The following is a 112,175-nucleotide window of genomic DNA, read 5'->3' as shown; positions in this document are numbered from 1 at the left end:
GCATCGCAGCAACGTCCGCAGGCGCGTCGCGCCCGCGGAGCGTCGGACTTACATGTCCATGCCGCCCATGCCACCCATGCCACCCATGCCGCCGCCGGGCATCGCCGGGGCTTCATCTTTGGGGGCCTCGGCAACCATCGCCTCGGTCGTCAGCATCAGCGACGCGACGGACGCGGCGTTCTGCAGCGCGGTGCGGGTGACCTTGGTGGGATCCAGGATGCCCATCTCGATCATGTCGCCGTAGGTGTCGTTGGCGGCGTTGAAGCCGTAGTTGCCCTTGCCGTTCAGCACGGAGTTGACCACCACGGAAGCCTCGCCACCGGCGTTGAAGACGATCTCGCGCAGGGGCGCTTCGATGGCCTTGAGCACCAGCTTGATGCCGGCGTCCTGGTCGGCGTTGTCGCCCTTGATCTCGCCGGCGGCCTGCTTGGCGCGCAGCAGCGCGACGCCACCACCGGCCACGATGCCTTCTTCCACCGCAGCGCGGGTGGCGTGCAGGGCGTCTTCGACGCGGGCCTTCTTTTCCTTCATCTCGACTTCGGTGGCGGCACCGACCTTGATGACGGCCACGCCGCCGGCCAGCTTGGCCACGCGCTCTTGCAGCTTCTCGCGGTCGTAGTCGCTGGTGGCTTCCTCGATCTGGACGCGGATCTGCTTGACGCGCGCTTCGATGTCACCAGCGGCGCCGGCGCCGTCGATGATGGTGGTGTTTTCCTTGCCCACTTCGATGCGCTTGGCCTGGCCCAGGTCGGCCAGCGTCGCCTTCTCGAGCGTCAGGCCCACTTCCTCGGCGATGACCTTGCCGCCCGTCAGGATGGCGATGTCTTCCAGCATGGCCTTGCGGCGGTCGCCGAAGCCCGGCGCCTTGACGGCCACGACCTTCAGGATGCCGCGGATGGTGTTGACCACCAGGGTCGCCAGCGCCTCGCCTTCGACTTCTTCCGCGATGATCAGCAGCGGACGGCCGGCCTTGGCCACCTGCTCCAGCGTGGGCAGCAGGTCACGGATGTTGCTGATCTTCTTGTCGAACAGCAGCACGAACGGGTTCTCGAGGAGAGCCGACTGCTTTTCCGGGTTGTTGATGAAGTAGGGCGAGAGGTAGCCGCGGTCGAACTGCATGCCTTCGACGACGTCCAGCTCGTTGTTCAGGCTCTTGCCGTCTTCGACGGTGATGACGCCTTCCTTGCCGACCTTGTCCATCGCGTCGGCGATGATCTTGCCGATCGACTCGTCGCTGTTGGCCGAGATCGAACCGACCTGGGCGATCTCCTTGGAGGTCGTGGTCGGCTTGGAGGCCTTCTTCAGCTGGTCGGTGAGCTGCACCACGGCCTTGTCGATGCCGCGCTTGAGGTCCATCGGGTTCATGCCGGCGGCCACGTACTTCATGCCTTCGCGCACGATGGCCTGGGCCAGCACGGTGGCGGTGGTGGTGCCGTCACCGGCGTTGTCGCTGGTCTTGGAAGCGACTTCCTTGACCATCTGGGCGCCCATGTTCTGGAGCTTGTCCTTGAGCTCGATCTCCTTGGCGACCGAGACACCGTCCTTGGTGACGGTGGGGGCGCCGAACGAGCGCTCGAGCACGACGTTGCGGCCCTTCGGGCCCAGGGTGACCTTGACGGCGTTGGCCAGGATGTTCACGCCTTCGACCATGCGGGCGCGGGCGTCGCCGCCGAAAATGACGTCTTTAGCTGCCATGTGGATGACTCCGGAAATTCAGTGAATGGAAGGGGATGACAGGAGGCTGGGGCTCAGCGCTCGACGACCGCGAACAGATCGTCTTCCTTCATGACGAGCAGCTCGTCGCCGTCGACCTTGACGGTCTGGCCGCTGTACTTGCCGAACAGCACGCGATCGCCCACCTTGATGTTCAAGGCGATCAGTTCACCCTTGTCGCTCTTGCGGCCCGGGCCGACGGCCAGCACCTCACCCTGGTCGGGCTTCTCGGCGGCGTTGTCGGGGATGACGATGCCGGAGGCGGTCTTGGTCTCTTGTTCCAGGCGCTTGACGATCACGCGATCGTGCAGAGGGCGAAGTTTCATTGCATCTCCTTGGGGGTTGGACATCAAAAAGCGCCAACAAAAGTTAGCGCTTCCTAATTGGACGGGAGGGCGCCGGCTGGTCTGCTAGCACTCATCTCCTGCGAGTGCTAATGATAGGGCTTTCCGTGTCGGTTGCAAGCCCCCGGGGCTGTCGGACGGGGCCTGCCTGCGGGGCTTGCTGCGCGGCGGGCGCCCATTGGCTCCGTCGGCTGCTCCGGTCTGGCAGCCAGCATCGGCGCCGGCGCACCCCTGAAGCCGCTGACGCGATCGACCGCCCATCCTCTGCAAGACCGGAGCCGGCTGCGTCCAGGGAAGCCGGACGCCTGTTACAAAGTTTCAGGGGAGGGGCCCTTCCTCGGCCGACTGCTCCCGCGACCCAACGGCCCCCGTCGCGGTGACCAAGGACAGCGTTCGGCCTGCACCTTTTGCCGACCCGGCGGCCTGAATCCAGCCGTCTCACGCGGGGCAAGCGCCTCGCAGCGCTGCTTTTCGGCGCGCAAATACAACAGCCAGCGCGGCAAACCGTCATGCCCCACCTAGGGCGTGGGCTAACTCATCCTTAAGTCGGAACCCTATGCTAACCTCAGTAACAACTTGTAATCCCGTCGTTACATAAAGACAAGCGCCCCGGCCAAGCGGTCGTTCCGGGCTCCTCGTCGACGGGGAACGTCAAAGCGGGACTCGAGCGGTGAGGGGTTGTCGAAGGGACGCGGGCCGGGGCGTGATTGTCCGGTGGGTGGTGCTGGTCGTGGGCCTGCTGGCGGGCATGTCCGCCGCATGGGCCGCCGGCACCCCGGCCGGCTCGGCCATCCGCAACACCGCCGTCCTCAACTACTCGATCGGCGGCACGCCCAGCGTGGCATCGGCCAGTTCCCTGCCGGTGATCGTCGCGCGGGTCCTTGCCGTCACCGTGACCTGGCAGGACAGCACGGCCGTGCCCTCGGCTTCGCCCGACACGCTGCGCCCGCTGGCCTTCGTCGTCACCAACACCGGCAACGCCGCCGACACCTTCCGACTGGTCCGCAACAACGCCGTCGCCGGCGACCAGTTCGACCCGGCCGATGCGGCGCCGGCCGCGATCTGGCTGGAGAGCGGCGGCCAGGCCGGGTTCCAGTCGTCCGGCGCCGCCGCCGACACGATGTACGTCACCGGCGGCAACGACATCACCCTGGCGGCGGACGCCAGCCGCGTGGTGTTCCTGGCCAGCGCCATCCCCGCCGGCCAGCCCACCGGGGCGGCCGGCAGGGCGACGCTGAGCGCCATCTCCACCGCCGTCGGCGCCGGCGCCGCCCCCGGCACCCAGGTGGGCAGCGTGGCCGACGTGCCCATCGTCGTCGGCCGTGGCGGCGGCCAGGCCGCGGCCACCGGCACCTACCTGGTCTCGTCGGTCGCGGTGGGCATCGCCAAGAGCGTGGCGGCCGTGCGCGACCCGGCCGGCGGCGCCAACGTCACCAGCGGCGCGGTCCTCACCTACCGGCTGGTGCTCACCGCCAGCGGCGCCGGCACCGTCACCGGCGTCACCGTCGCCGACCCGCTGCCGGCCACCCTGACCTACGTGCCCGGAAGCATCACCGTGGACGGCGCCGCGCGCACCGACGCCGCCGACGGCGACGACAGCGGCTACGCCGCCGGCACCGTCCAGACCACCTTTCCCACCCTCACCGCGCCAGCCAGCCGCGCGATCGAGTTCAAAGCCACCGTCAACTGAATTTCACAAGGAGTCCCTGACATGCAGCGTCGTCTCTTCCAAACCGTCCTCCTGGCCTTCGCCGCCGCCTGGCTCGCGCCGGCGCACGCGCAAGGCAACCAGCCCGGCAGCATCGAGCTGCGCAACGTCGCCGAGATCGAGAAGGAGGTCAAGACCGCCGACGGCAAGACCGAGAAGCGGCGCGAGCCGGCCGCGAAGGCCGCGCCGGGCGCCGAGGTGATCTACACCTCGACCTTCCGCAACACCGGCAGCAAGCCGGCCGGCAACATCTCCGTCGTCAACCCGGTCCCGGTCAACACCACCCTGGTGGGCGGCAGTGCGACCGGCGAGAACACCGACATCAGCTTCTCCGCCGACGGCGGCAAGACCTGGGCGGCGGCCGACAAGGTCAAGGTGCGCGGCGCCGACGGCAAGGAGCGTCCCGCCGGCCTGTCCGAGTTCACCCACGTGCGCTGGGTCTATCGCGGCGAGCTTGCCCCCGGCAAGCAGGGCGTCGTGAGTTTCCGCGTCACCGTCAACTGACCGCGGGCGCCATGACGGCCCGCGCCGACCACCCTCATCGCCACTTCCATCCCATGCAAGGGGGCTGGCCGCGCGCCGGCCCTGCGCGCTTCTGGAGCTGCGGTCCGCCGCGGCCCCGACCTGCGATGGCCGCAGGCCCTCTCGTCTCCGATTTCTCCTTCCACCTCGAACAACCCACAAGGAAACTGACATGACAGTGCGAACTTCACTGGCCCGCCTGGGAGCGACAGCGCTCCTGGCGCTGGGCGCCCTGGCCGGAACGGCCCAGGCCGCATCCACCCTCACGCCCGCTGGCACCCCGATCGACAACGCTGCCAAGCTGGACTACTCGGTTGGCGGCATTGGGCAAGACCAGATCTGCTCCTCGCCCTCCGGCAACAGCACCAAGACCTGCACCTTCACCTCCTTCAAGGTCGACAACAAGATCAACCTGAACGTGACCACCACCGACACGACTCCTGGCGTGAGCGCGATCCCCGGCAGCACCTCGACGCTGACGTTCGTGCTGACCAATGAAGGCAACGAGACGCAGGACTTCGCGCTCAGCACCACCAGCAACCTGTCGGGTCCGGTGGGCTACATGTTCAACGGCACCAGTGCCACCACGGTCGCCGACGCCTTCGACCCGACCAACTGCAAGATCTACGACAACGCTGCCCCAACGACGGAGATCACCAGCATTGCCGGGCTGACGGCGGGCACGTCGGTGACGCTGAAAGTGGCCTGCAGCATTCCGCCGGGCCAGGTCAACGACGAGATTGGCGCAGTGACGCTGGTCGCCACTGCGCGGGAAGTGGGGAAGCCGCTCGTGGCGTTGATCGAATCGACGACCAATAGCCCGACGGTCGTCGACATCGTATTCGCCGACGGCTCCGGCACCAGCGAAGACGGTCCGCGCGACGCGAAGCACAGCGCCCGCAGTGCTTTCAAGGTGTCGACGGCCGCGATCAGGGTGACCAAGACGGCCGAGACGATCTGCGATCCGGTCGGCGGCGACAAAAGTGGAACACCGCCCTATGCGCCGAAGAGCATCCCGGGTTCGTACATCCAGTACACCGTTCTGATTGAGAGAGTCGATACCAACACCTCTCGGTCGGCCACGCTGACCAACCTAAAGGACACGCTGGCAACGGCCAATGTCACCTTCGATTCGGACTTCATCACTGGTGCCAACGTGGCCGGCTCGCCGGCCTGCGCGGCAGTGGGCGCAGCGGTCAACCCCGGGGCGGCCACATCGACCGGCAAGAGTTTCAAGGTGATCTGGTCCGGCGCGGCGCGCGCGTCATTTGGCGGCATGACCGGCACGCAGTACCTGACAGCGAGCGGCAACTACACCGCGCCGGACATCAATGTGAACTGGAATTCCGTCCTGCCAGTCGAGCCCGGCTACGCCGCGGGGGAGCTGAAGCCTGGCGACAAGCTGCAGCTGATCTACAACGTGTTCATCAAGTGACCACGCGATGACGTGCATCCCACGTCATCCGCGCCCGCTGGCCTCCGGCCCAGCGGGCCTGGGTGTGCGCGCCGCCCGCGCGCACACCCAGGCCTGGTTGTTCCTGCTCGTCCTGTTCCTGTTCACCGTCCTCGTGCCCGCCGTGCGTGCGGCCACGCCCCCCAACACGACCATCACCAACACCGCGAGCGTCGTCTACACCGTCGGCGGCACCGCCGTCACGTCGACCGGCGCGACCTCGGTGGTCACGGCCACGGCCACGCCCTCGGTGGCGCTGCCGGCCGCGATCCGCTTCCTCGGCCTGATGCCGGCGCTGGCCGCCCTGCCTGCGGGCGCGGCCAGCTGGCAGATGGTGCAGCCCACGGCCTGTACGCCGGCATCGGGGACGCCGGCAACGCTGGCGCCGCCCACCCAGCCCGGCGCCGGCGCGCTGGCCATCCCCAGCAGCCAGCTGCTCGCCAGCGCCAGCGCCTACAACGGCCGCGACGTGGCCTTCATCGAGGTCACCGACGCCTCGGCCAACGCCGACGGCGCCGTCGCCGACACGGTCTCCGTCACGGTCACCAGCGCCGGCGGCGAGCGCGAGACGCTGACGCTGACCGAAACCGGGCCGTCGACCGGCGTCTTCCTCGGCTACATCCCGCTGGTCGCCGGCGCCGTGCAGGCCGGCAACTGCTCGCTGCAGGCGGCGGCGAACCAGCGCCTGACGGCCACCTACATCCAGTCGGGCAGCAGCGCGGTGGTGACGTCGGTGGCGCTGGTCGACCCGCTCGGCCTGGTGTTCGACTCGGCCACCGGCCAGCCGGTCAACGGCGTGCGCGTTACCCTGATCGACGTCGCGACCGGACTGCCGGCCCAGGTGCGCGGCAACGACGGCGTCAGCACCTATCCGTCCAGCGTGCTGACTGGCAGCACCGTCACCGACTCCGGCGGCACCGTCTATGCGCTGGCGCCCGGCCGCTACCAGTTCCCGCGCGTCGTCGCGCCGGGCAGCTACCGCTTCCAGGTCGAGCCGGCCGCCGGCTACACCTACCCGTCCAAAGTGGTCGACGCCACGCTGCAGGCGCTGCCCGGCGCGCCGTTCGTTCTCGGCGATGTGTCGCGCGGCGCCTCCTTCACCGTGCTGCCCGGCCCCCCGTTCGAGGCCGACATCCCGCTCGATCCGCCCGCCGTCGGCCAGCTCGACATCCTCAAGACGGCCGGCAAGGCCATCGGGTCGGTGGGCGATTTCGTCCCGTACTCGCTCGCCCTGTCCACCACCAGCGCGGCGCCGCTGGCCGGCGTGCGGGTGGCCGACCGCCTGCCGCCGGGCTTCCGTTATCGCGCCGGCTCGGCGCGCCTGAACGACGCGCCGCTGGCCGACCCGCAGATCGGCGCCGACGGCCGTTCGTTGGTGTTCGCCGTCGGCACCGTCGCCAGCGGCAGCCCGGTGACGCTGCGCTACGTGGCGGCGATCGGTCCGAGCGCGCAGGTGGGACCGGCCGAGAACGTCGCCCAGGCGGTCGCGCCCCTGACCTCCAACACCGCCAAGGCGGTCGTGAGCGTGGTCGACGAGCTCAATCGCAGCCGCGCCTTCCTGGTCGGGCGCGTGACGCTGGCCGCCTCGTGCGAGGCCAGCGAGCGCGATCCGACCCAGCTGCGCGGCCTGCCGGGCGTGCGGGTGCTGCTGCAGGACGGCACCTATGTGGTGACCGATGCCGAGGGCCAGTGGCACATCGACAACCTGCGTCCCGGCACCCATGTCGTGCAGCTGGACACCGCCACGCTGCCGTCCGGCTGGCAGCTGCGCCGCTGCGACCCGGACAGCCGAAGCGGCGGGCGCGACTTCTCGCAGTTCGTCAACCTGCGCGGCGGCACCCTGTGGCGCGCCGACTTCCGGCTGGTGGCCGTGCCCAGCTGCATGGAGCAGCAACTGCGCCGCGACGGCCAGCGGCTGGAGCTGCGCCTGGCCGCGCCGGTGGCCAACGACGCGGTCAGCGCCACCCTGATGTGGCCGGCCGGCACGCAGCCGGTGCCCGGCTCCGTGCTGCTGGATGGCCAGCCGGCGCCGGGCGTGCAGGTCGAGCCCGAGTTCCTCGCCCTGCGCCTGCCGGCGCAGCCCGGCCGCTGGGAGCACCGCCTGAGCGTGGAACTGGCGCAGGCGCCCGTCGGGCCGGTGAGCCTGTCGGCCCGCGTGCAGCCGCCTGGTGGCACGGCCGTCGGCCTGCCGCTGCTGCACCTGGAACCCGGCGCCGCCGCCGCGCAGCAGTGCGCCGAGCTGCCCGGCCTGCCGCCGACGGCCGTGCGCAGCGCCCCCGTGCCCCAGCCGGCGGCTGACGCGCGGCCGGCCGCGGCGCCGGCCGGCCCGCAGCTGGTCGAGCAGCTGCCGTACGACGACAAGTGGCTGGCGGCCGCACCGGCCGGCATCGAGTGGCTGCATCCCAGGGCCGGCTTCGTGCCGGCGCTGCCGGCGGTCAAGGTGGCCGTCAAGCATGGCCGCGGCCAGGGCGTGGAGCTGCGCGTGAACGGCAAGCCGGTCGATCCGCTGCGCTTCGAGGGCGCGCTGCTCAGCCCGAACGGCGAGGTGGCGCTGGCCAACTGGCGCGGCGTCGACCTGCGCAACGGCAGCAACCTGCTGGAGCTGACCGTGTACGACGACAAGCACGAGCCGGTGTTCCGCGAGAGCCGCATCATCCACTACGGCGTCAACCCGGCCAAGGCGAACCTGGAGCCGCAGCGCTCCAAGCTGGTGGCCGACGGCCGCTCGGTGCCGGTGATCGCCGTGCGCCTGCTGGACATCGAAGGCCAGCCGGTGCGCCGTGGCGCCACCGGCGAGCTGCAGCTGAACGCCCCCTACCTCACCAAGCAGCAGGCCGACGCGATCCAGGGCGACCCTTTGTCGGGTTCGCTCGGCGGCAGACCGCGCTACGAGATCGGCGACGACGGCGTCGCCCTGATCGCGCTGCAGCCCACCAGCCAGTCGGGCGAGGTGGTGCTCAGGTTCGATTTCGGCGACAACCGCACGAGCGAGGTGCGCGCCTGGCTGGAGTCGGACGCGCGTGACTGGGTGCTGGTGGGCTTCGCCGAAGGCACGGCCGGCCACAAGCGGCTGGCCGGCAACATGGAGGCGCTGCAGGACGCCGGCGCCGACGCCCAGCTGTTCGACCGCGACCGCCTGGCCTTCTACGCCAAGGGCATGGTCAAGGGCGAGTACCTGCTGACGGCTGCCTACGACAGTGCCAAGGAGCAGGGCCCCTCCAGCCGCAACGCGCTGCGCCAGGTGATCGACCCCAACCGCTACTACACGCTGTACGGCGACGCCACCCAGGCCCATGCCGACGGCGCCAGCCTGCGCAAGCTGTACCTGAAGATCGAGAAGAAGCAGTTCTATGCCCTGTTCGGCGATTTCGACACCGGCCTCACGGTCACCGAACTGGGCCGCTACAGCCGCACCCTCAACGGCCTGAAGTCCGAGTTCAAGGGCGAGCGCGTCGGCTACAACGCCTTCGCCAGCCGCACTACGCAGGCCTACCTGAAGGACGAGATCCAGGGCGACGGTACCTCCGGCCTGTACCGCCTGCGCGCCCGCGGCCTGCTGCTCAATTCCGAGAAGCTGCGCATCGAGGTGCGCGACCGCTTCCAGCCCACCCGCGTGCTGTCCAGCCGCGACCTGACCCCCTACCTCGACTACCAGATCGACGTCGACGCCGGCACCATCCTGCTGCGCTCGCCGCTGGCCACGCGCGACACCGACTTCAACCCGGTATTCCTGGTGGCCGAGTACGAGACCGTCGACGGCGAGGCCGGCTGGACCTACGGCGGCCGTGCCGCGCTGCAGGTGACCGGCCGCACCGAGGTCGGCATCACCCGCATCCACGAGGGCACGGTCGGCCGCGAAGGCAACCTGACCGCTGCCGACGCCACGGTGCGGATCGACGACGCCACCCGCATGAAGCTGGAGCTGGCCACCAGCACCGCCCAGTCCGCCACCGGCGCGCAGAGCGGCAATGCCTACCTGGCCGAGGTGGTGCACGACAACGGCATCACGGCGCTGCGGGCCCACGCGCGCCAGCAGGAGCCGGGGTTCGGCCTCGGCCAGCAGGCGGTGGTGGCGCAGGGCCAGCGCGACGCCGGCGCGCAGGCGCGGCTGCGCCTGACCGACCGGCTGGAACTGCAGGGCCAGGTGCTGCGCCAGGAAGACCTCGCCACCGGGGCCAGCCGCCAGTTGGTCGAAGGGCGGGCGCAATGGCAGGTCGACGAGCAGCTGCGCGTGTCGGCCGGCGCGCGCACCGCCGCCGAGACCGACGCCAAGGGCGTCGAGGGCGAGACCCGCCAGCTCACGGCCGGCGCCTCCTACGAGGCGCTGGAGCGCAAGCTGGTGCTGCGTGCCAGCACCGACATCGACGCCGGCAGCAGCGGCACGGTGAACTACCCGAACCGGCTGGCCCTGGGCGCCGACTACCGCGTGGCCCCCGGCACCACCCTGACCGCGGTGCAGGAGTTCGCGCGCGGCCGCGAGCTGAGCGCCAACACGAGCCGCGTGGGCCTGCGCACCGAGCTGTGGCGCGGCGCCGAACTGCTGGGCGGCGTGGGCAACGAAACGGTCATGGACGCCGGCCGGCTGTACGCCAGCCTGGGCCTGGTGCAGAAGGTCAAGCTCGACGAGCGCTGGACCGCCGATGCGGCGCTCGACCAGACCCGCACGCTGCGCGGCGGCGTGGTCAACCCACTGGGCGTGAACCAGCCGCTCGCCTCGGGCAGCAATTCCACCCAGCCGTCGGCCACCGCGTCGTCCAGCGGCTACAACCTGGTGAGCGACGGCACGGCGGTCAGCGTCGGCCTGGCTTACCGTGATGACCGCTGGAGCGGCAACTCCCGCATCGAATGGCGCGGCAGCGACACCGAAAGCAAGCTCAACCTGCTGCTGGGCGTGCAACGCCGCCTGGACCGCGGCGAGGCGGTCGCGGCCGGGCTGGCGCTCAGCACCGTGCGCGGCGGCGCCAACGACGGAAGCAAGGCCACCGCGCGCGTGAGCTACGCCTGGCGGCCGGACAACAGCGACTGGATCTGGCTCGACCGGCTGGAATACACGCAGGAGTCCAGCCCCAGCCTGGCCACCCGCCTGCTGGTGCGCAAGCTGGTGAACAACCTGAACGCCAACTGGAAGCCGAACCGGCGCACCCAGGTCGCGCTGCAGTACGGCGCCAAGTTCGTGCGCGAGACGCTGCAGGACCAGACGGCGTCCGGCTACACCGACCTGATCGGGGCGGAAGCGCGCTACGACGTGACCGAGAAGTGGGACATCGGCGTGCACGCCGGCATGCTGCACGCCTGGTCGACGCACAGCGTCTCGCAGCACCTGGGCCTGTCGGTGGGCTACCGGATGGCGACCAACACCTGGGTGAGCGTCGGGTACAACAGCCTGGGTTTCGACGACAAGGATTTCGCCGGCGCCGAGTACCGGGCGCGCGGCGTCTACGTGAACATGCGGGTCAAATTCGACCAGGACACCTTCGACCTGAACGACCGGGCGAAGGGCCAGTTGCCGCTGAAATGATGGAAAGGGCAGGGAAGACGTGATGGGGAACCGATTGCTGCACCGCTGGCTGTTGCTGGCGTTGCTGGTTCTGGGCGCCGGTGCCGCGCTGGCGGCGTCGCTGTTCTCACCGCCGTATGCGGCCGACATGTGTCCGGGCGACCGTTCCGGCACCAACCTCAACTGCACGGCCAACGACGTGCAGATCACCAAGATCGTGATCACCCCCGGCTCCAACCCGCCGGCCGGCTGCACCGGCGGGACCACCATCGCGCTGAGCCTGGACGTCACGATGCAGTTCGGCTCTTCGGACCGCTACGACGTCGGCATCTTCCTGTCGCAGGACGGCGCCAGCCCGCAGTTCATGTCGACCCGCAGCGGGGCCGGCAACACCGGCTCGGCCTCGTGCAAGGTGGCGACGCTGCCGCTGGGCACCATGTCCAACGGCGTGCCCAGCCCGTTCCCCAACCTGGAGACCAACAAGCCGGCCGACACCTGCGGCGACGGAGGCAAGTCCAGCGTGCCGACGACCGCCTACGCTAACTACTTCGGTTACAGCACCGGCACCGGCACCGGCACCTTCACCATCTCGCCGGTGCAGGTGACCTGCAAGGCGGCCACCGGCGGCAACCTGTTGAACATCCCCTTCGTGGTGACCTGGGACAACCAGCAAAGTCCCACCAGCGCCAAGGGCGGGCCCGGCGACTTGCCCGTCGACGGCATCTGCGTCGGAACGTCGAGCGTGATGCCCAACACCTCGTCCAAGTGCAGCGCCCCCTCGGGCATCCAGAACGAGGTGGCGGTGGTGACCCTGCCGGCGATCACCAAGACCAACGGCACCAGCAGCATCAGCCCGAGCGACACCACGACCTACACGATCAGCGTGCAGAACACCACCGGCGTGACGATCACCGGTTCCGTCTTCAAGGACCCCGCGGTCGCCAACCTGGCCGTGACCGGCCTGTCCTGCGCCGCCGCCGGCGGCGCCAGCTGCCCGACGGCGGCCAACCTCACGGTGGCCGCGCTGCAGGGCGCCGGCATCACGCTGCCGTCGATGCCGAATGCCTCCAGCCTGACCTTCACCGTCAACGCCACGCTCAGCGGCAACCCGACCGGCAACCTGGTCAACACCGCCTCCGTCACGGTCGGCGGCGTCGCCAACACCGCCGTCGACAGCGACACCATCGTCTACCCGACCCTGGTCAACCAGAAGCTGGTCACCGTGGTCAGCGACCCGGTTCGCGGCACCACCAACCCGCTGGCCATTCCCGGCGCGGTGGTCGAGTACACCCTGTCGATGAGCAACACCGGCCAGGGGCGGGTCGACAACAACACCGTGTTCGTGACCGATGCGATCCCAGCCAACACCGCGTTCTCGGTCGCCAGCCTGGGGGGCGTCCCGGCCAGCTCGCCGATCACCTTCACCGACGGGGCGACGACGAGCAACCTGACCGTGGCCGCGGCCGACATCCAGTACTCCAACAACAACGGCGCGACCTGGACCTACACGCCGGTCTCGACCGGTGGCTACGACGCCAATGTGACCAACATCCGCGTCAATCCCAAGGGCCGCATGGCCGCCGCCAGCTCCTTCGTCGTCAAGTTCCGCGTCCGCGTGAACTGATCCTGCGGCGCACGCTGCGCCGCGTCGGGCGGACCGACCCGTTGGCCGGACCTGCCGGCCGCGTGTCCGCCCATCCGTGGGCGGCGCGGGACGGCTCGCCACCACGGTTGTCCGCTCAAATGTCCCATTGACAGGACAATGGGCGCGCCACATCATGCGCCGCGTGAAGGCCGGCCTGCCGCTTCCCAAGTACCACCGCGTCTACCTGTTGCTGCGCCAGCAGCTGCAGGACGGCGAGTTCGCCGACGGCCTGCCCGGCGAGATGGCGCTGGTCAAGCAGTACGGGGTGGCGCGCGTCACGGTGCGGCGCGCGCTCGGGCAGCTGGCGGCCGAGGGCCTGATCTCGCGCCACCCGGGGCGTTCCACGCGGCCGACCGGCGTGGCGCCGTCCGAGCGGCCGGCCGCCGAGGCGCCGGCCCGCACCCAGCTCACCGGCCTGCTCGAGAACCTGGTCAGCATGGGCCTGCGCACCTCGGTGCGCGTGCTGGAGGCGGTCACGCTGCCGGCGCCGGCACCGGTGGCCGAGGCGCTGCGCATCGAGGCGGGCGGCCGGGTGCAACGCGCCGTGCGCGTGCGCAGCACCCGCGAAGGGCCGCTGTCGCGCATCACCACCTGGGTGCCGCTGGCGGTCGCGCCGGCGTTCACCCGCAAGGACCTGGCGCGCAAGCCCATCCTGCTGCTGCTCGAACGGGCCGGCGTCGCCGTCGGCCGCGCCGAACAGACCATCTCCGCCACCCTGGCCGACGCCCAGGTCGCCGCCGACCTCGACGTGCCGGTCGGCAGCGCCCTGCTGGCGGTGCGCCGCCTGATCTACGACGACCGTGAGCGGCCGGTGCAGTGGCTGCACGGCCTGTACCGCCCCGACCGCTACGAGTACGAGATGCAGCTGTCGCGCGTGGGCGGCATCGATGCCAAGGTGTGGGTCAGCCGGGAGCTGGCCGCGCAATTCCACTGACCCAGGACCTTTCCAGGAGAAGACCATGAGCAGCAACCGTCGCGATTTCCTCTCCCACTCCGCGGCCGCCGCCTCGGCGCTGGCCTTCCCGCTGGTGGCCGGCGCCCAGCCCAAGCCGGTGCGCATCGGCGTGCTGCACCCGGTGACCGGCGCACTGGCCTACTCCGGCCAGCAATGCCGCGAAGGCGCACTGATGGCGATCGAGGACATCAACAAGGCCGGCGGCATCAAGGCGCTGGGCGGCGCGAAGATCGAGGCGCTGCTGGGCGATGCGCAGTCGACGCCGCAGGCCGGCACGGCCGAGATCGAGAAGATGAACGAGGCCGGCGTCAGCGCCGTGGTGGGCGCCTTCGCCTCGGCGATCTGCCTGGCCACCACCCAGGCTGCCGCCAAGTACGGCCTGCCGCACGTGGTGGACGTGGGCGTGGCCGACCAGATCGTCGAGCGCGGCCTGAAGAACACCTTCCGCTTCGGCCCCGGCTACAAGAAGTGCGCCGAGATCGCGGTGGCCAACCTGCACGTGCTGAACACGGCGGCAGGCAAGCCGGCCAAGACCGTGATGGTCATCCACGAGGAGTCGCTGTTCGGCAGCGGCACGGCGCAGCTGCTCACGCGCGAGCTGCCCGGCTACGGCTACGAGGTGAAGGAGGTCATCAAGCACGCGAACCCGACGCGCGACTTCAACAACATCGTGCTGCGCATGAAGGCCGTCAACCCGGACATCGTGATCCCGGCCAACTACTACAACGAGTACGCACTGCTGGTGCGCACCATGCAGCAGCAGAAGGTCATGCCCAAGGCGATCTACTCGGTGCTGGGCGGCGCGGCCTCCAGCTACAAGTTCGTCAAGGAGTTCCCGGACGCGGCCAACGGCATCATCGACTGCAACCACTGGTTCAACCCCAAGGACAAGCGCAGCGCCGACCTGAAGAAGCGCGCCGAGGCCAAGGGCCTGTTCTTCAGCTACGAGCTGTTCATGACGTACACGTCGATGCGCCTGCTGGCCGATGCCATCGAGCGCGCCAAGTCGGTCGACCGCGCGGCCATCACCGCCGCGCTGGAGAGCAGCACCTACAGCGACCACATCATGCCGTACGGTCCCACCAGGTTCGTCAACGGCCAGAACCAGGGCGCGCAGCCGCTCATGACCCAGGTGGCCAAGGGCGACATCAAGGTGATCATCCCGCGCGACTACCGCGAGATCGACCCGGTGTTCCCGCTGAAGGCCTGAGCATGCGAATCCCGTCTTCCCGCCTGCGCGGGGATGACGGGATCAGGCGATGTTCGACCTCTCGATCCTCTTTCCCGCCGTGCTGAACGGCCTGACCACCGGCGCGGTGTACGCGCTGGTGGCGCTCGGCCTCACGCTCATCTACGGGGTGCTGCACATCATCAACTTCGCCCACGGCGCGGCGCTGATGGTGGCGCTGTACGGCGTGTACTTCCTGCGCGCGCAGTTCGGCCTCGATCCCTACCTGGCGCTGCCGGTCATGGTGCCGGCGATGTTCGCCCTCGGCTACGGGCTGCAGCGGGTGGTGATCAACCGCGCCAGCCACGGCAAGGACGAGAACATCCTGCTGGTCACGCTGGGCCTGTCGATCGTGCTGGAGAACCTGGCCCTGCTGGCGTTCCGCTCCGACACCCGCACCATCGAGACCGCCTACACCCTGGCCACGGTGCCGATCGGGCCGGCCATGATCGCCGTGCCCAAGCTGGCCGCCTGCGCCGGCGCGCTGGTCGCCTCGGCCGTGCTGCTGTGGATCGTGCGCCGCACCGACCTGGGCCGCGCGATCCGCGCCGTGGCGCGCGAGAAGCACGGCGCCCGCCTGATGGGCATCAACGTCGAACACGTGTACGCGATGAGCTTCGGCATCGGGCTGGCCTGCCTGGGCGCGGCCGCCTGCTTCCTGCTGCCGGCCTACTACGTCAACCCGCTGGTGGGCAACGGCTTCGTGCTGGTGGCCTTCACCATCGTCGTGCTGGGCGGCATGGGCAGCTTCGCCGGCGCGCTGCTGGGCGGGCTGCTGATCGGCGTGGTGGAGTCGCTCGGCGGGCTGTGGCTGGGCGAGTCGCTGGGCCAGATCGGCATCTTCCTGATCTTCATCGCGGTGCTGCTGCTGCGCCCGCAGGGCCTGTTCGGGGCGCGCGCATGAACCGCGACCTGCTGGCCATCGCCGCCTTCGCGCTCGCCGTCGCCGTGCTGCCGCTGGCCAGCGGTTCCGGCGTGCTGCTGAATCTCGCCATGACGGTGCTGTACGCCGCCCTGATGGCGCAGGCCTGGAACCTGCTGGGCGGCTACGGCGGCCAGTTCTCGTTCGGCCATGCGCTGTTCTTCGGCACCGGCGCCTACGCCCAGGTGATTGCGCAGCTGCAGTGGGGGCTCAATCCCTGGCCGGCGCTGGCGCTGGCGGTCGCGCTGGCGGCGGGCGTCGGCCTGTTCGTGGGCGCCCTGTCGTTCCGCTACGGCCTGCGCGGCTCGTATTTCGCGCTGGTCACGCTGGCGTTCGCCGAGGTGTTCCGCGTCACGGCGCTGTCGGTCCCGTTCACCGGCGCCGGGGTCGGCCTCATGCTGCCGCTGCGCGCCGCGCCCGCCAACATGCAGTTCGCCTCGCGCGCCGGTTTCGTCTGGCTGGCGCTGGCGCTGGTGGTCATCGCCCTGCTGCTGACGGCCTGGCTGCGCCACTCGCGCTTCGGCGCCTGCCTGCAGGCCGTGCGCGACAACGAGGATGCGGCACGCGCCATCGGCGTCGACCCGTTCCGCGCCAAGCTCGGCGCCATCGCCCTGTCGGCCGCGCTGATGGGGGCGGCCGGGGCGTTCTACGTGCAGGTGTTCCAGTACATCGACCCGGGCATCGCGTTCGGCCCGCACACCTCGGTCGAGGCGCTGGTGGCGGCCATCGTCGGCGGCATGGGCACCCTGTGGGGGCCGGTGCTGGGCGCGCTCACGCTGCACCTGCTGGCCGAGGCCACGCGCAACCTGTTCGGCAACCTGCCCGGGCTGAACATGGTGATCTACGGCAGCGTGCTGGTGCTGATCGTGATGTTCGCGCCGCGCGGCGTGGTCGGCACCGGCCGCTCGGTGCGCGGGCTGTGGGCCCGGCGCGGAGGCCCGCATGACTGAGCTGCTGCGGCTGGAGGGTGTCAGCAAGACCTTCGGCGGCCTGCGCGCCGTCCAGGCGGTGAGCCTGGCGCTGCCGGCCGGCCGGCTGTCAGCGCTCATCGGCCCCAACGGCGCCGGCAAGACGACGCTGTTCGCGCTGATGTCCGGCTTCCTGCGACCGGACGCCGGCCGCGTGCACTTCGACGGCACCGACATCACCGGCCAGCCGCCGCAGGCCAATGCGCGGCGCGGCATGGCGCGCACCTTCCAGATCGTGCAGCCCTTCGCCGCCCAGACGGTGCGGGAAAACATCGCCGTCGGTGCCCACCTGCACACGGCCCGGCGGGCCGAGGCGCTGGCACGGGCCGAAGCGGTCGCCAGGCGGGTGGGCCTGGGCAGCCTGCTCGACAGGCCGGCCGGCGACCTCACCGTGGCCGGCCGCAAGCGGCTGGAGCTGGCCCGCGCGCTCGCCACCCGGCCGCGGCTGCTGCTGCTCGACGAGGTGCTGGCCGGGCTCAACCCGCAGGAAGTGGCCGACATGCTGCCGGTGGTGCGCGGCATCGCCGACGAGGGCGTGACGGTGCTCATGATCGAGCACGTGATGCAGGCCGTGATGAACCTGGCCGCGCATGTCTGGGTGCTGGCCCAGGGCCAGCTGATCGCCGAGGGTCCGCCGGCCCGGGTGACGCGCGACCCGGCCGTCATCGAGGCCTACCTGGGCCACGGCACGGCGCGCCGGCTGGCGCAGGCGGGGACGCCGCCATGACGGCCCTGCTCGCCGTCGAGGGCCTGCACAGCGGCTACGGCCACGTGGAGGTGCTGCGCGGGATCGACCTGCAGGTGCAGCCGGGCGAGATCGTGGCGCTGCTGGGCAGCAACGGCGCCGGCAAGTCGACCTTCAACAACACCGTCAGCGGCATCGTGCCGGCGCGCCGCGGCCGCATCCTGTTCGATGGCCATGCCATCGCCGGCACGCACTACCGGGCCATCGTTCAGGCCGGCCTGATCCAGGTGCCCGAAGGGCGGCGCATCTTCCCCAACCTGTCGGTGCTGGAAAACCTGGAGCTGGGCAGCTTCACCCGGGCGCGCGAGCGGCGCGGACCCAACCTCGAGCGGGTCTTCGGCATCTTCCCGCGGCTGCGCGAGCGCACGCGGCAGCTGGCCGGCACCCTCAGCGGCGGCGAGCAGCAGATGCTGGCGATCGGCCGCGGCCTGATGGCCGAGCCACGCCTGCTGATCCTGGACGAGCCGTCGCTCGGCCTGTCGCCGCTGCTGGTCGAGGAGCTGTTCGGCCTGATCGGCCGGCTGCACGGCGAGGGGCTGGCGATCCTGCTGGTCGAGCAGAACGTCGGCCAGTCGCTCGAGATCGCGCAGCGCGCCTACGTGATGGAAAACGGCCTGGTGGAATTCTCGGGAACGCCGTCCGAGCTGCTGGCCAGCGACCGCCTGCGCAAGGCCTACCTGGGACTGTGACCATGCACCCCCTGCCCATGCACCCTTTGCACATGCACCGCATCCCGCGCCGCCTCCTGCTCGCTGCCCTGGCGGCCATGCCCCTGGCGGGGCGGGCCCAGGCCACGCCGCCGGTGCGCATCCTGGTCGGTGCGCCGGCCGGCGGCACCACCGACACCATGGCGCGGGCGCTGGCGCAGGAGATGGGCAAGGCCCTGGGCCGCACGGTGGTGGTCGAGAACCGCCCCGGCGCCGGCGGCAACATTGCCGCCGAGGCCGTCGCGCGCGCGGCACCCGACGGCACGACGCTGCTCATGAGTTTCACCAGCCACGCGATCAACGCCTCGTTGTACCCGTCGCTGCCGTTCGACCCCGAGCGCGACTTCACCCCGCTGACCCAGGTGTCCAGCACCACCGCCATGCTGGTGGCTCACCCGGCGCTGCCGGCCAACGACCTGCGCGGGCTGCTGGCGCTGGCCCGGGCGCGCCCCGGGCGCCTGAACTTCGCCATCGGCGCGGTCGGTTCGTCGATCCACCTGGCCGGCGATGCCTTCAAGATGATGGCCGGCGTCTACATCGTGAACATCCCCTACCGCGGCACGGCGCCGGCGGTGCAGGACGTGCTGGCCGGCCAGGTCGAGATGATGTTCGCCAACGTCGGCAACGTGCAGGCGCACGTGCGCGCCGGCAAGCTCAAGGCGCTGGGCGTCACCAGCGCGCAGCGGCTGCCGTCGTTTCCCGAGGTGCCCGCCATCGGCGAGGTGCTGCCGGGCTACGAGTCCAGCGCCTGGTTCGGCCTGTTCGGCCCGGCGCGGATGGCGCCGGAGCTCGCCAGGCGGCTGAGCGACGCGGCGCGCCAGGCGATCGCGACGCCGGAGGTCCGGCGGCGCATCGAGGCCGAAGGCGCCACGCCGGTCGGCAATGCGCCGCAGGAGTTCGCGGCCTTCGTGCATGCCGAGATCCCGCGCTGGGCGCGGGTGGTGAAGTACTCCGGCGCCAAGCCGGACTGAGATGCAGCCGGCCCCCGAAGCCCTCGTCGTCACCCCCGCGCTCGATGCCGTGGGCGAGTGGCTGTGGCCGGCGGCGCGCGAGCTGCCGCCCGCCGTCGTCGCGCGCACGCGGCGCCTGTGGCTGGACACGGCGGCCTGCGCCTTCGCCGGCCTGCGCGCAGCGGAACTCACGCGCTGGCTGGCGCTGCAGGCCGAGGGCGACGCCGGGCGCGTGCCCTTGCCCGGCTTGGCGACGCCGCTGTCCGCCTCCGCGGCCGCCACCGCTTTCGCCGTCGGCGCCTGCTGGGACGAGGCCTGCGAGGGCGTCGCGCTCGCGCACGGGCGGCCGGGCGTTCCGGTCGTCGCCGCGCTGTGGGCCCAGCTGGCGGTGCACGACGCGACGTGGGACCAGCTGTGGCGCGCCACGGCGGTCGGCTACGAGATCGGCGCCCGGCTCGGTGCGCGGCTGCGGATCAAGCCCGGCATGCACGTCGACGGCGTGTGGAGTGCGTTCGGCGCCGCCGCCGCCGTCGTCTTCCTGCGCGGGGGCGACTGGGCCTGCGCCCGGCGTGCGATCGAGGCCTGCGCGGCGCAGCTGCCGTTCAGCCTGTATCGCCCCATCCGCCAGGGCGCGACGATCCGCAACCTCTACCTGGGGCACAGCGCGTGGCTAGGGCTGCAAGCGGCACAGGCCGCCCTGTCCGACTGGACGATGCCGGCGGGCTGCCTCGACGACGTGCTGGCGCTGGCCCTGGATGGCGGGCAGGGCGCCGTGCTGCCCGGGCCCGGCGACTGGCTGGTCCTGCAAAGCTACTGGAAACCGTTCGCGGCCGTGCGCCACGTGCACTACGGCGCGCAGGCGTCACTGCGCTTGCGCGCCGCCCTGCCGGCCGGCGTCGTCCCGGACGAGATGCGCCTGACCGTGTATCCGGAGGCACTGCAGTACTGCCCGAACCGGGCGCCGGCCACGGCCATCGCGGCCCAGTTCAGCCTGACCTGGGGACTCGCCGCGGCGTGGATCCATGGCGCGCTCTCGCCGGCCGAGTTCCGCGGCGACCGGTTCGCCGACGAACGCGTGCGCCGCCTCGAGCAACGCATCGTCGTCGAGGTGGATGCGCAAGCTTTCCCGCCGCCCGCGCGCGGCGCCCGCCTGTTCGTGCGCCTGGGCGATCGCTCCTGGACCGTCGAGCAGGGCGCCGTCACCGGCGACGCCGGCCTGCAGCCGGACGAGTCCCAGGTGCTGGCGAAGTTCAGCCAGTTCACCGGCGCCGATGCCGCGATGGCCCAGTGGGCCGATCGTGTCCGCACCGACCCATCACGCGCGGCGGCCTGCCTGCCGCGCCCAGGAGCCTGACCATGGACAGACGCAGCATGATCCTCGGCGCCGCGGCGGCCGGCCTGGGCCTGCCGGCAGCGCGGGCGCAGGCCACCTTTCCGACCCGGGCCGTCACGATCGTCGTGCCGTTCGGGCCCGGGGGACCCACCGACCTGGTGGCGCGCCTCGTGGCGGAGAAGCTGGCCACGCGCTGGGGGCAGCCGGTCATCGTCGACAACAAGCCCGGCGCCGGCGGCAACGTCGGCTCGGCGCTGGTCGCCAAGGCGGCGCCGGACGGCCACACCCTGGTGCTGGGCGTCACCGGTTCGCACGGCATCAACGTCTCGCTGTTCCCGGCGCTGCCCTACCACCCGCTGCGCGACTTCGAGCCGCTCACCCTGGCCACCCTGTTCCCGAATGCGATCGCGGTGCACCCGGGCGTGCCGGCGCAGAACCTGCGCGAGCTGCTGGCGCTGGCGCGCAGCAAGCCCGGCCAGCTGAGCTACGGCTCCGACGGCAACGGCACCGCCTCGCACCTGGGCGTCGAGTTGATCAAGACCGATGCCGACGTCTTCATCACCCACATCCCCTACCGCGGCGGGGCGTCGATGCTCGGCGACCTGGCGGGCCGCCAGATCGATGCCGGCATCACGGGGCTGCCGGCGGCGCTGCCCCTGGCCAGGGCCGGCAAGATCCGTATCCTCGCGGTGACCACCGCCGAACGCACGCCGGCCGCGCCCGAGCTTCCCACCGTCGCCGAACAGGGCTTCCCGGGCTATGCCGCCGCGCCCTGGGCCGGCTTCTTCGCGCCCAAGGGCGTGCCGCCGGCCGTGCTCGCCCGCCTCTCGGACGACCTCGTCTGGGCGCTGACCCAGCCGGACGTGCGCCAGCGCATGGCCGAGGGCGGATCGACCATCGTGGCCAGCAAGCCGGAGGAGTTCCGGCGTTTCCTGCAGGCCGAGATCGCGCGCTGGGCGCGCGCCGTCCAGGCGTCCGGCGCCAAGATCGACTGACCATGGCTGCCACCCTGGCCAGCAAGCTGATCGCGCGCGCCTGCGGGCGCGCGGCCGTCACGCCCGGCGAGATCGTCACCTGCCGGGTCGACCTGGCGATGTTCCACGACTCCTCGGGGCCGCGCCGCCTGCAGCCGATGCTGGAGCAACTGGGGGCGCGGCTGTGGGACCCGGACAAGGTGGTGCTGGTGATGGACCACTACGTGCCCGAGCGCGACGACGAGTCGCGCCGCATCGTGCGCATCGCGCGCGACTGGGCGCGCGAGCAGGCGCTGCCGCACGTCTACGACAGCCAGGGCATCTGCCACGTGGTGGTGGCCCAGCACGGCCACGTGCGCCCCGGCATGTTCTGCGTCGGCGGCGATTCGCACTCGCCCACCGGCGGCGCATTCGGCGCCTACATGTTCGGCATCGGCAGCACCGAGATGCTGGGCGTGGTGGTCACCGGCGAGATCTGGCTGCAGGTGCCGCGCACGCGGCTGATGCACTGGTCGGGCCGGCTGGCGCCGGGCGTGGGCGCCAAGGACATGATGCTGCACATGATCGGCCGCCTGGGCATGAACGGCGGCCAGTACCAGGCGGTCGAATACGCCGGCGAGGCGGTGCGTGCGCTGGCCATGCAGGAGCGCATGACGCTGTCGAACATGGCGGCCGAACTCGGTGCGCAGGCCGGCCTGGTCGCGCCCGACGAGGTCACGCGCGCGTACCTGCGCGATGCCGGGGTCGAGGTCGGCGAGCTGTCGCACTGGCAGACCGACCCCGGCGCCGCGGTCGAGCGCATGGACTTCGATGCCGCCGCGCTGGCGCCGCAGGTCGCGGCGCCGCACAGCCCGGCCAACGCCGGCGACGTCGGCCGCTTCACCGACCGCGCCGTCGACGTCGCCTACATCGGCGCCTGCACCGGGGCCAAGCTCGACGACCTGCGCATGGCCGCGACCGTGCTGCGCGGGCGCCGGGTCGCCGCGGGAACCCGGCTCATTGTCGCGCCCGCCAGCCGGCTGGACCAGGATCGTGCCGAGCGCGAGGGCCTGATGCAGGTCCTGCGCGACGCCGGCGCCCAGGTCGGCGCCACCGCCTGCGGCGCCTGTGCCGGCTACGGCGACACGCTGGCCGACGCGCGCACCGTCATCTCCAGCACGGCGCGCAACTTCCGCGGCCGCATGGGGTCGACCGCCACCGACGTCTACCTGGCCTCGCCGGCCACGGTGGCGGCCTCCGCCGTCGCCGGCCGCATCTGCGATCCGCGCGACCTGCTGCGCGCGCCGGAGGCGGCGGCGTGACCGGCCCGCACCGGGTCTGGCAGGTCGGCGCCGACGTCGACACCGACGCGCTCGCGCCGGGCGCCTACATGAAGCTGGGCATCGAGGGCATCGCGCCGCACTGCCTGGAAGCGCTGCGGCCGGACTTCGCACGGGCGGTGCGGCCCGGCGACGTGCTGGTGGCGGGGCCGAACTTCGGCATCGGCTCCTCGCGCGAGCAGGCCGCCGGCGCGCTGGTCCACCTGGGCCTGGCCGCCGTCATCGCGCCGTCCTACGGCGGCCTGTTCTTCCGCAACGCATTCAACCTGGGGCTGCTGCTGCTGACCTGCAGCGAGGCCCAGGCCCTGCACGAGGGCGACACCGTCGCCATCGATCCGGCGGGCCCCGCCGTGGTCGCGCCGGACGGCCGGCTGCTCGCGTGCGACCCGGTGCCCGATTTCCTGCTCGCCATGGTGCGCGCCGGCGGCCTGTTCCGGCTGCTGCAGCAGCGCCTCGCCCCCAACCCCTGACCCTGGAGCCTGCATGCCTTCCCCTGTGTACGACCTGCTGATCAAGAACGTCCGCGTGGTGCGCCCGAACGGCAACACGGTCCACGCGAGCGACATCGCCATCCAGGGCGACAGCGTGGCCAGGGTGGCGCCCGGCATCGACGCGCAGCTGGCCAAATCGGTCTACGACGGCGGCGGCAAGCTGGCCTTCCCGGGCGTGGTCGACGCCCACATGCACAGCGGCATCTACTCGCCGCTGGAAGAAGATGCCATCAGCGAGAGCAAGGCGGCGGCCGTCGGCGGCGTGACCTCCAGCCTGAACTATTTCCGCACCGGCCAGTACTACCTGAACAAGGGCGGGCCGTACGCGAAGTTCTTCCCCGAGGTGCTCAAGATCGCCAAGGGGCGCTTCCACGTCGACTACGGCTTCCACCTGGCGCCGATGGACCGCAAGCACATCGACGAGATCCCGATGCTGGTCGACAAGCACGGCGTGGCCAGCTTCAAGATCTTCATGTTCTACGGCTCGCACGGGCTGCACGGCGCGTCGGACGCGCAGCGCGAGTTCCTGATGATCGGCGACGACGAGCGCTACGACCTGGCGCACTTCGAGTTCATCATGCGCGGCATCCAGCGGGCGCGCGAGGCCATGCCCGAGCGCGCGCAGCAGATCTCGCTGTCGCTGCACTGCGAGACGGCCGAGATCATGACGGCCTACACCCGGCTGGTCGAGAAGGACAAGTCGCTGCGCGGCCTGGCGGCCTACAGCGCGGCGCGCCCGCAGCATTCGGAGGGGCTGGCGGTGTTCATCGCCAGCTACCTGGCCCACGAGACCGCGCTGCCCAACATCAACCTGCTGCACCTGTCGTCGCGCAAGGCGGTGCAGGCGGCGCTGATGATGGCCGACGTGTTCCCGCACATCGACTTCAAGCGCGAGGTGACCATCGGCCACCTGATGCTGGACGTGACCTCCAAGGCGGCGGAACTGGCCAAGGTGAACCCGCCGATCCGCCCGCGCGAGGACGTGGAGTTCCTGTGGCAGGCGCTGCTCGCCGGCGAGCTCGACTGGGTGGTGTCCGACCACGCCTGCTGCCGCCACGAGACCAAGATCCCCAAGCGCTACTTCGGCAACATCTGGATGGCCAAGAGCGGCTTCGGCGGCACCGAGTACCTGCTGCCGGCCCTGGTGAGCGAGGGCACGCGGCGCGGCATGGACTACAACCACATGGCCCGCGTGCTGAGCTGGAACCCGGCCCAGCGTTTCGGCCTGAACCGCAAGGGCGACATCGCCGAGGGCTTCGACGCCGACATCGCCCTGGTCGACCCTTCGCACACCTGGACCATCCGGGCCGGCGATTCGCCCTCGACCCAGGGCTACACGCCCTTCGAGGGGCTGGAGCTGTCGGCCCACGTGGACGCCACCTTCCTGCGCGGCCGCCTGATCAGCGAGAACGGGCAGGTGCTCGGCAAGCCGCAGGGCCGCTACCTGCACCGGCCGACGGCATGAACGATCACCAGCCCGCGGTGCTGCCGGCGCAGCGGCTGGCCGCCGAGGCGCCGGCGCTGCCGGTCGCCATCGTCGGCGCCGGTGCCTGCGGGCTGGTGGCGGCGACGGTGCTGCGCGACGCCGGCATCGACTGCGTGCTGCTCGAACGCGACGCCCGGCCGGCCGGCTCGACGGCGCTGTCGTCCGGCTTCATCCCGGCCGCCGGCACGCGCGCCCAGCGGGCCTGCGGCATCGAGGACAGCCCGGAGCGCTTCGCCCGCGACATCCAGGCCAAGGCCAAGGGCCACGCAGCGCCGCATTTGGTGCGCGCCTACACCGAGGCCATCGCGCCGGCGCTGGACCACCTGGAGCAGCGGCACGGCATCGCCTTCGAGCTGCTGGACGGCTTCCTGTACCCGGGCCATGGCGTGCGCCGCATGCATGCGGTGCGCGAGAGGACCGGCGCCGCGCTGATGGCGCAACTGGAACGGGCCGCCACCGGCGCCGGCGCCTGGCTGGTGGGCGATGCCACCGTGCGCGAGCTGTACGTGGACGACCAGCGGCGGATCCAGGGGGTCGGCTACCGGCGGCCGGACGGCACGCTCGAGCAACTGCGCTGCCAACAACTGCTGCTGGCGTGCAACGGCTTCGGTGGCCATGCCGCGATGGTCGCGCAGCTGTTGCCGGCGATGCGCGACGCCACCTTCGCCGGCCATGCCGGCAACGACGGCAGCGCCATCCGCTGGGGCCAGGCCCTGGGCGCGCGGCTGGCCGACCTGGGCGGCTACCAGGGCCACGGCTCCTGGGTGGTGCCGCACGGCATCCTGATGACGTGGGCCGTGATGGCCGAAGGCGGCGTGCAGCTCAACCGGCTGGGGCGGCGCTTCCACGACGAGACGCACGGCTATTCCGAGGCCGCCGTGGAGGTGCTGCGGCAGCCGGACGGCATCGCCTGGAACGTGTTCGACGACCACCTGCTGGCGCTGGCACGCGGCTTTCCGGACTTCCAGCAGGCCGAAGCGGCCGGCGCCGTGCGCAGCGCGCCCGACCGGGCCGCGCTGGCCGCGCTGATCGGCTGCCCGGTCGAGGCGCTCGACCCGGCGCTCGACCGCTTCACGCCGCCGTTCCATGCGGTGAAGGTGACCGGCGCGCTGTTCCACACCCAGGGCGGGCTGGACATCGACGCGCAGTGCCGCGTGCTCGACCAGCAGGGGCGGCCTTTCCCCAACCTGCTGGCCGCCGGCGGCACCGCCCGCGGCGTCTCGGGCGATGCGGTCTGGGGCTACCTGTCCGGCAACGGACTGCTCAGCGCGGTGGCAGGTGGCTGGATCGCCGCCCGTACCGCCATCACGACGGGAGGTTGCGCATGACGCTGCGGCAACGCTTGGCCCGGGCCGAGGTCCTGCTCGCGCCCGGCGTGTACGACGCGCTCACCGCGCTGGTGGCGCAGCAGGCCGGCTTCGAGGCGCTGTACCTGTCGGGCGCCTCGATCGCCTACACCCGGCTCGGCCGCTCCGACATCGGGCTCACCACGCAGACCGAGGTGGCCGACACGCTGGCACGCATCACCGAGCGGGTGCCGTTGCCGGTGATCGTCGACGCCGACACCGGCTTCGGCAACGCCCTGAACGTGCAGCGCACGGTGCGCGAGTTCGAGCGCGCCGGTGCCGCCATGGTGCAGCTGGAGGACCAGACCTTCCCCAAGCGCTGCGGCCACCTCGACGGCAAGGGTGTGGTGCCGGCCGGCGAGATGGTGGGCAAGCTGCACGCCGCGCTCGACGCCCGGCGCAGCGCCGACACGCTGGTGCTGGCGCGCACCGACGCGGTGGCGGTGGAAGGCTTCGAGGCCGCGCTGGAGCGCGCCGAGCGCTACCTGGAGGCCGGCGCCGACGCCCTGTTCATCGAGGCCGTGCGCACGCCGGCGCAGATGGACGCCGCCTGCGCGCGCTTTGCGGCCCGGGTGCCGCTGCTGGCCAACATGGTCGAAGGCGGCAAGACGCCGGTGCAGTCGGCCGCCGAACTGGGCGCGCGCGGCTTCCGCATCGTCATCTACCCGGGGGGAACGGCGCGCGCGGTGGCGCACCTGCTGCAGCGCTACTACGGAAGCCTGCGCCACCATGGCAGCACCGCGCCGCTGCGCGGCGAGATGCTCGACTTTGATCAGCTCAATGCGCTGATCGGGACCCCGGAGCTGCTGGCGCAGGGCCGGCGCTACGACGATCCAGGCCCGCCCGGTTCCTGATCGGCCCTGCTGTCCAACGAAGGTCTGCAGGTGCGCGCCGGGGCACGACTTTCGTTGTTCGGCACCGGTGAATATTCCACGCCGCCCAGCCGGCGCGGCGAGGATGGGCCATCCCAGCGGCCTATAGTTCCCGCCATGGAGACAGTGCATGCCGGGTGACGGCGCCCGGTCGCGCCACCCCTGGGTGCGGCGCGCCACGCTGGCCCGGCGCCGGGCGGACCGCCTGCCGCCGGCGGTGCGCGGCCTGTTGTGGTCGGTGCTGTCGGGGCTGCTGTTCGTGGTGCTCAACACCATCATGCGTGGCCTGGCGCTGGAGCTCGATCCCTACCAGACGCAGTTCCTGCGCTACCTCGCCGGTTTGGTCGTCATGCTGCCGCTGGTGGTGCGCAGCGGCGTGGCCACCTACTGGCCGAAGAACGTCGGAGGCCAGTTCACGCGCGGCTTCGTGCACACGCTCGCGCTGTGGCTGTGGTTCAGCGCCATCCCGTTCATCACGCTGGCCGACACCACCGCCATCGGCTTCACCACCCCGATCTTCGTCATGATCGGTGCCGTGCTCGTGTTCAAGGAACCGATGCGCTGGGAGCGCTGGCTGGCCGCGGCGATCGGCTTCGCCGGCGTGCTGATCGTGGTCGGCCCGCAGCTCACCGGGGCCGGCGGCCGCTACACGCTCTTCATGCTGGCGTCCGCACCGGTGTTCGCCGCCTCGTTCCTGATCACCAAGGGACTGACGCGCTACGAGCGGGCCGAGGTGATCGTGGTCTGGCAGGCGATCAGCGTCGCCGCCTGCAGCCTGCCGCTGGCGCTCGCCCACTGGCATCCGCTCGGCGTCACGCACGGGCTGCTGTTCCTGCTGTGCGGCCTGCTCGGGAGCGCGGGCCACTACTGCCTGACGCGCTCGTTCAGCGTCGCCGACATCTCGGCCACCCAGTCGGTCAAGTTCCTCGACCTGGTGTGGGCCACCGCCCTGGGCTTCCTGGTGTTCGGTGACCTGCCCAGCCAGTTCACGCTGGCCGGCGGCGCGGTGATCTGCGCCTCGACCGTGTGGATCGCCCGGCGCGAGGCGCGCGGCCGGCTGCAGGCGCGCGCGCCGAGCTGATCAGGCCTCGCGCAGGGCCCAGGCCGGGCCCGGCGCGCCGTTGCGCACCAGTTCCCAGCGGCGTCCGTGCAGGGGCTCCAGCGACGGGCGGTGCGCGATCGACACCAGCCCGCCGCCGCGGCGGTCGAGGCGCTCGATCAGGCGCCGGTACAGCACCTGCTCGGCCTCGGCGTCCAGCGCGCCCGTCGCCTCGTCGGCCAGCACCCAGCGCGGGTCCTTCAGGAACACGCGCGCCAGCGCCAGCCGCTGGCGCTCGCCGCCCGAAAGCTTCTGGCTCCAGGCGTCCTGGTCGTCCAGGCGCTCCTTCAGGTCCGGCAGCAGGGCGTCGTCCAGCGCCTGGCGCAGGGCGTCGTCGCCGTAGTGCGCCGCCGCCTCCGGGTAGGCAAGCGCATCGCGCAGCCGCCCGTCCGGGAAGTAGGGCTGCTGCGGGATCGCCATGGTGTCGGCCGGCACGGTGACCCGGCCGTGGGCGAACGGCCAGATGCCGGCGATGGCGCGGAACAGGGTCGACTTGCCGCTGCCCGAGGGGCCCTTCACCAGCACGTGGTCGCCGGGGCGGGCCCGCAGCGCCAGCCCGCCCAGCAGCGCCGCGCCGCCGGGCAGGGCCAGGTCGAGGCCGTCGGTGGCCAGTTCCTCGCCGACGGCGATCTGCGCGCCGGCAGGCTGGGCTTCCTGCGCCGTCACGCTGTGCTCGAAGCTCGTCAGGCGGTCGGCCGTGGCCCGCCAGGCGGCCAGCGAGCTGTAGTTGTCGACCAGCCAGGCCAGCGAGTCCTGCACCTGGCCGAATGCCGACGCGATCTGCATCAGCTCGCCGAGCTGGATGGCGCCGCTGAAGAAGCGCGGCGCCGCCACCAGGAACGGGAACACCACCGCCGCCTGGCCGAAGAAGCTGGTGAACCAGGTCAGGTTCTTCTGCGCCTTCAGCAGCTGCAGCCAGTTGCGCAGCACGTGCGAGAAGCGCAGGTCCAGCTGCTGGCGCTCCACGGCCTGGCCGCGGTCCAGCGCGATGGCCTCGCTGTATTCGCGCACCCGCACCATGTGGTGGCGGAAGTCGGCCTCCAGCCGCTGCTGGCGGAAGTTCAGCGGGATCTGCACCCGGCCGATCCAGTGCGTCAGCAGGCTGCCCACCAGGCAGTAGGCGATGGCGGCCCAGACCATGAAGCCCGGGATCGCATAGGCCGTGCCGCCGACCGTGAAGCTGAACGTTCCGCTGAGCGTCCACAGGATGCCGACGAAGCTGACCAGCGTCACGACCGCATTGAGCAGGCCCATGCTCAGCGAGACCGAGGAGGAGGTGAACAGGTTCAGGTCTTCCTGGATCCGCTGGTCGGGGTTGTCGGGGCTGCCGGCGGCGGCGTTGAAGCGGGCCAGCTCCATCCGGTAGAACGCGTGGCCGTGCAGCCAGCGCCCCAGGTAGTAGCGCGTCATCCAGGCGCGCCAGCGCATCTCCAGCAGCTGGGTGAGCCAGAAGCGGTACACCGCGACCACGATCAGCGCGAAGGCCAGGTAGGTGAAGCGGCCCAGCTGGTGCCAGAACACGGCCTGGTTCTTGTCCTGCAGGGCGTCGTAGAAGGTGCGGTTCCAGTCGTTGAGCAGCACCAGCAGGTACACCGAGGCCAGGTTGAGCACGACGATGGCCGCCAGCAGCCCGCGCGCACGCCATTTCTCGTCGGAGCCGAAGTAGGGCGTGGTCAGCGCCCAGATGCGGCGCGTGGTGGCGGCGGCGGCCGCGAAGCGTTCGGTCAGGGTCATGGTGGGTCCCGGGGATGCCCGGGCATCCTAGCCGCGCGACCCTGAAGCGGGGCTTAAGCGTTGGTGATGCCGCCGGCCACGTGGCCGGCCGGCACGTGCAGCGAGGCCTGGTCGACGTGCCGGGTCTGGTCGTCGAAGAAGAAGTCGGGCTCGAACTCGCGCAGGAACTCGCCCTTGGGCAGGCCGCCCAGGAACATGGCCTCGTCGACCTTGATGTCCCATTCCATCAGCGTGCGGATGGCGCGCTCGTGCGCCGGCGCGCTGCGCGCCGTGACCAGCGCGGTGCGGATCTGCATGGCCGGCGTACTGGCCGCCTGCAGCCGGTGCAGGGCCGCCAGCAGCGGCTTGAACGGCCCGCCCGGCAGCGGCTGCGCGGCCTTGCTCAGCTCGTGCTCCTGGAAGGCGTCCAGCCCGTCGCGCTGGAACACCTGCTCGGCCTCGTCGGAGAACAGCACGGCGTCGCCGTCGAAGGCGATGCGCACCTCGTTCGGGTAGTTGCTGCCGGCCAGTACCGACTCGGTGAGCACGCGCGCCGCCGGGAAGCCCGCCGCCAGCGCATCGCGCACGTCGTCGGCGTTGGCCGAGAGGAACAGGTGCGCCTGCAGCGGCTTGAGGTAGCGGAACGGCGAGCGGCCCTGGGTGAACACGCCGCGCTGCAGCTTGATCTGGTTGGCCTCGCCGGAGCGGAAGATGCGCATGCCCGAGACCGGGTCGTTGCGCGACAGGATGACCACCTCGACCCGCTGCGAGGTGGTGTCGTTGAAGGCCAGCAGCTTCTTGATCAGCGAGAAGGCGATGCCGGGACGCGCCGGCTCCTCCAGCCGCTGCAGCTGCAGCGCCATGTAGGCCCGGGGATCGCCGCTCTCGAACAGGCGGTTCTCCTCTTCCAGGTTGAACAGCGCCCGCGAGGAGATCGCCACCACCAGCTTGTCGCCGCCGAACACCCCCATCAGCGCACCCACTGGTTGAGCTGGATGATGGGCAGCAGCACCGCCAGCACGATCAGCATCACGACCATGCCCATGGCCACGATCAGCAGCGGCTCCAGGATGGTGGCCAGCGCGATGGCGCGGCGCTGCACCTCGTTGCCCAGCTGGTTGGCGGCCCGCTGCAGCATCACCGGCAGCTGGCCGGTCTGCTCGCCCAGCCGGGCGAACATCGACAGCAGGCCCGGGAAGCGCTTCTTCTGCGCCAGCGCCGACGCCAGCGGCGCGCCCTCGCGCACCAGCACCAGGGCGTCGAGCGCGTCGGCCCGCATGGCGCGGTTGTTCAGCGTTTCGGCGGCGGCCTGCAGGGCGCGCAGGATGGGGACGCCGGCGCCGGTGAGCATGGCCAGGGTGTTGCCGAACTGGGCGCTGTTGTAGCCGCGCGCCAGCCGCCCCAGCACCGGCACGCCGAGGAAGCCGGCATCGAAGCGCTCGCGGAAACCGGCGTTGCGCAGCAGGAAGCGCAGCGCGATGGCGCCGCCGGCCAGCAGCACGGCAACGATCCAGCCCCACTGTCGCACGAAGGCACTGACACCCAGCATCGCCACGGTGAGGAAGGGCAGGGCGCGCTTGGTGCCGGCGAATACGTTGGCGACCTGCGGCACCACGTAGGTCACCAGGAACACCACGATGGCCAGCGCCACCACGGTGACGATGGCCGGGTACAGCGCCGCGCCGGTCAGCCGGGCCTTGAGTGCCTGGCGGTTCTCCAGGTCGTCGGCCAGCCGTTCCAGCACCAGCCCGAGGTCGCCGCTCTGCTCGCCGGCGCCGACCACCGCGATGTAGATCTCGGAGAACTCGCGCGGGAAGTGCGCCAGCGCCGACGCGAAGGTCGAGCCCGCGTTGACCTCGGCCCGCAGCGCCGCCACCAGGTTGCGCTCGGGCACGGCATCGGCCTCGTCGGCCAGCGCCGTCAGGGCGCGCTCGAGTTGCAGGCCGGAGCTGACCAGACCGGCCAGCTGCCGCGTCCAGACGGTCAGCTGGGTGGCGTTGAAGACGCGCCGGCCCCAGCGCCGCGGGCCGCCGTCGGCCGATCCGGGGCTGCCGGCCACGGTCTGCACCGCCAGCGGGATGAGCGACTGGGCGCGCAGCTGGCCGCGCGCGGACTTGACCGAGTCGGCCTCGAGCACGCCCTTGCGCGTGTGGCCCTGGCTGTCGAGTGCTTCGAACGAATACGCAGGCATTGCTGGATGAGGTCTGGGTCGGGGTGGCCGTCCCGCCGCGGCGCACCGTGCCGGCCGCCGCCGTCCCCCGGCCTCGGGGGAGTGTAAGCATGTTGCGCAGGCGGCGGCGTGGGCCGGCCGCCCTGCCGGCTAGGCGCGCGCGCGCTCCAGCTCGCGCAGGCGGAAGCGTTGCAGCTTGCCGGTCTCGGTGCGCGGCAAGGCGCCCAGGAACTCGATCTCGCGCGGGTACTTGTAGGGCGCGATGGTGGCCTTGACGTGCTCCTGCAGCGCCTTGGTCATGGCCGGACCCGGTTCGTGGCCGGGCTTGAGCACGCAGAAGGCCTTGACGATCATGCCGCGCTCGTCGTCCGGCTTGCCGATGACGCCGCATTCGGCCACGGCCGGGTGCCGCAGCAGGGCGTCCTCGACCTCGGGGCCGCCGACGTTGTAGCCGGCCGTGATGATCATGTCGTCGGCCCGGGCCTGGTAGAAGAAGTAGCCGTCGGCATCCTGCATGAAGGCGTCGCCGGGATGGTTCCAGCCGCCCTGCACGTACTGGGCCTGGCGCGGGTCGTCCAGGTAGCGGCAGCCGGTCGGGCCGATGACGGCCAGCTTGCCGACCGTGCCGCGCGGCACCTCCTGGCCGTCGTCGTCCACCACCCGGGCCTGGTAGCCGGGCACCACCTTGCCGATGGCGCCGCGCCGCACCTCGTGCGGGCCGGACGAGATGAAGATGTGGAACATCTCGGTGGCGCCGATGCCGTCGAGCATCTCGATGCCGCTGGCCTGCTTCCATAGCTGGCGGGTGGCATCGGGCAGGCCTTCGCCGGCGCTGACGCACACGCGCAGGCGACCCACGCCCAGCTCGCGCGCGAACGGCGCCATCTGGCGGTAGAAGGTCGGGGCGGTGTAGCAGATGGTGGCGCCGACCTCGCCGATGGTGCGCACCAGCGCCTCGGGCGTGAACGGCCCGTCGCCGAAATGGACCGAGGCCCCGGCCCACATCGGGAACACAAGCAGGCCGCCCAGGCCGAAGGTGAATGCCAGCGGGGGCGAGCCGACGACGATGTCGTCCGGCGTGGCCTGCAGCACGTGGCGCGGCCAGGCTTCGCAGGCCGCCAGCACGTCGCGGTGGGTGTGCACCGCGGCCTTGGGCTTGCCGGTGGTGCCGGAGGTGAAGGCCAGCAGCGCGATGTCGTCGGCGGCGGTGGGGCAGGGCGGAAAGCCACCCGCCTTGCCCGCCGCCAGCACGGCGAGCGAACCGGGCTCGTCCGTGTTGAAGGGCACGATGGCGCGCACCCCGGCCCGGCCCTCGCAGGCAGCGCGCAACTCGTCGAGCAGCCGGCCGTCGCACAGGGCGACGGCCGGCTGCGCCTTGTCGAGGATGTCGCCCAGTTCGCGCGCACGCAGCAGCGGCATGGTGGCCACGGCCACCATGCCGGCCTTGACGACGGCCAGCCAGGCCAGCGCCAGCCCGATCGAATTGCCGCCGCGCAGCAGCACCCGGTTGCCGGGCACCAGGCCCAGGTCCTCGACCAGCACCCGGGCGATGCGGTCGACGTGCTCGCGCACCTCGTCGTAGCTGAGCGTGAGGCGGGTCGAGCGCAGCAGCGCACGCCCGGCCCAGCCCTTGTCGGCGGCGCGGTCCAACAACTCCTCGACCAGGTTCAGGCGGTCCGGCAGACGCAGTTCCGGCCGGTCGTAGCGCAGCTGCGGGCGCTGTGCGGGCGGCGGCAGCCGGTCGTGGACGTAGCGGTCGGTCTGGGCAGACATGGCGCGGTCCCCCTCAGGCGGGCTGCTGCTGGCCGAGCGCGTGGGCCTTCACCTTGCCCAGCAGCCGGTGCAGGACGGCGATGTCCTTGTCGGACAGGCCGGCGAAGGCCTCGACGATCCAGGCCTCGTGCTCGCGCGCCATGTCGTGGAAGAGCTTGCGACCACGCGGGGTCAGGCGCACCCGGTAGGCGCGGCGATCGCCCTCGACGTCGATGCGGTCGACCAGGCCCTCGGTCGCCAGCTGATCGGTGATGCCGGTGACGTTGCCGCCGGTGACCATCATGCGGCGCGACAGCTCGTTCATCTTCAGCCCATCCGGCGCACGCTCCAGCTGGGCCATCAGGTCGAACCGCGGCAGCGTGGTGGCGAAGCGTGCGCGCAGCTGGCTGCGCACCTGCTTTTCCACCAGCTGCGTGCAGGTCAGCAGCCGCAGCCACAACCGCAGCGCGTCGGGGTGCTCGCTGTGCGCGCGCGCTTCCATGTCCATGGCGGGGCCCGGGAGTTCAAGACCTAAATAGTTTAAGCCTCAACAAATCAGTGTCAACCGCGGAACGCGGCCTCGTCCTACAAACTCGGCTGTTGACGGGCTCTCGGCGACTTCGCAAGAATTTGTGCATGGACACATTGGTCAGACGGATCGAGGGGCAGCTCGAGCAGCTGCCGGTGCCTGTGGCCGTGACATTGCCCAGCGGCCGGCACGCGGGCAAGGGGCACCCGAGCGTGGTGCTGACGTTCCGCGACTGGTCGGCCCTGGCCGTCATGGCGGCCGGCCAGATCGGGCACATGGCGGAGGACATCGTCGAGGGCCGCATCGCCGTCGAAGGCCGCATGCGCGACCTGATGGCGGCGGCCAGCGCCCTGCTGCCCGGCAGCCCGGTGGGCAGCGACACCGGCTGGTGGACGCAGGTGATCCGGCGGGCCCGCTCGATCACGTCCCACTCGCCGCAACGCGACGCGCAGCAGATCCAGTTCCACTACGACGTCTCGGACGATTTTTACGCCTTGTGGCTGGACCCGCGCCGGGTCTACTCCTGCGCCTATTACCGCGACACCGGCATGTCGCTGGCGCAGGCGCAGGAAGCCAAACTCGACCACATCTGCCGCAAGCTGATGCTGCGGCCCGGCGAGCGCTTCCTCGACATCGGGGCCGGCTGGGGCGGCCTGTTGCTGTGGGCGGCCGAGCACTACGGGGTCGACGCCACCGGCATCACGCTGTCGCGCAACCAGCATGCGCACGTGCAGCGCCTGATCGAGGAGCGCCGGCTGCAGGCGCGGGTGCGCGTGGAACTGCGCGACTACCGCGACCTCGACGAGGCGCAGGGCTACGACAAGATCGCCTCGGTGGGCATGTTCGAGCATGTCGGGCTGGTCAACATGCCGGTCTACTTCGGCAAGATCGTGCGCCTGCTCAAGCCGGGCGGGCTGGTCATGAACCACGGCATCACCGCCGGCGGCGTCGGCACCAGCCAGCTCGGGGCCGGCATGGGCGACTTCATCGACAAGTACATCTTCCCCGGCGGCGAGCTGCTGCACGTCAGCCAGGTGCTGCGCGAGGCCGCGCTGGCCGGGCTGGAGATGGTCGACACCGAGAACCTGCGCCCGCACTACGCACGCACCCTGTGGGCCTGGTCGGACGCGCTCGAGTCGCAACTCGACGAGGCGCAGCGCGTGCTCGAGACCACGGGCCGGGCCGGCGACGCCGGCAAGGTGCTGCGCGCCTACCGGCTGTACCTTTCGGGCAGCGCGATGTGCTTCGAGCAGGGCTGGATCGGCCTGCACCAGATCCTGGCCACGCGGCCGGACGGCAGGCCGGAAACGGGCAGCCTGAAGGGCGCACAATCGATGTACCCGTTCAACCGCTCGTACATCTACTCCTGATGCTCTACAAGTTCAAAAGCAAGGCGGCCGGCGACCTGATCATGCTGGAGCCCAACGGCCGCCGGGTGCTGGAGATCATCGGCAAGGATCCTGGGCCGCAGGGCATCATCGAGCCGGACCAGATGCCGGCGGCGGTGGCCGCGCTGGAGCAGGCGATCGTGCAGGAGGAAGCCGACCAGCAGGCGGCGATCGACGAGGCCAAGGCCAACGGCCAGGTCCCGCCCACGTTCCACGACGTCTCGCTGCGCCAGCGCGCCGTGCCCTTCCTCGACATGTTGCGCCGCTGCCAGGCCGCCGGCAAGGAGATCGTCTGGGGCGTGTGAGGCCCACCGCGGGCTAGTCCCGAGCCGCGGCGCAGGCGCCGCATGGCACGCTCCGGGCGCCAAGGAGTGCCATGCCCACGATCCGCCTGCTGGCGCGCGCGCTCGCGCCCCTCACCCTGTCGCTGGCGTGCGCCGGCGCCGCCGGCCAGCCGGTCGCGCTCGACCCCGGGCTGGCACCGCTGGCCGAGAAGGAAGTCCCGGCCCTGCTGGACACGCTGCGCCAGCTCACGGCGGTCGATTCCGGCACCGGCCAGGCGGCCGGCCTCGCGGCCGTCGCCGACACCATCGAGCGGCTGGCGCGCGGCCTGGGCGCCGAGGTCGCGCGGGTCGCGCCGGCGGCCGGCGTGACCGGCCCCAACCTGCTCGTCACCTTCCAGGGCAACGGCCAGCGCCGGCTGCTGCTCATCGCCCACATGGACACCGTCTATCCGGCCGGCACGGCGGCCGCGCGGCCGCTGCGCGTCGAGGGCCGGCGCGCCATCGCGGCGGGCATTGCCGACGACAAGGGCGGCATCGCGGTCTTCCTGCACGCGATGAAGCTGCTGCAGGCACGCGGCTTCCGCGACTACGGGCGCGTCACCCTGCTGTTCAACAGCGACGAGGAGCGCGGCTCGCGCGGCTCGCGCGACCTGATCCGGTCCCAGGCGCTGGCGCACGACGTGGTGCTGAGCGGCGAGCCCACCGGCCTGCCGGAGCGCATCGTCCTGGCCACCTCGGGCGTCGGTTTCCTGTCGGCGCGGGTGCGCTCGGGCAGCGCCGTCGGCGCCGGCGACGGGCAGGCGGTGGAAGAGGTGGCCGACCTCGTCCTGCGCAGCCGCGACGCCTTCCGCAGCGTGCCCGAGACGCGCTTGAACTGGACCGTGTTGCGAGCCGAGGAGGCGCCCGTGCTGCAGCGCCTGCCGGCCGCCGACTGGCAGCTGGCCACGCTCACGTTCCAGGTGCGGGGCCGGCCCTCGCACGCCGGCGGCGCCCCGGACGCCGGCATCAACGCGGTGGTGGAGGCGGCCACGCTGGTGCGCCGGGTGCTGGAGGAGGCGGCGCGCCACCCCGGGGTGCGGGTGCACGCGCGCAGCGCCACCGGCGGCCAGGTGTCCAACATCATTCCCGAGCGCGGCCAGGTCGTCATCGAGGTGGCGCTGCCGCGTGGCGCGCCCGCGCAGCCGGTGCTGGATGCCTTGCTGGTCGCCGGCCGCCAGGCCGCGCTGGCCGGCGCGCGGGTGGAGGGGATTGCGGCCCCCGGCCTGGCCGAGCGCCCGGGGCCGGTGGACACCCGCGTGTCCGCCGACGTGCGGGTGCCGCATGCCGAGGCCTACCAGCAGCTGGTACAGGCCATGCGCCAGCGCGTCGAGCAGAAGCGGCACCCGTCGTCGACGGTCACGCTGCAGGACGGGCTGGCGCGCCCGGCCTACAACGCCAGCGAGGAGGGGCGGCGGCTGGCCGAGGTGGCGCAGCAGATCGACCACGCGCTGGGCGGCCAGCTCGGGCTGCTGGCGCGCAGCTACGGCGGCACCGACGCGGCCTGGGCCGGGCAGTCGGGCAAGCCGGTGATCGAAGGCCTGGGCCTGCCGGGCGGCAACTACCACTCGGCCGACGAGGAGTACGTGCTGGTCGACCGCATCCCGCGGCGGCTGGCGCTGGTGGCGGAGCTGATCCGCGCCCTGTCGCGCCGCTGAGGCGACCCGTTCAGTCGACCTTGGCGCCCGAGTTCTTCACCACCGGCTGCCACTTCTTCAGCTCGGCGTCGATGTGGGCCGCGAACTGCTGCGGGCTGCTGCCGCTCGGGATCGCGCCCTGCGCCAGCAGCTTCTCCTTCATCTCGGGCGTGGCGAGCGCCTTGGCCACCTCCTGGTGGATGCGGTTGGCGATGTCGGGCGACAGGCCGGCCGGGCCGAGCAGGCCGAACCAGGAGCTGGCCTCGTAGCCCTTGAGGTTGCCGGCCTGTTCCACGGTCGGCACGCCGGGCAGTGCGGCCGACGGCTGCGAACTGGTGACGGCCAGCGCCTTGATCCGGCCCGACTTGATCAGTTGCATCGACGAGGGCAGGTTGTCGAACATCACGTCCATGTCGCCGCTCACCAGGCTCAGGAGCGCGGGGCCCGAGCCGGTGAACGGAAAGTGGGTCATGTAGGTCCCGGTCATGGCCTTGAACAGCTCGCCGGCCAGGTGGATCGAGGTGCCGTTGCCGCTCGAGGCCATGTTCAGCTTGCCGGGGTTGGCCTTGGCGTACTTGATGAAGTCGGCCACCGTGTGGATGTTGTTCGCGGCCGCCTTCTGGGCCGGCACCACCATCACGTTGGGCACCGCGGCCACCATGGTGATGGGCGTGAAATCCTTCTGCGGGTCGAACGGCATGCGGGCATACAGCCACTTGTTGATGCTCTGCGTGCCCACCGTTCCCATCAGCAGCGTGTAGCCGTCCGGCGCGGCCTTGGACACGATGTCGGCGCCGATGTTGCCGCCGGCGCCGGCGCGGTTGTCGACCACGAACTGCTGGCCCAGGGCCTTGCTCAGTTCCTGCGCCGTGGCGCGGGCCAGGATGTCGGTGGTGCCGCCGGGGGCGAACGGCACGACCAGGCGCACCGGTTTGTTCGGGTAGCCCGACTGGGCCAGGGCGGGCGCGCCGAGGGCGGCGCCGGCGGCCAGGGCCAGCACGGCGCGGCGGGGCAGGTGGGGGGAGGTGGTCATCGGGTCTCCTGGGTTCGGGTCGGGCAAGCAAAAGGCCGCCCGAAGGCGGCCCCGGCGCGATGGCAAGCGGCCATCAGTCGGCGTAGACGCCGGCGGCCTTGATGATCGGGCTCCACTTGGCGATCTCGGCGGCGACGAACTTCTTGTGCTCGGCCGGATCGGTGCGCTTGTCGGTGACGACCACGGCGCCCAGGCCTTCCTGCTTCTTGATGAACTCGGGGTCCTTCAGGGCCACCTTCAGTGCGTCGTTGAGCTTCTTCTGGATGTCGGCCGGCGTGCCCTTGGGCGCGTACAGGCCGTGCCAGATCGTCACTTCGAAGTCCTTCAGGCCGGACTCCTGCAGCGTGGGCAGGTCCTTCAGCGCCGGCGTGGCGAGGCGCTTGGAGGTGGTGACCGCGAAGGCCTTGACCTTCTTGCCCTCGATCTGCGAGGTGGTGTTGGTGGTCTGGTCGCACATCAGGTCGATCTGCCCGCCGATCAGGTCGGTCATGGCCGGCGCGGTGCCCTTGTACGGCACCGGCGTCATGTCGGTCTTGATGGCGTTCTGGAACAGCAGGCCGCACAGGTGCGAGGCCGAGCCCACGCCGGCGTTGCCCAGGTTGATCTTGCCCTTGTTCTGGCCGATCCAGCTCGTGAGTTCCTTGTAGCTGGTGGCCGTCAGCGCGGGCTTGCCGATCAGCGTCATGGGCACGTCGTTGATCATGCCCAGGTACTCGAAGTCGCTCTCGACCTTGAACGGGATGTTGCGCACGAGCGTGGGCATGGTGGCCATGCCGATGTGGTGCACCAGCAGCATGTAGCCGTCGGCGGGTGCCTTGGCGACCTTGTTGGCGCCGATCGAGCCGCCGGCGCCGGCGGCGTTGTCCACCAGCACCGTGGCGCCGCCGAGCGGCTTGCGCAGGGCCTCGGCCAAGTCCCGGGCCACGCGGTCGGTGGGGCCGCCGGCCGCGAACGGCACCATGATCGTGATGGGCTTGCCACCGGGGAAGGCCGCCTGGGCCTGGGCGCCGAGCGCGGCCACCGACAGGGCGGCCGCGGCCACGATCTTGAGCTTGTTGTTCATGGAGGACTCCTATGGAAATGGGATCGATCCTAGGGCCGCCCGCGCGAACGCCGCATCGCGGAAATTACGTAGCGCGAAAGTTGCCCCTGCTCACCGGTAGCTGCGGGCGTCCTCGATGACCTTGCCGTCGTTGGGCAGGCTGCCCGGCTCGACCAGCTCGACGGATGCGCGCAGCTTGGTGACCTCGCGCACCCCCTCGCCGATGCGCTCGGCCAGCCCCGCCGGGCGTGCAGCCGCCTCGACCCGCAGCGTCATGACATCGTCGGCCATCTCGCCGCTGACCACCAGCCGGGCCTTGCCGGCCTCGGGGAAGCGGCGCATGACCTCGGCCACCTGGCCCGGGTGCACGAACATGCCGCGGACCTTGGTGGTCTGGTCGGCCCGCCCCATCCAGCCCTTGATGCGGGTGTTGGTGCGGCCGCTGGGGCAGGGGCCCGGCAACAGGGCCGACAGGTCGCCGGTGCCGAAGCGCAGCAGGGGGTACTCGGGCTGCAGCGTGGTGACCACCACCTCGCCGACCTCGCCCTCGGGCACCGGGTCGCCGGTGCCCGGCCGCACGATCTCGACGATGACTCCCTCGTCGAGCACCAGTCCCTGGCGCGCGCTGGTCTCGTAGGCGATCAGGCCGACGTCGGCCGTCGCGTAGCTCTGGTAGACGTCGACGCCGCAGCCGGCGAACCAGTCGCGCAGGCTGGGCGGCAGGGCCTCGCCGCCGGTGAGCGCGCGCCGCAGGCTGGACACGTCGCTGCCGCTCTCCTGCGCCTTCTCGAGCAGGATGCGCAGGAAGCTCGGCGTGCCGACGTAGCCGGCCGGCCGCAGGTCGGCGATGGCCTGCAGCTGCTGCTCGGTCTGGCCGATGCCCGCCGGGAACACGCTGCAGCCCAGGGCATGCGCACCCGCTTCCATGATGAAGGCGCCGGGCGTCATGTGGTAGCTGAAGGCGTTGTGCACCAGGTCGCCGGACCGCAGGCCGGCGGCGAACAGCGCCCGGGCCGTGCGCCAGTAGTCGCGCGTGGCCCCCTCGGGTTCGTAGATCGGGCCGGGCGAGGCGAACACGCGCGGCAGCGCCGGCCCGCGCACGGCGGCCGCGAAGCCGCCGAACGGGTCGCTGGCGCGCGCGGCCCGCTGCCGCTCCAGCAGTTCGTGCTTGCGCGTGACGGGCAGGCGCGCCAGCGCCTGGCGCGAGGTGACGGTGCCGGCGTCCACGCCGGCCAGCAGCGTGGCATAGGCCGGCGCCGCCCGCTGCGCATGCGCGACCTGGCGCGCCAGCGCCTGCGACTGCGCCGCCTCGCGCTCGGCCGGCGGGCGCGTTTCCAGGGCGTCGAAGAAGCCGCCGGCGACCGGCGGGAGGGCGCGCGCGTTCATGCCAGCCAGCGCTTGCGGCGCTTGTAGCTCTTGACGTCGCGAAAGTTCTTGCGCTGCGCGCCGCCCATGCCGAGGTAGAACTCCTTGACGTCCTCGTTGCTGGCCAGCTCGGCGGCCGGGCCGTCCATGACGATGCGGCCGCTCTCCAGGATGTAGCCGTAGCTGGCGTACTGCAGCGCCATGTTGGTGTTCTGCTCGGCCAGCAGGAAGGTGACGCCTTCCTTGGCGTTGAGGTCCTTCACGATCTCGAACACCTCCTGCACGATCTGCGGCGCCAGGCCCATGGACGGCTCGTCGAGCAGCACCATGCTGGGATTGGCCATCAGTGCGCGGCCGATGGCGCACATCTGCTGCTCGCCGCCGGAGGTGTAGGCGGCCTGCGAGGTGCGCCGCGTCTTCAGGCGCGGGAAGTAGGCATAGACCTTCTCCAGCCCGGCCTGCACCTCGGCCTTGCTGGAGCGCGTGTAGGCGCCGGTGAGCAGGTTCTCCTCGATGGTCAGGTGGGCGAAGCAGTGCCGGCCCTCCATCACCTGCACCACGCCGCGCCGCACCAGCTCGGCTGGCGACAGGTTCTCGATGCGCTCGCCGCGCAGCTCGATCGAGCCCTTGGTCACCTCGCCGCGTTCACCGCGCAGCAGGTTGGACACCGCCCGCAGCGTGGTGGTCTTGCCGGCGCCGTTGCCGCCCAGCAGCGCCACGATGCCGCCCTCGGGCACCTGCAGCGACACGCCCTTGAGCACCAGGATCACGTGGTTGTAGATGACCTCGATGCCGTTGACGTTCAGCACGATGGACGGCGTCGCGGCCGTCCTCGATGCCGGTTCGCCGGCGGCGTTGACGGCCTTCGGATCCGTGGATGTGTGTTGTTCCATGGTGTGTATCTCGACCAAACGAAAGGCACCGGCCTTTCGTTTGGCGGCCCATCGGGCCGCTGCCCCTCCCGCCTGGCGGGAGGGGGTGGGGGAGGGTGCCGTCAGCAGTCGAGACGCGGGCGCGTCGCGGCTTGCTGACGCCAGTCCGTCAGGACTGGCAGTCGGCGACGGCGCGTCGCGAAAGCTTCTTGTCCGACAGGTACTTCTCGGCCCCGGCCTTGACCATCGGCTTGATGATGGACTCGTCGGCCTGGTACCAGTCGCTGGTGATGTTCCACTTGGCGCCGTCCCAGGTCTGCACGCGCACCCAGGTCGAGCCCATGTGGTCGGAGCAGCTGGTGGACAGCGGACGGATCACGCCCGTGAGGCCCAGCTGGTCGAGCCGCTTCTGGTCGAGGTTGAGGTTCTCCAGGCCCCAGCGCACCTGCTCGGGCGTCATGACCTTGCCCTTGCCGAAGCGTTCCTGCGCCCGCCGCACGGCCTCCACCGACAGCGCCTGGATGATCACGCCACGCGTGTACAGCACCGAGCCCACTTCATCCTTCGGCCCGGTGCCCTGGCCCTTCTCGTGCACGGTCTTGAGGATGTCCTGGATCACCTTCGGCTGGGTGCCGGAGGAGTTGAGGTTCAGCGCGTGGTAGCCCTTGGCGCCCTCGCCGACGTCCTTGACGTCCGGCTCGGCACCGGCCCACCAGACGCCGTACATCTTGTCGCGCGGGTAGCCGGTGGCCTGGGCCTCCTTCAGTGCGGTGGAGTTCATCACGCCCCAGCCCCACAGCATCACGTAGTCGGGCCGCTGCTGGCGCACCTGCAGCCAGGCAGCCTTCTGCTCGACGCCGGGCGCGGTGACCGGGATCAGCAGCAGCTCGAAGCCGTTCATGCGGGCGCGCTCCTGCAGCAGCGGGATCGGCTCCTTGCCGAACGGCGAGTCGTGGTAGACCAGCGCGATCTTCTTGCCCTTGAGGTTGCCGTCCTTCTTGACCAGGTGCTGCACCAGCACGTCGGCGGCGGTCCAGTAGCTGCCCATGAGCGGGAAATTCCAGGGGAAGGCCTGGCCGTCCTGCGCCACCGACAGGCCGTAGCCCAGCGTCAGCAGCGGGATCTTGTCGGCGGCCACCTTGTCGGTGAGGGCGAAGGTGATGCCGGTGGCCTGCGGGTCGAACAGCGTCACGCCCGGGCGGCCCTTGAGCCTTTCGTAGCACTCGACGCCGCGGTCGGTGGCATAGCCGGTCTCGCATTCTTCCCAGGTGAGCTTGACGCCGTTGATGCCGCCGTCGCGGGCGTTGATCATCTTCAGGTAGTCCTGCTTGCCGTTCGCCCATGGCGTTCCGTTCGGCGCGTACGGCCCGGTGCGGTACGACAGCAGCGGGAAGAACTGCTCCTTGGCCTGCGCGAAGGCCGACGCAGCCGACAGGGCCGCGGCAGCCACCAGGCCGGTCGTGAGGAGGGAACGAAGCTTCATGGGTGTCTCCTTCTGAGGGTGAAGCGGGGAAATTGGAACTGCCAGTGGATGCCAGCCGGGGCGCGGACGCATCGGGACTTGCGAGCAAGCCCGCTCAGTGCGGGAACGGCCACAGCCGCAGCTTCTGCTTGCCGGTGGACCACAGCCGGGCCAGGCCGTGGGGCTCGACGATGAGGAACCAGATGATCAGCGCGCCGAAGATCATCAGCTCGGCGTGCGACAGGCCGGCGGTGGAGATGTTCAGGCCGACGGCGCCGGCCAGCGTCGGCAGGAACTGGTTCAGCGCGATGGGCAGCACCACGATGAAGGCGGCGCCGAAGAAGCCGCCCATGATGGAGCCGAGCCCGCCGATGATCACCATGAACAGCAGCCGGAACGACAGGTCGACCGAGAACGCGGCCGGCTCCCAGGTGCCCAGGTAGACGAAGGCCCACAGCGCGCCGGCCACGCCGACGATGAACGAGCTGACGGCGAACGCGCTCAGCTTGGCGTACATCGGCCGGATGCCGATGACGGCGGCGGCGACGTCCATGTCGCGGATGGCCATCCACTCGCGGCCGATGGCGCCGCGCACCAGGTTCTTGGCCAGCAGCGCGATCACGGTGAGCATCACCAGGCAGAACCAGTACTTGCTGAGGGCGCTGTCGATCGGCAGGCCCAGCACCGACAGCGCCGAGACCCCGACCGAGCCCGAGGGCGAGTCGTTCACCAGCCACTTCACGCGCAGGAAGGCCCAGTCGGCGAAGAACTGCGCCGCCAGGGTGGCGACCGCCAGGTACAGGCCCTTGACCCGCAGGCTCGGCAGCCCGAACAGGATGCCGAACGCGGTGGCGCATAGCCCGCCCAGCAGGATGGCGGGCACCAGCGGCATGTCGGGGATGCGGGCGAAGAAGTTGTAGGCGCCGTAGGCACCGGCGGCCATGAAGGCGCCCGAGCCCAGCGAGATCTGGCCGCAGTAGCCCACCAGGATGTTCACCCCCAGGGCCGCCAGCGCCATGATCAGGAACGGGATCAGGATGGCGCGGAACAGGTAGTCGCTGGCCAGCAGCGGCACCACCAGGTACGCGGCCGCCAGCAGCAGCGCGATGGCGAAGCGGTCCTGCAGGATCGGGAAGATCTGCAGGTCGGAGCGGTAGCTGGTCTTGAACTGGCCGTTTTCGCGGTAGAGCATGTGTGATCCAGTCGGTGTTCGGTCTACTGCGACACGCTCAGACGCGGTCGATGATCTTCTCTCCAAAGAGCCCCTGCGGCCGCACGAGGAGGAAGCCCAGGGCGAGCACGTAGGCGAACCAGATCTCGATGCCGCCGCCCACCAGCGGGCCGAGGTAGACCTCGGACAGCTTCTCGCCGACGCCGATGATCAGCCCGCCGATGATGGCGCCGGGCACCGAGGTCAGGCCGCCCAGGATCACCACCGGCAGGGCGCGTAGGGCCACGGTGGTGAGCGAGAACTGCACGCCCAGCTTGCTGCCCCAGATCATCCCGGCCACCAGCGCCACCACGCCGGCCACGCACCAGACGATGAACCAGATGCGCTGCAGCGGGATGCCGATCGACTGCGCCGCCTGGTGGTCGTCGGCCACGGCGCGCAGCGCGCGGCCGGTGCCGGTCTTCTGGAAGAACACGCTCAGCGCGGCCACCAGCGCCGCCGCGATGAGGGCGGCGATCAGGTCTTCCTTGTTGATCAGGAGGCCGCCCTGGAACACCGACTCGAAGGCCATGACCGGGTCCTTGGGCATGCCGATGTCGATCTTGTAGATGCTGTTGCCGAACAGCGTCTGGCCCAGGCCTTCGAGGAAGTAGGCGATGCCCAGGGTGGCCATCAGCAGCGTGGCGCCCTCCTGGTTGACCAGGTGGCGCAGCACCAGCCACTCGACCAGCCAGGCGACCACGAACATCACGGCGCCGGCCAGCACGAAGGCCAGCAGGTTGGCCAGCAGCCGGCTGTCCACGCCGGTCCAGCCGGGCAGCCACTCGGCAAAGCGCGCCATCGCCAGCGCGCCGAACAGCACCATGGCGCCCTGGGCGAAATTGAACACGCCGGATGCCTTGAAGATCAGCACGAAGCCGAGCGCGACCAGCGAATACAGCATGCCGGCCATCAGGCCGCCCAGCAGGGTCTCGAGGAAAAAGCCCATGTGTCGTCCTAGTGCGTGCCGAGGTAGGCCTTGATGACGTCCGGGTTGGCGCGCACCACGTCCGGCGTGCCGTCGCCGATCTTCTTGCCGTAGTCCAGCACCACCACGCGGTCGCTGATGTCCATCACCACGCCCATGTCGTGCTCGATCAGGACCACGGTGGTGCCGAACTCGTCGTTGACGTCCAGCACGAAGCGGCACATGTCCTGCTTCTCCTCGATGTTCATGCCGGCCATGGGCTCGTCCAGCAGCAGCACCTGCGGCTCCATCGCCAGCGCGCGCCCCAGGTCGACGCGCTTCTGCAGCCCGTAGGGCAGCTGGCCGACCGGCGTCTTGCGATAGGCCTGGATCTCCAGGAAGTCGATGATCCGCTCGACCGCCTCGCGGTGCCGGATCTCCTCCTTCTCGGCCGGCCCGATGCGCAGCGCCTGCAGGAACAGGTTGCTGCGGATGCGCAGGTTGCGGCCGGTCATGATGTTGTCCAGCACGCTCATGCCCTTGAACAGGGCCAGGTTCTGGAAGGTGCGGGCGATGCCCATCTCGGCCACCTGGCGGCTGCGCATGTGGCGAAAGCTCCGGCCGCGGAAATCGATGGTGCCCTGCTGCGGCTGGTAGACGCCGTTGATGCAGTTGAGCATCGAGCTCTTGCCGGCGCCGTTGGGGCCGATGATGGCGCGGATCTCGTGCTCGCGGACGTCGAACGAGATGTCGGTCAGCGCCTTGACGCCGCCGAAGGCCAGGGAGATGTTCTTCACGTCGAGGATGACGTCGCCGAACCTGCGCCGGGGCTCGGCGACCTGTTGCTGCGCCAGCAGCGCAGCGTCGGACATCATGTTCATCGCAGGACCTCCGCGCAGCGCGCTGGGGCATCCGCCCACCGGGCGGCCGGGCGGCTCATGCCGCCACCTTCACCGGCGCGAAGGTCTTCGCGTCGACGATCCGGAGGGTGGCGCTCACCATGCCGGTGCGGCCATCCTCGAACTTCACCTGGGTCTCGATGTACTGCTCGGACCGGCCGCCGTACAGCGCCTCCACCAGCACCTGGTATTTCTCGCCGATGTAGCCGCGCCGGACCTTGTTGGTGCGGGTGAGCTCGCCGTCGTCGGCGTCCAGCTCCTTGTGCAGCACCAGGAAGCGGCTGACCTGCGAGCCGGCCAGCCGGGCGTCGGCCGCGAGGTCGGCGTTGACCTTCTCCACGCACTCCTTGATCAGGTCGTACACCTCGGGCTTCTGCGCCAGGTCGGTGTAGCCGGCATAGGGCAGGTTGCGCCGCTCGGCCCAGTTGCCGACGGCGTCGAAGTCGATGTTGACCATCACGCAGACCTGGTCGCGCCGGTCGCCCAGCGCCACCACTTCCTTGATGTGCGGGAAGAACTTGAGCTTGTTCTCGACGTACTTGGGCGCGAACATCGCGCCGTCGTTGGGGCCGCCGGCCAGCCGGCCGACATCCTTCACGCGGTCGATGATCTTCAGGTGGCCCTGCGCGTCGATGAAGCCGGCGTCGCTGGTGTGGTACCAGCCGTCGTTGGTCAGCACCTCGGCGGTGGCCTGCGCATTCTTGTAGTAGCCCTTGAGCAGTCCGGGCGAGCGAACCAGGATCTCGCCGTTGTCGGCCACCTTGATCTCCACGCCCTGGATCGGCACGCCCACCGTGTCGGCGCGGGCCTGGTCGTCGGGCTGCAGGCAGACGAACACCGCCGTCTCGGTGGAGCCGTACAGCTGCTTGAGGTTGATGCCGATCGAGCGGTAGAAGGTGAACAGGTCGGGGCCGATCGCCTCGCCGGCCGTGTAGGCCACGCGCACGCGCGAGAAGCCCAGGTTGTTGCGCAGCGGCCCGTACACCAGCAGGTCGCCCAGGCGGTAGGCCAGCCGATCGAACAGGCCGACCGGTTGCCGGTCCATCAGGGCCGGGCCGACCCGCCGCGCCAGCGCCATGCAGCGGTGGAACAGCCAGCGCTTGACGGCGCCGGCGTCCTCCATCCGGATCATCACGGTGGTGAGCAGGCCCTCGAAGACCCGCGGCGGCGCGAAGTAGTAGGTCGGGCCGATCTCCTTCAGGTCGATCGCCACGGTGCCGGCCGACTCGGGGCAGTTGACGATGTAGCCGCAGGCCAGCCACTGTGCGTAGCTGAAGATGTTCTGGCCCACCCAGGCCGGCGGCAGGTAGGCCAGCACCTCCTCGCGCTCGGTGAGGTGGTCGAAGTCGGCGCCGGCGCGTGCCCGGTCCAGGAGGGTGCGGTGCGAGTGCATCACGCCCTTGGGGTTGCCGGTGGTGCCGGAGGTGAAGAACATCGCCGCGACGTCGTCGGGCGAGGCCTGGTCGACCTCGCGCTGGAACAGGCCGGGGTCGCGTTGCCCGAGCTCGCGGCCGGCCGCGGCCAGGCTGTCCAGCGAGCCCAGGCCCGGCTCGTCGTAGTTGCGCAGCCCGCGCGGATCGTCGTACCAGATCGCCTGCAGGCGCGGGCACTGGGCGCGCACCTCGAGCAGCTTGTCGACCTGCTCCTGGTCCTCGACCACCGCGAAGCGCACCTCGGCGTTGTTGATCGGGAACACGCACTCGGCGCTGGCGGCGTCCTGGTACAGGGGCACCGGCACGGCGCCGAGCGCCTGCGTCGCCAGCAGGGTGGCATACAGGCGCGGACGGTTGGCGCCGATGACGACCACGTGTTCGCCGCGCTGCACGCCGGCCTGGTGCAGGCCGCAGGCGAGATCGCGCGCCAGCTGCGCGAGCGCCGACCAGGTCAGCGTCTGCCAGATGCCGTATTCCTTCTCGCGCATCGCCGCGGCCGCCGGGCGCTGCGCGGCGTGCTGCAGGAGCAGTTTCGGGAACGTCGTCTCCATGGAATCCTCGTCGGCTGGACGGCCGTGATCGGTGCGGGATCGTAGGGCGCACTTTGACGTCGTGATGTCTTTGCGACGACAATTTCCGGGATTCCCCTGAACGGACTAACCCGCATGCCGACCGCTGCGCCCGCGCTCCCGCTGCACCAGCGCCGGCGCCCGCCCACCGCCGCCGAGCTCGACGGCATTCCCTGGCTGCGCCTGCTGCAGCCGCCCGAGCGCGAGCGCGCCATTGCCCATCTCAGCGTGGGCGACGCGCACCCGGGCGAGTTCGTTTGCCGCATCGGCCGGCCGGTGACCTACTGGTTCGGGGTGATCGAGGGCCTGCTCAAGATGCACACCGACAGCGCCCAGGGCCAGACGATGACCTTCACCGGCGTGCCGCCCGGTGGCTGGTTCGGCGAAGGCACGGCGCTCAAGCGCGAGGCCTACCGCTACAACATCCAGCCGTTGCGCAACAGCGTGGTCGCCGGCCTGCCGGTCGACACCTTCCACTGGCTGCTCGACCATTCGATCGGCTTCAACCGCTTCGTGATGAACCAGCTCAACGAGCGACTGGCGCAGTTCATCGCGGCGCGCGAGATCGACCGCCTGGCCAATCCCGACGTGCGGGTGGCGCGCAGCCTGGCCGCGCTGTTCAACCCGGTGCTGTACCCGGGCGTGGGCCAGGTGCTGCGCATCACGCAGCAGGAGCTGGGCTACCTGGTCGGCCTGTCGCGGCAGCGCGTGAACGAGGCGCTGGCGACGCTGGAGGCCGAGGGCGCGATCCGGGTCGAGTACGGCGGGCTGCGCATCCTCGACCTGGAGGCGCTGCGCTCCAGCGGGAAGCCGCTGGCGGTTCTGGGATCATCGGCCGCCCATGACTGATCCCGCCGTCCCCGCCGCCACCACCCGCCTCAACAAACGCATGGCCGAGCTCGGCCTGTGCTCGCGCCGGGAAGCCGACGACTGGATCGCGCGCGGCTGGGTGCGGGTCGATGGCGCCGTGGCACCGATGGGGCTGCAGGTCGGCCCGCAGGCCCGCATCGAGGTCGACCGGCGGGCCACCGGCCAGCAGCAGCAACAGGTGACCATCCTGCTGCACAAGCCGGTGGGCTACGTGAGCGGCCAGGCCGAGGATGGCTACCAGCCCGCCGTGACCCTGGTGCAGGGGCGCAGCCACTGGGGCGGCGACCCGTCGCGCCAGCGCTTCGCCCCGCAGCAGCTGCGTGGCCTGGCGCCGGCCGGCCGGCTCGACATCGATTCCACCGGCCTGCTGGTGCTGACGCAGGACGGCCGCGTCGCCCGCCAGCTGATCGGCGAGGACTCCGGCATGGAGAAGGAATACCTGGTGCGCGTGGAGTTCGGCGCGGTCACGCGCGAGGTGCAGGCGGCCTTTCCCCCGGCGCAGCTGGCACGGCTGCGGCATGGCCTGTCGCTGGACGGCAAGCCGCTCAAGCCGGCCCGGGTCGACTGGCAGAACCCGGAACAGCTGCGCTTCGTGCTGACCGAAGGCAAGAAGCGCCAGATCCGGCGCATGTGCGAGGCGGTCGGGCTGCGCGTGGTCGGTCTCAAGCGCATCCGCATCGGCCGCGTGCTGCTGGGGCAGCTGCCAGTGGGGCAGTGGCGGTATCTGGGGGAGGGGGAGCGGTTCTAGCTCTCAGTAAGTGATAGTGATTGTTCGAGTGTCGGTGCCGTTGCAGGTGCTGCCCGAACAACTGCCGGCCTGACCCGGGTCCACGCTGATGTTGACCGTGTAGGGCTGCGAGACGGCGTTGCCGGTGCCGGTGGCGGCACTGAGCGACAGGTCGTAGGCCAGCTGCACCGTGGTGATGACGCTGCGGTTGCGGTCCAGCGCGATCGTGTAGGTGGTGCCCTGGGTGCAGGTGAGTGCGAAGTTCGACACCCCGGTGATGGCCGTGGGCGAGAACGCCGGGTAGTTGACCGCCACCGGGGTCGGGTCGCTGCTGAAGCGGCAGTCCTTGGGGATGCTGAAGCGGAAGCCGAGCGTCGACGTAGTCAGCAGCCCGCCGTTTTCGTCGTTCAGCTTCACGGTCACGCCGACCGCCGTGTTGACGTAAATCCCGGCCGACACGGTGGTCTGCCCGGCCGGCACCCGCACGAAGATGTCGTAGCTGCCCGAGAAGGTCGAGCCCGTACCGTTGCCGAAGTCGATGGTGTCGACCAGTCCTGCATTGCCGCTCTGGTTGGGCTTCTGTGAGCCGGTGTTCATCCAGACCCCGGTGCCGAACGCGCGCCGATAGATGATGTAGGACAGGTTGCTGCCGCCGCCGATGTCGCGCGGCAGCGAGTTGCCCGTGGCCGGCTGGTTGACGCCGATCCAGATGTCGGCGCGGCGGCCGTCGACGGTCGGGTCGCGCGTGCAATTGAGCGAGAACGCGCCCGGAACGTCCAGGTTGGCGGCGCTGCTGTAGACGCCGGTGAATGGCGAGGGCGACGCGGTGATCGAGCAGGCGACGGCGGCCCAGCCGGCCGGTGCTAGACCGAGCAGGAAGAGGGAGGCGGCCAGGCGCAGCAATCGACTCATCGGGCAACTCCGGTACAGGTCAACGGACCGACCCGGGTGACCTCGTCCGCCGTGCCCGGCGGCAGGACCACCCGCAGCGGGCAGCGCGCGCCCTTCCAGGTCAGCTGCAGCTGGTTGGCGTCCTGCAGCCCGGTCACGTAGGCCTCGCCGCGGCGGGCGACGTAGAACTGCCGGTCTTCGCCGCCGATCTGGACGATGGCACCGGGCGGGGCCGGCTCGCCGTCGTCGAAGTTGATGCGCAGCAACGCGCCACGGCCGCCGCGCACCGAGAACTGCACCTGCGCCACCGATCGCCAGCCGGGCACCGCGTCCACCTCGATGGAATCGATCTCGGCCGTGATGGGCAGGTCATTGGGATCGAGCCGGATCGGGTTATTGGCATAGGGTCGCAAGCGTGGGATGAGCGCATAGCCGCCGGCGTCAGTGCGGGTGCCGGCCTGGGCGCCGACGCCGACCCCGATGTTTGCGTAGCCGGGGACCTCGACCAGGGCGGCCGCGTTGTCGAAGCGCTGCAGCGCATAGCCGCGCCCACCGGTGAACAGCAATCCTCCACTGGCACCCAGCCGCAGGTTGGTCTGTCCCGGTGTGGTGCTGACGTCAGCGGCGACCTGGCCCTTCTGGCCGGCGTAGTAGACACCGGCTTCGGCCCGCGGCTCCTGCTGCTGTTGCGCCACCAGGGCGCGCCAGGCGAGACCGCCGGCGACATCGGGCGAGTGGGTCGCGGCCGAGTAGAAGTCCACGCCCCCCTTATAGGACTGCATGGAGGTGGCGACCACGGTGTTGCGCTCCAGCGGCACGGTGAGCGTCGCCCCCAGCGTGTAGCCGTTGGTGATGCCGGTGGCCCGCGAGTAGTAGGTGTTGAGCAGCCAGTTGTTGCGCAGGACGGCGCTGTAGTTGAGCGATGCGGTGGTGACGGTGCGGTCGCTGTACGGCTTCTGGATCGCTAGGCCGAAGCCGAACGTGCCCCAGAGGGTGCTGACGCTGGCCTGGCTGGCCAGTTGCAGCTGGATGACGGAGATGACGCGGTCCTCGCCCAGGCCACGGAACTCGCGCGACTTGCCTTCCAGCGTGAAGCTGAGGTTGGAGCCGAAGCTGGGCCGGTCGGCGCCCACCAGCCAGCGCGTGCCCGGCCCCAGCATCTGGTCGCGGCTGGCCATTGCGCCGGCCCGCAGCAGCCAGCTCGCGCCCAGCGTGTGGACGCCCGCCACGCCCAGCGCCTGGCGGTCCTGCGTCGCTTCCAGGCGGCCCTCGCCGGTGAACTCGGTCGACAGGCCGCGGCGCCACAGGCCCGAGACGAAGCCGGGGCCGTAGGTGGCATTGGTGATGCCGAGTTCGCGCCGCAGCCCGCCCGCTTCCACGCTCCAGTCGTTCAGGCCCGGGGCGAGCAGGTCGGCCGTGATGAGGAAGGGCTGGGTGATCAGCGTCTCGCGGCCCAGGATGTCGCGCACCTTCACCGTCACCTGGCCATTGCCGACCAGCGTGGGCAGGTTGTCGAGCGTGAACGGACCGGCCGGCACGTTGCTGGTTTGGCGCAGGACGTCGTTGACGTAGAGCTGCACTACCGACGGCGTCGCCGTCTCGCCGGCTACCAGGGGAATGGGCTGGCGGTTCAGGCCAGGCGCGAGGTCGAAATTGCTGCCGAACTGGATGCCGCCGAAATAGGCGGAACGGCCCAGCAGGCTGCTGCGGGACACGGCGTCGCCGATGGTCAGCGTGTGGCCCGAGGCCGGGAAATCACGCCGGAAGCTGGTCTGCAGCCGGGTGAACTTGCGGTCCTCGGCGGCCAGCAGCCGCTGGCCCAGGAATGTCTGGCTGAACACGCCCAGGCCACCCGACCAGCCCACCTCGCCGACCGCGCCGAGGTCGCTTTTCTGCGTGCGCGAGGAATACGCCAGGTTGAGGTCGTAGTTGCCGAACAGCGCCCCCACGGGCTTGCTGCGGTGGGCCCCGACGGGGCCCAGCTCGCGGGCGAGCTTGGTGGCCGCGAAGGCACTCGGCGCGACCTTGAGATTCAGGAACTGCTGCTGCGCATCGACCTGCCCCTCGAGGCCGGCGACCGCCGTCAGGGGCAGGTAGGGAAGACCGCGGTAGGTGACGATGCCGACGTCCATCTGGGCCTGCAGGCGCCAGTTCTGGAACGCCTCCACCGGCGCATACAGCACGCCGCCGCGTTCGAGGATGGGCCAGATGCCACCCGCCGTGCCGTTGACGACGACCTCAAGCGGGAGGACCCGCTCGGGCGTTTCGGTGGCGGCGGGCTGCGCGCCCGCGTGCGTGAGGCCCAGCATGCCGCACGTCACTGCCAGGGCCCGCATGAACCGAAGCCACCTGATCGCGCCCAGCCTACTCCGTGAGCTGGACATCGAAGGTTTGCTTCGATCCGTCGTCGAGTGTCACGGTGAGCTTGGCGGGGCCAGTGCGCAACGGCGTGGCCGCTGCCGGCAGGTCGAACGACCGGCGCACCTGCGGCAGGATGTAGCCGCCCCGGATGTCCTGGTTCAGCGTTTCCCCGGAAGCCGGAGCGAGCGACAGGTTGACGGGTTGCACGTAGGCCTGTCCCGTGTTCTCGCAGGTGACGACGGGTGTGGTGGGGTTGCTCCGCCGGCTCTGGCACACCAGGGTGGGCTTCGCGTTCGGCGGGGTGATGAAGACGGGCAACGAGAACGCCAGGGCGACCTGCACGTTGATGCCGCTCGCCTGGGCCTGGGCTTCCGGGACCTCGCGGACGATGAGCCGGTAGGTCTTCTGGGCATCGGTCGGCGGCGGCCGCAGGTTGGCCAGCCGCACCACCTGCCGGCTGCCGGGGGCGATCTTGAGGATGGGCGGCGCGAGGATTATGTCTTCCGTGGGCGTGAGCTTGTCGGCTCCGTCCTCGCCCTGCGTCCACTCGAAGACGTCGGCCTGCATCACCAGGTCGGTCGTGCCCTCGTTGGCCACCGTGACCGCCGTTGCCCGCTCGCGCGGCTGCATGAAGATGCGCACCGGCGACACCGAGAAGGAGCCGGCATGGGCCGCCGGGAGCAGCCCGGCGACGAGCGCGCAGCCCAGGACGATGCAAGACAGGCCGCGGCCCGGATTCAACCTTCGAACGTTCATGGTCACCAGGCGATGGTCAGCTCAACATAAGAGCCATTATCGGAAGAAACCGATCGCCAACTCGTGATCTGCACGGCGCCGGAAGACAAATCGGACGACTGCGTGCCGGCGACGCGTCCGGACAACAACGCGCCGCCGTACAGGGCCGGGGCTGATCCCGCGCCCAGCGCCGGGCTGGTGAGCATGGTGGGTAGCACCGCCTGGGCCGCCCGCGGCGGCGCGACGCATTGCACGCCGATGCCGCCGCCCTCGGCCACGGCACCGCAGGCGCCGGTGGACGACACGATTTTGACGCGCACCGTCACCGCCACGGACGCCTCGACGGCCTGGGCCCCGGCCGACAGCGCCAGCAACGCCGCGCCCAGCCAGGCCCTGGCGGCGTCCGGCCCTGCGAGCAGATATCTGCGTTCTGCCTGCACCGTGTCCTGTCCGTTCCGGCGTCTTCGTGATCGACCGAGCGCCCGTGACCGGGCAACCACCCAGGGTCGCATTCCCGGGTGTTCGGTAACGTGGGCCGCCAGCTTGAAACTCAGTAGGAGACGGTGAGGACGCGCGTCGAGTCGGTTTGGGCGCCGCTGGCCCCCGAGCCGGCCCCTGCGAACAGGGTGCCATCGATACTGACATTGATCACCCGAGGCGTGCCGTTGGTGGCGGTCGCGCCTGCAGTCAGCACCGGATCGGCGCCTGGCGCGTCTGTGCCGGGAGTCGCTCTCAGCTCGTAGCGTAGGCCGGCAATGCTGCCATTGGTCTTGGCGGCCGTGGTCCCGCCGCCGTCCACACTGTTCGCAGCCGTGTCCCACTTGAAGGTTGGTGTCACCCCACCGCCGCGCGTGCATTCAAAGGCTAGCGCCACTGGCCCGGCGGGCACGTCCGCGGTCGCGAAAGCCTGGACCGGGCCGAAATCGATGGTCACCGCGCCAGTCGGTCCGGTGGCCAGCTGGCACTTGGCGGTGAAGTTGACCTTGACGTCGACATTCTTGGTGGCTGACGCCACTGTCTGGGCACTGGCGTTGCCGGAAGCCAGGACCAGCGTGGCGGCAGCGGCGGTGAGGAGATGCAAGCGTTTCATGGTGGCTCCTGGAGTTTGAGGGGGAGTGAAAGGCCGAGGAAAGGATTGACGGTGACGCCGGGCCTCAGAAGGTCACCGTCAGGGTACGGGTGGCGGAGGCGGCGCCCGAAGGCCCCGTCCCGGCCTGGCCGGCCGGCATGGAAGCGTTGACGGTCACCGGATAGGTGTCGGGTGTGCCGATGTCGCCGGCGGTACCGAGGACAGGGGCTGCGCCGTTGGTACGGGTGCCGTTGGTCGCGGTGAGCGCGTAGCGCAGGCCGGCCAGGACCCCTTCGCCCGAGGTGGCGCCCCCAAGGGCGTCCCAGCCGAAACTCGGCGTGGCACCTAAGTTGCGGGTGCACTCGAAGTTGATGGTCACTGCCGATGCGGTGACGGCCGACGGGCTGAACGCCGCGTACGTACCGAAGGCCACATTGATCGCCCCGCTGCTGGCCGCGGCCACCCGGCATTGGGAGGACAGCGTCGCGCTCAAGGTCAGGTTCTTGGTCGCCGTGCTCTGGCCGAGCGCGGCCGTGGAGCCCATCAGGACGATGAGGGCCATGGCTACAGAGCGGGCGAGAGCGGGAAACGGGACCATGTCGGAGAGGGATTCGGCTGAATGGCCTAAGCAAAACACTTAAGGCTGAGCCGACTGTAACGAGCCTCGTAACGTTCTGCAACGACAAACTTCACGAAAATCAATGGTTTACGTGAGTCGACTCCATTGTCGCGCTCACATTTGGTGCATTTAGTTACAAAAACGACCAGAGCGTGTGGCTCGGCACCGACGATCGGCGCTGCGCGGCGGATGCGCGGTGGCGCGGGCCATCCGTCGCTCGGCGGGCGCCGCGCGTCGGATGCCCGGGCACTGCGCGGGGCGTTGCGAAAAAAAGCGGGGGCGCTGGCGCCGGGTGCCCAGCTAGCCGGCTAGCGGCGCAGGGCGCCGGGCCGGGTGGCCGTGAACGTCAGGGCCGGCGCCTGGGGCGCGGCAGTGCTGATGCAGAGGACCGGCGCCGTGCCGGCCTGCGGTGCGAAGGCTTCCAGCCGCAGGCTGACCGGGGCCTTGCGTCGGCCCTTGGTCGGGGGCGGCACCGCCGTGACCGTCACGGTGTCGGGCAGGTCGGCCGGCAGGTCCGCGCCCGGCGCGTCGTCGGTGGGGTGGGGGTGCGGTCGGTACAGCATCGCAGGCAGGTGCCCGCAATGTAACCAGAAGTCACGCGTGTGCAACGACTGCAGATTTCATGTGCGTCGAGTTCTCCACGCTCGCTGCGCGAAACTGTTGCGCGTGCGCCGCTGTGGCGCGTGGGCGGTCGTGCGCGTCGCGGCCGCTTGAAAAGCGCGGACCCGTCCCCAGCATTGGCTCGCGCAAGTCACCCTTCATTCCCATGTCCCAGACCAAGCAAACCCTTTCCTTCCAGGCCGAAGTCGCCCAGCTGCTGCACCTGGTCACCCACTCGCTGTACTCGAACAAGGAAATCTTCCTGCGCGAGTTGATCAGCAATGCCTCGGACGCCTGCGACAAGCTGCGCTTCGAAGCCCTGCACAACAACGCCCTGTACGAAGACGTGCCCACCCTCGAGGTGCGGGTGTCGTTCGACAAGGCCGCCCGCACGCTGACCATCGCCGACAACGGCATCGGCCTGTCTCAGCAGGAAGCCATCGACAACCTGGGCACCATCGCCAAGAGCGGCACCCGCGAGTTCATGAGCAAGCTGTCGGGCGACCAGAAGGCCGACGCCCAGCTCATCGGGCAGTTCGGCGTCGGCTTCTATTCCGGCTTCATCGTGGCCGACCGCATCGCGGTCGAGTCGCGCCGGGCCGGCCTGCCGGCCGACGAGGGCGTGCGCTGGACCAGCGGCGGCGCCGGCGACTTCGAGGTCGAGACCATCACCCGGCCCCAGCGCGGCACCAGCGTCACGCTGCACCTGCGCGAGGACGCCGAGGACTACCTGTCGACCTGGAAGCTCAAGTCGGTCATCGCCAAGTACTCCGACCACATTTCCCTGCCCATCCTGATGCGCAAGGAGGAGTGGAAGGAGGGCGAGGAAGTCGCAGGCGGCCCCGCCGGGGCCACGTCGGGCGGCTCGATGGTCCTCACCGACGAGTGGGAGACCGTCAACCAGGCCAGCGCGCTGTGGACGCGGGCCAAGAAGGACATCACGCCCGAGCAGTACCAGGACTTCTACAAGCAGATCTCCCACGACCACGAGCCGCCGCTGGCCTGGGCGCACAACCGCGTCGAGGGCGCGACCGAGTACACCCAGCTGCTCTACATCCCGGCCAAGGCGCCGATGGACCTGTGGAACCGCGACAAGGTCGCCGGCGTGAAGCTGTACGTCAAGCGCGTGTTCATCATGGACGACGCCGAGGCGCTGATGCCGGTGTACCTGCGCTTCGTCAAGGGCGTCATCGACTCGGCCGACCTGCCGCTGAACGTCAGCCGCGAGCTGCTGCAGGAAAGCCGCGACGTGCGCGCCATCCGCGAAGGCAGCACCAAGCGCGTGCTGTCCATGCTGGAGGATCTGGCCAAGCTGGAGAGCGACGAGGACGCCTCGGCCGAGGACAAGGCCAAGTACGCCGGCTTCTGGGCCGAGTTCGGTGCCGTGCTCAAGGAAGGGCTGGGCGAGGACTTCGGCAACCGCGACCGGCTGGCCAAGCTGCTGCGCTTCGCCTCCACCCAGTCCGACACGCCCAGCGTCGCGCTGGCCGACTACAAGGCGCGCATGAAGGACGGCCAGGACGCCATCTACTACATCACCGCCGACACCCTGGCCGCGGCCAGGAACAGCCCGCAGCTGGAGGTGTTCCGCAAGAAGGGCATCGAGGTGCTCCTCATGACCGACCGGGTCGACGAGTGGGCGCTGAACTACCTGCAGGAATTCGACGGCACGCCGCTGCAGTCGGTGGCCAAGGGCGCGGTCGACCTGGGCAAGCTGCAGGACGAGGCGGAGAAGAAGAAGGCCGAGGAAGCGGCCGAGTCGTTCAAGCCGGTGCTGGCCAGGCTGAAGGAGGCGCTCAAGGACAAGGCGGAGGACGTGCGCGTCACCAGCCGCCTGGTCGACTCGCCGGCCTGCCTGGTGGTGCAGGACAGCGGCATGAGCATGCAGCTGGCCCGCATGCTCAAGCAGGCCGGCCAGAAGGTGCCCGACGTCAAGCCGGTGCTGGAGGTGAACCCGGAGCACGCGCTGGTCAGGAAGCTGGACGGTTCGGTCCACTTCCATGACCTGGCGCAGATCCTGTTCGACCAGGCGCTGCTGGCCGAGGGCGGCCTGCCGGACGACCCGGCGGCCTACGTCAAGCGCGTGAACGCACTGCTGGCCTAGAGTGGATCGAACCCGGCCGCCCGCCGGGCCGGTTCGGTGTCGGCCGCCGCCAGCAGCTCGATGCAGGCGGCCGACGCCTGCGGGTCGACCGCCCGGGTGCAGACGGCCGCCGTGTAGACGGTGGCCAGCTCGAACGCCCGGGGCAGCCCGCCGACCCATTCGACGCCGGGCGTGTCCAGGATCTCGGTCATCTGGGTGCAGCCGATCGCGCCCGGTTCCCGGCCGGTGGCCAGCTCGCGCATGGCGGTCGCGCCGTTCGGGAACTCGCGCAGGCGGCCGGCCAGCTGCTGTTCCAGGCCCAGCGCACGCAACACCTTGAGCACGTGCTGGCCGGCGGTGGACTGCACCGTGTGCGGCACGTACAGCGCCGTGGCGCCGGCGAACACCGCCGCCAGGTCCGGGCCGGTGGTCACCGCCGGGTGGACGGCACCGGCCTGGACCGCCACGCCGGTGCGCACGCGCCCGAGCGGCCGCGCCGAGCCCGCCTGCACCAGGCCCTGGCGCTCGAGGTCGGTGATCAGGGCGTCGCTCAGGATGAGGAGGTCGCAGGCCGCGCCCGCCAGCAGCTGGTCGCGCATGGTGCCGACGGCGCCGAAGCTGCCCTCGATGGCCAGCCCGCGCGCGGCGAGCGGTTGCTGCAGCGCCCGCACCAGGCCGTGCGCGGCGCCGCCGCTGAGAACCTGCACAGTCGCCATCAGTCGGCCTTGATGTTGGCGGACTGGATGACCTTGGCCCACTTGGCGATGTCGTCCTGCATGTACTTGTCGAACGCCGCCGGGCTCATGACCATGGCCGTCGCGCCCTGCTGGCCCCAGGACGCCTGCACGTCCGGCTGGCTGGCGATCTTGCCGATGGCCTCGTTCAGCCGGTTGACGATGGCGGCGGGCGTTCCCTTGGGCGCCAGCACGCCCAGCCAGATGGTCGCCTCGTAGCCGGCGACGCCGGACTCGTCGACCGTCGGCACGTCCGGCAGCACGGCCGAGCGCTTCTTGCCGGTGGTGGCGATGGCCTTGACCTTGCCGGCCTTGATCTGCTCGGTCATGGTGGTCACGGCATCGAACATCAGCTGCACCTGGCCGCCCAGCAGGTCGGTGCGGGCGCCGGAGCTGCCCTTGTACGGCACGTGCACGATGGACGTGCCCGACATGCTCTTGAACAGCTCGCCGGCCATGTGATACGGCGTGCCGTTGCCCGAGGAGGCGTAGTTGAGCTTGCCCGGCTGCTCCTTGGCCAGCTTCACCAGTTGCTGGACGTTGGAGGCCGGCACGGAGGGGTGGGCCGCCAGCACCAGGTCCGAGTAGTTGATCGGTGCCACGCCGACGAAGTCGCGCGTCAGGTTGTACGGCTTGTTGGGCAGCAGCGTCTCGTTGACGGTGTGCGTGTTCGACATCAGCAGCAGCGTGTAGCCGTCCGGCGCCGACTTGGCGACCGCGTCGGTGCCGATCACCGCGCCGGCGCCGGGCCGGTTGTCGACCACGATGGGCTGGCCGAGCTGGTCGCCCAGGCGCTGCGCGATGAAGCGTCCGTAGACGTCGGCCGGGCCGCCAGTGGCGTAGGGCACCACCAGCTTGATGGGCCGCGCCGGCCAGTTCTGGGCCAGCGCGGGGGCGGCGGCCAGCACCGACGTCGCAAAGACGGCGGCCACGAATCGTTGCAGCACCGGGACCATTGCACGCTCCTTGGTTGTCACTCCACCTTGCCGATCTTGCGCACCACCTCGCCCATGCGGCGCACGTCGGCCTGCACGTACTTCTCGAAGTCGGGCGTGTCCTGGAACATCACCGGGCTGCCGGCATGGCCGATGACGTCGCGCACCTTCGGGTCGTTGCCGGCGGCCTTGGCCGCCGCCCGCAGGCGCTGGGCGACCGGCTCGGGCACGCCGGCCGGGATGAACAGGCCGGACCACTGGGCGTACTCGGCGTTGTAGCCGGCGTCCTTCAGCGAGGGCACATCGGGCAGCGACTCCAGCCGGCCGTTGCCCCAGTGTCCCAGCACGCGCAGCTTGCCGGCCTTGACATGCTGGACCACCGTGGCGGGGCCCGACGACACCGCGTCGATCTGCCCACCGAGCAGGGCCACGACCGCCGGGGCGGCGCCGGTGAACGGCACGTGGGTCATCTTGACGCCGGCGGTCTGGGCCAGGATTTCCATTGGCACGTGCATGGTGCCGTAGTTGCCCGAGGAGCCGTAGTTGATGGCGCCGGGGCGCTTCCTGGCGTCCTCGACGAAGTCCTTCACCGTCTTCCAGGGCGCGTCGGCGCGCACGGCCAGCACGGTGGGGTCGGCGGTGAAGCGCGCGAGCGGGCGCAGCGACTGGTAGCTGTACATCTGCGGCCGGCCGATGATGGCATCGGCCTCGGGCAGCACGCTGTACGAGGACAGCGCCATCACGATGGTGTAGCCGTCCGGCTGCGCCTTGGCGACCTGGCCCATGCCGATGCCGCCGCCGGCACCGCCCTTGTTCTCGATGATGACCGGCTGGCCCAGGTCGCGCGACATCGCCTCGGCGACAGGACGGCCGACGATGTCGGCCAGGCCGCCGGCCGGGAACGGCACCACCATGGTGATCGGCTTGCTGGGGAAGGGGGATTGCGCGGCGGCAATGCCGGCAGCCGCCATCAGCGTGGCGGCCAGGACGGTACGTCTCTGCATGTGCTTGTGTTCTCCTTGTTGAGCGTTAGCATGCTACAGTGCCCGCCCCCTCCCGGAGAGAGTTTTCCCGATGAAGATTGCTGCCTACCTCGACCAGGGCCGACCCGCTGTTGGCATCGTCTCGTCCGACCTGCTGACCGTGCTGCCGCTGCAGGTGTCGGCAGCCGAAGCACAGCTCGGCGCGCTTCCCATCGTCGAGCGACTCGCCGCCGGCCAGCCGCTGCCCGCCACCGGCGCTCCCGTGGCGCTCGATGCGGTCAAGCTCGTCGCGCCGATCCCGCGCCCGCGCCGCAACATCTTCTGCGTCGGCAAGAACTATCACGCGCACGCCAAGGAGTTCGCCGGCAGCGGCTTCGACAGCAGCGCCAAGTCGGGCGGCGACATCCCGAGCGCGCCCATCCTGTTCAGCAAGGTGCCCGAGTCGGTGATCGGTCCCGACGAGCCCATCCTCATCCCGGCCGAGGTGTCCACCGCGATCGACTACGAGGCCGAGCTCACGGTCGTGATCGGCAAGGGCGGCAAGGGCATCCGCAAGGAAGACGCGCTCAAGCACGTCTGGGGCTACACCATCGTCAACGACGTCACGGCGCGCGACTGGCAGGGCCGCCACTCGCAGTGGCTGCTGGGCAAGTCGTTCGACACCTTCTGCCCCATGGGGCCGTGGCTGGTGAGCGCGGACGAGTGCGACGGCACCGACACCCGGGTCAAGCTGTGGGTCAACGACGAGGTGCGCCAGGATGCCTCGACCAAGGACTTCATCTTCGACATCCCGACCTTGATCGAGTGCGTGTCGGCCGGCATCACGCTCTACCCCGGCGACCTCATCGCCACCGGCACGCCGGCCGGCGTGGGCATCGGCTTCAAGCCGCCCAAGTACCTGAAGTCGGGCGACGTGGTGCGCATCACCATCGACGGCATCGGCGAACTGCGCAACCCGCTGCGCTGAAGCATCCCTTCACACCCGGGCGTAGCGCTGCCCCCCAGAATGGGCTGATGGCAACCAGCGTCTTCTCTCCCCTTGCCCGGCTGGCCGCCGCCGCACTGGTGGCCACATTGGCCGGCTGTGCCAACACGGGTGTGGGCGCCGGCGTCAGCATCCCGGTCGGCCCGGTCTCGATCGGGATCGGTGGCGGAACCGGCGGGCTGTCGGTCGGCGTCGGCACGGGCGTCGGCCCGGTCGGAGTCGGCGTGGGCGTCAACCAGAGCGGCCAGGTCTATGGCGCCACCGGCGTCGGCGCCAGCGTGCCGATCGGCAACAGTCCCGCGCGCGCCGGTGTCGGCGTGGGCACCGGCGCGGTGCTGTACGACCCGAACGCGCCCAAGCACCTGGGTCCGGCCGCGGCGCCACAGACACCCTGAACGCGGCACGGCCGCAGACGCCCGATCGATCGCGTCAGGCGACCAGGGGCGGCTCGGCCATGGCCTCGATCTGGTCCTCCAGCACCTGCACCTGGCCCTTCCAGTAGTCGCTGCTGCCGAACCAGGGAAACGCCGCCGGGAACGCCGGATCGTCCCAGCGCCGGGCCAGCCACGCGCTGTAGTGGATCAGGCGCAAGGTGCGCAGCGGCTCGATCAGCGCCAGCTCGGCACGGTCGAAGTCGCGCACCTGTTCGTAGCCGTCCAGCAGTGCGCCGAGCTGGTGCTGGCGCTGCGCCCGCTCGCCCGACAGCAGCATCCACAGGTCCTGCACGGCGGGGCCGCTGCGGGCGTCGTCGAGGTCGACGAAGTGCGGCCCCTGGTCGGGTGTCCACAGGATGTTGCCGGGATGGCAGTCGCCGTGCAGGCGCAGCACGCGCAGCGCTGGATCCGCGGCGCCCAACGCCTGCTCGACGGCGGCCAGCGCGGCGTCGCAGGCGGTGCGCCACGCGGCCTCGACATCGAGCGGCACCTGGTGGTGCCCCAGCAGCCAGTCGCGCGCGTCGGTGCCGAACTCCTGCAGGCCCAGGCGCGGCCGCTCACGGAAGGGCCGCGCGGCCCCGACGGTGTGGATGCGGGCCAGGAAGCGCCCGATCCATTCCAGCACCTCCTCGTCGTCGAGTTCGGGCCGGCGGCCGCCGCGGCGCGGGCTGACGCTGAAGGCGAAGCCGCCGTGGTGGTGCAGCATCGCGCCTTCGATGCGCAGCGGCGCCACCGCGGGCACCTCGGCGGCCTCCAGTTCGGCCGCGAACGCGTGTTCCTCGTCGATGGCGGCATCGCTCCAGCGGCCCGGCCGGTAGAACTTCACCACCACCTGGTCGTGGCCGTCGACCGGCCCGTCGAGCCAGACCTGGTAGACGCGGTTCTCGTAGCTGCTCAGGCCGAGCAGGCGGCCGTCGCCCTGCAGGTCAAGCGTGGCTAGCGCGTCGAGGACGACGTCGGGCGTGAGGGTGTCGTAGGGATGGGAGCCGGGCATGGCGCATTGTCGGCGCGCCGGCGCGGTCAGCGCAGGTCGACCAGCAGGCCGGTGCGGGGCTCGATCGCGCCGTCGCGCAGGCGCTCGAACGCGCCCTGGGCCGCCGCCGCCCCACGCACGGTCTGCGGCATCAGCCAGGGCGGCGTGGCCGTCGACAGGGTGGCCAGGAAGGCCTGCCAGGACGCCAGCAGCCGCTCCTGCAGCACGGCGCCGCCCCAGTCGGCCTGGCGCTTCTTTGCCTGGGCCGGGGCGAAGAACAGCACCGGCCGCGGTCCGGCCAGCCCGCCGGCGCCGCCCAGCTCGGTCACATGGGTGTCACCGACCGAACAGCTGTAGCGCAGGGCGTCGCCGAAGTGTTCGTGCACCGCCCGGCGCAGCGCGGCGTTGCCGGCGAAGTCGACGTACACGCAGGGCTCGCCGGCCGGCAGTTCGGCCAGCGCGGTGTAGGGCAGCACGCGCCCGTAGCACCCCAGCGAGGTGCAGAACGCGACATGCGCGGGCGAGGTGAGGCCCACCACCTCGATGCCGGTCCGCTGCGCCAGCAGGTGGGCGGTGCCGTAGGCGGTCTTGCTCGACGCGCTGGACAGCAGCACGCGCTGCGCGCCGAACCAGCCGTTGTCGGCCAGGAAGTCGTCGATCAGCCAGGAGGTGGTGTAGAGCGGACGCAGCAGCGCCTGCAACTCCTCGCTCGCGGGCGTGTAGAAGGGATCGGCGGTGCAGCGCAGGTACTGGTTGTAGACGGCGTGCAGGGCGGCGCGGTGCGGGGCGGCGTCGCGCCAGCCCTGCGGCGCCAGCCGGTCCGGCTGCAGCACCGCGCTGCCGGCCAGGGGCCAGTAGCCGTACAGCCGCTCGCCGACCGCCACGCCGGGGTGCAGGGACTGCACGACCGTGCCGAAGCCCCACGTCGGCACGATGCCCCAGCCGTCCTCCCCGGCGGGAAAGAAGCGCCAGTAGTCCATCGCCGCGCCGAAGGCCGCGTAGGTGATGTTGTTGGCGGTGAGCGCGAGCCGGTCCAGGCCCACCCGCACCTGCCCGGCCGCCAGCGGCGGATCGTCGCCGGCGCGCAGGCGGGTGCTGCGCAGGTCGTCCTGGCGCACGAGCAGGGTGGTGGTCATCGGGCGACGCTAAACGAAACGGCCCGCCCGTTCAACACGGGCGGGCCGCTGGCGCGACGATGGGGACGCTCAGACCAGCTTGAGCTGGACGTCGATGTTGCCGCGCGTCGCGTTGGAATAGGGGCAGACCTGGTGGGCGTCGTCGATCAGCTTCTGCGCGGCGGCGCGGTCCATGCCGGGCAGCGCGATGTTCATCCGCACGGCGATGCCGTAGACCTGGCCGACCGGGCCGAGGTCGACTTCGGAGTCGACCGCCAGGTCGGCGGGCAGCTGGATCTTCTGCTTGCCGGCCACCGCCTTCATGGCGCCGATGAAGCAGGCCGAATAGCCGCTCGCGAACAGCTGCTCGGGGTTGGTGCCGGTGGCGGCCGTGCCGGGCGAGCTGAGCTTGACCTCGAGTCGGCCGTCGTCGCTGCGCGACTCGCCGTCGCGGCCGCCGGTGGTGTGGGCGCGGGCGGTGTACAGGACTTTGTCGAGCTTGTTCATGGATTGCCTTTCTTGGGGTGGACAGGAACGGGAACGTTAACGGAATGGGACGGATCAGCGGCCCAGGCGCTCGCGCAGCGCCTGCAGCTCGCGCGTGAGCTGCACGACCTCGGCCACGCTGCAGCCCGAGGCTTCCAGCACGCAGCCGGGGATCTTTCCGGCGCGGGCCCGCAGGCGCCGGCCGGCGGCAGTGAGCGACACCTGCACGCGCCGTTCGTCGTCGACCGCGCGCAGGCGCACGACCAGGCCCGCCGCTTCCAGCCGCTTGAGCAGCGGGGTGAGGGTGCCCGAATCGAGCCGCAGCCGCTCACCCAGCTGGGAGACGGACAGGCCGTCGTCCTGCCACAGGGCCAGCAGCGCGAGGTACTGCGGGTAGGTGACGCCCAGCTCGTCGAGCAGTGGCTTGTAGAGCTTGGTCATCGCCAGCGACGCCGAGTACAGGGCGAAGCACAGCTGGTTGTCCAGGTGCAGCGCCTGTTCCGCGGGAATCGCCTTCTTGTGCATGGCCAGGATTGTAGTACCCAATTAAATTGCGAGCAATTGAATTGGCTTGGCGCCCGCAGCCCGGCCGTGGAGGCGCGCCCGTGACGCAGTGCACGGAATCGCCGGTGGCGGCACGACTTAAGGTTTGTTTAGGAATCACTTAAGCAAATCTTCAGAACGGTGCCTGGCGGCGGTTTCCACAATCCGCTTCGCGATCGCCGGAGCGCTTCGATTTCCGGCTCCCGAACCCCGCAAGGAACCCCATGAACATCGACCTCCAGGAACTCCAGCAACTCGCAGCCGTGCAGCCGCGCCTCGACCTCTACGGCGGGATCCACAAGGCCCTGCGCGCCTTCATGGCCGACACGCTGCTCGCGCTCGGCCGCGTCGACGTCGAGGACGCGCCGGCCCTGGCCGCGGCCACCCGGCAGGTCGTCGACCTGATGGACCTGTGCGTGTCCCACCTGCGGCACGAGAACGAGTTCCTGCACACCGCCATCGAGGCGCGCGCCCCCGGCGCCAGCAGCGCGATCGCCCACGACCACGGGGACCACGAGCGGCACACGGCGCAGCTGCGCGCCGCCGCGCTCGCCCTGCGGGAGGCCTCGGACGCGCTGCGTCCCGCGCTGTGCCAGGCCCTGTACCGCGAGCTGGCCGTCTTCGTGGCGGACAACCTGCGCCACATGCACGTCGAGGAGACCGCCCACAACGCCGTGCTCTGGGCCCGCTACACCGACGCCGAGCTGGCGCAGATCCACGACGCGCTGCTGGCGACCATCCCGCCGGCCGAGATGGCGGTGGTGGCGCGCTGGATGCTGCCCTACCTGAACCCGGCCGAGCGACTGGGCATGTTGCGCGAGGCCGGCAGCAAGATGCCGCAACCGGCCTTCCACGCCATGCTGGAGGGGGTGCGGCCCCACCTGGCCACGAAGGACTGGGCACAGCTGGCGCGCGGCCTGGGCTTGCCGCCGGTGCCCGGGCTGGCGGGGGTCTAGGCTTCCGCCAGGGCCAGCGGCCGGGCCACCGCCAGCCGGAAGCGGCCGCGGCCGGTCTTCTCGATGCGCAGGTGCGGCCCGTGCTCCTGCAGCCGCCGCTGCAGCAACAGCAGGCGTGCCTCGAGGTTGTCGGTGACGTCGGGCAGGCCCAGGGACGGATCGAGCCGCAGCTCGCGGTTGCTGAACTCGGTGCGCCCCTGCTGCACGTGGTCGCTGGCGAGCTTCCAGAGGATGGCGCCGGCGACCCCCTTGATCAGGTACTGGTCGTCGAGGAACACGCTGTCGTTCGCCCTGAAGCGGCGCATCTGCAGCGTCGCGCCGCGCGAGCCGGCGGGCGCGACAGCTGTGCCGGGCTCGGGCTCCGCCTCGGCGCAGGATTGCAGCAGGTCGATGGTGGCGCCCAGGTGGCCGGCGATGGCGACCAGGGCATCCTCGTCCTCGTAGCCGAACTGCAGGTCCTGCGGGCTTTCCACGAACACCACGCCCAGCAGCCGCCCGGCGGACAGGATGGGCACGGCCATCTGGCTGTGCGGCTGGGCCAGCCCGGGGTAGGGAATGTCGGTCACCGGCTCGAGGTCGGGCTGGTCACGTTCGAAGCTGCTGCGCATGGCCTGGCTGTAGAGCGCCGCGTTCGTCATGTGCATGATGCGCACCGGCGTGCGCTCGCGCGCCGCGACGCCGATGACGCCCTGGCCGACGCGGATCTCGGAGCCGACGCCCGAGGTCGGGTAGCCGCTGCTGGCCACGGTGTACAGCCGCTGGCCGGGTTCGTCGTGCATCAGGATGAGGGCATGGCGCATCCCGAGCGCGTCGTTCAGCGTCGCCAGCACGGCGTTCAGCGCGTCGCCCAGCGTGGTGCTGCGCGCCAGCCGCTCGCTGGCCAGCCGTAGCGCCGCCAGCTGACCGGCCCGCGCCGGCGGCGGCGGCAGCGGCTCGCCGGGCACGTTCTCGATCGCCTCGACCTCGTAGACGTCCGAGCCGAGCAGGCGGAACACCTTCTCCATGCCGGTGTGCGAGGCGATGCCGGCCAGCTGGGCCGCCATGCGCTCGAACAGCGGTCCGGCCGACTCGGTGCGCAGGTAGCGGATGTGCAGCCGGAAGTAGCCCGCGGTGCGCGGGTCGATCAGCAGCACCGTGGCGCGCGGGTTGGCCAGGATGTTCTGGCGCGTCTTGTTGAAGAACTGGAACGACAGCGCGACATGGCGGTCGTCGACGTGGAAGACCTGCGAGATGTAGGCCACGTTGGGCACGCCGCCGGCGTCGCAGGTGGCCAGGACGGCCGGGATCACGCCTTCCAGGCAGGCCCGGATGTCGGCCAGCGCCGGCCCGCTCACGCGCTGCCCCCGATGGTGCGGCCGGCCAGCGGACCGGGGGTCTGCTCGAACGCCTGCTCGGCCTGGAAGGACACCGCCACCAGGTCCTCGAGCCGGTACGCCAGCATCGCCCGGGCGATCGCCGGCGGATGGCCCACGCGGCCGATCTCGTGCTCCATCGAGGCCAGATAGCGCGCCAGCAGCGGGCGGTCGGCCTCGGTCGCATCGCGCAGGCTGGCGCGGCGCGCCTTGAGCTGCACGGTGCAGTGCGTCGCCGGCTCGGAGAACACCACCGCGAGGTGGCCGGTGCTGGCGATGTCCTGCACCAGCTGGCGCGACTGGCTGCGCGCCAGGTACACGGTGACGGTGGCCCCGTCGGGGCTGACGGCGCTGCCGACCGCGCGCATCAGGCTCGGGCGCAGGGCGGCATCGCGCGAGGCGACGTTGGCGGACACCCCGCGGGCGATCATGGCCAGCAGGTTGCCCGGGAGCGTGACGCCGGCCATGGACTCAGGCGCTGAAGCGGCGCCGCGTGAGCGCCAGCGCGATCCAGAAGCCGGCCACCGTGTACGCCAGCAGCACCAGGACGCTACGCCAGGGGTGTGCCGGCCACTGGTCGAGGAACAGCGGCCGCACCAGTTCCACCGCGCTGGTGAGCGGCAGCCAGTCGCTGGCCACGCGGATCGGCGCCGGCAGCTGGTCGCGCGGGAAGAACACCCCCGAGAGGAACATCATCGGCGTCAGGAACAGCGTGAAGTAGTAGGTGAAGAAATCGTAGCCCTTGGCGAGCGCGTTGAAAATCAGCGCGATGGCCGAGAAGGTGATCCCGGCCCCGAGCAGGATCGGCCAGGCGAGCAGCACCTTGGGCGACTGCGTGATGCCCAGCACCGCCATAACGACCAGGATGGCCGAGACGGTGAAGATGGACTTGAAGGCCGCCCACAGCAGTTCGGCCAGCACCACGTTGTCCAGCGTCACCGGCGCGTTCATGATGCCGTCCCAGGTCTTCTGCACGTGCATGCGCGAGAACGCCGAATACAGGGCCTCGAACGAGGCCGCGTTCATCGCGCTCATGCAGATCGAGCCGCTGGCCAGGAACAGGATGTAGGGCACGGCCTGGCCGTCCACCTGCACCTGGCCGACCAGCGCGCCCATGCCGTAGCCGAACGCCACCAGCCACATCAGCGGCTCGGCGATGTTGCCCAGCAGGCTGGGCACGGCCAGCTTGCGCCACACCAGCAGGTTGCGCAGGAACACCGGCCACCAGCGCGGCGACAGGTCGGGCGGGGTCCAGAAGGCGGGGCGCATCAGCCGTCCTCCCGGATCTGGCGGCCGGTCAGCTTGAGGAACAGGTCCTCCAGGTTGGCCGGCCGGTGCAGGGTGCGCAGGCCCGGGTGCCGGCCCAGCAGGTCCAGCAGCGGCGCCGCGTCCTGGGTGTAGAAGAACACCGTCTCGCCGCTGACTTCGACCCGGGCGGCGTGCGACTTGGCGGGCGAGTCGGCCAACGCCAGCGCGCCGTTGCCGTAGGCCTCGACCACGTCGGGCTCGAGGTGGCGGGCGATCAGATCGCGCGGCGTGCCTTCGGCGATCTTGCGCCCGTGGTCCAGCACCAGCAGGCGCGAGCACAGGCGCTCGGCCTCATCCATGAAGTGCGTCGTGAGCAGGATCGACTTGCCCTGCTGCAGCAGCAACTGCAGCCGTTCCCACATCAGGTGGCGCGCCTGCGGATCGAGGCCGGTGGTGGGTTCGTCCAGCAGCAGCAGGCGCGGGTCGTTCACCAGCGCGCGCGCCAGCGACAGCCGGCGCCGCATGCCGCCGGACAGCTGCGCCGGGCGGGCGTCGGCCTTGTGGGCGAGGGAGGCGAACTCCAGCAGCTCGGGGATGCGGGCGCGCACCTGGGCGTCCTTCATGCCGAAGTAGCGGCCGTACACCAGCAGGTTCTCGGCGCAGCTGAAGTCGGGGTCGAGCGAGTCGAACTGGCTCACCACCCCGAGCTGCGCCTTGATGGCCAGCGCGTCGCGCGGCATCTCCAGCCCCAGGGCGCGGATGCTGCCCTCGTCGGGCACCGTGAGGCCCAGGCACATGCGGATGGTGGTGGTCTTGCCGGCGCCGTTGGGGCCGATCACGCCCAGGCACTCGCCGGGCGCGATGGTGAACGACAGGTCGTCGACCACCGTGGTGGTGCCGTAGCGCTTGCGCAGCTGGCGGGCGTCGAACAGCGGCTCGGTCATGGGCCGACGATTGTGGCCTACCCCCGCCCGGCGGGGGGCGCGCTTAGAATTTTCGCTCCCACCTGGAGCCCACCGCTTGTTCCCACCCCTCCCCATCCAGCAGCAGTACCTGCTGCCGAAGAAGCTGCTCACGGTCCTCGCGGGCAAGCTGGCCGGGATGGAGGGAGGCGCGATCACCCAGGCGCTCATCCGCCGCTTCGTGGCCAAGTACAAGGTCGACATGGCCGAGGCCGCCGATCCGCGGCTGGAGAGCTACGCCAGCTTCAACGACTTCTTCACCCGCGCGCTCAAGCCCGGCGCGCGGCCGCTCGCCGCCGCCGACCTGGTGTGTCCGGTCGATGCCGCCATCAGCCAGTACGGCCCGATCGAGCACGACCAGATCTTCCAGGCCAAGGGGCACAGCTACTCGACGACCGCCTTGCTGGGGGGCGATGCCGCCCTGGCCGCCCGGTTCGACCACGGGCATTTCGCCACCCTCTACCTGGCGCCCAAGGACTACCACCGCATCCACATGCCGTGTGACGCCCGGCTGGTGCGCATGGTCTACGTGCCGGGCGACCTGTTCTCGGTCAACCCGCTGACGGCGCGCCACGTGCCGGGGCTGTTCGCGCGCAACGAGCGGGTGGTGTGCGTGTTCGACACCGCCTTCGGGCCGTTCGTCAATGTGCTGGTGGGCGCCACCATCGTCGGCAGCGTGGCGACCGTGTGGCATGGGGTGGTGAACCCGCCGCGCACCCGCGACGTGCGCGCCTGGGACTACGGCAGCGGCGGCCCGGCGCTGCGCAAGGGCGACGAGATGGGCCGCTTCCTGCTCGGGTCCACCATCGTGATGCTGTTCCCCAAGGACGTCGTCACCTTCGTGCCCGACTGGGCCCCCTCGCGTCCGGTGCGGCTGGGCGAGGCGATGGGGGCGGTGGCCAGACGCTGAGCCCTCACTGGAAGGCCACTTCGTCGAAGCTACGCAGCTTGCGGCTGTGCAGACGGGGGCTGCCGCCGGCACGCAGGATCTCGATGGCGCGCATGCCGATGCGCAGGTGCTGGTCGACCCGCTCGCGGTAGAACTGGTTGGCCATGCCCGGCAGCTTGATCTCGCCGTGCAGCGGCTTGTCGCTCACGCACAGCAGGGTGCCGTAGGGCACGCGGAAGCGGAAGCCGTTGGCGGCGATGGTGGCGCTCTCCATGTCCAGCGCCACCGCCCGGCTCTGGCTGAAACGGCGCTGCGGCTCGTTGCCCGGCAGCAGCTCCCAGTTGCGGTTGTCCGTGCTGGCCACGGTGCCGGTGCGCATGATGCGCTTGAGGTCGGCGCCGGAGGTGCGGGTGACGTCGCCGACCGCGTTCTCCAGCGCGAGCTGGATCTCGGCCAGCGCCGGGATGGGCACCCAGATCGGCAGTTCCTCGTCCAGCACGTGGTCCTCGCGCACGTAGGCATGGGCCAGCACGTAGTCGCCCAGTTGCTGGCTGCTGCGCAGGCCCGCGCAGTGGCCCAGCATCAGCCAGGCGTGCGGCCGCAGCACGGCAATGTGGTCGGTGATGGTCTTGGCGTTGGCCGGGCCGACGCCGATGTTGACCATGGTGATGCCGCCATGGTCGGGACGCATCAGGTGGTAGGCCGGCATCTGCGGCAGCCGCGCCGGGGCGCTGCCGTCGTTGCCCGCCGGCGGCGTGCCCGGTGCCCCGCCGTGCAGCCCGGCGCGCCGCGTGACCACGTTGCCGGGCTCGACGAAGGCGGTGTAGTCGCTGTCGGCGCGCGCCATCTCCTCGTGCCCGAGCCGCACGAACTCATCGATGTAGAACTGGTAGTTGGTGAACAGCACGAAATTCTGGAACCAGTCGGGTGCGGTGCCCGAGTAGTGGCGCAGGCGGTGCAGCGAGTAGTCGACGCGGGCCGCCGTGAACAGCGACAGCGGCTGCGGCTCGCCTGCCCGCGGCTGCCAGGTGCCGTTGGCGATGCCGTCGTCCATCGCGCCCAGGTCGGGCAGATCGAACAGGTCGCGCAGCAGGGCGCGCCGCGCCGGGCTGAGCGTGCCCTCGATGTGGTCGTTCTCGGCGAACGAGAAGTGCACCGGAATCGGCTGGGTGCTGGTGCCGACCTCGAGCTCGACGCCGTGGTGCTGGCGCAGCAGCCGGAACTGCTCCAGGTAGTAGTTGCCGTAGAGGTCGGGGCGGGTGAGCGTGGTCTCGAAGCGGCCGGCCCCGGCCACGAAACCGTACGACAGCCCCAGGTTCTCCAGGACGTCCTGCGGGACCGCTGTTTCGGTGTGGATGCGTACGAATGGGTAACAGGCGCGCACATGGCCCGGCAGCGTTTCGCCGGCCACGAAGCGCTGCATGGCGTCGCGCAGGTGCTGGATCTGCTGCCCGTAGATCATCCGGACCTGCGCCAGGGCGCTCTCCGGTTCGAGGTGGCGCGAGGGGGCGATGAAGGGCGGCAGGAAGGACATGGGACCCATTTTGCAGCGCGTGGGTGACGGCCGTACACGGCGGAGGCATCGGCCTTCAGGCGGTACGGAAGCGTCCTACAAGGTGTAACGAACTCACCTGACGTTACAAAGTTGGCCCAACGGCGACAGTCCCACCCATCGAGAACTTCAAATCCTGACCTGGAGAAACCATGACGACAGCAGCTTTGGCCAATCCGTTTGCCCTCATGATGGATCCGGCGTCCGTGCGCGAATCCATCGACAAGTCCGAACAGCTTTCCAAGCTGAGCCAGCGCCAGTGCCATCCCCTGGACCGTGCGGTCATCCGCAGCGCCAGCGCCGAACTGGCGGCCTACGACTCGAAGATCGACCGCACCACCATCTATCTGCCGCCCGAGGAAGAGGGCAAGGCCTCGCCGCTCACCCGGGCCTACGGACGGTCGTACAACTGACGCCGTCGCTCCCCGCCCCCGGCCGGCTGCCCGCGCAGCCGGCTTTTTTTTGCCCGCACGGTGCTAGCGGGCCGCCTCGCGCAGCGTGACGAACTCTTCGGCAACGGTCGGGTGGATGCCGATGGTGGCGTCGAACACCGCCTTGGTGGCACCGGCGCGCATCGCCACGGCGAAGCCCTGCACGACTTCGCCGGCGTCGGGGCCGACCATGTGCAGGCCCACGACGCGGTCGCTGGCGGCGTCGACCACCAGCTTGACCAGGCAGCGCTCGCGGCTGTCGGTCAGGGTGTGGCGCAGGGCCTTGAAGTCGCTGCGGAAGACCCGGATGTTGCCGTAGCGTTCGCGGGCCTGCTGCTCGCCCAGGCCCACGGTGCCGATCGCCGGCTGGGTGAACACCGCCGTCGGGATGAGGTCGTAGTCCATCTGCCGCCGGCCGTCGCCGAACAGGCGGTCGACCACCGCCATGGCCTCGGCCAGCGCCACCGGCGTCAGTTGCACCCGTGCCGTCACGTCGCCCACGGCATGGATCGACGGCACCGAGGTGCGGTGGTGGACATCGACCTCGATCGCGCCGTCGCGCCCCTGCCGCACGCCGGCTGCCTCCAGTCCCAAGCCGCTCACGTTGGGCACGCGGCCGGTGGCGAACAGGACCGTGTCCGCCTCGAGCCGGCTGCCGTCCTGCAGTTGCAGCCGAATGCCGCCGGCGGTCCGCTGCAGCGACGCGACGTCGGTGTGCAAGCGCAGGTCGATCCCGTTGGCAGCCAGCTGGCCGGCGACGAAGGCGCGCACCTCGTCGTCGAAGCCGCGCAGGATCTGCTCGCCGCGGTACAGCTGGTGCACCTGGGCGCCCAGGCCGCGGAAGATCGAAGCGAATTCGCAGGCGATGTAGCCGCCGCCGACCACGGCGAGGCGGCGCGGGAACGGCTCCAGGTCGAACATGGCGTCGGAGCTGACGCCCAGTTCCGCCTGGGTGACCGCGGGTACCGTGGGCGTGCCGCCGGTGGCGATGAGGATGTGGCGCGCGCTGAACACCTCGCTGCCGTGGGTGGTCTGCAACCGGACGGTGTGGCCGTCGACCAGGCTCGCCCAGCCGCGCAGGATGCGCACGCCGGCATCGGCCAGCAGCTTCTCGTAGATGCGGTTCAGGCGGGCGATCTCGGCCGCCCGATTGGCGCGCAGCCGGTGCCAGTCGAAATGCGATGGCCCGACCTGCCAGCCGTAGCCGGCGGCATCGCGCAGGTCGTGGGCGTAGTGGGCCGCATAGCTGTAGAGCTTCTTGGGGATGCAGCCGACGTTCACGCAGGTGCCGCCCAGGGCCGCGGCCTCGGCCAGCGCGACCCGCGCCCCGCGCTGGGCCGCCATGCGCGCGGCGCGCACGCCGCCGCTGCCGCCGCCGATGACGAACAGGTCGAACGCGTGCGGGTGTGACATGGCGGACATCCTTTCGGGGCGGTGGTCGTGGAGCGTCGGGGGCAGGTGCGGATCGGGTCGACGGAGGCGCGTGCGCGCCGGCGCGATGCATGCGGACCCGCCACGTGGATCGGCGTGGCAGCAGCTGGCAGGCGCCGGGACGATTGTGAAGTGCTTCGGCGTGACCCCGGGCCGTGACCGGGAACGGACCTCGTGGTACGCGCACGCCGTCGTGCTGCGGCAGTCCCGCCGCTATCATCGGCGGATGACTTCGGCACCCCTCGGGCAGCGGTCGCTCGACGTGGCGAGCCTCGCCTTGTTGCGCTGGGCGATCCACGCCAGGCAGACGGTGCTGTTCGGTGCCTCGCTGGTGGTGCTGGCCCTGTCGCCCTCCAATTACCGCAGCCTCGCGATGCGCCATGCGCTGGCGCGCCACGCCTGGTTGGACACCGCGCCCATCCTGGCCGGTTTCACCCTGCTCAGTGCCCTGCTCACCGTGGTGCTGACGCGCATCGTGGTGGTCACCGCGCGCAGCTACGGCCTGTCGCAGTACGCGCTCGAGATGGTGGTGCGGGTGCTGGTGCTGGAGCTGATTCCGCTGACCGCCGCCCTGTTCGTCGCGCTGCGCTGCACCATCCCGAACGGCGCCGCGCTGGCCGAGTTGCGCCGCAGCGGCCGCTTCGAGGAGCTGCGCCGCCAGGGCCGGGACCCGCTGGTGCACGAGGTCCTGCCGCGGATGCTCGCCGGCGCCTTCTCCACCGTCACGCTGGCGGCGCTGAGCTGCGTGGTCGCCACCGTGCTCGCCTACTTCGCGGTCTACGGCGCCACGGTGGCCGGACTGCCGGCCTACACCCGGATGTTCGGCCACGTCTTCAACCCCTCGGTGGCGCTGATCTTCACCGCCAAGACGATCTTCTTCAGCCTGGCCGTCTCCATCATCCCGGTGTCGGCGGGCGCCCGCACCACCGCCGCGCCGGGCTCGCGCGAGGGCGCGGCCCTGCAGGGGCTGGTGCGGATGTTCGCGGTGCTGCTGCTGCTGGAGGCGGCCTCGCTCATGGGCAACTACTACTGACGATGGCCGACCACCCCCTGCGCGACTCGGAGCCGGCCGCCGCCGATGCGGTGCCGCACCTGGCGGCCAAGGCCCGGCTGCTGCTGCTGTTCACGGTGCTGCTGGTCGCCGCTTCGGTCGGCTACCTGCTCTATGCACGTGGCGTGTTCGAGTCCACCCAGACCCTGGTGCTGACCACGGACGATTCCGAGGGCGTCGCGATCGGGATGGACATGACCTTCTCGGGCTTCCCGATCGGCCGCGTGCGGCGGGTCGAACTGGCCGAGGCCGGCAACGTCCGCATCATCCTGGACGTGGCGAGCAAGGACGCCCACTGGCTGCGCACCAGCAGTGTCTTCACGCTGGTGCGCGGGCTGGTCGGCGGCACCACGATCAAGGCGTTCACCGGCGTGCTGTCCGATCCGCAGCTGGCCGACGGGGCCGAGCGGCCGGTGTTGCGCGGCGATGCCACGGCCGAACTGCCGCGCGTCATCGCCTCCGCGCGCGAGGTGCTGGAGAACCTGACGGCGATCACGGCACAGGATGCGGCGCTGCGCAACAGCATGGCCAACGTGCAGGCCGTGACCGACAAGCTCAAGGGCCCGCAGGGTGCGCTGGGCGTGCTGTTCGGCAACGAGGCGGATGCGCGCAAGCTGGTGGCGACGCTGGAGCGCACCAATGCGCTGCTGGCGCGGGTCGACACCCTGGCCGCCAAGACCGACACCCAGGTGTTCGGCCCCGATGGCGTGGTGCGCGAGGTGCGGGCGACGGTCGGGCAGCTCGACGGCCTGCTGGCCGACACCCGCGCCAGCCTGAAGAAGGTCGATGCGGTGCTGGTGGAAGCCCAGGGCGTGGGCGCCAACGTACGCGCCGTCACCCAGGACCTGGGCGCCCTGCGTGGCGAGGTGGAGGCCAACCTGCGCAAGATCGACGGCCTGGTCAACGAGATCAACCGCAAGTGGCCGCTGGCGCGCGACACGGAGATCAAGCTGCCATGAGGTGGCCAGCGACGCTGGTGCTGGCGCTGCAGCTGGTGGCCTGTGGCGGTCAGCCGCGGGCGCCCGACTGGCAGCTGGAGGCGCACAGCTCGCTCGAGCGCTACCAGGCGGCCTGGCTGGCCGGCGACCTGCGTGCCGCCGACGCCGAGTTCACGCGGGCACGCCGGCAACTGGCGGCCACCGGCCAGGCGTCGCTGGTGGCGCGGGCCGAGCTCACCCGCTGCGCCCTCGGCGTGGCCGCGCTGGTGTTCGGGTCCTGCGCCGGCTTCGAGCCGCTGCGCGCCGACGCCGGCGAGGCAGAGCGCGCCTACGCTTCGTACCTGCAGGGCGAGCCGGTCGCGGCCGACCGGCTGCCGGCCCAGCACCGGCCGATGGCTGGCGGCAGCGCCGACGTGGCGGCATTGGCGAAGGTGCAGGACCCGCTGGCCCGGCTGGTGGCGGCCGGCGTGCTGGTGAGGACCGGCCGCGCCAGTCCGCAGGTGCTGCAGGTCGCGGCCGACACCGCCTCGCAGCAGGGCTGGCGCCGCCCGCTGGCCGCCTGGCTGCAGGCGCAACTGCGGCTGGCCGAGCAGGCCGGGGCCAGCGAGCAGGCCGAGCACCTGCGGCGGCGCCTGGCACTGGTGGTCGGCGAGCGCTGAGCGGGCGCCGCCGGCGTTCGGCGTGCGACGGCGGGCGCCTATCATCGCCGCTCCATCCGAAGGAGTCCCACCGGTGCGCGTCATCGCCTCCGCCTGCCTCGTCCTGGCCGCCGTGCTGCCGGCCGCCCATGCCCAGAGCCCCGTCACCACGTCGAGCGGCCTGGTCTACCAGTCGCTCAAGGAAGGCAGCGGCGCCTCGCCCGCCGCCACCGACGTCGTGCGCGTGCACTACCGCGGCACCTTCCCGGACGGGCGCGAGTTCGACAGCTCCTACAAGCGCGGCGAACCCACCGAGTTCCCGCTCAACCGCGTGATCCCGTGCTGGACCGAGGGCGTGCAGAAGATGAAGCCGGGCGGCAAGGCCAGGCTGACCTGCCCGCCTGCCATCGCCTACGGCGAGCGCGGCGCCGGTGGCGTGATCCCGCCCAACGCCACGCTGCAGTTCGAGATCGAACTGCTGTCGGTCAAGAAGTGAGCGGTGCCGCACGCGCGGTGAGGAACGTGATCGAGTGGCGCAGCGCCCTGGTGGGTGCCACGCTGTGCTGCCAGGCCCAGCGCGCCGGGCCGCGCAGCAGGTAGATCGAGCGTGGCTCCAGCACCAGCCTGATCACATCGGCCCGCTTGGGCTCGCGCGGCGGATAGGGACGGAAGCGCAGCACCGCTTGCGCGCCCAGCGAGATGCCGACCACGTCCTCGAAATCCGGCACGTCGCGGTGCCAGCCCAGCGGCGTCCCCGGTCGGTACTCGGCCACCAGGGCCTGCGTGAAGGCGCTGGGTGTGACGCCCAGCCAGGCGGCGGCCTTGTCCCGCAGCGGCATCAGCCAGGGTGCGATGGGTTCGGCCGGTTCCAGCCGCCCGGCCGAGAAGTCGTAGCTGCCGCCATAGCTCACCGTCCGCCGCAGCGCCGTGTAGCCGCGGTAGCGCATGGGCGCGAGCGGCAGCGCGGCGATGTGCCCGAGCAGGGCGGCTTCCTCGCCGGCGTCGAGGAATGCCGTCTCGTAGCGCAGGCCGTCCGGCAGCACGGCAGCGGTGCCGAACAGGTCGTGCTGCTGCGGGTTGAGGGGGCTCATGGCCACAGTCTGCGGCAAGGCGGCAGGCGCGGGCGGCCGTGGCAACCGCGGGTGTCGGCGCCAACAAAAAAGCCAGGCGCAAGCCTGGCTCGGTAACGGGCTGCACCCGGGAAGCGCGCGGCGCCTCCCGGGGGACGTCCTCAGGGCTTGGAAGCCGTGGGGAACGGCCAGGCGGCCTGGGGGTTCAGCGTCGTCTGCGCGGCCGGTGCCGGTGCAGCGGCAGGCGCGGCAGCCGGCTTTGCAGCCGGCTTGGCAGCAGGCGCTTTCGCCGCCTTTTTCGCGGGGGCCTTCTTCGCCGCCTTTTTCGCAGGCGCTTTCGCAGCTTTTTTCGCAGGCGCCTTCTTGGCAGCCTTTTTCGCAGCGCCCTTTTTCGCAGCGGCCTTCTTCGCCGGCGCCTTCTTCGCAGCGGCCTTCTTGGCGGGGGCCTTCTTCGCAGCGGCCTTCTTCGCCGGCGCCTTCTTCGCAGCAGCCTTCTTCGCCGGCGCCTTCTTGGCCGCAACCTTCTTCGCGGCGACCTTCTTGGCCGGAGCCTTCTTCGCTGCCGCCTTCTTGGCCGGGGCCTTCTTGGCGGTGGCCTTCTTCGCCGGCGCCTTCTTGGCGGCCGATTTCTTCGCCGGAGCCTTCTTCGCGGCGGCTTTCTTTGCAGTTGCCATTTCCATTCTCCTGTTCAAGTTGACATCAACATCAACGAAAGAAGCACTCGGCACCTTGTTGGTGGCACCAAGCGATCCATGGTGTTGGGCCTCGGCCCAGCGCCATGAACACCGTGACCCGCGCGGCGCCGGCTCTTGGCGGCCGGTCGTCCATGCGGGCGAATCTACAAACCCGAACTACCTTGCAGTTGCCTTCAATCCCAGGAAAGCGCGCCACCCGACTGGTACTCGATCACGCGGGTTTCGAAGAAGTTGCGCTCTTTCTTCAGGTCAATCATCTCGCTCATCCAGGGAAACGGGTTCTCCTCGTTGGGGAACAGCGCTTCGAGGCCGATCTGCGTGGCACGCCGGTTGGCGATGTAGCGCAGGTAGCCCTTGAACATGGAGGCGTTGAGGCCCAGCACGCCACGCGGCATGGTGTCCTCGGCATAGCGGTATTCAAGTTCGACGGCCTTCTGGAACAGGCCGCGGATCTCGGCCTTGAACTCGGCCGTCCACAGGTGCGGGTTCTCCAGCTTCAGCTGGTTGATCAGGTCGATGCCGAAGTTGCAGTGCATCGACTCGTCCCGCAGGATGTACTGGTACTGCTCGGCAGCACCGGTCATCTTGTTCTGCCGGCCCAGCGCCAGGATCTGGGTGAAGCCGACATAGAAGAAGAGCCCTTCCATCAGACAGGCGAAGACGATCAGGCTCTTGAGCAGCGTCTGGTCGGCTTCCGGCGTGCCGGTGTGGAAGTTGGGATCCATGATCGCCTCGATGAAGGGGATCAGGAAGTTGTCCTTGTCGCGGATCGACGGCACCTCGTGGTACGCGTTGAAGATCTCGCTCTCGTCCAGGCCCAGCGACTCCACGATGTACTGGTAGGCGTGGGTGTGGATCGCCTCCTCGAACGCCTGGCGCAGCAGGAACTGGCGGCATTCGGGGGCGGTGATGTGCCGGTAGGTGCCCAGCACGATGTTGTTGGCGGCCAGCGAGTCGGCGGTGACGAAGAAGCCGAGGTTGCGCTTGATGACGCGGCGCTCGTCCTCGGTCAGGCCGTTGGGGTCCTTCCACAACGCGATGTCGCGCGTCATGTTCACTTCCTGCGGCATCCAGTGGTTGGCGCAGGTGGCCAGGTACTTCTCCCAGGCCCACTTGTACTTGAACGGGACCAGCTGGTTGACGTCGGTCTGGCCGTTGATGATGCGCTTGTCGGCCGCGTTGACGCGGCGCTGGCTGCTGGCCGCGGCGCTGGCGGCAGCGACCGGAGCCGGCTGCGCCGGCACGGTGGCGCCGTCGTCGAGGACGCGCAGTGCGGGCTGGGCAACGGCGGGCGAAACGGATTGGGTGTGGAGTGCTGCGGTCGGCAGCGGCGACAGGCTCGCCTCGCGGTTCACGTGCGAACCGCTACTCACAGAATTTGGCGATGTGGGCTTGACTTCGTCGTCCCAGGTCAGCATGTGTTTTCCAGTGCTCGAATTATCGGAGCCCTGATGTGTGTTGCAAAGTGTCTGTTCACATCACGGCGCGATTGTGTTGCTCGTTTGCATCGGCGTCCTGTCGGAGAACGCCGACACATCTCTCTTCGTCGTTACTGGCACGCCTCGCACGTGGGGTCGTCGATCGCGCAGAACTTGATGTCGGTCGCGGGCGTCGCATTCATCTGTGCCTGCGCTGCAGCGGCCGCTGCTTCGAGCGCCGACGGAGCGCCTGCCGCACCGGCGTTCAGTGCACCGCCCGCACCCGAGGCCACCGCGTTCAGGCGACCCGATTGCACGGTCGACTTCTCGGCGTGCGTCGCGCTGATGGTGCGCAGGTAGTAGGTCGTCTTCAGGCCGCGCAGCCACGCCAGCTTGTAGGTGTCGTCCAGCTTCTTGCCCGACGCGCCGGCCATGTAGATGTTCAGCGACTGGGCCTGGTCGATCCACTTCTGGCGCCGCGCCGCCGCCTCGACCAGCCACACCGGCTCGACCTCGAAGGCGGTGGCGTACAGGGCCTTGACCTCCTGGGGCACGCGGTCGATGGGGCGCAGCGAGCCGTCGAAGTGCTTGAGGTCCATCACCATCACGTCGTCCCACAGGCCCAGCCGCTTGAGGTCGCGCACCAGGTAGTGGTTGATGACGGTGAACTCGCCGGACAGGTTGGACTTGACCGACAGGTTGCCGAAGCACGGCTCGATGGAAGCGTCGACGCCGATGATGTTGGAGATGGTGGCGGTGGGGGCGATGGCCACGCAGTTGGAGTTGCGCATGCCGTCCTGCGCGATCTTGCGGCGCAGTGCGTCCCAGTCGAGGGTGGCCGAGCGGTCGACCTCGACATAGCCGCCGCGGGCCTTGGCCAGCAGGTCAAGCGTGTCGGGCGGCAGCAGGCCCTGGTCCCACAGCGAGCCCTTGAAGCTGGAGTAGCGGCCGCGTTCGCGGGCCAGCTCGGTCGAGGCCCAGTAGGCGTGGTAGCAGACCGCCTCCATCGAGCGGTCGGCGAACTGCACCGCCTGTTCCGAGGCATAGGGAATGCGCAGCTCGTACAGCGCATCCTGGAAGCCCATGACGCCCAGGCCCACCGGGCGGTGGCGCAGGTTGGAGTCGCGCGCCTTCTTGACCGCGTAGTAGTTGATGTCGATCACGTTGTCGAGCATGCGCATCGCCACCCGGATCGTGTGCTGCAGCTTGTCCTGGTCGATCTGCCCGTCCTTCAGGTGCTGCAGCAGGTTGACCGAACCCAGGTTGCAGACGGCGGTCTCGGTGTCGCTGGTGTTGAGCGTGATCTCGGTGCACAGGTTGGACGAGTGCACGACGCCGGCGTGCTGCTGGGGCGAGCGCACGTTGCAGGCATCCTTGAACGTGATCCAGGGATGGCCGGTCTCGAACAGCATCGAGAGCATCTTGCGCCACATGTCGGAGGCCGGCACCGTCTTGCTGGGCTTGATCTCGCCGCGCCGGGCCTTGTCCTCGTAGGCGACGTAGGCGCGCTCGAACTCCTCGCCGAACTTGTCGTGCAGGTCGGGCACGGAGGAGGGCGAGAACAGCGTCCACTCGCCCTTTTCCATGACGCGGCGCATGAACAGGTCGGGGATCCAGTTGGCCGTGTTCATGTCATGGGTGCGCCGGCGGTCGTCGCCGGTGTTCTTGCGCAGCTCCAGGAACTCCTCGATGTCGAGGTGCCAGCTCTCCAGGTAGGTGCAGACGGCGCCCTTGCGCTTGCCGCCCTGGTTGACCGCCACGGCGGTGTCGTTCACGACCTTCAGGAACGGCACGACGCCCTGCGACTCGCCGTTGGTGCCCTTGATGTGCGAGCCCAGGGCGCGCACGCGGGTCCAGTCGTTGCCCAGGCCGCCGGCGAACTTGGACAGCAGGGCGTTTTCCTTGATCGACTCGTAGATGCCGTCCAGGTCGTCGGGCACGGTCGTGAGGTAGCAGGACGACAGCTGCGAGCGCAGGGTGCCGCTGTTGAACAGGGTCGGGGTCGACGACATGAAGTCGAAGCTCGACAGCACCTCGTAGAACTCGATGGCGCGCGCCTCGCGGTCGATCTCGTTGAGCGCCAGGCCCATCGCCACGCGCATGAAGAAGGCCTGCGGCAGCTCGATGCGGGTCTTGCGCACGTGCAGGAAGTAGCGGTCGTACAGCGTCTGCAGGCCCAGGTAGTCGAACTGCATGTCGCGGTCGGCCTTCAGGGCGGCGCCCAGGCGCTTCAGGTCGTACTGCAGCAGCTCGGGGTTGAGCAGCTCGGCCTCGACCCCCTTCTTGACGAAGCCGGGGAAGTAGTCGGCGTAGCTGCCGGCCATCTCGGCCGGCGTGATGTCGCGGCCCAGCACCTCCTTGAAGATGGTGTGCAGCAGCAGGCGCGCGGTGGCGTAGGTGTAGTCGGGGTCCTTCTCGATCAGCGTGCGGGCCGCCAGGATGGACGCCTTGTAGACCTCGTCGATCGGCACGCCGTCGTACAGGTTGCGCATCGTCTCGGCGACGATGGGATCGGCCTTGACGTCGGCCGACAGGTTGCGGCAGGCGTGCTCGATCAGCGACTGCAGGTGGCCCAGGTCGAGTTCGACGCGGCGGCCGCCGTCGGTGACGTGCAGCACCGGTGCCTCGGGGGCGGCCGGCTGGCTCTGCTTGGCGCGCTCCTGGGCGCGGCGGTCGCGGTACAGCACGTAGGCGCGCGCGATGTCGTGGTGGCCGCCACGCATCAGGCCCAGTTCGACCTGGTCCTGCACGTCCTCGATGTGGAAGGTGCCGCCGCCCGGGCGCGAGCGCACCAGCGCGCGGATGACGGCCTGCGTCAGGCCGTCGACGGTCTCGCGCACGCTGGCGGAGGCCGCGCCCTGGGTGCCGTGCACGGCCAGGAACGCCTTCATCATGGCGACGGCGATCTTGTTCGGCTCGAAGGGGACGACGGCGCCGTTGCGCCGGATGATCTGGTAGTGGGCCAGGGCGGCGGGGGCCGCGCTGGAGACGGTGCCACCGGCCGCGCCCGAGGGCGAAAGGGCGGAAGTCGTGGTGCTGGCGATGCTCGTGGAAGATTGCATGGAGATCCTCGGGCTGTGTATCTCTTTCGGGGTGGCGGAGTGTACCCGTTCAGGGTGCTGAAGCACTATAGATAGTGCCCCGGGTGCTTGCAAGCACTATAGGTAGTGTTTAACCAGTGGGTGGAAGGTGCACAAGCTGTGGACAGCAAGTGGGTAGTTTGGGCACCGGCGGGCACGCCGGACAGCACCAACCGTGCCTGATCGGCCATGGCTCAGCGGCAGCGACGGTTGAGCTTGTGTGCAAGCCATCCACAGCGGCTGTATGGGCCTTGCGGCAACGGTGTTTCGTCGGCTCGTGGATCCATGGCGTTGACACCTCTTCCCTGGAAAATCCACTATAGCTAGTGCCTCATGTCGAGGCAATACGCTAGATGTAGTGGTCGCGCTGGCGCAACGCGTTGCACCCGGTTACGGAAACGCGGTCGCGTCCCAACCGAGGTGGCGGCGCAGCAGGGCCCAGTCGAAGCCGCTGCCGGGGTCCTGCTTGCGGCCGGGCGCGATGTGTTCGTGGCCGGCCACGTGGCGCACCGGATAGCGCTGCGCGAGGGCCGCGCAGACCGCCGCCAGCGCCTCGTATTGCGCCGGCTCGAACGGCTCGCCCTCCAGCCCCTCGAGTTCGATGCCGACCGAGTCGTCGTTGCAGTTGCCGCGCCCGCGCCAGTGCGACGCGCCCGCATGCCAGGCCCGCTCGTCGCAGCTGACGAACTGCCACAGCTCGCCGCCGCGGCGCACATAGAAGTGGGCCGAGACCTGCAGGCCCTCGATCTGCCGGAAGTAGGGATGGGCGTCCCAGTCGAGCGTGTTGGTGAACAGCGCCTGGACTTCGTCGCCGCCGTACTGTCCTGGCGGCAGGCTGATCGAATGCACCACGACCAGGTCGACCTGCGCGCCGGCCGGGCGCGGGCCGAAGTTGGGCGAGTCCAGGCGACGCGCGAAGCGGTACCAGCCGCCCGACCAGAGTGCGTCGTCAGGCGCTGAGGGGGCCGTCATTGGGATCGTCCCCGCCCGGCACGGCGATGGCGAGGCGGGCGATGCGGTAGCGGATCTGCCGCAGGCTCAGCCCGAGCCGCTGGGCGGCGGCGGTGCGGTTGAACCCGGTCTCGTGCAGCGCACGCACGAGGATCTCGCGCTCGCGCTGGTCCAGGTAGCCCTGCAGGTCCGAGGGCAGCCCCGGCGGGGCAGCGTCCGGCGCCTGGGCGACCTCGGCCGGCGGCCGCACCGGGGCGGGCGGGGCCGCGGCGGCGATGGCGTCGACCTGCAGCACCTGGCCGTCGGACAGCGCCACCGCGCGGTGCAGCAGGTTCTCCAGTTCACGCACGTTGCCGGCCAGCGGATGGGCGGCCAGCTGGTCGATGACCGCGGGCGACAGAGCCGGCGCCGGCATGCCCGCTTCCTGGGCGATGCGGCCCAGCAGCGCCTCGCACAGGGCCGGCAGGTCGTCGCGGCGCTCGCGCAGCGGCGGCACCACGATCTCGATCACGTTGAGGCGGTAGTACAGGTCCTGGCGGAACCGGCCGCCGGCGACGTCGGCCGCCAGGTCGCGGTGGGTGGCGCTGACGACGCGCACGTCGACCGCGTCCTCCTGGGTGGAGCCCAGCGCCCGCACCTGCCGCTCCTGGATGGCGCGCAGCAGCTTGGACTGCATCGCCAGCGGCAGGTCGCCGATCTCGTCGAGGAACAGCGTGCCGCCCTGGGCGGCCTGGAAGTAGCCCTCGCGGTCGGCGTTGGCTCCGGTGTAGGAGCCCTTGCGGGCGCCGAAGAACTCGGCCTCGAGCAGCGATTCCGGGATGGCGCCGCAGTTGACCGCGACGAACGGGCCGTCGGCACGGTGGCTGCAGGCATGCAGCGCGCGCGCCGCCAGTTCCTTGCCGGTGCCCGACTCGCCGCGCACCAGCACCGGCGCCATGCTGCGGGCCACCCGCGCGATCCGGTCCTTGACCTGCTGCATCGGCGCCGAGTTGCCCACCAGGCGGTCGAGCGCGGCCTGGCCGCCGGCCGGTGAACGGTCCGGCGCCTTCGGTCCGGCCGCGGCGGCCCGGGCGCGCGCCGGCGGCTGGCGGTCGTGGATGGCCGAGGCGACCACGCTGCGGAACTGCTTGAGGTCGACCGGCTTGGTGAGGTAGTCGAAGGCACCGGCCTTGAGCGCCTCGACGGCGTTCTCGGCCGAGCCGTAGGCGGTCATGACGATGCAGCGCTCGCTGCGCTGCTGCACCAGCATGCGCTGCAGCAGCTCCAGGCCCTGGCCGTCGGGCAGGCGCATGTCGGTGATCACGGCATCGAAGCGCCGCTCCTGCAGGTGCTGCCAGGCGTCGGCCAGCGTGGCCGCCGAATCGACCTGGTAGCCCTCGCGCAGCAGCGTCAGCTCGTAGAGCGTGCGCAGGTCCGGCTCGTCGTCGACGACGAGGACCTGGGCAGGGGTAGCGGCGGGTGGGGCGCTCACGCCGCCATTCTCGCAAACGCGACAGTGGCGGTCGCCGGCGGGGCCGTGCGGAAAGCCACGAAAAACGCGTTGCCGTTGCGCCGGTCGCCGGCGGGCGCGGGGCCGCGCCGGTAACCGATGCTGGCCCCGTGCCGTTCGCACAGCTGGCGGCAGATGTAGAGGCCCAGACCGCTGGAGCGGCTCTCGGACGAGAAGAACGGCTCGAACAGGTGCCACTCGACGGCCGGATCGAGCCCCGGGCCGTCGCTCCAGACCACCAGCGTGGGCGCCTCGCCGCCCTCGGTGGCGACCTGGATTGCGTCCTCGCGTTGCGAGGCGTAGCGCAGCGCGTTGTCCAGCAGGTTGACCAGCACCCGGCGCAGGTGGTCCGGCTCGAACCAGACCGCCGAGCCGGGCGCGGCCAGCGCCAGCTGCACCCGTCCAGCGCTGCGGTGCTGGCCGATCCAGTCGTCGCAGTGGCCGCGCACGTCGGCGTCCAGGGCCAGGGTCGGGGTCGACAGGTTGACGGCCTGGTGCTGGACCCGGGCGACGTCCAGGATCTCCTCGACGATCTGCTGCAGGCGCTGGGCGTTCTGCTTCACCATGGCGCTCAGCTGCCGGTGCGCCGGCTGCTCCAGGTCCTCGGCCAGCAGTTCGTTGGCCTGCGAGATGGCGGCCAGCGGGTTGCGGATCTCGTGCGCCACGGCGGTCGACATGCGCCCCATCGCGGCCAGCTTCTCGGTGCGCAGCCGCGCCTCCATCTCGCGCAGGTCGTGCAGGAACACCACGCACAGGCTGTCGCCGCCCGGCTCCTGGGGAGCCGTCAGGCAGGTGCGCGCATACATCTGCCGCGCAGCCTCGCCGGGGCGCTGGATGGCGATGTCGGCCATCTGGGCCTCGCCGCCGGCGAAGGTGCGGCGCGCCATCTCGACCAGCGGCTCCCAGGCCGGCTCGGCGTCCAGCTGCAGCGGCGCTGCCGGCGGGGCGAAGAGCAGGTCGCGCGCGGCCGGGTTGGCGGCATGCACCCGGCCGTCGGGGTCGACCACCAGCACGCCATCGGTCAGCGTGTCGATCACCAGCTGGTTCACCTGCACCTGCATCGTGGCCGCCCGGCGGCTGGCGCGCCCGGCCTCCTCTTCCCGGGCCAGCCGCAGCGCCAGCTGATGCGCCAGGAAGGCGAGGGCGAAGAAGCCGATGCCGGTGAGGCCGGCCTGCAGGAAGCGCTGCGTCAGGTCGCCGGGCACCTGCAGCGTGAGCACCCAGGCCTCCGCCAGCAGCAGCAGCGCGGCACCGGCGGCGGTGCCCAGGGCCAGCACGGTCGAGCCCAGCACGGCCGCCATCAGCACCGGCACGGCGAACAGCGGCGCGTAGTAGATCCCGCCCACCTGCAGCAGCTGCAGCGCCGCGAAGACGAGCAGGTCGACCCCGATGCTGGAGACCCACTGCGGGTCGAACGCATGGCCGGGGCGCGGCGGCCGCACCAGCAGCCGCACCGCCAGCGCGGCCAGCAGGTAGGTGGCGCACATGCCGAGCAGCCAGCCGGACACGCCGGGCTGGCTGCCGAGCGTCTTCACGATCACCAGCAGCAGGAGCAGGGCGACGCCGATGCACACGCGCGCGGTGGCGAACCCCAGCCAGAGCCGGACGAAGGCGGAGTCCGGTTCGGCGGCGTGCCAGGCCGGCCGGACCGGTGGCTGCGCCGCCACCATCAATTGCCGCCCGCGGCGCGGTGCTCGTGGCTGCAGTAGAGACGGCCGCTGCTGCCGGCGAACGCGTCGCCGCGCGGCAGGTGCAGCGCACAGACCGGGCAGCGCACCATCTCCTGCGGCAGCGCGGGGGCCCGGCCGGGTGGCGGCGGCGTCGGCGCCGCCGCCTTGGGCGCGCGCACGCGCGGCGTGCGCCAGAGGAACCAGACGACCAGCACCAGGGCGGCGATCAGCAGGTACTTCATCCCGTGCGCCCCAGCACGACTTCGAGCACGAAGCGCGAGCCCACGTAGGCCAGCAGCAACAGCAGCGAGCCGATGTAGAGCACCCGCACCGCGGTGCGACCGCGCCAGCCGAAGCGGGCCCGCCCGAGCAGCAGCAGGGCGAAGGCGATCCAGGCCAGCACCGAGAACACCGTCTTGTGCTCCCAGCGCCAGGCGCGCCCGTAGAAGTACTCGCTGAACAGGGTGCCGGCCAGCAGGGTGGCCGACAGCAGCACGAAGCCGGCGGCGACGAAGCGGAACGTCAGCCGCTCCAGCGTCAGCAGCGGCAGCCCGGACGGGCTGGCACTGGCGGTGCGGATCGCCAGCTCGCTGCGGCGCAGCAGCCAGGCATGCAGCACCGCGGCCGCGAACAGCCCGTAGGAGGCGATGCCCAGCGCCCAGTGCACCGGCAGCAGCGGCGAGGCGGCGGGGTGCAGCGGCGTGCCCGGGAACACCAGGGCGAGCAGCACCGAGGCGGCACCGACCACGGCCAGCGCCCAGATCAGCTGCAGCTGCGGATAGAGCTCCTGTTCGACCGCGTAGACGGTCAGCACCAGCCAGGCGGTGACCGACAGCGCCGGCGCGAATCCGAACCGTGGGGTGGCGCCGAACAGCATCCATCCGAGCACCGCCGCGTGCAGCAGCCAGGCCACCATGGCGGCATAGCGGCGCGCCCGCAGGCTCAGCCGCTGGCCGACGGCGGCCGGCGCAAGATAGGCGCCGGCCGCCGTGACCGACATCACGATGTCGGGACCGGACGCACTGGCTAGAATCATGGGCCGCAGTGTAGTCGCTGCGTCCCCGCGGCTCCGCTCCCGGCGCCCCTGTCGGCCCCCTGCCGGCGCACCCTCCCCACACCTTCCGCACACCCCATGGCGTCCGCCCTTTCCGACAAACTGTCCCGCCTCGTCAAGGACATGCGCGGCCAGGCCCGCATCACGGAATCCAACGTGCAGGACATGCTGCGCGAGGTCCGCATGGCCCTGCTCGAGGCCGACGTCGCGCTGCCCGTGGTGCGCGACTTCGTGGCCCGGGTCAAGGAGAAGGCGCTCGGCCAGGAGGTGGTGGGCTCGCTCAACCCCGGCCAGGCGCTGGTGGGCATCGTCAACCGCGAGCTGGTCGCCACCATGGGCGAGGGCGTGTCCGACATCAACCTGGCGGCCCAGCCGCCGGCCGTCATCCTGATGGCCGGCCTGCAGGGCGCCGGCAAGACCACCACCACCGCCAAGCTGGCAAAGCACCTGATCGAGAAGCGCAAGAAGAAGGTGCTGACCGTGTCGGGCGACGTCTACCGCCCGGCCGCCATCGAGCAGCTCAAGACCGTCACCCGGCAGGCCGGCGCCGAGTGGTTCCCCAGCTCGCCCGACCAGAAGCCGCTGGACATCGCGGCGGCGGCGCTGGACTTCGCGCGCAAGCAGTACTTCGACGTGCTGCTGGTCGACACCGCCGGCCGGCTGGCCATCGACGAGGCGCTGATGCGCGAGATCCGCGAGCTGCACGCCGCGCTGCGGCCGGTCGAGACGCTGTTCGTGGTCGACGCCATGCAGGGCCAGGATGCGGTGAACACCGCCAAGGCCTTCAAGGACGCGCTGCCGCTCACCGGCATCGTGCTGACCAAGATGGACGGCGACTCGCGCGGCGGCGCGGCGCTGTCGGTGCGCCAGATCACCGGGGCGCCGATCAAGTTCGCCGGCGTGTCCGAGAAGATCGATGGCCTGGAGGTGTTCGACGCCGAGCGCCACGCCGGCCGCATCCTGGGCATGGGCGACATCGTCGCCCTGGTCGAGCAGGTCACGGCCGGCGTCGACATGCAGGCGGCGCAGAAGCTGGCGGCCAAGGTCAAGAGCGGCGAGGGCTTCGACCTCGACGATTTCCTGGCCCAGATCCGCCAGATGAAGCAGATGGGCGGGCTGTCGCAGCTGATGGACAAGATGCCGTCCCAGATCCAGGCCAAGGCCGGCCAGGTCGACATGGACAAGGCCGAGCGTGACATCCGCCGCAAGGAAGGGATCATCTGCAGCATGACCCCGCTGGAGCGGCGCAAGCCCGACCTGATCAAGGCCACCCGCAAGCGCCGCATCGCCGCCGGCGCCGGCGTGCAGGTCCAGGAGGTCAACCGCCTGCTCAACGAGTTCGAGCAGATGCAGGGCATGATGAAGAAGATGAAGGGCGGCGGCCTCATGAAGATGATGAAGCGCATGGGCGGGCTGGGCGGCAAGGGCGGCGTTCCGAAACTGCCGTTCTGAGCCGCAGGCTCAGAAAGGCAGCCCGCTTCAGCAACCCCCTCACCCCGGCCCTCGCCCCGGAGGGGGAGAAGGAGCAGGGCGTGTCGCACCAGGGCCGTGACGGAAAGGCGAGCCCTCGGGGGGCGTGACTCCGGGCCGGCGTTCTGCCTTATCCTGCGGCGCCATGAACATCGTCGACTCGTTTGCGGACATGTCCCGCTTCGTCGCGCTGCGGCGCGACATCCATGCCCACCCGGAACTCGGCTTCGAGGAGCACCGCACCTCCAGCATCGTGGCCGACCTGCTGCGCGAGTGGGGTCTCGAGGTGCACACCGGCGTCGCCGGCACCGGGGTGGTGGGGGTGCTGCGCTGCGGCGAGGGCCGCCGCAGCATCGGCCTGCGCGCCGACCTCGACGCGCTGCCCCTGCAGGAGGAGAACAAGTTCCCCCACCGGTCGCGCCACGATGGCCGCATGCATGCCTGCGGCCATGACGGCCACACCACCATGCTGCTGGCGGCGGCCTGGCACCTGTCGCGCTCACGCGACTTCAGCGGCACGGTGAATTTCATCTTCCAGCCGGCCGAGGAGATGGGCAAGGCCGGCGCCCTGAAGATGATCCAGGACGGCCTGTTCGAGCGCTTCCCCTGCGAGGCCGTGTTCGCGCTCCACAACTTCGCGCTCGACAGCGTGGGCAGTTTCGCCACCAGCCCGGCCGCGCTGATGGCCTCCAGCAACACCTGGAAGGTGACGCTGCACGGCCGCGGCACCCACGCCTCGCTGCCGCACACCGGCATCGACCCGGTGGCCGCCGTCATCGACCTGGGCCAGCAGCTGCAGACGCTGGTCCCCAAGGTGATCGCCTCGACCGAGCGCGCGCTGCTGGCCGTCACCCAACTCCAGGGCTCGGGCGCGCCCAACGTGATCCCGGACGAGGCCTGGGTGGGCGGCACGGTGCGCACCTTCTCGGAAGACGCCACCGACAAGATCGAGGCCGGCCTGCGCCGGCTGGCCGACGGCATCGCGCAGGCCCACGACTGCCGCGCCGAGGTGTTCTTCCGCCGCGCCTCGCCGCCGGTCGTGAACCACGCCCCGGAAGCGGCGTTCGCCGCCGAGGTGATGCGCGAGGTGGTGGGGGCCGACCGCGTGGACGCCAACTACCCGGCCGTGATGGGCGCCGAGGACTTTGCCCACATGCTGAAGGTCAGGCCCGGGTGCTACGCGTTCCTGGGCAACGGCGACGGCGGCCATCGGCTGCCCGACCATGGGCCCGGACCTTGCATCATCCACAACACCTCGTTCGACTTCAACGACGAGATCATTCCCATCGGCGCCAGCTACTTCGTGCGACTCGCACACCGCTGGCTCGCCCAAGCTTGACAACAGAGGAGCCCCGTCCATGCCCTTCCGCCATTCCCGCCGCGCCGCCATCGCGCTCGTCCTTGCCGCCGCCGCAACTTCCCCCGCCTTCGCCCAGCGCGTGATCCGCATCGTGGTGCCGTTCGGCCCCGGTGCCGTGCAGGACACCGTGGCCCGCACCTTCAATGCCGAACTCGGGCAGGCGCTCGGGGCGTCGGTGGTGGTCGAGAACCGCCCCGGCGCCGGCGGCACCGTGGGCACCGCGCAGGTGGCCAGGGCCACCGACAACAACACGCTGGTGCTGGCGGCCGCCAGCCACACGCTGGCCGGCCACCTGTACAGCAAGCTGGACTACGACCCGATCAAGAACTTCACCGGCGTGGCCTACATCGGCAACTCGGGCTACGTGATCGCCGCGCCCGGCAACTTGGGCGTCAACTCCCTGGCGGACTACGTCAAGCTGCTCAAGAGCAAGTCGGGGCAGTTGAATTACGCGTCGGCCGGCAACGGCAGCGCCACCCACCTGGGCATGGCCTACTTCCTGGCCAAGGCCGGGGTCGAGATGCAGCACGTGCCCATGAAGTCCACCGGCGACGCCGTCAACGAGGTGCTGGCCGGCCGCGTGCAGGGCGTCACCTCGGCGCTGATCGGCATCACCGCCTTCAAGCAGGACCCGCGCATCAAGCTGCTGGCCTACACCGGCACCCAGCGCTCGAAGTTCCTGCCCGAGCTGCCGACCGCCGCCGAAGCCGGCGTGCCGGGCTACAAGTTCGAGTCCTGGATCGGCGTGCTGGCGCCGTCCACCATGCCGCGGGCCGAGGTCGACCGGCTGAACGCGGCCATCAACAAGGTGCTGGGCGAGCCGGCGGTGCAGGAGCGGCTGGCGCGCCTGGGCGTGGAGAGCGGCGCCATGCAGGTCGACGCCTTCCAGCAGCTGCTCAAGGCCGACTACGAGCAGGCCGGGGTGCTGGTCAAGGCCTCCGGCGCGCGCATCGAGTAAGCCCCTTCAGGCGGCGCGCAGCAGCCGCGCCGCCCGCCCGGCATGCAGGCCGGCGCGGCGCAGCACCGCTGGCGACCCGGCCTCTTCCGGGATCAGCAGCAGGCCGCGCGCACGCAGCGTGGCTCCCAGCCTGGCATCGCTGGTGAACACCGCCATCGGCACCGACAGCAGCAGCGGCACGGCCACCGGCAGCACCGCGGCCAGCGCATGCGGCGCCGTGGTGGCCAGCGCGGCGGCTGCGGCCGCCACGACGGCCGACAGTGGCAGCAGCCGCTGCGCCGCCGCACCCCAGGCCAGGGCAGTGGCCTCGCGTGGCGGCGAGGTCCAGTGCAGGCGGATGCCGGTCAGGGCCACCACCACGAACAGCGCGTGCGCGGCCATGCGCACCGGCGCCTGCAGCAGGGCCAGGGCGGTCTCGAACGCGGCGCTGACCAGCAGGCGCGCGGTGCCACCGAAGGCTGCCTGCTCGCCGCGCAGCAGCACCGCGATCAGGCCCAGCACGCGTGGCAGGAACAGCATGCACAGCGCCCACAGCCACAGGCCGACCAGTTCGATCCGGCTGGCGGCCATGCCGCCGTCGAGCAGGCCGCCGGACAGCCACAGCGCGGCGCCCGAGACCAGGAAGGCCAGCCACAGCGGCGCCGCCAGGTACGACATGGCGCCGATCGCCAGCATGGCGCGGTGCACCCGGTGCAGCCCGGGCTCGGCGACCAGCCGCGCGTTCATCAGGTTGCCCTGGCACCAGCGGCGGTCGCGCTGGAGTTCGGACAGCAGGTCCGGCGGCTGCTGCTCGTAGCTGCCTTCCAGGTCGGGCACCAGCCACACCTGGTAGCCGGCGCGCCGCATCAGCGCGGCCTCGACGAAGTCGTGCGACAGAATGCCGCCGGACAGCCCGCCGCGCCCGGGCAGCGGCGCCAGCCCGCAGTGCTGCATGAACGGCTCCAGCCGCAGGATGGCGTTGTGGCCCCAGTAGTGCGATTCGCCCAGCTGCCAGTACTGCAGCCCGAGGGTGAACAGCCGGCCGGTGAGGCGCGCCGCGAACTGCTGGGCGCGGGCGTGCAGGGTGGCATGGCCGATCGGCTGGGTGGCGGTCTGGAGGATGCCGGCGCGCGGGTGCGCCTCCATCAGCTTGGCCAGCGTCACCAGGCAGTCGCCGCTCATCACGCTGTCGGCGTCGAGCACCACCATGTAGCGGTAGTCGCGGCCCCAGCGGCGGCAGAAGTCGGCCACGTTGCCGGCCTTGCGGTGGGTGCGGCGCTGGCGGTGCCGCAGGTAGACCTCGACCGGTGCGCCGCTCTGCTCGGCCAGCGCGGCGCGCAGGTCTTCCCAGGCGGCCCGTTCGGCCGCCACCTGGGCGGGGGTGCTGCTGTCCGACAGCACGAAGACGTCGAACCGCGCCGCCTGGCCGGTGGCCATGAGCGATTCGCAGGTCGCGCGCAGGCCGGCGAAGACGGTCGGCACGTGCTCCTCGCAGATCGGCATCACGATGGCGGTGCGGGCGTCGGCCGCCAGCACGTGGTCCTGCACCGCGCGGACGGACAGGCCATGGCGGTCGCCGCGCAGGGTGACCCAGAAGCCCATCAGCGCGGTGACGAAGCCGGTGACGACCCAGGCCGACAGGATGGCGAACAGCGCCACCTGCACGGCGGCCAGCGCCGGGGCGGTGTCGTCCGGACGTGCGCCGGCGTACAGCACGGTGGCCACGACACTGCTGGCGCCGGCGATGGCCAGGAAGGCCGCGCGCCGGCGCGCCGCCGCCCGTTCCCAGGGCTGCCGGGGCGCGGCCGCGGTGGCTTCACGGCGGCCGAGCAGGCCGCTGGCCGCGAGCAGCAGACCGCTGGCCAGGCCGGCCCAGAAGCCGGTCCAGGGGCGGGTGGGCATCGAGCCGCGCTGGAGCGGCGGGGCCGTCACCGCGTTCGGATGCCGCTGCTCGCGCAGCGCCGGACGGCGCGCACGCGCACGCGCGGCCGGGGAGGGGCCGCCGCCGCCATCGGCCTCGCTGGCCTGCCTCAATGGGAGGGGTCGGGAAGCACGATGTGGGTCCATGTTTCGCTCACGATGTCGTTGCCGTGTTGAAGAAAGGCGCGCAGTTCCACCGGCGCCGCCGGGTCGACCGGGCGCACGCGCAGCACGACGCGCCAGCCGCGCGTGCCGGGGTTGAACCACGCCAGTTGCTGTTCGAGGTGGCCGTTGGCATCGGCCGTCACGACCGGCTGCACCGGGGCGTCCGGCGCCAGCGCAGCCAGCGCCGGGCCGTTGAAATCGAGGACGTACTGCACCAGCCCGGCCGTCGCAGCCACGTCCTGGGGCCGCACGAAGCCCAGGCCGCGCCGGCTCTGCACGACCCAGGAGGCCGGCGGGCGCTGCTGCTCGTCGCCCTGCCAGGACAGCTCGTAGGCGTAGTCGAAGGGCTCGCCGGCGGCCGGCAGGCGCTCGGGCACCCAGTAGGCGACCACGTTGTCGTGCGACTCGTCGGGCGTGGACAGCTGGACCAGCTCGACCCGGCCCGGGCCCCAGTCGCCCAGCGGGCGCACCCAGGCACTGGGCCGCCGCTCGTAGTGGGCCTCGGTGTCCTCGTAGCTGGTGAAGGCGCGGTCGCGCTGCATGAGGCCGAAACCGCGCAGGCCGGGCAGGGCGAAGCTGGTCGTCAGGACGCGGCTGGGGTTCTGCAGCGGCCGCCACAGCCACTCGCCGCTGCTGCTGGCCACCATCAGGCCGTCGGAGTCGTGCACCTCGGGGCGGAAGTCACCGGGCCGCGGCTGGTTCTCGCCCGCCAGGAACATGCTGGTGAGCGGGGCCACGCCCAGGGTGGTGATCGTCTTCCCGGTCGCGCGCAGGAACACGCGGGCGCGCACCTCCATGCGGGTGGTCTGGCCCGGCGTGATGACGAACGTCCAGGCGCCGGCCAGCCGCGGGCTGTCGAGCAAGGCATGCACGATGAGCTGCTTGCCGTCTGCCGCCGGCCGCTCGAGCCAGAAGTCGGTGAAGCGCGGGAATTCCTCCGGTCCGCTGCCGCCCACCGTGTCGACCGCGAGGGCGCGCGCCGACAGGCCGTACTGCTGGCCGGCGCCGAGCGCGCGGAAGTAGCTGGCGCCCAGGAAGACGACGAGCTCGTCCTTGTAGGCCGACCCGTTCAGCGGGTAGTGGACGCGGAAGCCGGCGTGCCCGAGGTCGGGCCAGGCCTGGGTCGGCAGCCGGTTCTTGCCGTAGTCGTAGTCCGGGGCGCGCCACGGGACCGGCCGCACGTTGCCGTCGGCGCCCACCTCGTGGATGCGCACCGGCTCGGGAGCGAAGCGGCCGCGGTGGAAGAACATGGCCTCGAACGCGGCGCCGCCGTCGCGCCAGAGTGCGCGCGCCGGCCGGAAGCGGATGTCGCGCAGGCCGTCGTAGTCGAGCGCCGACAGGGCCGGCGGCAGCGAGACGTCGGGCGCGACATAGGGCACCGCGGCGCGTGCGCGGGCCAGGGCGGCCACTTGGTCGAAGCCCCAGGCGGCGTAGGCGGGTGCGGTGAACAGGCACCAGAAGGCGGCAAGGAACAGGACAAGAGGACGGGCCCGACGGCAAAGCAGCATGCGGATCTAGTGCAAACCCTAGGCCAGGTCAGAAAAGCCAAGCGTGACAAGGACTTGCGCGTGCGCCGGCGCGATCGCGCGGCGTCGGGGGCGCGGCCGGGGCGAAAAACCGCGGTTTCTGTCGCCGACCGGCGACAGCGTGGGGGCGCTAGGTCTCTTTGCCCTTGACCGGCGAGCGTTCGGCGCTGTCGCCATCCGGCGACGGGGCCGCGCCATCGCCCTTGAACAGGCCGGGCGTGAGCTCGTTCTTCTGCAGCAGCCGGTAGAACTCGGTGCGGTTGCGGCCGGCCAGGCGGGCCGCGTCGCTCACGTTGCCGTCGGTGAGCTTGAGCAGGCCGACGAGGTACTCGCGCTCGAAGCGGCGCTTGGCGTCGGCATAGGTCTGCACCTCGACGGTGGAGACCCGCAGCGCGCGCTGCACCAGCGCCAGCGGCACCAGCGCCGTGGTCGAGATCGCGCAAACCTGTTCGACCACGTTGTACAGCTGGCGCACGTTGCCCGGCCATGGCGCAGCGGCCAGCGCCCTCAGTGCCTCGGGCGCGAAGCCGGACAGTCGGCGGCCGTACTTGGCGGCCAGGCGATGCAGGAAGTGGTTGGCCAGCAGCGGGATGTCCTCGCGCCGCTCGCCCAGCGAGGGCAGCGTGATCGTCACCACGTTGAGCCGGTAGTACAGGTCCTGGCGGAACTGGCCCGACGCCATCGCGGCGTCCAGGTCGCGGTGGGTGGCCGAGACGATGCGCACGTCGACCGGCAGCGACTGGCTGGAGCCGAGCGGCCGCACGGTGCGCTCCTGCAGCACGCGCAGCAGCTTGACCTGCAGCGCCGGCGGCATGTCGCCGATTTCATCGAGCAGCAGGGTCCCGCCGTCGGCGGCGAGGAACAGGCCCTTGTGGTTGGCCACCGCATCGGTGAAGGCGCCCTTCACATGGCCGAACAGTTCGGACTCCAGCAGCGCTTCGGGGATGGCGCCGCAGTTCACCGCCACGAACGGCTTGCGCGCGCGCGGACTGGCCTTGTGGATCGCCCGCGCCAGCAGCTCCTTGCCGCTGCCGCTGTCGCCGCGCAGCAGCACCGAGGCATCGGAGCGCGCCACCATGCGGGCCTCCGCGAGCAGCTCGGCCATCCGGGACGAGCGGCTGATGATCTCGGCGCGCCAGGTCTCGTCGTGGGCGACCTGCTGCTCGGCGTCGGACCCGAGGGCGACGGCCTGGGCGATCTTCTCCAGCAGCTCGCGCGGGTCGTACGGCTTGGTGAGGTAGCCGAACACGCCGCGGGCGGTGGCGTCGACCGCATCGGGGATGGTGCCGTGGGCGGTGAGCAGGATCACCGGCAGCGACGGGTGCTGGTGCCGGATGTCCTCGAACAGGCCGAGGCCGTCGCGGCCGGGCAGGCGGACGTCGCTGAGCACGAGCTGGGGACGTCCCACCGCCAGCTGCGCCAGTGCCGCCTCGGCCGAGGCGACGGCGGTGACCGAGTAGCCGGCCGCCTGCAACCGCATCGACAGCAGCCGCAGCATGTCGGCGTCGTCGTCGACCACCAGGATCCGGGCGCCTTCGCTCATCGTGGCCTCACTGCGGCCGCGGCCGGCTGCGCTCGATGGCGCGCAGCGCATCGAGCCGGTCGTTGAGCTGCTCGACGCGGCGCTGGGCGTCGCGCAGCTGCTGCGCCTGGCGCTCGATCTGGTCTTCCAGCCGCTTCTGTTCGGCCAGCTGCGCTTGCAGCTGGCGCGCCAGCGGATGCAAGGGACTGGCCGCCGGGGTCCCCTGACCCAGCACGCGCTGCAGCAGCTGGCCGGCGCGGGCCGCGTCGGCCGGCGCCCGGGTCTGGATCAACGCGATGGCCAGCTGCATCTGCGCCAGCGGCGCCGCGGCGTCGCTGGCGTCGGCGGGTGCGGACAGGCGCGCGACTTCCTGCTGCAGTTCGGCAGGGTTGAGGCCGCGGATGCGATCGGCGTGCACCAGTGCCAGCACGGCGGGCGAGGGCGTCTCCGCTTGCGGCGGCGCCGGCGGCGGCGGTGGCGGCGGGGGCGGCGGCGGCGCCTCGACCGGCATCACCGGTGGCGGCGGGGCGGGCGGCGGCGGGCTGGCGCAGGCCGCGACCGCGAGGGCAACGCCGGCGGCCAGCAGGATGGCGAATGTGCGCTGGGTCTCAGGCGGCATGGGGCAGTTCGATGCGGAAATGGGCGCCGTGGCTGCGCTCGTCCTGGGCCACGAGGTCGATGCGGCCGCCGTGCGCGGCCACGTATTCCTTGACGATGGACAGGCCGACGCCGGTGCCGGGCGGCACGCCTTCGGGTTGCCGCTCCCCGCGGAAGAAGGGCTCGAAGATGCGGTCCCGGTCCACCGTCGCCACGCCCGGCCCATCGTCGGTGACATCGATGCCGATGCAGCCAGGCAAGTTCAGCAGGGTGAGATGGATGGTACCCCCCGGCGGGGAGAAGCGGATCGCGTTTGACAGCAGGTTGGCCACCACGGTGCCGAGCTTGTCGGCATCGACCTCGGCCAGCAGCGGCTCGCCCGTGACCGCCACCTCGATGCGGCGCGCCTGCGCCTGCAGCCGCTGGGCCTCGGCCTGCTCCTGCAGCAGCGCCAGCAGGTCGACGCGCGCGCGCCGCAGCTGGCGGGCATCGAAGGCGGCGGCGTTGAAGCGCAGCAGCGCCTCGATGCGGTCCTGCAGCACCGTGGCGTTGTGCTGCAGGATGCGGGTGACCTCGTGCTGGCTCGGGTTGAGCTGGCCGGGCACGCCTTCCTCGAGCAGCGACACGCCCTCGCGCAGCGCGGCCAGAGGGGTCTTGAGCTCGTGCGACACGTGACGCAGGAAACGGGCCTTGTCGGCGTCCAGCTCGGTCAGGCGCAACCGCAGCCAGTCCAGCTCGCGGCCCAGGCGCCGCATGTCGGCCGGTCCTTCGATCTCGATCGGCTCGTCCAGCCGGTTCTCCCCCAGCCCGCGGATCGCGCGCTCCATGCGGGTGAAGGGGCGGGCCAGCCAGATGCCCAGCGCGGCGGCCAGCAGCGAGGCCAGGGCGATGGCCGCGATCACCCGTTCCATCACCCGCGAGCGGCTCTGTTCCAGCCGGTGCGCCAGGTCGGTGTTGCGGGTCTGGATGATGCGCTGCACCTCGCGCGCGACGCCGCTGTTGATGGTGTCGAACTCGCGAAAGCGCAGCGCCACGGAGCGCTCGCGCTCGAGCGAGCGCTCGGACGGATCGCCCATCAGCTCGGCGATGGCCTCGAGCTGGCGCACCCAGGCCTCGGCCGGGCCCGGCGGCAGGCCCTGCTCGGTCAGCCGCAGCAGCGCGGTGCGGGCATTGCCCGATTCATCCTCGTAACGGCGCCGCAGCACGCGGTCGCCCAGGATGAGGGACTGGCGCGCGGCGCGCTCCATGTCGAGCGTGCGCTCGGTCAGCAGCTGGGCATTGGCGGTGAGCTGCAGGGCCGCATCGGCGGCCGCCGCGCGTTCGGCGATCAGGCGCTCCAGGACCACCACCGAGCGCAGCGCCGTGCCGCCGAGGAGGCCGCCCACCAGGATGAAGGCCAGCAGCAGCAGCGCCCGGAAGGACAGCAGGCTCAGGCGCGGGGCGGCCAAGGCTCAGGCGGGTTCGCGGATGGCCACGGTGGCGCGCAGCGAGTGCGGCAGCGCCTCGGTGATGGTCACCTCGACCATCTGTCCGACCAGCCTGGCGGGGCCGGCGAAGTTGACGATGCGGTTGCACTCGGTGCGCCCCATCAGCTCGGTCTTGTCCTTGCGCGACGGTCCCTCGACCAGGATGCGCTGCACCGTGCCCACCCGGCTGGCGCTGATGCGCTGCACGTTGTCTTCCAGCACGGCCTGCAGGCGTTGCAGGCGCGCCAGCTTGACCGCGTGCGGCGTGTCGTCGTGCAGGGCGGCCGCCGGGGTGCCGGGGCGCGGGCTGAAGATGAAGCTGAAGCTGGCGTCGAAGCCGGTGTCCTCCACCAGCTTCATCAGCCTGCCGAAGTCCTCGTCGGTCTCGCCCGGGAAGCCGACGATGAAGTCGCTCGACAGCGAGATGCCGGGCCGGACGGCGCGCAGCTTGCGGATGGTGCTGCGGTACTCCATGGCCGTGTAGCCGCGCTTCATCGCCATCAGGATGCGGTCGCTGCCGTGCTGCACCGGCAGGTGCAGGTGGCTGACCAGCTTGTCGACCTTGCCATAGGCCTCGACCAGGCGCTGGGTGAACTCGTTCGGGTGGCTGGTGGTGTAGCGGATCCGCTCGATGCCGGGGATCTCGGCCACGTATTCGAGCAGCAGGGCGAAGTCGGCCATCTCGGCGGTGTCGCCCATGCGGCCGCGCCAGGCGTTGACGTTCTGCCCCAGCAGGGTGACCTCGCGCACCCCCTGGTCGGCCAGCTCGGCCACTTCGGCCAGCACGTCGTCGAGCGGGCGCGACACTTCCTCGCCGCGCGTGTAGGGCACGACGCAGTAGCTGCAGTACTTGCTGCAGCCTTCCATGATGGAGACGAACGCGGTCGCGCCGTCCACCCGGGCCGGCGGCAGGTGGTCGAACTTCTCGATCTCGGGAAAGCGGATGTCCACCTGCGGCCGGTCCTGGCGTTCGCGTTCGGCCAGCAGGTCGGGCAGCCGGTGCAGCGTCTGCGGGCCGAACACCACGTCGACGTAGGGTGCCCGCTCGATGATGGCGGCGCCTTCCTGGCTGGCCACGCAGCCGCCGACGGCGATGCGCACGCCCTTGCTCTTGAGGTGCTTCACCCGGCCGAGGTCGGAGAACACCTTCTCCTGTGCCTTCTCGCGCACCGAGCAGGTGTTGAACAGGATCAGGTCGGCCTGCTCGGGGTCCTGGGTGGTCTCGTAGCCTTCGGCGGCCCGCATGACGTCGGCCATCTTGTCCGAGTCGTACTCGTTCATCTGGCAGCCGAAGGTCTTGATGAAGACTTTCTTCATGGCAGTCACGGCCGGGCGCCGAAGATGGCGTTGAGCACGTCGTTGAGACGGCGTGCGTTCTCGCTACCGCCGCCCTCGGCGGCCAGGGCCACCCGGGCGTACTCCTGCTCGTTGAGCACCCAGACCTCGTGCACCAGGCCGGCCGCCTCGCGCCGGTACACCACCGGCAACGACTGGCCGACCACGTTGCCGGACAGCACCAGCAGGTTGCGCGTGTCGCGGATGCGGGCGCCGGGCGAGAGCCGGTCGGGCTTGCCGTCCAGCGTGATCTCGGGCGGGGCGGTGACGACCAGCACGGCAGGGCGGACGTCGGCTGGGGCCTGGCGGCCGACCGCCGCCGGCGCCTGGGCAAAGGACAGGGAGGCGGCCGCCAGCAGGGCGGCGCCGATGGTCCAGCGGGTCATGGTGTAGATCCAGAGGCTGAGGAACCCCGGGATTCTAGGCCCCGGCTCCTTCGCGGGGGCAGGGGCAGCCCGGCCAGCCAGGGTAGGGCCGGGCAAGCGCGATCGGCGTTACTTCTTGGCCTCGTCCTTGGCCGCCTTGTCCTTGGCCATCGGGTCCTTCTTGGCGTCCTTGGCCTGCGCTTCCTTGCCCATGGCGTCCTTCTTCTGCGCGCCGTCCTTGTCGGCGCTGTCCTTCGAGCTGGCGTCCTTGCTCGTGGCGTCCTTGGCGGAGGCATCCTTGCCCATCGGTGCGCCGGCATGCGAAGCGGCCAAGGCGGCGCCCGCGGTCAGCAGGGCGGCGATGGCGAGGAGCGAGCTGAGCGGTTTCATGTGCGGTCCTTCCACGGTTGACGAGGGATGGGCCGGCGTTGGCGCCGGGCACTCGGGCGGGCCGGAATGCCTGTCCGACGCCGTTGGTCGCGCCGGAGGGCGCGATCTTTCAGGAAGGCTCGGCAGGGGAAGGGCAGGAGCGGCGGGAGCCCGCCGGAACGATAGTCGGTCCCGTCGCCTTCGCACCCCGATTCATGACTCGGGAATGGGGGTCTTCGATGGCGCTACGGCGTGTGCGCATCAGCGGCCCCAGAAGCGGAAAACCCGCACCAGCTGCTGCCGGTGCGGGTCGTCTTGTTCTGGTGGCGCTTCACGGATTCGAACCGCGGACCTGTGGATTATGATTCCATCGCTCTAACCGACTGAGCTAAAGCGCCGAGAGCCCGAGATTATAGCGAAGGCCGCGCACCCCCGGCTCATCCCCCCTTTTCGCCCAGCCGACCCGACCGGACCGCGCCGTCAGCGGTGGCGGAAGACCGGCTCGCGCTTGGCCAGGAAGGCGTCCATGCCTTCCTTCTGGTCGGCGGTCGCGAACATCGAATGGAAGAGGCGGCGCTCGAACATCACGCCGTCGGCCAGCGTGGCCTCGAAGGCCCGGTTGACCGCTTCCTTGGCCGCCATCGCCGCCAGCCGCGGCATGCCGCAGATGGTGATGGCGGCGGCCAGCGCCTCGTCCATCAGCTTGTCGAGCGGCACCACCCGGCTCACCAGGCCGGCCCGCTCGGCTTCGGCGGCGTCCACCAGGCGGGCGGTGAGCACCATGTCCATGGCCTTGGACTTGCCGATGGCGCGCGGCAGGCGCTGGGTGCCACCGGCGCCGGGGATGATGCCGATCTTGATCTCGGGCTGGCCGAACTTCGCGTTCTCGGCCGCGATGATGAAGTCGCACAGCATCGCCAGCTCGCAACCGCCGCCCAGCGCGAAGCCGCTCACGGCCGCGATCACCGGCTTGCGGATGCGGCGCAGCGTTTCCCAGTTGCGGGTGATGAAGTCGCCTTGGTAGACATCGGCGAACTCGAATTTGGACATGGCGGAGATGTCGGCGCCGGCGGCGAACGCCTTCTCGCTGCCGGTGAGCACGATGCAGCCGATGGCGTCGTCGGCTTCGAACGCCAGCAGCGCCGCGCCCAGCTCGTCCATCAGCTGGTCATTCAGCGCATTGAGTTGCTTGGGGCGGTGCAGCGTGATCACGCCGACCTGGCCGGCTTCGGTGCGCACTTGCAGGGTCTCGTACGACATGGGTCTCCTCCGGCGACGATCGACTATACCCAAGGGAAACCATTGACCGGCCCAGCGGTCGGCCACTGCTAGATTCGCCCGCAAGGAGACCCCATGAGCGAACCGTCCGTCCTGTACGAGACCCGCGGCGCCGTCGCGCTGCTCACGCTGAACCGCCCCAAGGCACTCAACAGCTTCACCCGGGCGATGCACCAGGACCTGTGGGCGGCGCTCGACCGCCTCGAGGCCGACCAGGCCATCCGCGCCGCCGTGCTCACCGGCGCCGGCCGGGGCTTCTGCGCCGGCGCCGACCTGGCCGAGTTCGATTTCGCGCCCGGCCCGGACCTGGTCGAACGCGCCAATCCCGGGCCCATCATCGAGCAGGCCTTCAATCCGACGGTGCGCCGCCTGATGGCGCTGCGCGTGCCGACGGTGGCCGCGGTCAACGGCGTCGCCGCCGGTGCCGGCGCCTCGCTGGCGATGACCTGCGACCTCGCCATCGCGGCGCCCGGCGCCAGCTTCATCCAGGCGTTCTCCCGGATCGGCCTCATCCCGGATGCGGGTGGCACTTGGTTCCTGGTCAAGAAGCTCGGTGCCGCCCGGGCCATGGGCTGCGCGATGCTGGGCGACAAGCTGTCGGCGGCCGAGGCCAAGGAGTGGGGAATGATCTGGGACGTCGCGCCCGAGGGCCAGGACTGCGTCGAGGCCGCCGTGGCCCTGGCGCAGCGGCTGGCGACGCTGCCGACCCAGGCGCTGGTGGCGACCCGCAGGATGATCCGCGCCGCGGCCTCGAACGAGCTGGAGACCCAGCTCGAGCTCGAGCGCGAGACCCAGTCAGCGCTGGGGCGCACGCACGACTACATCGAAGGCGTGACCGCCTTCCTGCAGAAGCGGCCACCGGTCTTCAAGGGCGAGTGATGGAAAGCGGGGACGCGCTGGCCGCCCGCGTCGGGCAGGCGATGTTCGCCAACGACGTCGCGTCGAAGGACACCATGGGCATGGAGCTGCTGAGCTGCACGGCCGGGCGCGCCGTGCTGCGCATGCCGGTGCGCGAGATGCACCTGAACGGCCACCGCATCTGCCACGGCGGCTTCATCTTCACGCTGGCCGATTCGACCTTCGCGTTCGCCTGCAACAGCCGCAACCAGGCTACCGTGGCGGCCGGCTGCAGCATCGAGTTCCTCAAGCCGGGCCGGCTCGGCGACGTGCTCACCTGCGAGGGCGTCGAGCGCGTCCTGCAGGGGCGGCACGGGGTGTACGACATGACGGTGACCAACCAGCGCGGCGAGGTCGTGGCGGTGTTCCGCGGCAAGAGCGCGCAGATCCAGGGCGCCGTGCTTCCGGAGGCAGCATGAACCACTTTCCCCTCGAGGCGATCGAGAAGGCCAGCATCGACGAGCTGCGCGGCCTGCAGCTCAAGCGCCTGCAGGCCACGCTCGCGCATGCCTACGCCAATTCGCCGGTGTACCGGGCCAAGTTCGACGCCGCCGGCGTGCACCCGTCGCACTGCCGCGAGCTGGCCGACCTGGCGAAGTTCCCGTTCACCAGCAAGGCCGACCTGCGCGACAGCTACCCGTTCGGGTTGTTCGCGGTGCCGCGCGAGCGCTGCGTGCGCATCCACGCCTCCAGCGGCACCACCGGCAAGCCCACGGTGGTGGGCTACAGCCGCAACGACATCGAGACCTGGGCCCACGTGGTGGCGCGCAGCATCCGCGCCGCCGGCGCACGTCCGGGCGAGATGGTGCACGTGAGCTACGGCTACGGCCTGTTCACCGGCGGGCTGGGCGCGCACTACGGGGCCGAGCGTCTGGGCCTCACGGTGGTGCCGTTCGGCGGCGGCCAGACCGAGCGCCAGGTGCAGCTGATCACCGATTTCCGGCCCGACATCATCATGGTCACGCCCAGCTACATGCTGGCCATCGCCGACGAGATCGAGCGCCAGGGGCTGGATCCGCGTGCCTGCAGCCTGCGCCTGGGCATCTTCGGCGCCGAGCCCTGGACCAACGACATGCGGCGGGCGATCGAGCAGCGCCTGGGCCTGGACGCGGTCGACATCTACGGCCTGTCGGAGGTGATGGGGCCGGGCGTGGCCAGCGAGTGCGTCGAGACCAAGGACGGCCCGACCATCTGGGAGGACCATTTCTACCCCGAGGTGATCGACCCGCAGACCGGCGTTCCGGTGGCCGACGGGGAGATCGGCGAGCTGGTGTTCACCAGCCTGACCAAGGAGGCACTGCCCATCATCCGCTACCGCACCCGCGACCTCACCCGGCTGCTGCCGGGCACGGCACGCACCATGCGGCGGATGGAGAAGATCACCGGCCGCAGCGACGACATGATGATCGTGCGCGGCGTCAACGTGTTCCCGACCCAGATCGAGGAGCTGATCTGCAAGCGCGCGGAGCTGGCGCCGCACTACCAGTGCATCCTCACGCGCGAGGGGCCGCTGGACTGCCTGACGGTGGCGGTGGAGGCGCGGCCGGGGCTGTCGCACGAGGACGGCGCGGCGCAGGCCGCCGCCGAGCGGCTGGCGCACGAGATCAAGACCTATGTCGGCACCTCGGCGCGCATCGAGCTGCGACCGTCGGGCGGCATCGAGCGCAGCCTGGGCAAGGCCAAGCGCGTGGTCGACCAGCGCAAGCCCTGAGAGCGGCCCTCACTTCTGGTCGATGGCCTCGACCAGCAGGTCGACCTGGGCCTCGTCGCCCATGTTGACGCGGATGCGCACCGGCAGGTACTGCAGCGCGGGCGCGAACCACATCTCGGCCGTGATGTTGCCGCGCGGGTTGGCGATCGGCCGCGGCTTCAGGTGGAAGGCCTCGATCGGCCCCAGCTTGGTGGCGAGCACCTCGCGCTCGACGATGTCGTAGGTCCAGAGGTCGACCGCACCGGGGCGCGCCATGGAGAAGGTGACCGCGTTGCCCACTTCCAGCCGGTCGCGCCCGGTGGCGAAGCGGTGCGCCAGCTCGACGAACTGGCTGGCCGTGTCCTGCACGTCCGGCGGCTTGGCGATCACGTTGCCGTTGGCCAGCAGGATCTCGCGCTCGCCGATGCGCAGCCCGCGCGGCCGCCCGTTGCGCTGCTCCTCGTAGGCCTGCGGCTGCAGGGTCGGGCCCACCTCGCCCTGGCTGGTCATGACCAGGCTGGCCAGGAAGCCGACGTCGACCTCGACCCGGACCTGGTAGCGCGTGTCGTCCCGTTGCCACAGCACGCGGGCGTCGCCATGCAGTTCCCCGCTGCGGAAGCGCCCGCCCAGCCGGTAGCGCAGGCGGGTGTCGGGCGGCCAGGTGGACGCGACCCCGGCGCCGGGGGCGCTGGCGCCGGCTTGCGGCGCCGACGCCGCCACCACGGCCGGTTCCGCCGGCGCGGCAGCCGAGGCGGCTGTGGCGGGTGCCGAAGCGGCCGCGGCCGGCGGCTCCGGCTCCGCCTGGGCCATGGTGTCCGGGGGCACCGCAGGCTGCTCCGGCGCTGCCGGGGCGGTGGCCGGGACCGGCTCGGTCGGGGGACGCGGCTTGGGCTGGGGGCGCGCCGGCCGCACCCGCGCCGTCGGCCGGCTGGGCGCCGGTTCGGCGGCGGCCGGGGCTGCCGCCGGCGGCGGCGGGGCCTGTGGCACCACCAGCCGGGTGTAGAGCGGCGGTGCCATCGGCTTGAGTGCGGACGACTGGGCGTGCAGGCGCGACACCCATTGCAGCGCGATGCCGTGCATGACGAGGACGGCCGCCAGCAGGGCGGCCAGCCGCAGGCCGCTGCCGCGGGTCAGGCCTGGAGGGCCAGCCATGGCTGTGCCTGCGCTGCGTCGCGTAGCACCAGCCGCCAGGTGGTGACCGCCGCCGGCAGGTGCAGCTCGAGCCGCAGGATGCGGCGATCCCGCGCCACCAGCGCGATCACGCGCCGGTGCGTGCCGGCATACAGCAGCAGGTCGTCCAGCTTGGCCATGCGCCAGGCCGTGCCCGCCACCTCCACGCCCAGCCATTCGTCGTTGGCCGCCAGGCCGGCGCTCTCGGCCGCGCCGCCGCGCAGCACGGTCTTGAGCCGGACGGTGCCGCCACTCTCCTCGGTGCGCACGCCCAGGCGCTGCTGCAGCTGCGCCGGCTCCTCGAGCGCGAACACGCCCTGCTTCTGCAGCAGGTCGGCCAGCGGCAGTTCGCGCGTGCCATGCACCCAGGCCGCCAGTTCGCGCGCGAAGCTGCGGCCGCCCAGCTCGCGCAGCACGGCCAGCAGGTCGGCCTCGGCCATCGGCCCGGCCTTGCAGCGCACCCACAGCGCCCGCATCACCTCGTCGAGCGTGGTGTGGCCCTCGGCCCGCAGCGTCAGGTCCAGGCACAGCGCGACCAGCGAGCCCTTGGCGTAGTAGCTCACCGTCGCGTTGGGCGTGTTCTCGTCCTGGCGGTAGTACTTGATCCAGGCATCCCAGCTCGCCTGGGCGAGCGACTGCACCTCGCGCCCCGGCGTCTGCAGCACCTGGTTGATGGTCTTGTTCAGCAGGCGCACGTAGGTGGCCTCGTCGATCAGCCCGGCGCGGCGCAGCAGGAGGTCGTCGTAGTAGCTGGTGAAGCCCTCGAAGAACCACAGCAGCGGCGTGTAGTTCTCGTGCGCGTAGTCGTAGTGGGCCAGTTCGACCGGCCGCAGCTGCTTGACGTTCCAGGTGTGGAAGTACTCGTGGCTCACAAGGCCCAGCAGCGTGACGTAGCCGTCGGCCGCCCGCGCCTCGCCCAGCCGCGGCAGGTCGCGCCGGGCGGCGATCAGGGCGGTGGAGTTGCGGTGCTCCAGCCCGCCGTAGCCGTCGTCGACCACGTTCAGCAGGAACAGGTAGGTCTTGTGCGGCGGACGCTTGCGGTCGTGCCAGAAGCGGATCTCGGTCTCGCAGACCTTCTGCACGTCGGCGGCCAGCCGGTCGGCGTCCAGCGACTCGGTGGCGCCGGTCACCACCAGCCGGTGCGGCACGCCGCCGGCCCTGAATTCCGTGCTCCAGAAGGTGCCCATCTCCACCGGGCAGTCGACCAGTTCGTCGTAGTCCTGTGCCAGGTAGATGCCGAAGCCGCGCTTGCCGGCGCGCCAGGGCGACAGCCCGGTGGCCGCCTCCCAGCCGGGGCGCGGCGACACCAGTTCCAGTGCGTGCGGATCGGCCTCCTGGCCGTGCACCCGCAGGCACAGGCTGGTGCCGTTGAAGAAGCCGCGGTTGGCGTCGAGCCAGGCCGTGCGCACCGAATTGTCGAAGGCGTACACCTCGTAGGTCAGCACCAGCGGGCTGCTGGCCATGCAGCCGACCTGCCAGGTGCACTTGTCCAGCTGCTGCAGGGGCACCGTGCGGCCGTCCTGGCGCGCCACCAGACGCTGCAGGTTCTTGGCGAACTCGCGCACCAGGTAGCTGCCGGGAATCCAGACCGGCAGCGACAGACGCTGCTCGGCGGCCGGCTGCTCGATGGTGAGCGTGACGTGGAACAGGTGGGCGTGGAGGTCGGCGGCCTCCACCCGGTAGTGCAGCCGCCAGGGCGGTCCTGCGGGCGGGCGCGGACTCACTTGGCTTCGGCGAGCAGCTTCTCGACGTCGCTGGCGCCGATGGCGCCCGGCACGCGCCGGCCGTCGGTGAAGACCAGGGTCGGCGTGCCCGTGATCTGGAACCGGCGGCCGAGCTCGCGGTTGCGGTCCAGCGCGGAGGCGTCGCAGCCAGTCGCGGGCGCCGCGGGCGTCGCCTTGTCGCGCACCATCCAGTCGGTCCAGGTCTTGCCGGCGTCGCGCGTGCACCAGATGTTGCGCGACTTGACGACCGAATCGTCGCCCAGGATGGGGTACAGGAAGACGTGGATGGTGACGTTGTCGACCTTCTGCAGGTCGCGCTCGAAGCGCTTGCAGTAGCCGCAGTTCGGGTCCTCGAACAGCGCCACCTTGCGCTTGCCGTTGCCGCGCACGATGGTGAAGGCGTCCTTGAAGGGCAGCGTCTCGAAGTCGATCGCGGTCAGCTTCTCGATCCGTTCCTGGGTGAGGTTGCGGCGCTGCTTGGTGTCGACCATCTGGCCGTGCACCACGTAGTTGCCCTCGGCGTCGGTGTAGTACAGGTCGGTGCCCACGCGCACTTCGTAGATGCCGGGCATGGGCGACTTGGTCACCTCATCGACCTTGCCCATCTGCGGCACGCGCTCGGCGAGGTTCTTGCGGATCGTGGCTTCCTGGGCGGCAGCCCCCAGGCTGGCCAGCAGCAGCGCGGCCAGCCACGCGGTCTTGGTGCGTGTCATCGTCATTCCTGTCTTGTCCATCACAGCCGTCCCGCGGCCTGCCGGACCACCCAGTCCTTCAGGGGACCGCTGCGGTCGAAAGCCCTCATGCCCCAGTTGCGCAGCGCCACCCAGGCCGTGTGGTCCTGCGCGAACAGCTGCTGCAGCCCGTCGGTCGTGGCGCCCATGGCCAGCACGTCGGCCCGGCGCGCCCGCTCGTAGCGGCGCAGCAGCTTCAGGTCGCCCAGGCCGCGCCAGTAGTCGCGGTCCTGCAGCACCTGGGCCAGCACCCGGGCATCGGCCAGGCCGAGGTTCAGGCCCTGGCCCGCCAGCGGGTGCACGCTGTGCGCCGCGTCGCCGGCCAGCACCCAGCCGGGGCCGCACCAGCGGCGCGCCGTGGCCACCTGCAGCGGCCAGGCGGCGCGCACGCTCGTGAGGGTGAGCTTGCCCAGCGCCTGGTGGCTGGCGGCCTGCACCTGGGCCTCGAAGTCGGCCGGGTCGCATTGCAGCAGGGGTTCGCGGCGATCCTGCCGGACCGACCACACCAGGGCAACCTCATTCCCGCCGGACGGCGGCGCGGCCCCGCCCATCGGCAGCAGGGCGAGCACCTCGCCGCCGGCGAACCACTGGCGCGCCACATGGCCATGCGGTTTCTCACAGGCCAAGCGCGCCGCCACGGCCACCTGGCCATAGGGCTGGACGTCGTGTTCGATGCCGAAGGCGGCCCGGGTCGCGCTGTCCCGTCCTTCGCAGATGACCGTGAGCGCGGCCGGCTCCGGCTGCGCCAGCGGGGTCACCAGCGGCTGGTAGCGCAGCGCCTCGCCGAGCCGCTGCTCGAGCGCCGGCACGTCGACGATCCAGGCCAGGGCCGGCGCCGGGCCGGCGGCGAAGCGGACCTCGCCGCCGTCGTCGCCATGCACCTCCATGCCCAGCACCGGCGTCGCATGGGCCTCGTCGGGCCAGGCGCGCAGGCCCTGGAGCAACTGGCGCGAGGCCGCATTGAGCGCGTAGGCCCGCACGTCGGAGTGCGAGGGGGACGGGGGGGCATCGACCAGGCCGACGCGCAGTCGCTGGCCGGCCAGCAACAGGGCCAGCGTGCGGCCCACGATGCCCGCGCCGCGGAGACAGACATCCAGAGCAGCCGCCATGGCCGGGATTCTAGGCGCCGGCCCCGGCCGGGCGGGCGCGGGCACAATCGCGCGGTTGCGTTCGACCCCTGCCATGCCTGCCGATCCCTCCACTCTCGAAGCGCGCATCGCGCGCCTGTTCGTCTATCCCGTCAAGTCCTGCGCCGGCGTCGAGCTGCGCGAGGCGGTGCTCACGGAGGCGGGGCTGGACCTCGACCGTGCCTGGATGGTGGTCGACGCCGATGGGACCGGCGTGACACAGCGGGAACTGCCGCGCCTGGCGCTGGTGCGTCCGCAGCTCAAGCTCCACGAGGTCATCCTGCGCGCCCCCGGCATGCTGGCCCTGCACCTGTCGATCGATGCGGTCGAGGCGGCGGTGAAGGTGCGGGTCTGGGACGACGAGGTCGCCGCCTACGACATGGGCGACATCGCGGCCCAGTGGTTCAGCGATTTCCTGGGCACCCGGCTGCGGCTGGTGCGGTTCGATCCCGAGCACCGGCGCCTGTCCGATCCGCGCTGGACCGGCGGCACCGAGGCGCCCAACCAGTTCAGCGACGGCTACCCGGTGCTGGTGACCAGCGAAGCCTCGCTGGCCGGCCTGAACGAGCGCCTGCTGGCTGCCGGCCATGCGGCCGTGACCATGGAACGCTTCCGGCCCAACGTGGTGCTGGCCGGCATCGAGGCCCACGACGAGGACCGGGTGGAGACCCTGCAGGTCCAGGCCGATGCGCCGGTGGCGCTGCGGCTGGTCAAGCCCTGCCCGCGCTGCCCCATTCCCAACATCGACCCGGCCACGGCGCACAGCAGCCCCGAGGTGCTGGACACGCTGCAGGGCTACCGGGCCGACCAGCGCCTGGGCGGCGCGGTGAGCTTCGGGATGAATGCCATCGTCGCCGAGGGCGAGGATGTGCTGCTGCGGGTCGGCCAGGCCGTGCGCGGCAACTGGGCCTTCGACTGAGCCCCGGCCGCTAGCGGGCGGCCGGCAACGGATCGCCGGGCAGTTCGCTGTCGGTCTCCAGCGGCATCCGCTGGGTGTCCTCGGGCTTGAGGAAGCGGATCGGGCGCCGCGTGCGCGGCGACATCGACCCCATCAGGGCATCGAGCGCCGCCTCGATCTCCTGCGGCTCGGCCATGCGTTCGCGCAGCAGCACGGCGGCGACGTGGAACTGCAGCGTGACGTCGGGCTTGAGGCCCTGCAGCGGCATGAGGCCGGCCGCGATGAGGCGGGCCGCCCGGTCGGTGACGCTGGTGCGCGAGGTCACGCCTTCCAGGATGAGCCCGAAGCGCGCCTCGCCGACGCGGCCGACCGTGTCGACGTCCCGCAGCACGCGGCGCAGCTTGATGACGCTGCGCAGCAGGCTCTGCTCGGCCACGGCCGAGCCGTGCACGGCCTTGATGCGACCGTAGTTGACGAGGTCGATGAACACCACCGCGGCATCTTCCTGGTGGCGCTTGTAGCGTTGCGTGACCTGCTGCAGGCGGTCGCGGAAGATGTGCGGCGCCAGCAGGCCGGTGAGCGCATCGTGGCTGGACAGCGCCTGCTCGCGGATCTCGGCGCCGCGCCGGTCGCGCGAACGCAGCGACAGCGCGACCAGCAGCAGCGGCACCTCGGCGACGATGGCGAGGACCACCGCGTACTGGGTGGCGAACGCCACCGGCAGGATGCCGAACAGGCGCAGGATCGCGGTGCCGACCGCCAGCGTGAGCGGCAGGTTGGCCAGCAGCACCCACAGGCCGACCCGGTCGCGCCGCCGCCAGGCCAGCCCGGCGACCAGCATGTTCAGGGTGGTGGCCGCCAGCAGGTAGAGCGCCAGCAGGTCCAGCGCCGCGCGGCGGTCGAGCAGCAGGTAGGCGATGGCCAGCGGCGTGCCGCCCCAGCCCAGCAGGAACGCGCTGCGGTCCAGGCGGGCATGGCGCGCCGCGATGCCGGTGAGCCGGCGCACGAACAGGATGGCGGCGCCGGCGGCCA

The 112,175-nt window shown here is 70.9% G+C and carries 101 protein-coding genes and 1 tRNA gene (1 of these 102 cut by a window edge); 42 read left to right on the top strand and 60 right to left on the bottom strand.

Annotation, left to right across the window (positions count from 1 at the left end):
• Nucleotides 1–48: 48 nt before the first annotated feature.
• Both groL and groES read right to left on the bottom strand, forming a co-directional pair.
• Nucleotides 49–1,695 (bottom strand): chaperonin GroEL, encoded by a 1,647-nt coding sequence (gene groL / locus GON04_RS12775; RefSeq protein ID WP_157398221.1) that lies wholly within the window; start codon nt 1,693–1,695, stop codon nt 49–51.
• A 53-nt stretch (nt 1,696–1,748) separates the two neighbouring features.
• Nucleotides 1,749–2,039 (bottom strand): co-chaperone GroES, encoded by a 291-nt coding sequence (groES, locus tag GON04_RS12770; RefSeq protein WP_157398220.1) that lies wholly within the window; start codon nt 2,037–2,039, stop codon nt 1,749–1,751.
• Nucleotides 2,040–2,760: 721 nt separating this feature from the next.
• On the opposite strand from groES, the gene GON04_RS27185 reads away from it, so the two are divergent.
• The 20 genes from GON04_RS27185 (at nt 2,761) to GON04_RS12670 (ending at nt 28,259) form a co-directional block, all read left to right on the top strand.
• The gene (locus GON04_RS27185; RefSeq protein WP_157398219.1) at nt 2,761–3,747 is read left to right on the top strand and encodes a DUF11 domain-containing protein; all 987 of its coding nucleotides are present in this window, start codon (nt 2,761–2,763) and stop codon (nt 3,745–3,747) included.
• 21 nt (nt 3,748–3,768) lie between these two features.
• Entirely contained in the window at nt 3,769–4,269 is a 501-nt protein-coding gene (locus GON04_RS12760) for a DUF11 domain-containing protein (protein WP_157398218.1), read from the top strand.
• 190 nt (nt 4,270–4,459) lie between these two features.
• Nucleotides 4,460–5,722, top strand: coding sequence for a hypothetical protein (locus GON04_RS12755; RefSeq protein ID WP_157398217.1), 1,263 nt, complete (start codon nt 4,460–4,462; stop codon nt 5,720–5,722).
• Nucleotides 5,723–5,729: 7 nt separating this feature from the next.
• Nucleotides 5,730–11,258, top strand: coding sequence for a hypothetical protein (locus tag GON04_RS12750; RefSeq protein ID WP_157398216.1), 5,529 nt, complete (start codon nt 5,730–5,732; stop codon nt 11,256–11,258).
• A gap of 22 nt (nt 11,259–11,280) precedes the next feature.
• A complete protein-coding gene (locus GON04_RS12745; RefSeq protein WP_157398215.1) occupies nt 11,281–12,861 on the top strand; it encodes a DUF11 domain-containing protein in 1,581 nt (526 codons plus the stop codon).
• A gap of 154 nt (nt 12,862–13,015) precedes the next feature.
• The gene (locus GON04_RS12740; RefSeq protein ID WP_181654022.1) at nt 13,016–13,816 is read left to right on the top strand and encodes a GntR family transcriptional regulator; all 801 of its coding nucleotides are present in this window, start codon (nt 13,016–13,018) and stop codon (nt 13,814–13,816) included.
• Nucleotides 13,817–13,841: 25 nt separating this feature from the next.
• Nucleotides 13,842–15,047 (top strand): ABC transporter substrate-binding protein, encoded by a 1,206-nt coding sequence (locus GON04_RS12735; RefSeq protein WP_157398214.1) that lies wholly within the window; start codon nt 13,842–13,844, stop codon nt 15,045–15,047.
• Between the two features lie 49 nt (nt 15,048–15,096).
• Nucleotides 15,097–15,969 carry a branched-chain amino acid ABC transporter permease gene (locus GON04_RS12730; RefSeq protein ID WP_157398213.1) on the top strand — a complete coding sequence of 291 codons (873 nt, stop codon included), beginning with the start codon at nt 15,097–15,099 and terminating at the stop codon, nt 15,967–15,969.
• Nucleotides 15,966–16,937, top strand: a complete 972-nt coding sequence (locus GON04_RS12725) for a branched-chain amino acid ABC transporter permease (RefSeq protein WP_157398212.1) — start codon at nt 15,966–15,968, stop codon at nt 16,935–16,937. Before GON04_RS12730 ends, GON04_RS12725 begins: the two co-directional genes overlap by 4 nt.
• The gene (locus tag GON04_RS12720; protein ID WP_157398211.1) at nt 16,930–17,682 is read left to right on the top strand and encodes an ABC transporter ATP-binding protein; all 753 of its coding nucleotides are present in this window, start codon (nt 16,930–16,932) and stop codon (nt 17,680–17,682) included. The genes GON04_RS12725 and GON04_RS12720 overlap by 8 nt, the downstream gene beginning before the upstream one ends.
• Nucleotides 17,679–18,389 (top strand): ABC transporter ATP-binding protein, encoded by a 711-nt coding sequence (locus tag GON04_RS12715; RefSeq protein WP_157398210.1) that lies wholly within the window; start codon nt 17,679–17,681, stop codon nt 18,387–18,389. The genes GON04_RS12720 and GON04_RS12715 overlap by 4 nt, the downstream gene beginning before the upstream one ends.
• 32 nt (nt 18,390–18,421) lie before the next feature.
• Nucleotides 18,422–19,378 (top strand): tripartite tricarboxylate transporter substrate binding protein, encoded by a 957-nt coding sequence (locus GON04_RS12710; protein WP_420821528.1) that lies wholly within the window; start codon nt 18,422–18,424, stop codon nt 19,376–19,378.
• Between the two features lies 1 nt (nt 19,379).
• Nucleotides 19,380–20,711, top strand: a complete 1,332-nt coding sequence (locus tag GON04_RS12705) for an MmgE/PrpD family protein (RefSeq protein ID WP_157398209.1) — start codon at nt 19,380–19,382, stop codon at nt 20,709–20,711.
• 2 nt (nt 20,712–20,713) lie between these two features.
• A complete protein-coding gene (locus tag GON04_RS12700) occupies nt 20,714–21,685 on the top strand; it encodes a Bug family tripartite tricarboxylate transporter substrate binding protein (RefSeq protein WP_157398208.1) in 972 nt (323 codons plus the stop codon).
• A 2-nt stretch (nt 21,686–21,687) separates the two neighbouring features.
• Nucleotides 21,688–22,965 (top strand): 3-isopropylmalate dehydratase large subunit, encoded by a 1,278-nt coding sequence (locus GON04_RS12695; RefSeq protein ID WP_157398207.1) that lies wholly within the window; start codon nt 21,688–21,690, stop codon nt 22,963–22,965.
• Complete coding sequence (locus tag GON04_RS12690) at nt 22,962–23,453, top strand: LeuD/DmdB family oxidoreductase small subunit (protein ID WP_181654021.1); 492 nt, start codon at nt 22,962–22,964, stop codon at nt 23,451–23,453. The genes GON04_RS12695 and GON04_RS12690 overlap by 4 nt, the downstream gene beginning before the upstream one ends.
• A gap of 13 nt (nt 23,454–23,466) precedes the next feature.
• Nucleotides 23,467–24,939 carry a dihydroorotase gene (locus tag GON04_RS12685; RefSeq protein ID WP_157398206.1) on the top strand — a complete coding sequence of 491 codons (1,473 nt, stop codon included), beginning with the start codon at nt 23,467–23,469 and terminating at the stop codon, nt 24,937–24,939.
• On the top strand, nt 24,936–26,288 hold the full coding sequence (locus tag GON04_RS12680; protein WP_157398205.1) for an FAD-dependent oxidoreductase: 1,353 nt from the start codon (nt 24,936–24,938) through the stop codon (nt 26,286–26,288). Before GON04_RS12685 ends, GON04_RS12680 begins: the two co-directional genes overlap by 4 nt.
• Entirely contained in the window at nt 26,285–27,160 is an 876-nt protein-coding gene (locus GON04_RS12675) for an isocitrate lyase/PEP mutase family protein (RefSeq protein WP_157398204.1), read from the top strand. Before GON04_RS12680 ends, GON04_RS12675 begins: the two co-directional genes overlap by 4 nt.
• 148 nt (nt 27,161–27,308) lie before the next feature.
• Nucleotides 27,309–28,259 (top strand): DMT family transporter, encoded by a 951-nt coding sequence (locus tag GON04_RS12670; protein ID WP_157398203.1) that lies wholly within the window; start codon nt 27,309–27,311, stop codon nt 28,257–28,259.
• On the opposite strand, the gene GON04_RS12665 is transcribed toward GON04_RS12670, so the two are convergent.
• The 5 genes from GON04_RS12665 to GON04_RS12645 form a co-directional block, all read right to left on the bottom strand.
• Entirely contained in the window at nt 28,260–30,011 is a 1,752-nt protein-coding gene (locus GON04_RS12665) for an ABC transporter ATP-binding protein/permease (RefSeq protein ID WP_157398202.1), read from the bottom strand.
• A gap of 53 nt (nt 30,012–30,064) precedes the next feature.
• Nucleotides 30,065–30,961: a 5'-nucleotidase gene (locus tag GON04_RS12660; RefSeq protein ID WP_157398201.1), complete on the bottom strand. Its 897-nt coding sequence runs from the start codon at nt 30,959–30,961 to the stop codon at nt 30,065–30,067.
• A complete protein-coding gene (gene gspF / locus GON04_RS12655) occupies nt 30,961–32,181 on the bottom strand; it encodes a type II secretion system inner membrane protein GspF (protein ID WP_157398200.1) in 1,221 nt (406 codons plus the stop codon). Before gspF ends, GON04_RS12660 begins: the two co-directional genes overlap by 1 nt.
• 129 nt (nt 32,182–32,310) lie before the next feature.
• Nucleotides 32,311–33,933, bottom strand: a complete 1,623-nt coding sequence (locus GON04_RS12650; protein WP_157398199.1) for an AMP-binding protein — start codon at nt 33,931–33,933, stop codon at nt 32,311–32,313.
• A 13-nt stretch (nt 33,934–33,946) separates the two neighbouring features.
• A complete protein-coding gene (locus GON04_RS12645) occupies nt 33,947–34,420 on the bottom strand; it encodes a MarR family winged helix-turn-helix transcriptional regulator (protein WP_157398198.1) in 474 nt (157 codons plus the stop codon).
• Between the two features lie 128 nt (nt 34,421–34,548).
• Here GON04_RS12645 and GON04_RS12640 point away from each other — a divergent pair, with 128 nt between their 5' ends.
• From GON04_RS12640 to GON04_RS12630, 3 genes are all read left to right on the top strand, one after another.
• Nucleotides 34,549–35,811, top strand: a complete 1,263-nt coding sequence (locus GON04_RS12640; protein WP_157398197.1) for a class I SAM-dependent methyltransferase — start codon at nt 34,549–34,551, stop codon at nt 35,809–35,811.
• Nucleotides 35,811–36,134 (top strand): DUF1840 domain-containing protein, encoded by a 324-nt coding sequence (locus tag GON04_RS12635; RefSeq protein WP_157398196.1) that lies wholly within the window; start codon nt 35,811–35,813, stop codon nt 36,132–36,134. The genes GON04_RS12640 and GON04_RS12635 overlap by 1 nt, the downstream gene beginning before the upstream one ends.
• 71 nt (nt 36,135–36,205) lie before the next feature.
• Nucleotides 36,206–37,807: a M20/M25/M40 family metallo-hydrolase gene (locus tag GON04_RS12630; RefSeq protein ID WP_157398195.1), complete on the top strand. Its 1,602-nt coding sequence runs from the start codon at nt 36,206–36,208 to the stop codon at nt 37,805–37,807.
• A gap of 10 nt (nt 37,808–37,817) precedes the next feature.
• Here GON04_RS12630 and GON04_RS12625 read toward each other — a convergent pair whose 3' ends face one another.
• From GON04_RS12625 to GON04_RS12585, 9 genes are all read right to left on the bottom strand, one after another.
• Entirely contained in the window at nt 37,818–38,819 is a 1,002-nt protein-coding gene (locus tag GON04_RS12625) for a Bug family tripartite tricarboxylate transporter substrate binding protein (protein ID WP_157398194.1), read from the bottom strand.
• A gap of 73 nt (nt 38,820–38,892) precedes the next feature.
• Nucleotides 38,893–39,882 carry a tripartite tricarboxylate transporter substrate-binding protein gene (locus tag GON04_RS12620; protein ID WP_157398193.1) on the bottom strand — a complete coding sequence of 330 codons (990 nt, stop codon included), beginning with the start codon at nt 39,880–39,882 and terminating at the stop codon, nt 38,893–38,895.
• Between the two features lie 90 nt (nt 39,883–39,972).
• A complete protein-coding gene (locus GON04_RS12615; protein WP_157398192.1) occupies nt 39,973–41,247 on the bottom strand; it encodes a phenylacetate--CoA ligase family protein in 1,275 nt (424 codons plus the stop codon).
• Nucleotides 41,244–42,119 carry an ABC transporter ATP-binding protein gene (locus GON04_RS12610; RefSeq protein WP_232532981.1) on the bottom strand — a complete coding sequence of 292 codons (876 nt, stop codon included), beginning with the start codon at nt 42,117–42,119 and terminating at the stop codon, nt 41,244–41,246. The genes GON04_RS12615 and GON04_RS12610 overlap by 4 nt, the downstream gene beginning before the upstream one ends.
• 148 nt (nt 42,120–42,267) lie before the next feature.
• Entirely contained in the window at nt 42,268–43,581 is a 1,314-nt protein-coding gene (locus tag GON04_RS12605; protein WP_157398191.1) for an ABC transporter substrate-binding protein, read from the bottom strand.
• Nucleotides 43,582–43,675: 94 nt separating this feature from the next.
• Entirely contained in the window at nt 43,676–44,752 is a 1,077-nt protein-coding gene (locus GON04_RS12600) for a branched-chain amino acid ABC transporter permease (RefSeq protein ID WP_157398190.1), read from the bottom strand.
• Between the two features lie 37 nt (nt 44,753–44,789).
• Nucleotides 44,790–45,719: a branched-chain amino acid ABC transporter permease gene (locus GON04_RS12595; RefSeq protein ID WP_157398189.1), complete on the bottom strand. Its 930-nt coding sequence runs from the start codon at nt 45,717–45,719 to the stop codon at nt 44,790–44,792.
• An 8-nt stretch (nt 45,720–45,727) separates the two neighbouring features.
• Entirely contained in the window at nt 45,728–46,558 is an 831-nt protein-coding gene (locus tag GON04_RS12590) for an ABC transporter ATP-binding protein (RefSeq protein ID WP_181654020.1), read from the bottom strand.
• Nucleotides 46,559–46,613: 55 nt separating this feature from the next.
• The gene (locus GON04_RS12585; protein WP_157398188.1) at nt 46,614–48,560 is read right to left on the bottom strand and encodes an AMP-dependent synthetase/ligase; all 1,947 of its coding nucleotides are present in this window, start codon (nt 48,558–48,560) and stop codon (nt 46,614–46,616) included.
• Nucleotides 48,561–48,674: 114 nt separating this feature from the next.
• On the opposite strand from GON04_RS12585, the gene GON04_RS12580 reads away from it, so the two are divergent.
• Together GON04_RS12580 and GON04_RS12575 are read left to right on the top strand one after the other, a co-directional pair.
• Entirely contained in the window at nt 48,675–49,427 is a 753-nt protein-coding gene (locus GON04_RS12580) for a Crp/Fnr family transcriptional regulator (RefSeq protein WP_157398187.1), read from the top strand.
• Complete coding sequence (locus GON04_RS12575; protein ID WP_157398186.1) at nt 49,420–50,196, top strand: pseudouridine synthase; 777 nt, start codon at nt 49,420–49,422, stop codon at nt 50,194–50,196. Before GON04_RS12580 ends, GON04_RS12575 begins: the two co-directional genes overlap by 8 nt.
• Nucleotides 50,197–50,199: 3 nt before the next feature.
• Here GON04_RS12575 and GON04_RS12570 read toward each other — a convergent pair whose 3' ends face one another.
• From GON04_RS12570 to GON04_RS12540, 7 genes are all read right to left on the bottom strand, one after another.
• Complete coding sequence (locus GON04_RS12570) at nt 50,200–51,087, bottom strand: spore coat protein U domain-containing protein (protein ID WP_157398185.1); 888 nt, start codon at nt 51,085–51,087, stop codon at nt 50,200–50,202.
• Nucleotides 51,084–53,402: a fimbria/pilus outer membrane usher protein gene (locus GON04_RS12565; RefSeq protein WP_181654019.1), complete on the bottom strand. Its 2,319-nt coding sequence runs from the start codon at nt 53,400–53,402 to the stop codon at nt 51,084–51,086. Before GON04_RS12565 ends, GON04_RS12570 begins: the two co-directional genes overlap by 4 nt.
• Nucleotides 53,403–53,430: 28 nt before the next feature.
• Nucleotides 53,431–54,183: a fimbrial biogenesis chaperone gene (locus GON04_RS12560; protein ID WP_157398183.1), complete on the bottom strand. Its 753-nt coding sequence runs from the start codon at nt 54,181–54,183 to the stop codon at nt 53,431–53,433.
• A 2-nt stretch (nt 54,184–54,185) separates the two neighbouring features.
• Nucleotides 54,186–54,602 carry a hypothetical protein gene (locus GON04_RS12555; protein WP_157398182.1) on the bottom strand — a complete coding sequence of 139 codons (417 nt, stop codon included), beginning with the start codon at nt 54,600–54,602 and terminating at the stop codon, nt 54,186–54,188.
• 110 nt (nt 54,603–54,712) lie between these two features.
• A complete protein-coding gene (locus GON04_RS12550) occupies nt 54,713–55,252 on the bottom strand; it encodes a hypothetical protein (protein ID WP_157398181.1) in 540 nt (179 codons plus the stop codon).
• Nucleotides 55,253–55,316: 64 nt separating this feature from the next.
• Nucleotides 55,317–55,793, bottom strand: coding sequence for a spore coat protein U domain-containing protein (locus GON04_RS12545; protein WP_157398180.1), 477 nt, complete (start codon nt 55,791–55,793; stop codon nt 55,317–55,319).
• Nucleotides 55,794–56,158: 365 nt separating this feature from the next.
• Nucleotides 56,159–56,413: a hypothetical protein gene (locus GON04_RS12540; RefSeq protein WP_157398179.1), complete on the bottom strand. Its 255-nt coding sequence runs from the start codon at nt 56,411–56,413 to the stop codon at nt 56,159–56,161.
• Nucleotides 56,414–56,616: 203 nt separating this feature from the next.
• On the opposite strand from GON04_RS12540, the gene htpG reads away from it, so the two are divergent.
• Complete coding sequence (gene htpG, locus GON04_RS12535; protein ID WP_157398178.1) at nt 56,617–58,554, top strand: molecular chaperone HtpG; 1,938 nt, start codon at nt 56,617–56,619, stop codon at nt 58,552–58,554.
• On the opposite strand, the gene GON04_RS12530 is transcribed toward htpG, so the two are convergent.
• Genes GON04_RS12530 through GON04_RS12520 form a run of 3 tightly spaced genes read right to left on the bottom strand, consistent with a single transcriptional unit; the run spans nt 58,551 to nt 61,206 of the window.
• Entirely contained in the window at nt 58,551–59,249 is a 699-nt protein-coding gene (locus GON04_RS12530) for a molybdate ABC transporter substrate-binding protein (RefSeq protein ID WP_157398177.1), read from the bottom strand. The two genes, htpG and GON04_RS12530, sit on opposite strands and share 4 nt — an antisense overlap.
• Nucleotides 59,249–60,223 (bottom strand): tripartite tricarboxylate transporter substrate binding protein, encoded by a 975-nt coding sequence (locus GON04_RS12525; RefSeq protein ID WP_157398176.1) that lies wholly within the window; start codon nt 60,221–60,223, stop codon nt 59,249–59,251. The genes GON04_RS12530 and GON04_RS12525 overlap by 1 nt, the downstream gene beginning before the upstream one ends.
• Before the next feature lie 17 nt (nt 60,224–60,240).
• Nucleotides 60,241–61,206, bottom strand: coding sequence for a tripartite tricarboxylate transporter substrate binding protein (locus tag GON04_RS12520; protein ID WP_157398175.1), 966 nt, complete (start codon nt 61,204–61,206; stop codon nt 60,241–60,243).
• Nucleotides 61,207–61,276: 70 nt separating this feature from the next.
• Here GON04_RS12520 and GON04_RS12515 point away from each other — a divergent pair, with 70 nt between their 5' ends.
• Together GON04_RS12515 and GON04_RS12510 are read left to right on the top strand one after the other, a co-directional pair.
• Nucleotides 61,277–62,152 (top strand): fumarylacetoacetate hydrolase family protein, encoded by an 876-nt coding sequence (locus GON04_RS12515; protein ID WP_157398174.1) that lies wholly within the window; start codon nt 61,277–61,279, stop codon nt 62,150–62,152.
• A 47-nt stretch (nt 62,153–62,199) separates the two neighbouring features.
• A complete protein-coding gene (locus GON04_RS12510) occupies nt 62,200–62,565 on the top strand; it encodes a hypothetical protein (protein WP_157398173.1) in 366 nt (121 codons plus the stop codon).
• A gap of 34 nt (nt 62,566–62,599) precedes the next feature.
• Here the strand turns inward: GON04_RS12510 and GON04_RS12505 are convergent, their stop codons facing one another.
• The 4 genes from GON04_RS12505 to GON04_RS12490 all read right to left on the bottom strand — a co-directional run bounded on the left by GON04_RS12505 (nt 62,600) and on the right by GON04_RS12490 (nt 65,703).
• A complete protein-coding gene (locus GON04_RS12505; protein ID WP_157398172.1) occupies nt 62,600–63,598 on the bottom strand; it encodes a serine/threonine protein kinase in 999 nt (332 codons plus the stop codon).
• A 26-nt stretch (nt 63,599–63,624) separates the two neighbouring features.
• Nucleotides 63,625–64,713 carry a DUF2855 family protein gene (locus tag GON04_RS12500; protein WP_157398171.1) on the bottom strand — a complete coding sequence of 363 codons (1,089 nt, stop codon included), beginning with the start codon at nt 64,711–64,713 and terminating at the stop codon, nt 63,625–63,627.
• A gap of 69 nt (nt 64,714–64,782) precedes the next feature.
• Nucleotides 64,783–65,199, bottom strand: coding sequence for an organic hydroperoxide resistance protein (locus GON04_RS12495; protein WP_157398170.1), 417 nt, complete (start codon nt 65,197–65,199; stop codon nt 64,783–64,785).
• 54 nt (nt 65,200–65,253) lie between these two features.
• Complete coding sequence (locus GON04_RS12490; RefSeq protein ID WP_157398169.1) at nt 65,254–65,703, bottom strand: MarR family winged helix-turn-helix transcriptional regulator; 450 nt, start codon at nt 65,701–65,703, stop codon at nt 65,254–65,256.
• Nucleotides 65,704–65,945: 242 nt separating this feature from the next.
• Here GON04_RS12490 and GON04_RS12485 point away from each other — a divergent pair, with 242 nt between their 5' ends.
• A complete protein-coding gene (locus GON04_RS12485; RefSeq protein WP_157398168.1) occupies nt 65,946–66,677 on the top strand; it encodes a hemerythrin domain-containing protein in 732 nt (243 codons plus the stop codon).
• Here GON04_RS12485 and GON04_RS12480 read toward each other — a convergent pair.
• The 4 genes from GON04_RS12480 to GON04_RS12465 are packed head-to-tail and all read right to left on the bottom strand — an operon-like array spanning nt 66,674 to nt 70,221.
• Nucleotides 66,674–68,011, bottom strand: coding sequence for a GAF domain-containing protein (locus GON04_RS12480; RefSeq protein ID WP_181654018.1), 1,338 nt, complete (start codon nt 68,009–68,011; stop codon nt 66,674–66,676). The genes GON04_RS12485 and GON04_RS12480 overlap by 4 nt on opposite strands.
• Complete coding sequence (locus tag GON04_RS12475) at nt 68,008–68,496, bottom strand: hypothetical protein (RefSeq protein WP_157398167.1); 489 nt, start codon at nt 68,494–68,496, stop codon at nt 68,008–68,010. The genes GON04_RS12480 and GON04_RS12475 overlap by 4 nt, the downstream gene beginning before the upstream one ends.
• Nucleotides 68,497–68,500: 4 nt before the next feature.
• Nucleotides 68,501–69,298, bottom strand: a complete 798-nt coding sequence (locus GON04_RS12470; RefSeq protein WP_157398166.1) for an ABC transporter permease — start codon at nt 69,296–69,298, stop codon at nt 68,501–68,503.
• Nucleotides 69,298–70,221 carry an ATP-binding cassette domain-containing protein gene (locus tag GON04_RS12465; RefSeq protein WP_157398165.1) on the bottom strand — a complete coding sequence of 308 codons (924 nt, stop codon included), beginning with the start codon at nt 70,219–70,221 and terminating at the stop codon, nt 69,298–69,300. The genes GON04_RS12470 and GON04_RS12465 overlap by 1 nt, the downstream gene beginning before the upstream one ends.
• A gap of 157 nt (nt 70,222–70,378) precedes the next feature.
• On the opposite strand from GON04_RS12465, the gene asd reads away from it, so the two are divergent.
• Nucleotides 70,379–71,149, top strand: a complete 771-nt coding sequence (gene asd, locus GON04_RS12460) for an archaetidylserine decarboxylase (protein ID WP_232533101.1) — start codon at nt 70,379–70,381, stop codon at nt 71,147–71,149.
• Between the two features lie 4 nt (nt 71,150–71,153).
• Here asd and GON04_RS12455 read toward each other — a convergent pair whose 3' ends face one another.
• Nucleotides 71,154–72,662 (bottom strand): AMP nucleosidase, encoded by a 1,509-nt coding sequence (locus GON04_RS12455; protein ID WP_157398163.1) that lies wholly within the window; start codon nt 72,660–72,662, stop codon nt 71,154–71,156.
• Between the two features lie 170 nt (nt 72,663–72,832).
• Between GON04_RS12455 and GON04_RS12450 the strand changes: the two genes are divergently transcribed.
• A complete protein-coding gene (locus GON04_RS12450; protein ID WP_157398162.1) occupies nt 72,833–73,093 on the top strand; it encodes a hypothetical protein in 261 nt (86 codons plus the stop codon).
• Between the two features lie 63 nt (nt 73,094–73,156).
• Here the strand turns inward: GON04_RS12450 and gorA are convergent, their stop codons facing one another.
• Nucleotides 73,157–74,524, bottom strand: a complete 1,368-nt coding sequence (gorA, locus tag GON04_RS12445; protein ID WP_157398161.1) for a glutathione-disulfide reductase — start codon at nt 74,522–74,524, stop codon at nt 73,157–73,159.
• Nucleotides 74,525–74,768: 244 nt separating this feature from the next.
• Between gorA and GON04_RS12440 the strand changes: the two genes are divergently transcribed.
• The 4 genes from GON04_RS12440 (at nt 74,769) to GON04_RS12425 (ending at nt 77,665) form a co-directional block, all read left to right on the top strand.
• On the top strand, nt 74,769–75,575 hold the full coding sequence (locus GON04_RS12440; protein WP_157398160.1) for an MlaE family ABC transporter permease: 807 nt from the start codon (nt 74,769–74,771) through the stop codon (nt 75,573–75,575).
• Between the two features lie 2 nt (nt 75,576–75,577).
• Complete coding sequence (locus GON04_RS12435) at nt 75,578–76,552, top strand: MlaD family protein (RefSeq protein ID WP_157398159.1); 975 nt, start codon at nt 75,578–75,580, stop codon at nt 76,550–76,552.
• A complete protein-coding gene (locus GON04_RS12430; protein WP_157398158.1) occupies nt 76,549–77,190 on the top strand; it encodes a hypothetical protein in 642 nt (213 codons plus the stop codon). Before GON04_RS12435 ends, GON04_RS12430 begins: the two co-directional genes overlap by 4 nt.
• An 82-nt stretch (nt 77,191–77,272) precedes the next feature.
• Nucleotides 77,273–77,665: an FKBP-type peptidyl-prolyl cis-trans isomerase gene (locus GON04_RS12425; protein ID WP_181654050.1), complete on the top strand. Its 393-nt coding sequence runs from the start codon at nt 77,273–77,275 to the stop codon at nt 77,663–77,665.
• On the opposite strand, the gene GON04_RS12420 is transcribed toward GON04_RS12425, so the two are convergent.
• The 9 genes from GON04_RS12420 to GON04_RS12380 all read right to left on the bottom strand — a co-directional run bounded on the left by GON04_RS12420 (nt 77,655) and on the right by GON04_RS12380 (nt 88,578).
• Complete coding sequence (locus GON04_RS12420; protein WP_157398157.1) at nt 77,655–78,260, bottom strand: alpha-ketoglutarate-dependent dioxygenase AlkB; 606 nt, start codon at nt 78,258–78,260, stop codon at nt 77,655–77,657. The genes GON04_RS12425 and GON04_RS12420 overlap by 11 nt on opposite strands.
• Before the next feature lie 140 nt (nt 78,261–78,400).
• The gene (locus tag GON04_RS12415; RefSeq protein WP_157398156.1) at nt 78,401–78,913 is read right to left on the bottom strand and encodes a histone H1-like DNA-binding protein; all 513 of its coding nucleotides are present in this window, start codon (nt 78,911–78,913) and stop codon (nt 78,401–78,403) included.
• 194 nt (nt 78,914–79,107) lie between these two features.
• On the bottom strand, nt 79,108–80,352 hold the full coding sequence (locus tag GON04_RS12410; protein ID WP_157398155.1) for a ribonucleotide-diphosphate reductase subunit beta: 1,245 nt from the start codon (nt 80,350–80,352) through the stop codon (nt 79,108–79,110).
• 131 nt (nt 80,353–80,483) lie between these two features.
• The gene (locus GON04_RS12405; RefSeq protein ID WP_157398154.1) at nt 80,484–83,414 is read right to left on the bottom strand and encodes a ribonucleoside-diphosphate reductase subunit alpha; all 2,931 of its coding nucleotides are present in this window, start codon (nt 83,412–83,414) and stop codon (nt 80,484–80,486) included.
• A 408-nt stretch (nt 83,415–83,822) separates the two neighbouring features.
• Complete coding sequence (gene ampD, locus GON04_RS12400; RefSeq protein WP_157398153.1) at nt 83,823–84,404, bottom strand: 1,6-anhydro-N-acetylmuramyl-L-alanine amidase AmpD; 582 nt, start codon at nt 84,402–84,404, stop codon at nt 83,823–83,825.
• On the bottom strand, nt 84,382–85,854 hold the full coding sequence (locus tag GON04_RS12395) for a sigma 54-interacting transcriptional regulator (RefSeq protein WP_181654017.1): 1,473 nt from the start codon (nt 85,852–85,854) through the stop codon (nt 84,382–84,384). Before GON04_RS12395 ends, ampD begins: the two co-directional genes overlap by 23 nt.
• Nucleotides 85,851–87,539, bottom strand: a complete 1,689-nt coding sequence (locus GON04_RS12390; RefSeq protein WP_338050945.1) for a sensor histidine kinase — start codon at nt 87,537–87,539, stop codon at nt 85,851–85,853. Before GON04_RS12390 ends, GON04_RS12395 begins: the two co-directional genes overlap by 4 nt.
• A gap of 2 nt (nt 87,540–87,541) precedes the next feature.
• Nucleotides 87,542–87,784: a PP0621 family protein gene (locus GON04_RS12385; protein ID WP_157398151.1), complete on the bottom strand. Its 243-nt coding sequence runs from the start codon at nt 87,782–87,784 to the stop codon at nt 87,542–87,544.
• Nucleotides 87,781–88,578 (bottom strand): cytochrome C assembly family protein, encoded by a 798-nt coding sequence (locus GON04_RS12380; RefSeq protein WP_157398150.1) that lies wholly within the window; start codon nt 88,576–88,578, stop codon nt 87,781–87,783. The genes GON04_RS12385 and GON04_RS12380 overlap by 4 nt, the downstream gene beginning before the upstream one ends.
• Nucleotides 88,579–88,674: 96 nt before the next feature.
• Between GON04_RS12380 and ffh the strand changes: the two genes are divergently transcribed.
• The 3 genes from ffh to GON04_RS12365 all read left to right on the top strand — a co-directional run bounded on the left by ffh (nt 88,675) and on the right by GON04_RS12365 (nt 92,384).
• Nucleotides 88,675–90,048 (top strand): signal recognition particle protein, encoded by a 1,374-nt coding sequence (gene ffh, locus GON04_RS12375; protein ID WP_157398149.1) that lies wholly within the window; start codon nt 88,675–88,677, stop codon nt 90,046–90,048.
• 163 nt (nt 90,049–90,211) lie between these two features.
• Nucleotides 90,212–91,405, top strand: coding sequence for a M20 aminoacylase family protein (locus GON04_RS12370; RefSeq protein WP_157398148.1), 1,194 nt, complete (start codon nt 90,212–90,214; stop codon nt 91,403–91,405).
• 19 nt (nt 91,406–91,424) lie between these two features.
• The gene (locus GON04_RS12365) at nt 91,425–92,384 is read left to right on the top strand and encodes a tripartite tricarboxylate transporter substrate-binding protein (protein ID WP_157398147.1); all 960 of its coding nucleotides are present in this window, start codon (nt 91,425–91,427) and stop codon (nt 92,382–92,384) included.
• Between the two features lie 6 nt (nt 92,385–92,390).
• Here the strand turns inward: GON04_RS12365 and mdoH are convergent, their stop codons facing one another.
• The 10 genes from mdoH to GON04_RS12315 all read right to left on the bottom strand — a co-directional run bounded on the left by mdoH (nt 92,391) and on the right by GON04_RS12315 (nt 102,888).
• Nucleotides 92,391–94,430 (bottom strand): glucans biosynthesis glucosyltransferase MdoH, encoded by a 2,040-nt coding sequence (gene mdoH, locus GON04_RS12360; protein WP_157398146.1) that lies wholly within the window; start codon nt 94,428–94,430, stop codon nt 92,391–92,393.
• Entirely contained in the window at nt 94,394–95,956 is a 1,563-nt protein-coding gene (locus GON04_RS12355; RefSeq protein ID WP_157398145.1) for an OpgD/OpgG family glucan biosynthesis protein, read from the bottom strand. The genes mdoH and GON04_RS12355 overlap by 37 nt, the downstream gene beginning before the upstream one ends.
• A 148-nt stretch (nt 95,957–96,104) precedes the next feature.
• Entirely contained in the window at nt 96,105–97,517 is a 1,413-nt protein-coding gene (locus GON04_RS12350) for a sigma 54-interacting transcriptional regulator (RefSeq protein ID WP_157398144.1), read from the bottom strand.
• A gap of 7 nt (nt 97,518–97,524) precedes the next feature.
• A complete protein-coding gene (locus GON04_RS12345) occupies nt 97,525–98,115 on the bottom strand; it encodes a hypothetical protein (RefSeq protein ID WP_157398143.1) in 591 nt (196 codons plus the stop codon).
• Nucleotides 98,105–99,541: a sensor histidine kinase gene (locus GON04_RS12340; RefSeq protein ID WP_157398142.1), complete on the bottom strand. Its 1,437-nt coding sequence runs from the start codon at nt 99,539–99,541 to the stop codon at nt 98,105–98,107. The genes GON04_RS12345 and GON04_RS12340 overlap by 11 nt, the downstream gene beginning before the upstream one ends.
• Nucleotides 99,542–99,544: 3 nt before the next feature.
• On the bottom strand, nt 99,545–100,876 hold the full coding sequence (gene miaB, locus GON04_RS12335; protein WP_157398141.1) for a tRNA (N6-isopentenyl adenosine(37)-C2)-methylthiotransferase MiaB: 1,332 nt from the start codon (nt 100,874–100,876) through the stop codon (nt 99,545–99,547).
• A gap of 5 nt (nt 100,877–100,881) precedes the next feature.
• On the bottom strand, nt 100,882–101,280 hold the full coding sequence (locus GON04_RS26580) for a hypothetical protein (RefSeq protein ID WP_181654016.1): 399 nt from the start codon (nt 101,278–101,280) through the stop codon (nt 100,882–100,884).
• A 108-nt stretch (nt 101,281–101,388) separates the two neighbouring features.
• The gene (locus GON04_RS12325) at nt 101,389–101,649 is read right to left on the bottom strand and encodes a hypothetical protein (protein WP_157398140.1); all 261 of its coding nucleotides are present in this window, start codon (nt 101,647–101,649) and stop codon (nt 101,389–101,391) included.
• A gap of 300 nt (nt 101,650–101,949) precedes the next feature.
• Nucleotides 101,950–102,026, bottom strand: a tRNA-Met gene (locus GON04_RS12320).
• A gap of 82 nt (nt 102,027–102,108) precedes the next feature.
• The gene (locus GON04_RS12315) at nt 102,109–102,888 is read right to left on the bottom strand and encodes an enoyl-CoA hydratase (RefSeq protein WP_157398139.1); all 780 of its coding nucleotides are present in this window, start codon (nt 102,886–102,888) and stop codon (nt 102,109–102,111) included.
• A gap of 93 nt (nt 102,889–102,981) precedes the next feature.
• Here GON04_RS12315 and GON04_RS12310 point away from each other — a divergent pair, with 93 nt between their 5' ends.
• Genes GON04_RS12310 through paaK form a run of 3 tightly spaced genes read left to right on the top strand, consistent with a single transcriptional unit; the run spans nt 102,982 to nt 105,514 of the window.
• Nucleotides 102,982–103,785, top strand: a complete 804-nt coding sequence (locus GON04_RS12310; protein WP_157398138.1) for an enoyl-CoA hydratase-related protein — start codon at nt 102,982–102,984, stop codon at nt 103,783–103,785.
• Complete coding sequence (paaI, locus tag GON04_RS12305; protein ID WP_157398137.1) at nt 103,785–104,222, top strand: hydroxyphenylacetyl-CoA thioesterase PaaI; 438 nt, start codon at nt 103,785–103,787, stop codon at nt 104,220–104,222. Before GON04_RS12310 ends, paaI begins: the two co-directional genes overlap by 1 nt.
• A complete protein-coding gene (gene paaK, locus GON04_RS12300; RefSeq protein WP_157398136.1) occupies nt 104,219–105,514 on the top strand; it encodes a phenylacetate--CoA ligase PaaK in 1,296 nt (431 codons plus the stop codon). The genes paaI and paaK overlap by 4 nt, the downstream gene beginning before the upstream one ends.
• 9 nt (nt 105,515–105,523) lie before the next feature.
• Here paaK and GON04_RS27080 read toward each other — a convergent pair whose 3' ends face one another.
• From GON04_RS27080 to GON04_RS12280, 4 genes are read right to left on the bottom strand one after another with little or no spacing between them, the layout of a single operon-like run.
• Nucleotides 105,524–106,645: a DUF3108 domain-containing protein gene (locus GON04_RS27080; protein ID WP_157398135.1), complete on the bottom strand. Its 1,122-nt coding sequence runs from the start codon at nt 106,643–106,645 to the stop codon at nt 105,524–105,526.
• Complete coding sequence (locus tag GON04_RS12290; protein WP_338050944.1) at nt 106,624–108,387, bottom strand: M61 family metallopeptidase; 1,764 nt, start codon at nt 108,385–108,387, stop codon at nt 106,624–106,626. Before GON04_RS12290 ends, GON04_RS27080 begins: the two co-directional genes overlap by 22 nt.
• Nucleotides 108,384–109,100: a DsbC family protein gene (locus GON04_RS12285; protein WP_157398134.1), complete on the bottom strand. Its 717-nt coding sequence runs from the start codon at nt 109,098–109,100 to the stop codon at nt 108,384–108,386. Before GON04_RS12285 ends, GON04_RS12290 begins: the two co-directional genes overlap by 4 nt.
• A 20-nt stretch (nt 109,101–109,120) precedes the next feature.
• Nucleotides 109,121–110,227: an FAD-dependent monooxygenase gene (locus tag GON04_RS12280; RefSeq protein WP_157398133.1), complete on the bottom strand. Its 1,107-nt coding sequence runs from the start codon at nt 110,225–110,227 to the stop codon at nt 109,121–109,123.
• A gap of 73 nt (nt 110,228–110,300) precedes the next feature.
• On the opposite strand from GON04_RS12280, the gene GON04_RS12275 reads away from it, so the two are divergent.
• Nucleotides 110,301–111,164 carry an MOSC domain-containing protein gene (locus GON04_RS12275; RefSeq protein ID WP_157398132.1) on the top strand — a complete coding sequence of 288 codons (864 nt, stop codon included), beginning with the start codon at nt 110,301–110,303 and terminating at the stop codon, nt 111,162–111,164.
• Nucleotides 111,165–111,174: 10 nt separating this feature from the next.
• On the opposite strand, the gene GON04_RS12270 is transcribed toward GON04_RS12275, so the two are convergent.
• A protein-coding gene (locus tag GON04_RS12270) for a sensor domain-containing diguanylate cyclase (RefSeq protein ID WP_181654015.1) crosses the window boundary here: on the bottom strand, nt 111,175–112,175 show its 3' portion. 796 nt of this gene lie beyond the right edge of the window; 1,001 of the gene's 1,797 nt are visible here — the last part of the coding sequence; the start codon falls outside the window, past its right edge — the gene reads right to left on this strand; its stop codon occupies nt 111,175–111,177.

Origin of the sequence: Ramlibacter pinisoli (assembly GCF_009758015.1) — a bacterium.
GTDB lineage: Bacteria > Pseudomonadota > Gammaproteobacteria > Burkholderiales > Burkholderiaceae_C > Ramlibacter > Ramlibacter pinisoli.
This window is presented reverse-complemented; position numbering and strand designations above follow the sequence as displayed.

Bases quoted from the DNA above. Each gene is read 5' to 3' on its own strand.
- groL (WP_157398221.1), bottom strand. From the start codon at position 1,695: ATGGCAGCTAAAGACGTCATTTTCGGCGGCGACGCCCGCGCCCGCATG.
- groES (WP_157398220.1), bottom strand. From the start codon at position 2,039: ATGAAACTTCGCCCTCTGCACGATCGCGTGATCGTCAAGCGCCTGGAA.
- GON04_RS12760 (WP_157398218.1), top strand. From the start codon at position 3,769: ATGCAGCGTCGTCTCTTCCAAACCGTCCTCCTGGCCTTCGCCGCCGCC.
- GON04_RS12755 (WP_157398217.1), top strand. From the start codon at position 4,460: ATGACAGTGCGAACTTCACTGGCCCGCCTGGGAGCGACAGCGCTCCTG.
- GON04_RS12750 (WP_157398216.1), top strand. From the start codon at position 5,730: ATGACGTGCATCCCACGTCATCCGCGCCCGCTGGCCTCCGGCCCAGCG.
- GON04_RS12745 (WP_157398215.1), top strand. From the start codon at position 11,281: ATGGGGAACCGATTGCTGCACCGCTGGCTGTTGCTGGCGTTGCTGGTT.
- GON04_RS12740 (WP_181654022.1), top strand. From the start codon at position 13,016: ATGCGCCGCGTGAAGGCCGGCCTGCCGCTTCCCAAGTACCACCGCGTC.
- GON04_RS12735 (WP_157398214.1), top strand. From the start codon at position 13,842: ATGAGCAGCAACCGTCGCGATTTCCTCTCCCACTCCGCGGCCGCCGCC.
- GON04_RS12730 (WP_157398213.1), top strand. From the start codon at position 15,097: ATGTTCGACCTCTCGATCCTCTTTCCCGCCGTGCTGAACGGCCTGACC.
- GON04_RS12725 (WP_157398212.1), top strand. From the start codon at position 15,966: ATGAACCGCGACCTGCTGGCCATCGCCGCCTTCGCGCTCGCCGTCGCC.
- GON04_RS12720 (WP_157398211.1), top strand. From the start codon at position 16,930: ATGACTGAGCTGCTGCGGCTGGAGGGTGTCAGCAAGACCTTCGGCGGC.
- GON04_RS12715 (WP_157398210.1), top strand. From the start codon at position 17,679: ATGACGGCCCTGCTCGCCGTCGAGGGCCTGCACAGCGGCTACGGCCAC.
- GON04_RS12710 (WP_420821528.1), top strand. From the start codon at position 18,422: ATGCACCGCATCCCGCGCCGCCTCCTGCTCGCTGCCCTGGCGGCCATG.
- GON04_RS12705 (WP_157398209.1), top strand. From the start codon at position 19,380: ATGCAGCCGGCCCCCGAAGCCCTCGTCGTCACCCCCGCGCTCGATGCC.
- GON04_RS12700 (WP_157398208.1), top strand. From the start codon at position 20,714: ATGGACAGACGCAGCATGATCCTCGGCGCCGCGGCGGCCGGCCTGGGC.
- GON04_RS12695 (WP_157398207.1), top strand. From the start codon at position 21,688: ATGGCTGCCACCCTGGCCAGCAAGCTGATCGCGCGCGCCTGCGGGCGC.
- GON04_RS12685 (WP_157398206.1), top strand. From the start codon at position 23,467: ATGCCTTCCCCTGTGTACGACCTGCTGATCAAGAACGTCCGCGTGGTG.
- GON04_RS12680 (WP_157398205.1), top strand. From the start codon at position 24,936: ATGAACGATCACCAGCCCGCGGTGCTGCCGGCGCAGCGGCTGGCCGCC.
- GON04_RS12675 (WP_157398204.1), top strand. From the start codon at position 26,285: ATGACGCTGCGGCAACGCTTGGCCCGGGCCGAGGTCCTGCTCGCGCCC.
- GON04_RS12670 (WP_157398203.1), top strand. From the start codon at position 27,309: ATGCCGGGTGACGGCGCCCGGTCGCGCCACCCCTGGGTGCGGCGCGCC.
- GON04_RS12665 (WP_157398202.1), bottom strand. From the start codon at position 30,011: ATGACCCTGACCGAACGCTTCGCGGCCGCCGCCGCCACCACGCGCCGC.
- GON04_RS12660 (WP_157398201.1), bottom strand. From the start codon at position 30,961: ATGGGGGTGTTCGGCGGCGACAAGCTGGTGGTGGCGATCTCCTCGCGG.
- gspF (WP_157398200.1), bottom strand. From the start codon at position 32,181: ATGCCTGCGTATTCGTTCGAAGCACTCGACAGCCAGGGCCACACGCGC.
- GON04_RS12650 (WP_157398199.1), bottom strand. From the start codon at position 33,933: ATGTCTGCCCAGACCGACCGCTACGTCCACGACCGGCTGCCGCCGCCC.
- GON04_RS12645 (WP_157398198.1), bottom strand. From the start codon at position 34,420: ATGGACATGGAAGCGCGCGCGCACAGCGAGCACCCCGACGCGCTGCGG.
- GON04_RS12640 (WP_157398197.1), top strand. From the start codon at position 34,549: ATGGACACATTGGTCAGACGGATCGAGGGGCAGCTCGAGCAGCTGCCG.
- GON04_RS12635 (WP_157398196.1), top strand. From the start codon at position 35,811: ATGCTCTACAAGTTCAAAAGCAAGGCGGCCGGCGACCTGATCATGCTG.
- GON04_RS12630 (WP_157398195.1), top strand. From the start codon at position 36,206: ATGCCCACGATCCGCCTGCTGGCGCGCGCGCTCGCGCCCCTCACCCTG.
- GON04_RS12625 (WP_157398194.1), bottom strand. From the start codon at position 38,819: ATGACCACCTCCCCCCACCTGCCCCGCCGCGCCGTGCTGGCCCTGGCC.
- GON04_RS12620 (WP_157398193.1), bottom strand. From the start codon at position 39,882: ATGAACAACAAGCTCAAGATCGTGGCCGCGGCCGCCCTGTCGGTGGCC.
- GON04_RS12615 (WP_157398192.1), bottom strand. From the start codon at position 41,247: ATGAACGCGCGCGCCCTCCCGCCGGTCGCCGGCGGCTTCTTCGACGCC.
- GON04_RS12610 (WP_232532981.1), bottom strand. From the start codon at position 42,119: ATGGAACAACACACATCCACGGATCCGAAGGCCGTCAACGCCGCCGGC.
- GON04_RS12605 (WP_157398191.1), bottom strand. From the start codon at position 43,581: ATGAAGCTTCGTTCCCTCCTCACGACCGGCCTGGTGGCTGCCGCGGCC.
- GON04_RS12600 (WP_157398190.1), bottom strand. From the start codon at position 44,752: ATGCTCTACCGCGAAAACGGCCAGTTCAAGACCAGCTACCGCTCCGAC.
- GON04_RS12595 (WP_157398189.1), bottom strand. From the start codon at position 45,719: ATGGGCTTTTTCCTCGAGACCCTGCTGGGCGGCCTGATGGCCGGCATG.
- GON04_RS12590 (WP_181654020.1), bottom strand. From the start codon at position 46,558: ATGAACATGATGTCCGACGCTGCGCTGCTGGCGCAGCAACAGGTCGCC.
- GON04_RS12585 (WP_157398188.1), bottom strand. From the start codon at position 48,560: ATGGAGACGACGTTCCCGAAACTGCTCCTGCAGCACGCCGCGCAGCGC.
- GON04_RS12580 (WP_157398187.1), top strand. From the start codon at position 48,675: ATGCCGACCGCTGCGCCCGCGCTCCCGCTGCACCAGCGCCGGCGCCCG.
- GON04_RS12575 (WP_157398186.1), top strand. From the start codon at position 49,420: ATGACTGATCCCGCCGTCCCCGCCGCCACCACCCGCCTCAACAAACGC.
- GON04_RS12570 (WP_157398185.1), bottom strand. From the start codon at position 51,087: ATGAGTCGATTGCTGCGCCTGGCCGCCTCCCTCTTCCTGCTCGGTCTA.
- GON04_RS12565 (WP_181654019.1), bottom strand. From the start codon at position 53,402: ATGCGGGCCCTGGCAGTGACGTGCGGCATGCTGGGCCTCACGCACGCG.
- GON04_RS12560 (WP_157398183.1), bottom strand. From the start codon at position 54,183: ATGAACGTTCGAAGGTTGAATCCGGGCCGCGGCCTGTCTTGCATCGTC.
- GON04_RS12550 (WP_157398181.1), bottom strand. From the start codon at position 55,252: ATGAAACGCTTGCATCTCCTCACCGCCGCTGCCGCCACGCTGGTCCTG.
- GON04_RS12545 (WP_157398180.1), bottom strand. From the start codon at position 55,793: ATGGCCCTCATCGTCCTGATGGGCTCCACGGCCGCGCTCGGCCAGAGC.
- GON04_RS12540 (WP_157398179.1), bottom strand. From the start codon at position 56,413: ATGCTGTACCGACCGCACCCCCACCCCACCGACGACGCGCCGGGCGCG.
- htpG (WP_157398178.1), top strand. From the start codon at position 56,617: ATGTCCCAGACCAAGCAAACCCTTTCCTTCCAGGCCGAAGTCGCCCAG.
- GON04_RS12530 (WP_157398177.1), bottom strand. From the start codon at position 59,249: ATGGCGACTGTGCAGGTTCTCAGCGGCGGCGCCGCGCACGGCCTGGTG.
- GON04_RS12525 (WP_157398176.1), bottom strand. From the start codon at position 60,223: ATGGTCCCGGTGCTGCAACGATTCGTGGCCGCCGTCTTTGCGACGTCG.
- GON04_RS12520 (WP_157398175.1), bottom strand. From the start codon at position 61,206: ATGCAGAGACGTACCGTCCTGGCCGCCACGCTGATGGCGGCTGCCGGC.
- GON04_RS12515 (WP_157398174.1), top strand. From the start codon at position 61,277: ATGAAGATTGCTGCCTACCTCGACCAGGGCCGACCCGCTGTTGGCATC.
- GON04_RS12510 (WP_157398173.1), top strand. From the start codon at position 62,200: ATGGCAACCAGCGTCTTCTCTCCCCTTGCCCGGCTGGCCGCCGCCGCA.
- GON04_RS12505 (WP_157398172.1), bottom strand. From the start codon at position 63,598: ATGCCCGGCTCCCATCCCTACGACACCCTCACGCCCGACGTCGTCCTC.
- GON04_RS12500 (WP_157398171.1), bottom strand. From the start codon at position 64,713: ATGACCACCACCCTGCTCGTGCGCCAGGACGACCTGCGCAGCACCCGC.
- GON04_RS12495 (WP_157398170.1), bottom strand. From the start codon at position 65,199: ATGAACAAGCTCGACAAAGTCCTGTACACCGCCCGCGCCCACACCACC.
- GON04_RS12490 (WP_157398169.1), bottom strand. From the start codon at position 65,703: ATGCACAAGAAGGCGATTCCCGCGGAACAGGCGCTGCACCTGGACAAC.
- GON04_RS12485 (WP_157398168.1), top strand. From the start codon at position 65,946: ATGAACATCGACCTCCAGGAACTCCAGCAACTCGCAGCCGTGCAGCCG.
- GON04_RS12475 (WP_157398167.1), bottom strand. From the start codon at position 68,496: ATGGCCGGCGTCACGCTCCCGGGCAACCTGCTGGCCATGATCGCCCGC.
- GON04_RS12470 (WP_157398166.1), bottom strand. From the start codon at position 69,298: ATGCGCCCCGCCTTCTGGACCCCGCCCGACCTGTCGCCGCGCTGGTGG.
- GON04_RS12465 (WP_157398165.1), bottom strand. From the start codon at position 70,221: ATGACCGAGCCGCTGTTCGACGCCCGCCAGCTGCGCAAGCGCTACGGC.
- asd (WP_232533101.1), top strand. From the start codon at position 70,379: ATGGAGGGAGGCGCGATCACCCAGGCGCTCATCCGCCGCTTCGTGGCC.
- GON04_RS12455 (WP_157398163.1), bottom strand. From the start codon at position 72,662: ATGTCCTTCCTGCCGCCCTTCATCGCCCCCTCGCGCCACCTCGAACCG.
- GON04_RS12450 (WP_157398162.1), top strand. From the start codon at position 72,833: ATGACGACAGCAGCTTTGGCCAATCCGTTTGCCCTCATGATGGATCCG.
- gorA (WP_157398161.1), bottom strand. From the start codon at position 74,524: ATGTCACACCCGCACGCGTTCGACCTGTTCGTCATCGGCGGCGGCAGC.
- GON04_RS12440 (WP_157398160.1), top strand. From the start codon at position 74,769: ATGACTTCGGCACCCCTCGGGCAGCGGTCGCTCGACGTGGCGAGCCTC.
- GON04_RS12435 (WP_157398159.1), top strand. From the start codon at position 75,578: ATGGCCGACCACCCCCTGCGCGACTCGGAGCCGGCCGCCGCCGATGCG.
- GON04_RS12430 (WP_157398158.1), top strand. From the start codon at position 76,549: ATGAGGTGGCCAGCGACGCTGGTGCTGGCGCTGCAGCTGGTGGCCTGT.
- GON04_RS12420 (WP_157398157.1), bottom strand. From the start codon at position 78,260: ATGAGCCCCCTCAACCCGCAGCAGCACGACCTGTTCGGCACCGCTGCC.
- GON04_RS12415 (WP_157398156.1), bottom strand. From the start codon at position 78,913: ATGGCAACTGCAAAGAAAGCCGCCGCGAAGAAGGCTCCGGCGAAGAAA.
- GON04_RS12410 (WP_157398155.1), bottom strand. From the start codon at position 80,352: ATGCTGACCTGGGACGACGAAGTCAAGCCCACATCGCCAAATTCTGTG.
- GON04_RS12405 (WP_157398154.1), bottom strand. From the start codon at position 83,414: ATGCAATCTTCCACGAGCATCGCCAGCACCACGACTTCCGCCCTTTCG.
- ampD (WP_157398153.1), bottom strand. From the start codon at position 84,404: ATGACGGCCCCCTCAGCGCCTGACGACGCACTCTGGTCGGGCGGCTGG.
- GON04_RS12385 (WP_157398151.1), bottom strand. From the start codon at position 87,784: ATGAAGTACCTGCTGATCGCCGCCCTGGTGCTGGTCGTCTGGTTCCTC.
- GON04_RS12380 (WP_157398150.1), bottom strand. From the start codon at position 88,578: ATGATTCTAGCCAGTGCGTCCGGTCCCGACATCGTGATGTCGGTCACG.
- ffh (WP_157398149.1), top strand. From the start codon at position 88,675: ATGGCGTCCGCCCTTTCCGACAAACTGTCCCGCCTCGTCAAGGACATG.
- GON04_RS12370 (WP_157398148.1), top strand. From the start codon at position 90,212: ATGAACATCGTCGACTCGTTTGCGGACATGTCCCGCTTCGTCGCGCTG.
- GON04_RS12365 (WP_157398147.1), top strand. From the start codon at position 91,425: ATGCCCTTCCGCCATTCCCGCCGCGCCGCCATCGCGCTCGTCCTTGCC.
- mdoH (WP_157398146.1), bottom strand. From the start codon at position 94,430: ATGGACCCACATCGTGCTTCCCGACCCCTCCCATTGAGGCAGGCCAGC.
- GON04_RS12355 (WP_157398145.1), bottom strand. From the start codon at position 95,956: ATGCTGCTTTGCCGTCGGGCCCGTCCTCTTGTCCTGTTCCTTGCCGCC.
- GON04_RS12350 (WP_157398144.1), bottom strand. From the start codon at position 97,517: ATGAGCGAAGGCGCCCGGATCCTGGTGGTCGACGACGACGCCGACATG.
- GON04_RS12345 (WP_157398143.1), bottom strand. From the start codon at position 98,115: ATGCCGCCTGAGACCCAGCGCACATTCGCCATCCTGCTGGCCGCCGGC.
- miaB (WP_157398141.1), bottom strand. From the start codon at position 100,876: ATGAAGAAAGTCTTCATCAAGACCTTCGGCTGCCAGATGAACGAGTAC.
- GON04_RS26580 (WP_181654016.1), bottom strand. From the start codon at position 101,280: ATGACCCGCTGGACCATCGGCGCCGCCCTGCTGGCGGCCGCCTCCCTG.
- GON04_RS12325 (WP_157398140.1), bottom strand. From the start codon at position 101,649: ATGAAACCGCTCAGCTCGCTCCTCGCCATCGCCGCCCTGCTGACCGCG.
- GON04_RS12315 (WP_157398139.1), bottom strand. From the start codon at position 102,888: ATGTCGTACGAGACCCTGCAAGTGCGCACCGAAGCCGGCCAGGTCGGC.
- GON04_RS12310 (WP_157398138.1), top strand. From the start codon at position 102,982: ATGAGCGAACCGTCCGTCCTGTACGAGACCCGCGGCGCCGTCGCGCTG.
- paaI (WP_157398137.1), top strand. From the start codon at position 103,785: ATGGAAAGCGGGGACGCGCTGGCCGCCCGCGTCGGGCAGGCGATGTTC.
- paaK (WP_157398136.1), top strand. From the start codon at position 104,219: ATGAACCACTTTCCCCTCGAGGCGATCGAGAAGGCCAGCATCGACGAG.
- GON04_RS27080 (WP_157398135.1), bottom strand. From the start codon at position 106,645: ATGGCTGGCCCTCCAGGCCTGACCCGCGGCAGCGGCCTGCGGCTGGCC.
- GON04_RS12285 (WP_157398134.1), bottom strand. From the start codon at position 109,100: ATGACACGCACCAAGACCGCGTGGCTGGCCGCGCTGCTGCTGGCCAGC.
- GON04_RS12280 (WP_157398133.1), bottom strand. From the start codon at position 110,227: ATGGCGGCTGCTCTGGATGTCTGTCTCCGCGGCGCGGGCATCGTGGGC.
- GON04_RS12275 (WP_157398132.1), top strand. From the start codon at position 110,301: ATGCCTGCCGATCCCTCCACTCTCGAAGCGCGCATCGCGCGCCTGTTC.